79 protein-coding genes are annotated in these 87,732 nt (G+C 72.3%); 47 read left to right on the top strand and 32 right to left on the bottom strand.

The window, feature by feature from the left end:
• Positions 1-230 precede the first annotated feature (230 nt).
• Complete coding sequence (locus DEJ12_RS16320; RefSeq protein WP_111030775.1) at positions 231-1,073, bottom strand: helix-turn-helix transcriptional regulator; 843 nt, start codon at positions 1,071-1,073, stop codon at positions 231-233.
• Between the two features lie 101 nt (positions 1,074-1,174).
• Between DEJ12_RS16320 and DEJ12_RS16315 the strand changes: the two genes are divergently transcribed.
• Entirely contained in the window at positions 1,175-1,915 is a 741-nt protein-coding gene (locus DEJ12_RS16315) for an SDR family oxidoreductase (RefSeq protein ID WP_111030774.1), read from the top strand.
• A gap of 154 nt (positions 1,916-2,069) precedes the next feature.
• On the opposite strand, the gene rsmA is transcribed toward DEJ12_RS16315, so the two are convergent.
• The 4 genes from rsmA to rsmI all read right to left on the bottom strand — a co-directional run bounded on the left by rsmA (position 2,070) and on the right by rsmI (position 6,377).
• A complete protein-coding gene (rsmA, locus tag DEJ12_RS16310) occupies positions 2,070-2,921 on the bottom strand; it encodes a 16S rRNA (adenine(1518)-N(6)/adenine(1519)-N(6))-dimethyltransferase RsmA (protein WP_111030773.1) in 852 nt (283 codons plus the stop codon).
• Positions 2,922-2,923: 2 nt separating this feature from the next.
• The gene (locus tag DEJ12_RS16305) at positions 2,924-3,856 is read right to left on the bottom strand and encodes a TatD family hydrolase (RefSeq protein ID WP_111030772.1); all 933 of its coding nucleotides are present in this window, start codon (positions 3,854-3,856) and stop codon (positions 2,924-2,926) included.
• Positions 3,853-5,421, bottom strand: a complete 1,569-nt coding sequence (metG, locus tag DEJ12_RS16300) for a methionine--tRNA ligase (RefSeq protein WP_111030771.1) — start codon at positions 5,419-5,421, stop codon at positions 3,853-3,855. The genes DEJ12_RS16305 and metG overlap by 4 nt, the downstream gene beginning before the upstream one ends.
• 134 nt (positions 5,422-5,555) lie before the next feature.
• Entirely contained in the window at positions 5,556-6,377 is an 822-nt protein-coding gene (gene rsmI / locus DEJ12_RS16295) for a 16S rRNA (cytidine(1402)-2'-O)-methyltransferase (protein WP_111030770.1), read from the bottom strand.
• A 121-nt stretch (positions 6,378-6,498) separates the two neighbouring features.
• Here rsmI and DEJ12_RS16290 point away from each other — a divergent pair, with 121 nt between their 5' ends.
• Complete coding sequence (locus DEJ12_RS16290) at positions 6,499-8,130, top strand: dolichyl-phosphate-mannose--protein mannosyltransferase (protein ID WP_111030769.1); 1,632 nt, start codon at positions 6,499-6,501, stop codon at positions 8,128-8,130.
• 127 nt (positions 8,131-8,257) lie between these two features.
• Here DEJ12_RS16290 and DEJ12_RS16285 read toward each other — a convergent pair whose 3' ends face one another.
• Entirely contained in the window at positions 8,258-8,920 is a 663-nt protein-coding gene (locus tag DEJ12_RS16285) for a TetR/AcrR family transcriptional regulator (protein WP_111030768.1), read from the bottom strand.
• 171 nt (positions 8,921-9,091) lie between these two features.
• Here DEJ12_RS16285 and DEJ12_RS16280 point away from each other — a divergent pair, with 171 nt between their 5' ends.
• From DEJ12_RS16280 to DEJ12_RS16250, 7 genes are all read left to right on the top strand, one after another.
• Entirely contained in the window at positions 9,092-10,633 is a 1,542-nt protein-coding gene (locus DEJ12_RS16280; RefSeq protein ID WP_111030767.1) for an MFS transporter, read from the top strand.
• A 215-nt stretch (positions 10,634-10,848) separates the two neighbouring features.
• Positions 10,849-11,709, top strand: coding sequence for a sulfurtransferase (locus DEJ12_RS16275; RefSeq protein WP_171907880.1), 861 nt, complete (start codon positions 10,849-10,851; stop codon positions 11,707-11,709).
• Between the two features lie 91 nt (positions 11,710-11,800).
• On the top strand, positions 11,801-12,868 hold the full coding sequence (locus DEJ12_RS16270) for an NAD(P)-dependent oxidoreductase (RefSeq protein WP_111030765.1): 1,068 nt from the start codon (positions 11,801-11,803) through the stop codon (positions 12,866-12,868).
• Between the two features lie 4 nt (positions 12,869-12,872).
• A complete protein-coding gene (locus DEJ12_RS16265) occupies positions 12,873-13,403 on the top strand; it encodes an AAA family ATPase (protein ID WP_111030764.1) in 531 nt (176 codons plus the stop codon).
• 91 nt (positions 13,404-13,494) lie between these two features.
• Positions 13,495-15,327 carry a thioredoxin domain-containing protein gene (locus DEJ12_RS16260; RefSeq protein ID WP_111030763.1) on the top strand — a complete coding sequence of 611 codons (1,833 nt, stop codon included), beginning with the start codon at positions 13,495-13,497 and terminating at the stop codon, positions 15,325-15,327.
• Between the two features lie 39 nt (positions 15,328-15,366).
• Complete coding sequence (hrpA, locus tag DEJ12_RS16255) at positions 15,367-19,218, top strand: ATP-dependent RNA helicase HrpA (RefSeq protein WP_111030762.1); 3,852 nt, start codon at positions 15,367-15,369, stop codon at positions 19,216-19,218.
• Positions 19,219-19,237: 19 nt separating this feature from the next.
• Positions 19,238-19,606, top strand: coding sequence for a VOC family protein (locus DEJ12_RS16250; protein ID WP_071246991.1), 369 nt, complete (start codon positions 19,238-19,240; stop codon positions 19,604-19,606).
• Here DEJ12_RS16250 and DEJ12_RS16245 read toward each other — a convergent pair.
• Positions 19,587-20,144: a YbaK/EbsC family protein gene (locus DEJ12_RS16245; RefSeq protein ID WP_071246993.1), complete on the bottom strand. Its 558-nt coding sequence runs from the start codon at positions 20,142-20,144 to the stop codon at positions 19,587-19,589. The genes DEJ12_RS16250 and DEJ12_RS16245 overlap by 20 nt on opposite strands.
• A gap of 41 nt (positions 20,145-20,185) precedes the next feature.
• Here DEJ12_RS16245 and DEJ12_RS16240 point away from each other — a divergent pair, with 41 nt between their 5' ends.
• Genes DEJ12_RS16240 through DEJ12_RS16225 form a run of 4 tightly spaced genes read left to right on the top strand, consistent with a single transcriptional unit; the run spans position 20,186 to position 23,994 of the window.
• Positions 20,186-20,842, top strand: a complete 657-nt coding sequence (locus tag DEJ12_RS16240) for a CatA-like O-acetyltransferase (protein WP_111030761.1) — start codon at positions 20,186-20,188, stop codon at positions 20,840-20,842.
• Positions 20,843-20,881: 39 nt separating this feature from the next.
• Positions 20,882-21,904: a Gfo/Idh/MocA family protein gene (locus DEJ12_RS16235; RefSeq protein ID WP_111030760.1), complete on the top strand. Its 1,023-nt coding sequence runs from the start codon at positions 20,882-20,884 to the stop codon at positions 21,902-21,904.
• The gene (locus DEJ12_RS16230; RefSeq protein ID WP_111030759.1) at positions 21,901-22,929 is read left to right on the top strand and encodes a Gfo/Idh/MocA family protein; all 1,029 of its coding nucleotides are present in this window, start codon (positions 21,901-21,903) and stop codon (positions 22,927-22,929) included. The genes DEJ12_RS16235 and DEJ12_RS16230 overlap by 4 nt, the downstream gene beginning before the upstream one ends.
• A gap of 51 nt (positions 22,930-22,980) precedes the next feature.
• Positions 22,981-23,994: a LacI family DNA-binding transcriptional regulator gene (locus DEJ12_RS16225; protein WP_111030758.1), complete on the top strand. Its 1,014-nt coding sequence runs from the start codon at positions 22,981-22,983 to the stop codon at positions 23,992-23,994.
• A 65-nt stretch (positions 23,995-24,059) separates the two neighbouring features.
• On the opposite strand, the gene DEJ12_RS16215 is transcribed toward DEJ12_RS16225, so the two are convergent.
• Together DEJ12_RS16215 and DEJ12_RS16210 are read right to left on the bottom strand one after the other, a co-directional pair.
• Positions 24,060-24,791 (bottom strand): triacylglycerol lipase, encoded by a 732-nt coding sequence (locus tag DEJ12_RS16215; protein WP_258370633.1) that lies wholly within the window; start codon positions 24,789-24,791, stop codon positions 24,060-24,062.
• A 71-nt stretch (positions 24,792-24,862) separates the two neighbouring features.
• The gene (locus DEJ12_RS16210) at positions 24,863-25,636 is read right to left on the bottom strand and encodes an alpha/beta fold hydrolase (RefSeq protein WP_146245612.1); all 774 of its coding nucleotides are present in this window, start codon (positions 25,634-25,636) and stop codon (positions 24,863-24,865) included.
• An 82-nt stretch (positions 25,637-25,718) separates the two neighbouring features.
• Here DEJ12_RS16210 and DEJ12_RS16205 point away from each other — a divergent pair, with 82 nt between their 5' ends.
• The 5 genes from DEJ12_RS16205 (at position 25,719) to DEJ12_RS16185 (ending at position 31,042) form a co-directional block, all read left to right on the top strand.
• Positions 25,719-26,249 (top strand): hypothetical protein, encoded by a 531-nt coding sequence (locus DEJ12_RS16205; protein WP_111030756.1) that lies wholly within the window; start codon positions 25,719-25,721, stop codon positions 26,247-26,249.
• A 21-nt stretch (positions 26,250-26,270) separates the two neighbouring features.
• A complete protein-coding gene (locus tag DEJ12_RS16200) occupies positions 26,271-26,819 on the top strand; it encodes a dihydrofolate reductase family protein (RefSeq protein ID WP_111030755.1) in 549 nt (182 codons plus the stop codon).
• Between the two features lie 103 nt (positions 26,820-26,922).
• Positions 26,923-28,221 (top strand): NAD(P)/FAD-dependent oxidoreductase, encoded by a 1,299-nt coding sequence (locus DEJ12_RS16195; protein ID WP_071406544.1) that lies wholly within the window; start codon positions 26,923-26,925, stop codon positions 28,219-28,221.
• Positions 28,222-28,525: 304 nt separating this feature from the next.
• Complete coding sequence (locus DEJ12_RS16190; protein ID WP_111030754.1) at positions 28,526-29,764, top strand: acyltransferase; 1,239 nt, start codon at positions 28,526-28,528, stop codon at positions 29,762-29,764.
• An 84-nt stretch (positions 29,765-29,848) separates the two neighbouring features.
• Complete coding sequence (locus DEJ12_RS16185) at positions 29,849-31,042, top strand: NAD(P)/FAD-dependent oxidoreductase (RefSeq protein WP_258370634.1); 1,194 nt, start codon at positions 29,849-29,851, stop codon at positions 31,040-31,042.
• Between the two features lie 49 nt (positions 31,043-31,091).
• Here DEJ12_RS16185 and DEJ12_RS16180 read toward each other — a convergent pair whose 3' ends face one another.
• The 3 genes from DEJ12_RS16180 to DEJ12_RS16170 all read right to left on the bottom strand — a co-directional run bounded on the left by DEJ12_RS16180 (position 31,092) and on the right by DEJ12_RS16170 (position 34,567).
• Positions 31,092-31,961 carry a UbiA family prenyltransferase gene (locus DEJ12_RS16180; RefSeq protein ID WP_111030753.1) on the bottom strand — a complete coding sequence of 290 codons (870 nt, stop codon included), beginning with the start codon at positions 31,959-31,961 and terminating at the stop codon, positions 31,092-31,094.
• Positions 31,962-32,003: 42 nt separating this feature from the next.
• Positions 32,004-33,590: a long-chain fatty acid--CoA ligase gene (locus DEJ12_RS16175; RefSeq protein ID WP_111030784.1), complete on the bottom strand. Its 1,587-nt coding sequence runs from the start codon at positions 33,588-33,590 to the stop codon at positions 32,004-32,006.
• 71 nt (positions 33,591-33,661) lie between these two features.
• A complete protein-coding gene (locus DEJ12_RS16170) occupies positions 33,662-34,567 on the bottom strand; it encodes a DMT family transporter (protein ID WP_111030752.1) in 906 nt (301 codons plus the stop codon).
• A gap of 71 nt (positions 34,568-34,638) precedes the next feature.
• Between DEJ12_RS16170 and DEJ12_RS16165 the strand changes: the two genes are divergently transcribed.
• From DEJ12_RS16165 to DEJ12_RS16120, 10 genes are all read left to right on the top strand, one after another.
• Complete coding sequence (locus DEJ12_RS16165) at positions 34,639-35,487, top strand: LysR family transcriptional regulator (protein WP_111030751.1); 849 nt, start codon at positions 34,639-34,641, stop codon at positions 35,485-35,487.
• Between the two features lie 84 nt (positions 35,488-35,571).
• A complete protein-coding gene (locus tag DEJ12_RS16160; protein WP_111030750.1) occupies positions 35,572-36,786 on the top strand; it encodes a sensor histidine kinase in 1,215 nt (404 codons plus the stop codon).
• Positions 36,774-37,508, top strand: coding sequence for a response regulator transcription factor (locus DEJ12_RS16155; protein ID WP_111030749.1), 735 nt, complete (start codon positions 36,774-36,776; stop codon positions 37,506-37,508). Before DEJ12_RS16160 ends, DEJ12_RS16155 begins: the two co-directional genes overlap by 13 nt.
• A 108-nt stretch (positions 37,509-37,616) precedes the next feature.
• On the top strand, positions 37,617-38,429 hold the full coding sequence (locus tag DEJ12_RS16150; protein WP_111030748.1) for a fructosamine kinase family protein: 813 nt from the start codon (positions 37,617-37,619) through the stop codon (positions 38,427-38,429).
• A gap of 270 nt (positions 38,430-38,699) precedes the next feature.
• Complete coding sequence (locus tag DEJ12_RS16145) at positions 38,700-40,871, top strand: glycosyltransferase family 39 protein (protein WP_258375600.1); 2,172 nt, start codon at positions 38,700-38,702, stop codon at positions 40,869-40,871.
• Positions 40,872-40,906: 35 nt separating this feature from the next.
• Entirely contained in the window at positions 40,907-41,629 is a 723-nt protein-coding gene (locus DEJ12_RS16140) for a response regulator transcription factor (protein WP_111030747.1), read from the top strand.
• Between the two features lie 56 nt (positions 41,630-41,685).
• On the top strand, positions 41,686-43,284 hold the full coding sequence (locus DEJ12_RS16135) for a cell wall metabolism sensor histidine kinase WalK (RefSeq protein WP_146245614.1): 1,599 nt from the start codon (positions 41,686-41,688) through the stop codon (positions 43,282-43,284).
• A 100-nt stretch (positions 43,285-43,384) separates the two neighbouring features.
• Positions 43,385-43,654, top strand: coding sequence for a hypothetical protein (locus DEJ12_RS16130; protein ID WP_071406090.1), 270 nt, complete (start codon positions 43,385-43,387; stop codon positions 43,652-43,654).
• Between the two features lie 48 nt (positions 43,655-43,702).
• Positions 43,703-44,245 carry a hypothetical protein gene (locus DEJ12_RS16125; protein ID WP_146245613.1) on the top strand — a complete coding sequence of 181 codons (543 nt, stop codon included), beginning with the start codon at positions 43,703-43,705 and terminating at the stop codon, positions 44,243-44,245.
• A 259-nt stretch (positions 44,246-44,504) separates the two neighbouring features.
• Complete coding sequence (locus DEJ12_RS16120) at positions 44,505-45,011, top strand: hypothetical protein (RefSeq protein ID WP_245165815.1); 507 nt, start codon at positions 44,505-44,507, stop codon at positions 45,009-45,011.
• A 39-nt stretch (positions 45,012-45,050) separates the two neighbouring features.
• Here the strand turns inward: DEJ12_RS16120 and DEJ12_RS16115 are convergent, their stop codons facing one another.
• Complete coding sequence (locus tag DEJ12_RS16115; protein ID WP_111030744.1) at positions 45,051-45,869, bottom strand: helix-turn-helix transcriptional regulator; 819 nt, start codon at positions 45,867-45,869, stop codon at positions 45,051-45,053.
• A 113-nt stretch (positions 45,870-45,982) separates the two neighbouring features.
• Between DEJ12_RS16115 and DEJ12_RS16110 the strand changes: the two genes are divergently transcribed.
• From DEJ12_RS16110 to DEJ12_RS16100, 3 genes are all read left to right on the top strand, one after another.
• Complete coding sequence (locus tag DEJ12_RS16110; RefSeq protein WP_111030743.1) at positions 45,983-47,275, top strand: bifunctional glycosyltransferase family 2/GtrA family protein; 1,293 nt, start codon at positions 45,983-45,985, stop codon at positions 47,273-47,275.
• 339 nt (positions 47,276-47,614) lie between these two features.
• Positions 47,615-53,185 (top strand): glutamate synthase-related protein, encoded by a 5,571-nt coding sequence (locus DEJ12_RS16105; RefSeq protein WP_111030782.1) that lies wholly within the window; start codon positions 47,615-47,617, stop codon positions 53,183-53,185.
• On the top strand, positions 53,182-54,972 hold the full coding sequence (locus DEJ12_RS16100; RefSeq protein ID WP_111030742.1) for a sulfite reductase subunit alpha: 1,791 nt from the start codon (positions 53,182-53,184) through the stop codon (positions 54,970-54,972). Before DEJ12_RS16105 ends, DEJ12_RS16100 begins: the two co-directional genes overlap by 4 nt.
• A gap of 400 nt (positions 54,973-55,372) precedes the next feature.
• Here the strand turns inward: DEJ12_RS16100 and DEJ12_RS16095 are convergent, their stop codons facing one another.
• The 4 genes from DEJ12_RS16095 to DEJ12_RS16080 are packed head-to-tail and all read right to left on the bottom strand — an operon-like array spanning position 55,373 to position 58,329.
• Positions 55,373-55,768 carry an ATP-dependent DNA ligase gene (locus DEJ12_RS16095; protein ID WP_071247046.1) on the bottom strand — a complete coding sequence of 132 codons (396 nt, stop codon included), beginning with the start codon at positions 55,766-55,768 and terminating at the stop codon, positions 55,373-55,375.
• Between the two features lie 8 nt (positions 55,769-55,776).
• On the bottom strand, positions 55,777-56,952 hold the full coding sequence (locus DEJ12_RS16090) for a S9 family peptidase (protein ID WP_111030741.1): 1,176 nt from the start codon (positions 56,950-56,952) through the stop codon (positions 55,777-55,779).
• 4 nt (positions 56,953-56,956) lie between these two features.
• Complete coding sequence (locus DEJ12_RS16085; RefSeq protein ID WP_111030740.1) at positions 56,957-57,862, bottom strand: hypothetical protein; 906 nt, start codon at positions 57,860-57,862, stop codon at positions 56,957-56,959.
• Positions 57,862-58,329: a hypothetical protein gene (locus tag DEJ12_RS16080; RefSeq protein ID WP_071406096.1), complete on the bottom strand. Its 468-nt coding sequence runs from the start codon at positions 58,327-58,329 to the stop codon at positions 57,862-57,864. The genes DEJ12_RS16085 and DEJ12_RS16080 overlap by 1 nt, the downstream gene beginning before the upstream one ends.
• 79 nt (positions 58,330-58,408) lie before the next feature.
• On the opposite strand from DEJ12_RS16080, the gene DEJ12_RS16075 reads away from it, so the two are divergent.
• Positions 58,409-58,792 (top strand): helix-turn-helix transcriptional regulator, encoded by a 384-nt coding sequence (locus DEJ12_RS16075; RefSeq protein ID WP_111024440.1) that lies wholly within the window; start codon positions 58,409-58,411, stop codon positions 58,790-58,792.
• Positions 58,792-59,775, top strand: coding sequence for an SRPBCC family protein (locus tag DEJ12_RS16070; protein ID WP_111030739.1), 984 nt, complete (start codon positions 58,792-58,794; stop codon positions 59,773-59,775). The genes DEJ12_RS16075 and DEJ12_RS16070 overlap by 1 nt, the downstream gene beginning before the upstream one ends.
• Positions 59,776-59,947: 172 nt before the next feature.
• Here DEJ12_RS16070 and DEJ12_RS16065 read toward each other — a convergent pair whose 3' ends face one another.
• From DEJ12_RS16065 to mvk, 5 genes are read right to left on the bottom strand one after another with little or no spacing between them, the layout of a single operon-like run.
• The gene (locus DEJ12_RS16065) at positions 59,948-61,111 is read right to left on the bottom strand and encodes a hydroxymethylglutaryl-CoA synthase (RefSeq protein ID WP_111030738.1); all 1,164 of its coding nucleotides are present in this window, start codon (positions 61,109-61,111) and stop codon (positions 59,948-59,950) included.
• The gene (locus DEJ12_RS16060) at positions 61,108-62,172 is read right to left on the bottom strand and encodes a hydroxymethylglutaryl-CoA reductase (RefSeq protein WP_111030737.1); all 1,065 of its coding nucleotides are present in this window, start codon (positions 62,170-62,172) and stop codon (positions 61,108-61,110) included. The genes DEJ12_RS16065 and DEJ12_RS16060 overlap by 4 nt, the downstream gene beginning before the upstream one ends.
• Positions 62,165-63,247 (bottom strand): phosphomevalonate kinase, encoded by a 1,083-nt coding sequence (locus DEJ12_RS16055; RefSeq protein WP_111030736.1) that lies wholly within the window; start codon positions 63,245-63,247, stop codon positions 62,165-62,167. The genes DEJ12_RS16060 and DEJ12_RS16055 overlap by 8 nt, the downstream gene beginning before the upstream one ends.
• On the bottom strand, positions 63,244-64,257 hold the full coding sequence (gene mvaD, locus DEJ12_RS16050) for a diphosphomevalonate decarboxylase (protein ID WP_111030735.1): 1,014 nt from the start codon (positions 64,255-64,257) through the stop codon (positions 63,244-63,246). Before mvaD ends, DEJ12_RS16055 begins: the two co-directional genes overlap by 4 nt.
• Positions 64,251-65,234: a mevalonate kinase gene (mvk, locus tag DEJ12_RS16045; protein WP_111030734.1), complete on the bottom strand. Its 984-nt coding sequence runs from the start codon at positions 65,232-65,234 to the stop codon at positions 64,251-64,253. The genes mvaD and mvk overlap by 7 nt, the downstream gene beginning before the upstream one ends.
• 104 nt (positions 65,235-65,338) lie before the next feature.
• On the opposite strand from mvk, the gene DEJ12_RS16040 reads away from it, so the two are divergent.
• The 3 genes from DEJ12_RS16040 to DEJ12_RS16030 all read left to right on the top strand — a co-directional run bounded on the left by DEJ12_RS16040 (position 65,339) and on the right by DEJ12_RS16030 (position 67,356).
• Positions 65,339-65,830, top strand: a complete 492-nt coding sequence (locus DEJ12_RS16040; RefSeq protein ID WP_181433180.1) for a MarR family winged helix-turn-helix transcriptional regulator — start codon at positions 65,339-65,341, stop codon at positions 65,828-65,830.
• A gap of 101 nt (positions 65,831-65,931) precedes the next feature.
• Entirely contained in the window at positions 65,932-66,354 is a 423-nt protein-coding gene (locus tag DEJ12_RS16035; protein ID WP_071406102.1) for an organic hydroperoxide resistance protein, read from the top strand.
• Positions 66,355-66,381: 27 nt separating this feature from the next.
• The gene (locus DEJ12_RS16030) at positions 66,382-67,356 is read left to right on the top strand and encodes a zinc-binding dehydrogenase (protein WP_071406109.1); all 975 of its coding nucleotides are present in this window, start codon (positions 66,382-66,384) and stop codon (positions 67,354-67,356) included.
• A 69-nt stretch (positions 67,357-67,425) separates the two neighbouring features.
• Here DEJ12_RS16030 and DEJ12_RS16025 read toward each other — a convergent pair whose 3' ends face one another.
• The 3 genes from DEJ12_RS16025 to DEJ12_RS16015 form a co-directional block, all read right to left on the bottom strand.
• A complete protein-coding gene (locus DEJ12_RS16025) occupies positions 67,426-68,130 on the bottom strand; it encodes a DUF4396 domain-containing protein (protein ID WP_220034814.1) in 705 nt (234 codons plus the stop codon).
• Positions 68,131-68,239: 109 nt separating this feature from the next.
• The gene (locus tag DEJ12_RS16020; RefSeq protein ID WP_071405967.1) at positions 68,240-69,697 is read right to left on the bottom strand and encodes a sugar porter family MFS transporter; all 1,458 of its coding nucleotides are present in this window, start codon (positions 69,695-69,697) and stop codon (positions 68,240-68,242) included.
• A 155-nt stretch (positions 69,698-69,852) separates the two neighbouring features.
• Entirely contained in the window at positions 69,853-70,389 is a 537-nt protein-coding gene (locus tag DEJ12_RS16015; protein WP_071405966.1) for a hypothetical protein, read from the bottom strand.
• A gap of 132 nt (positions 70,390-70,521) precedes the next feature.
• Between DEJ12_RS16015 and DEJ12_RS16010 the strand changes: the two genes are divergently transcribed.
• Positions 70,522-71,427, top strand: coding sequence for a LysM domain-containing protein (locus tag DEJ12_RS16010; protein WP_258370638.1), 906 nt, complete (start codon positions 70,522-70,524; stop codon positions 71,425-71,427).
• 212 nt (positions 71,428-71,639) lie between these two features.
• On the opposite strand, the gene pgi is transcribed toward DEJ12_RS16010, so the two are convergent.
• The 4 genes from pgi to DEJ12_RS15990 form a co-directional block, all read right to left on the bottom strand.
• Entirely contained in the window at positions 71,640-73,361 is a 1,722-nt protein-coding gene (pgi, locus tag DEJ12_RS16005) for a glucose-6-phosphate isomerase (RefSeq protein ID WP_111030733.1), read from the bottom strand.
• 236 nt (positions 73,362-73,597) lie between these two features.
• Positions 73,598-75,841: a cation-translocating P-type ATPase gene (locus DEJ12_RS16000; RefSeq protein WP_111030732.1), complete on the bottom strand. Its 2,244-nt coding sequence runs from the start codon at positions 75,839-75,841 to the stop codon at positions 73,598-73,600.
• Entirely contained in the window at positions 75,838-76,056 is a 219-nt protein-coding gene (locus tag DEJ12_RS15995) for a heavy-metal-associated domain-containing protein (protein WP_181433179.1), read from the bottom strand. Before DEJ12_RS15995 ends, DEJ12_RS16000 begins: the two co-directional genes overlap by 4 nt.
• Before the next feature lie 32 nt (positions 76,057-76,088).
• Positions 76,089-76,379, bottom strand: coding sequence for a metal-sensitive transcriptional regulator (locus DEJ12_RS15990; protein WP_027466001.1), 291 nt, complete (start codon positions 76,377-76,379; stop codon positions 76,089-76,091).
• 82 nt (positions 76,380-76,461) lie between these two features.
• Between DEJ12_RS15990 and DEJ12_RS15985 the strand changes: the two genes are divergently transcribed.
• The 10 genes from DEJ12_RS15985 to DEJ12_RS18265 all read left to right on the top strand — a co-directional run bounded on the left by DEJ12_RS15985 (position 76,462) and on the right by DEJ12_RS18265 (position 82,349).
• A complete protein-coding gene (locus DEJ12_RS15985; RefSeq protein ID WP_111030731.1) occupies positions 76,462-77,682 on the top strand; it encodes a helix-turn-helix domain-containing protein in 1,221 nt (406 codons plus the stop codon).
• A gap of 169 nt (positions 77,683-77,851) precedes the next feature.
• Positions 77,852-78,310 (top strand): Asp23/Gls24 family envelope stress response protein, encoded by a 459-nt coding sequence (locus DEJ12_RS15980; protein WP_071405961.1) that lies wholly within the window; start codon positions 77,852-77,854, stop codon positions 78,308-78,310.
• Complete coding sequence (locus tag DEJ12_RS15975; protein WP_017885412.1) at positions 78,307-78,498, top strand: DUF2273 domain-containing protein; 192 nt, start codon at positions 78,307-78,309, stop codon at positions 78,496-78,498. Before DEJ12_RS15980 ends, DEJ12_RS15975 begins: the two co-directional genes overlap by 4 nt.
• Positions 78,495-78,809, top strand: a complete 315-nt coding sequence (locus DEJ12_RS15970; protein ID WP_111030730.1) for a hypothetical protein — start codon at positions 78,495-78,497, stop codon at positions 78,807-78,809. The genes DEJ12_RS15975 and DEJ12_RS15970 overlap by 4 nt, the downstream gene beginning before the upstream one ends.
• Positions 78,810-78,818: 9 nt before the next feature.
• Positions 78,819-79,394 (top strand): DUF6286 domain-containing protein, encoded by a 576-nt coding sequence (locus DEJ12_RS15965; protein WP_110864127.1) that lies wholly within the window; start codon positions 78,819-78,821, stop codon positions 79,392-79,394.
• Complete coding sequence (locus DEJ12_RS15960; protein ID WP_111030729.1) at positions 79,391-79,954, top strand: hypothetical protein; 564 nt, start codon at positions 79,391-79,393, stop codon at positions 79,952-79,954. The genes DEJ12_RS15965 and DEJ12_RS15960 overlap by 4 nt, the downstream gene beginning before the upstream one ends.
• An 82-nt stretch (positions 79,955-80,036) precedes the next feature.
• Positions 80,037-80,210 (top strand): CsbD family protein, encoded by a 174-nt coding sequence (locus DEJ12_RS15955; RefSeq protein WP_071246087.1) that lies wholly within the window; start codon positions 80,037-80,039, stop codon positions 80,208-80,210.
• Positions 80,211-80,288: 78 nt separating this feature from the next.
• Positions 80,289-81,185, top strand: a complete 897-nt coding sequence (locus DEJ12_RS15950; RefSeq protein ID WP_181433178.1) for an Asp23/Gls24 family envelope stress response protein — start codon at positions 80,289-80,291, stop codon at positions 81,183-81,185.
• Positions 81,182-81,598, top strand: a complete 417-nt coding sequence (locus tag DEJ12_RS15945; protein ID WP_111030727.1) for an MFS transporter permease — start codon at positions 81,182-81,184, stop codon at positions 81,596-81,598. Before DEJ12_RS15950 ends, DEJ12_RS15945 begins: the two co-directional genes overlap by 4 nt.
• A gap of 100 nt (positions 81,599-81,698) precedes the next feature.
• Complete coding sequence (locus tag DEJ12_RS18265; protein ID WP_258370637.1) at positions 81,699-82,349, top strand: gamma-glutamylcyclotransferase family protein; 651 nt, start codon at positions 81,699-81,701, stop codon at positions 82,347-82,349.
• Here the strand turns inward: DEJ12_RS18265 and DEJ12_RS15935 are convergent.
• The 3 genes from DEJ12_RS15935 to DEJ12_RS15925 all read right to left on the bottom strand — a co-directional run bounded on the left by DEJ12_RS15935 (position 82,325) and on the right by DEJ12_RS15925 (position 87,226).
• On the bottom strand, positions 82,325-83,314 hold the full coding sequence (locus DEJ12_RS15935) for an NAD(P)-dependent oxidoreductase (RefSeq protein WP_111030726.1): 990 nt from the start codon (positions 83,312-83,314) through the stop codon (positions 82,325-82,327). The genes DEJ12_RS18265 and DEJ12_RS15935 overlap by 25 nt on opposite strands.
• A 124-nt stretch (positions 83,315-83,438) precedes the next feature.
• Complete coding sequence (locus DEJ12_RS15930) at positions 83,439-86,156, bottom strand: alpha/beta fold hydrolase (protein ID WP_258370636.1); 2,718 nt, start codon at positions 86,154-86,156, stop codon at positions 83,439-83,441.
• On the bottom strand, positions 86,153-87,226 hold the full coding sequence (locus DEJ12_RS15925) for a 3-oxoacyl-ACP synthase III (protein WP_042537701.1): 1,074 nt from the start codon (positions 87,224-87,226) through the stop codon (positions 86,153-86,155). The genes DEJ12_RS15930 and DEJ12_RS15925 overlap by 4 nt, the downstream gene beginning before the upstream one ends.
• Positions 87,227-87,732: the final 506 nt, after the last annotated feature.

Genomic DNA, 87,732 nt, shown 5'->3' with positions numbered 1-87,732 from the left:
GGCTCTAGGGCGTCGTGGGCTAGCAGAGCTTCGCCGCGTGGTACGGCGCGCGGTGCGAGTTCGCTCGGCTCGCGCGAGGTTGGTCGACCCCGTACGGTGCGAGGTTGGTCGCTCGGTGGCGGACTGTAGGGCGGCACCAAGCGGTCAACGATGCACGGGCTGACCAACCTCGCACCGTACGGGGTCGACCAACCTCGCGCGAGCCGAGCGAACTCGCACCGTGCGCCGTGTCAGCCGGCGAAGGTCTGCTGTCCGACGACGCCGAGGAGCTCGAGCTTCTGCGCGTCCTCTGATCCTGGAGGCGCGGTGAATAGCAGCAGGGCCTGCGCCTGGTCGTCGGTGTGCAGCACCTGGCAGTCGACGGTGATGCGGCCGAGCTCCGGCTGCACGATCGTCTTGTTGTCCGACCAGCGCGTGGCCACCTCGTGCTTGGCCCAGAGGTCGCGGAACTCGGCACTGCGCGTCTGCAGCTCGGCGATGAGTTCCGTCGCCCGGCGGTCACCCGGACCCGCGAGCCCGACAGCCGCGCGGAGCGACGCGACCACCACCCGACCCAGCCGCTCGTGCTGCTCGGGTGCGTACTTCGTGAGCTCCTCACCCGTCACGAACCACCGCCACGCCTGGTACCGGCGGTTGCCCGGCAGGCCGACCGAGCTGGTGAGGAGCGCCGCCGCGAGCCGGTTCTCGACCAGGGTCTCGCCCAGGTGGCTGACGACGATCGCCGGGGTGTCCTCGAGCCGGTCCAGAACCCGCAGGATCGCCGGGTCGACGTGGTCGGCGCGGTGCATCCGGGTCGGGGCGTTCTGCCCGGACAGGTGGAACAGGTGGTCGCGCTCGTCGAGGCTGCACCGCAGGGCCCGGGCGATCGCGGCGATCATCTGCTCGGACGGCTGCGGTCCGCGCTGCTGCTCGAGTCGCGTGTAGTAGTCGACGGACATGCCGGCGAGGGCAGCGACCTCTTCACGGCGCAGCCCCGGGGTCCGGCGTCGTGGACCCTGCCCGAGACCGACGTCCTCGGGGCGCAGCAGCTCGCGGCGACGGCGGAGGAAGTCGGCGAGCGCGGCACGGTCCATGGGTCGATTGTCGTCCGCTTCCTGCACGGGTGCCAGGGATCGCCGATCCCCCGATGACCGCGCTCTGGTTGCGACCCTGTCCACGGAGCATCGTGGTGGTCATGGACATCACGAACTCCACCGTCTTCATCCCCGGCGCGACCTCGGGCATCGGTCTCGCGCTCGCCCAGCGCCTGCAGGCCGCCGGCAGCACCGTCGTCATCGGCGGCCGCCGCCGGGCGCTCCTCGACTCCCTCGCTACCGAGCACGGCTTCGGCACCGTGCAGATCGACGTCGCCGACGCGGCGTCCATCGAAGCCGCCGCCACCTCGGTGCTCGAGGCGTACCCGTCGCTCGAAGCTCTGATCACCATGTCCGGGATCATGCGCGACGAGGACCTCCGCGACCCCGAGCACATCCACGACGCCCTCGAGCTCGTCCAGACGAACCTGGTCGGCACGATCCGCCTCATCGACGCGTTCCTGCCGCACCTGCTCGCCCAGCCTTCGGCCACCCTGATGACCGTCACCTCCGGTCTCGCGTTCGTCCCGCTCACCGCATCACCGACGTACAGCGCGACGAAGGCCGGTGTGCACGCCTACACGCAGGCCCTCCGTCAGCAGCTCGTGGGGTCGTCGCTCGAGGTGCTCGAGCTCGCCCCGCCGGCCGTCATGACCGACCTGATGGGCGGCGCGGACTTCGGCGGCATGCCGCTCGACGCCTTCGCCGACGAGGTCATGGCGCTCATCGAGTCCGGCGCTGCCCCGGAGATCCTGGTGCAGAACGTGCACCCGCTGCGCTTCGCCGAGCGGAACGGCAACCACCAGCAGATCCTCGAGATGATGGCGTCCCGCGAGCACTGAGTCGGGCAGCCCGCCGGCGTTCGCACCGTGCGAGGTTCCGTGTTCGGTGCGAGGCACTTCGGCTCGCACGGAACACAGAACCTCGCACCATCGCGGTCAGCTGGCCCGCAGGCGACGCGCCAGCTGCGCACCCGGCGCCAGGCGTGAGAAGGAACTACTCCGCGGCCGCGAGGACCGTCCGCCCGAGCCGCACGAAGTCGTCCACACCGATCGCCTCACCGCGGGCGGTCGGGTCGATACCCGCCGCCGTCAGGACCTCGGACGCGTGCGCACTGCCGCCGAGCACCCCGGACAGGCTCTGCCGCAGCATCTTGCGCCGCTGCTGGAACGCCGCGTCCACCAGCGTGAACACCCGCGACCGCAGGAGTTCGTCACCCGGGGGCTCGTGCCGGTCGAACGCCACCAGGACACTGTCGACGTTCGGCACCGGCCAGAAGACCTGACGGCTGACCAACCCGGCGGTGCTCCACGACCCGTACCAGGCGGCCTTGACGCTCGGCGAACCGTAGACCTTGCTGCCCGGACCGGCGGCGAGCCGGTACCCGACCTCGGCCTGCACCATGACGAGCGACCGCTCGATCGACGGGAAGGTCGCGAGCAGGTGCAGCAGCACGGGCACGGAGATGTTGTAGGGCAGGTTCGCGACGAGGTGCGTCGGCTCGACGTCGAGGTCCGCGGCGGCGACGGTCATGGCGTCCTGCTGCACGACCGTCAGCCTGGCGTCCGGCTGCATCGACGACACCGTCGACGGGAGCTTGGCGGCCAGGCGCTTGTCGATCTCGACCGCGGTGACGGGGGCGCCGGTCTCGGTGAGCCCGAGCGTCAACGACCCGAGCCCCGGCCCGATCTCGAGCACCCGTGCCGACGGGGTCACACCGGCGACGGACACGATGCGCCGCACGGTGTTGGCGTCGTGCACGAAGTTCTGGCCGAGCTTCTTCGTCGGGGTGACGTCGAGTTCGGCCGCGAGCTCCCGGATCTCCGCCGGGCCGAGCAGGGCACCCACGACTACTCCTCCACCGTCACGGGCTCGGCGTCCCACGCGCCGTAGACGAGCTCGGTGTTCGAGGCGATCTGGGCCGCGAGCATCGAGGCGTCCGTGCCGAGCGTCTCCGCCATCGACCGCAGGGTGAGCGGGATGAGGTACGGCGCGTTCGGGCGGCCACGGAACGGGGTGGGCGTCAGGAACGGTGCGTCGGTCTCGATCATGATCAGGTGCCGCGGGGCGACGACCAGGGCTTCACGCAGCAGTGCGGCGTTCTTGAACGTCACGGTGCCGGCGAACGACATGTACCAGCCGCGCTCGGCGCAGAGCCGGGCGAGGTCCGGCCCGCCGGAGAAGCAGTGGAAGACGGTGCGCTCCGGAGCCCCCACGCGGTCGAGGACCTCGACCACGGCGTCGTGCGCATCGCGATCGTGGATCGTCAACGCGAGGTCGTGCTCCTTCGCGATGCGGATGTGCTCCTCGAACGAACGGACCTGGGCGTCGCGGCCGTCCTCGCCGGTGCGGAAGAAGTCGAGGCCGGTCTCACCGATCGCCCGGACCCGCGGCAGCGCGGCGAGCCGTTCGATGCCGGCGAGGTGCTCGTCGAGCAGCCCCTGCTCCTGCAGCACGGGCGCTTCGTTCGGGTGCAGCGCGACGGCCGCCAGGACCCTTGGCTCGCGGGCGGCGATCGACGCGGACCACTCCGAGGTGGCGAGGTCCGTGCCGACCTGCACGACACCGCGCACGCCGACGCTCGAGGCACGGTCGAGGTGCTCGCGGTACTCAAGCGGACCGTCGCCGCCGTCGCCGACACCGTCGGCGATCTCCATGTGGGTGTGGTTGTCGTACACCGGCACGACGAGCGCCTGCGGCAGCGGCGGGTACGTCAGGTCGCGCTTCGAGCCACCGGACGCCCCGTCACCGCGGGACCGGACGTGCGACTCGGCGTCGGTCACTCGGAGACCTGCTCGATCCGGGGGAACAGCCCGCTCTCGAGCGGCACCACGTGCGACGCACCCTGCCACTCGTACGCGCGGTCGACCCGCTGCTCGGCGACGGACCCGCCGGCGCCGATCGAGGCCCAGAGCTTCTCGGTCGCCTTCGGCATGACCGGGGACAGCAGGACGGTGACGGTGCCGAGGCCGCGGAGCGCGGTGGTCAGGACCGTGCCGAGGCGCTCGCGGTTGGCGTCGTCCTTCGCCAGGGCCCAGGGCGCCTGCTCGGTGATGTAGCCGTTCAAGGCGTCGACGAGCTCCCACACGCTCGCGATCGCCTCGTGCGGGGCGAAGGCGGCGATGGCGGCGTCGGCGCGCTCGGTTACCGACACGGCCAGGGCGTCGATCGCCTGGTCGGACTCGGTCAGTTCGCCGCGAGCGGGGACCTCGCCGTCGCAGTACTTCTGCAGCATCGCGACCAGGCGGGACGCCAGGTTGCCGTAGCCGTTCGCGAGCTCGGCCTGGTAGCGCGCCGAGATGTCTTCCCAGCTGAAGTTGCCGTCCTGCCCGAAGGTGATGGCGCGCAGGAAGTAGTAGCGGAAGGCGTCGGACCCGAACGTGTCGGTGATCTCCGACGGCGCGATGCCGGTCAGCTTCGACTTGGACATCTTCTCGCCGCCGACGAGCAGCCACCCGTGGCCGAAGACGCGCTCCGGCACCGGCAGTCCGGCGGCCATGAGCATCGCCGGCCAGATGACGGCGTGGAAGCGGGCGATGTCCTTACCGACGATGTGCACGCTCGGCCAGAGGCGCTTGAAGGCCTCGTCGTGGTCGGTGCCGTAGCCGAGCGCCGTGACGTAGTTGAGCAGGGCGTCGAACCACACGTACAGCACGTGGTCGCTGTCCCAGGGGATCTTGATGCCCCAGTCGAAGCTGGAACGCGAGATCGACAGGTCGCGGAGCCCCTGCTTGACGAACGAGATGATCTCGTTGCGGACGCTCTCGGGCTGGATGAACAGCGGGTTCGACTCGTACAGGTCGAGCAGGCGCTGCTCGAAGTCGGACATCCGGAAGAAGTAGTTGCGCTCGGCCAGCACCTCGACCGGGATCGAGTGGATCGCGCAGACCTGCTGACCCTCGTACGCACCCGTACCGGCGACCAGGTCGCTCGGCTGCTTGTACTCCTCGCAGCCCACGCAGTAGAAGCCCTCGAACTCGCCGGCGTAGATGAAGCCGTCGTCGTACAGCTTCTGCAGGAACGCCGTCACGCCGCGCTCGTGCCGTTCGTCGGTGGTGCGGATGAAGTCGTCGTTCGCGACGTCGACCGTGTCGAGCAGTGGCTTCCAGGCGTCGTTGACCAGCCGGTCGGCCCATTCCTTGGGCGAGACGTCGTTCGCCGAGGCGGTGCGCAGGATCTTCTGCCCGTGCTCGTCGGTGCCGGTGAGCAGCCAGGTGTCGTCACCGCGCTGCCGGTGCCAGCGTGCGAGGAAGTCCGCGGCGACCTCGGTGTAGGCGTGCCCGATGTGGGGCACGTCGTTCACGTAGAAGATCGGCGTGGTGATGCTGAACGAGGACCCGGCGGACATGCGGACCATCCTACGGGCGCACCGAACCCTGATGACGCGTGCGGCGGTGGACTGTGGAGAACCGGGTCCGGGAGGCCCGTGACGGGCCCGCCCCGCGCCTCCAGACCGGCGGACGCGGACGTGACGAGCCTCGCTCAGCGCGCCGCGAGCGCCCCTTCGTAGAGGTCCCGCTTCGACAGCCCGGTCGCGTCCGCGACCGCCGCGGCGGCCTCCTTCATGCGCATGCCGGCGGCCACCCGCTCGAGCACCAGGCGCACGCCGTCGTCGAGCGTGGCTTCTTCGGTGGCCTCCGCGGCGCCGGCGACGACGATGCAGATCTCGCCCCGGACGCCCTCGGACGCCCACGCGACGAGTTCGTCCAGCGGCCCGCGACGGACCTCTTCGTACAGCTTCGTGAGCTCACGGCAGACCGCGGCGCGTCGGTCGCCCCCGAACCCGACGGCCATGTCCGCCAGGGTCTCGGCCAGCCGGTGCGGCGACTCGAAGAACACCATCGTCCGCTGCTCCCCCGCCAGCGACTGGAACACCCGGCGACGCTCGCCGGCCTTGCGGGTCGGGAACCCCTCGAACGTGAAGCGGTCGGTGGGCAGCCCGGACACGGCGAGCGCCATGAGCACGGCCGACGGCCCGGGAAGGGCGGTGACGGTGACCCCGGCGGCCGCGGCGGCCTCGACGAGCGGGAAGCCGGGGTCGCTGATCGCGGGCATGCCCGCGTCGGTCAGGACCACGACGTCCTCGTCGCGGGCGAGCTCGACGACCTCGGACGCCTTCGCCCGCTCGTTGTGCTCGTGCAGGGCGATGAGCCGCGGACGGTTCTCGATGCCGAGGGCGCGCATCAGGTGGATGGCGGTCCTGGTGTCCTCCGCCGCGACGACCGTGGCGTTGGAGAGGGTCTCGACGAGACGGCGCGAGGCGTCCCCGAGGTTGCCGATGGGCGTTGCTGCGAGGACGATCACGCACCCATTGTCCCCGCACCGCGACGCCAGCGGGGCCCCGGGGCGGCCGCGGGGCGGCTGCGTCGGCGCGTGCACGCCCGTCGCAGCGGGGACATGTGGTCGATCCGTAGGATGCTCAGCGATGACCAGCGAGCTGACCGACGACCGCACGGCCGTGCCCGACGGGCCGGTCGGCTCGCGCCTGGACGACTGGTGGGGGCGGGTGCTCTCCACGTCGCAGCGGGTCGCCGTGTGGCGGTGGACGGGTCCGCTCGCGGTGACGCTCCTCGCCGCCGTGCTGCGGCTGGTGAACCTCGGCAACCCGCACTCGCTCGTGTTCGACGAGACGTACTACGTCAAGGACGGCTGGTCGATCGTGCACCTCGGGTACGAGGGCACCTGGCCCGCGAACCCGAGCGGGGACGGCGCCCCGACGACCGACGACCGGTTCGTCCGCGGTGAGACGGACGTCTTCACGAGCGCCGCGGAGTTCATCGCGCACCCGCCGCTCGGCAAGTACCTCATCGGCCTCGGGATGCTGCTGTTCGGGGCGGACAACTCGTTCGGCTGGCGCTTCACGGTGGCCGTGCTCGGCATCGCGACGGTGTTCCTCACCGCCGTGATCGCCCGGTCGCTGTTCCGTTCGACGATGATCGGCACGCTCGCCGGGTTCCTGCTCGCGATCGACGGGCAGGCGATCGTGATGTCCCGGGTGACGCTCCTCGACGGCATCCTGACCTTCTTCGTCATCCTCGGGTTCGGGGCGCTGCTGCTCGACCGCCGGCAGAGCCAACGGCGGCTCGACGAGTGGGTCGCCGCCCGCGCCGCCGCGGGCCGGACCACCCTGTGGGGGCCGGTGTTCTGGTGGCGTCCGTGGTTGTTCGCGATGGGCCTGGCCCTCGGGCTGGCGGCGGCGACGAAGTGGTCGGGGATGTACTTCCTGGCGTTCTTCGCGGTGTACTCCGTGCTGAGCGACCTGATGATGCGCCGCCGCGCCGGGGTCGAGTTCTGGTCGTCGAGCGCGCTGCTGCAGCAGGCACCGGTGTCGTTCCTGCTGACCGTGCCGATCGCCGCGGTGACCTACGTGGCGTCGTGGACCGGCTGGTTCGTGTCGAAGGACGGCTGGGACCGCAACTGGCTGTCCTCGGGCGGCGATCGCTGGACCGGGCTGCTCGCCTGGGTGCCGGACAGCCTGCAGAACTGGTGGCACTACCAGTCCGAGATCTACGCCTTCAACATCGGGCTGCACACCCCGCACTCGTACCAGGCGAACCCGCTGCTCTGGCTCGTGATGCAGCGCCCCACGTCGATGTTCTACGTCGGCACGGACGCCGGGCAGGACGGCTGCTGGGCGAACCGCTGCGGCGAGGCGATCACCGGCATCGCGAACCCGTTCATCTGGTACGCCTCGGTCATCGCGACGGTGGCGCTGCTCGTGCTCTGGATCCTGCGCCGGAAGTGGGAGTACGGCTTCGTCCTGCTCGGCGTCGCGGCGGGGTACCTGCCCTGGCTGATGTACGTCGACCGGACGGTGTTCCAGTTCTACACGATCGCGTTCGAGCCCTACATGGTGATGGCGCTGGCCGCCGCGATCGGGTTGGTGCTCGGCAGGCGGAGCGACGAACGGTCACGCCGGTCACGGGCGATCCTGTGGGTCGGCGTGTACCTGGGCGTCGTCGTGCTGGCCTCGGTCTACTGGTACCCGATGTGGACGGCGATGCAGGTGCCGTGGGACTTCGTCCGGTCGCACTACTGGATCCCCAGCTGGCTGTAGCCGGTCCGGCAGGGCTGGCAGGTCCGGCCGGTCTGGTCGCGTCCGTCGCGCTGGGCGCTCTGGTGGCGACCACGTCCGGACTGGAGGCCCGTGGCGGCGCCGCCGCGGGCCTCCAGCCGGTCCGTGGTCAGGACTGCGCGTGCAGCGCGCGCTCGATCGACTCGCGGTCCAGCGGGTCGCCGAGCATCGGCGCGGTGTCGTCCGAGCCCGGCAGGACGCCCTGGATCAGGAGTTCCGCGTAGCGGCGCCAGGCGTCCGGGTCGTGCTCACGGGTGGCGTCGGCGACCGCACCGACCATCGCGGTGAGCATCGGCAGGTCCCGGTAGTCGAAGCCGGGGCGGACGACGCCGGCGGTCTCGGCACGGCCGATGATCGCGGCGACCTGGCGTTCGAGCCGGTCGCGCTCCTGCACGATGGACGGACGGGCCTTGCCGGCACGGACGATGGCGTCGGCGAGGGCGCGGTCGCGTGCACGGAACGCGAAGACGCCCATCAGGTAGACCCGGAGCGCCTCGCGCGGGTCGGACACGTCCGCGGCGCGCGCTGCGGCGTCGTTCATGGCCTCGAACTTGGTGGCGAGCAGCGCCTCGATCAGGGAGTCCTTATCGGCGAACCGTCGGTAGACGGTGCCGACCCCGACGCCGGCCTCGTGCGCGATGTCGTTCAACGTGACGGAGAGCCCGCGCTCCGCGAAGCACTTGCGTGCCGTCTGCAGGATCAGCTCGCGGTTGCGCGCTGCGTCGGCGCGCAGCGGTCGCTCGAGGTCGGACGCGGACTCGGTGGTGCTCACGATCCGACCGTAGTTGCACTTTCTGGGAACAAGTGGATGCCCTCCTTCCGTTTCGGTCTACACTGACCACAAACGGATGCATCGCATCCGGTTTCGTCACCACCACATCTCGGGAGTGCCCGACGGCGCGCACCTCCACCCCACCCTCCAACCTTCTCGAAGGAGGCTGCCGTGACGGCAGAACACACCGTGCCGACCCCCACCGGGACAGCACCCACGACTCCGGGCACCACCCCCGCCAAGAGCAACCACCGCTGGATCGCCCTGGCGGTCATCGCCCTCGCACAGCTGATGGTCGTGCTCGACGCGACCATCGTGAACATCGCCCTGCCCTCGGCCCAGGCCGACCTGGACTTCGGCACCGACCAGCGACAGTGGATCGTCACCGCGTACTCGCTGGCCTTCGGTTCGCTGCTGCTGCTCGGCGGTCGTCTCGGCGACCTGTTCGGGCGCAAGAACACCTTCATCATCGGGCTCGTCGGCTTCGCCGTCGCCTCGGTGCTCGGTGGCCTCGCCGACTCGTTCGGCCTGCTCGTCGCGGCCCGCGCGCTGCAGGGTGTCTTCGGCGCACTGCTCGCCCCGTCCGCGCTCGGCATGCTGACCACCACGTTCCGCGACCCCAAGGAACGCGGTCGCGCGTTCGGCATCTTCGGGTCCATCGCCGGCTCGGGTGCGGCCATCGGCCTGCTGCTCGGCGGCGTGCTGACCGAGTACGCCTCGTGGCGCTGGTGCCTCTACGTCAACGTCGTCTTCGCCGTGCTCGGCGTGATCGGCGCCCTCGTCTTCATGGAGAAGCCGCCGAAGGTCGAGCGTCCGCGCATCGACGTCCTCGGGGTCATCACCATCACGCTCGGGCTCGTCGGGGTCGTCTACGGCTTCTCGAACGCCGAGACGAACGGGTGGGACTCCCCCGTCACGATCGCCATGCTCGCCGGCGGTGTCGTGCTGATCGCCGCGTTCGTGTTCATCGAGACCCGCGTCGCCCACCCGCTGCTGCCCCTGCGCGTCGTGCTCGACCGTGACCGCGGCGGCTCGTTCATCGCGATCGGCCTGGTCGCGATCGGCATGTTCGGCATCTTCCTGTTCCTGACCTACTACCTGGAGCAGACCCTCGGCTTCAGCTCGCTGCAGACGGGTCTCGCGTTCCTGCCGATGCCGCTGTCGATCATGATCTCGGCGACGCAGATCGGTGGCCGCCTGCTGCCGCGCGTCGGGCCGAAGGTGCTCATCTTCGCCGGTGGCCTGGTCGCCGCGACCGGGCTCCTGCTGCTGCTCCGCACCGACCTGGACAGCTCCTACGCGGGCACCGTCCTGCCGGCGCTGATCGTCATCGGTCTCGGCATGGGCACGATCTTCTCGTCCGCGATGAACACCGCGACGACCGGGGTCGCCCGGGCCGACGCCGGTGTGGCCTCGGCGACGGTCAACACCATGCAGCAGATCGGTGGCTCGATCGGTACGGCGCTGCTGTCGACGATCTTCGCGGACGTCGTGTCGAACAGCCTGTCCGGGCTGACCGCCGCCCCGACCAAGCTGCAGCAGGCCCAGGCCACGCTCGACGGGTACCACGTGGCGTTCGGCATCTCGGCCGGCGTGCTCGTGCTCGTCGCCCTGGCCGGCGGACTGCTCATCAACCGGCAGTCGGTGCGGATCGAGCGGCTCGCACGTGCCGGGTCCGCCACGACCGGGAGCATCCCCGCCGCAGCGCACTGACGCTGGCGGTTCGCTCCGCGTCTTCGGCCCGTTCCGGTTCTGCCGGGGCGGGCCGTCGTGCGTGTGGGTGGGGGGCGGCGACACCCGTTCCACGACGATCCACCTGTCGAACGACGCGTGCATCGTCGATCGATGCGCACGCACTCGGTGCCTGCGGTTGCGCCGTGTGTCCACGACTCTGGCCCACGTCAGGGGTGCGGATTATGGTGTGCGGCATGGCCCCCGTCCTGACCTCACCACTCGTGTCGACGCAGTGGCTCGCAGACCACCTCGGTGCTGACGAGCTCGTCGTGCTCGACGCCTCGGTGCACACGGTCGGGGCCGGGTTCGACACCAGCTGGCTCCCCGGGCGGGACGCCCACGAGCAGCGCGGCCACGTGCCCGGCGCCCGCTTCGCCGACCTGATCGACGACTTCTCCGCCGCCGACGCCGACGTCCCGTTCACCCGCCCCGGTGCCGAGCGCTTCGAGGTCGCCGCGGCACAGCTGGGCGTGACGAACACCTCGACCGTGGTGGTCTACGACGACAGCGTCGGTGAGTGGTCAGCGCGCCTGTGGTGGATCTTCCGTTCGTTCGGCTTCGACTCGGTCGCGGTGCTCGACGGTGGCTTCACGAAGTGGCGCGACGAGGGCCGCCCGGTCCGCGTGGGCGCACTCCACACTCGCGCGACGCCGTCCGACCCCGATGCCGGTGCGTTCCTGGCCGGCGAAGAACGTGCGCTCTGGGCCGACCACGATCGGGTCACCCGTGCGGTCTCCGGCGAAGAGCCGGCATCCCTGGTGTTCGCCGCGCCCTGGGCGGCCCTCGGTGACGACCACCCGCCGATCGTGCCGGGCAGCACCCCGATCACGGCGGACACCCTGGTGGACCCCGAGACGAACGCGTACCTGCGCGGTGCCGAACTCGAGCGGGCCTTCGCCGCGGTGATCGGTGCCGACGAGATCGTCACGTACTGCGGGGTGGGCAGCGCCGCGTGCGTCGACGCCCTCGCCCTGACGGTGCTCGGACACGACCGGGTGAAGGTCTACGACGGTTCGCTGGCCGACTGGTGGCGGCACGAGCAGCTCGCCTCCTGACGGAACCGATCGCGGAACGACGGCCGCGCCCGGCCGACGGCCGAGCACCGACAGCCGAGGACCGACGGCCCCGCCGCACTACCGTTGCACCATGAGCACCAGACGCGCGGTCATCCTCGGCGGCACCGGCGGCATCGGCTCGGCCGTCGCACGAGAGCTCCTCGACGCCTCGGGCCGGGGCGGCGACGACTGGCAGGTGGACGTCCTCGCCCGCCGAGGTGGCCCCGCAGCGGACGCCCTGACCGCAGCCGGCGCCGTGTTCACGCCCGGCGACCGCCGCGACCGATCCGTCCTGCGCGACCTGCTCCGCCCCGGAGCCGACCTGCTCGTCGACACCGTCGGCCTGACCCGCGACGACGCCCAGCAGCTCCTGCCGTTCCTCGACGACGTCGGCTCGACGGTCTTCGTCTCGTCCAGGTCGGTGTACGCCGACGAGCAGGGGCGGCACGCGAACTCGCTCGACAAGCCGGTGTTCGGCGGCGCGGTCACCGAGATCCAGCCCACCGTCACCGCCGGCGACGGGGACCCGACGAGTCGTGACGGCTACGGCGCCGCGAAGGTGGCCGCCGAGCAGGTCCTGCTCGACCACGGTGCTCCGGTCACGGTGCTCCGCCCGTCCAAGGTGTACGGCGTCGGCATCGGCCGCCCGCGGGAGTGGTTCGTCGTCCGCCGTGTGCTCGACGGCCGGGAGCGCATCCTGCTCGCCGACCACGGCCGCGGCGTCGACCACACGACGGCGGCGAGCGGCATCGGTTCGCTCGTCCGACTCGTCGCGGACGCGCCGGACCGCCGGATCCTCAACGTCGCGGATGCCTCGGCCCCGACCGCGCTCGAGATCGTGCGGACGATCGGCGGACACCTGGACCACCGGTTCGACGAGGTCCTGCTCGACGAGGACGCGCCCGCGTTCGTGGGTGGCACGCCGTGGTCGTCACGACCGCCGTTCGTCCTCGACACCACGGCGGCACGCGCCCTCGGGTGGGAACCACCGGAGTTCGCGACCGCCGTCGCCCCCGAACTCGATTGGCTGGTCGAGACCGCCCACGCGACGCCCGCCGACGGCGACGTCCCGTGGGCCGACGACCCGTTCTGGGAGCACATGTTCGACTACGGTCCCGAGGACGCCGCACTCGCACTCCTCTCCCTCAACCTGGGCTGACACGGTGCCCCGGTCCGAGGTCCTGTTCATCGGCGGGCGCTCCGGCGTGGGCAAGTCCACGGCAGCCGAGGCGCTGCACGACCTGCTCGTCGCGGCGGACGTCCGGCACGCGGTGATCGAGGGCGACCTGCTCGACCTCGCGCACCCGGCACCGCACGTCGAACACCCCGAGGCGCGCCTCGCCGAGCGGAACCTCGCCGCGATCTGGGCCGGCTACCGGGCGATCGCGCACCACCGGCTCGTCTACACGAACACCGTGTCCGTGCTCGAGCACGAGCGCCTCGCTGCGGCGATGGGCGACGATCCGCTGGTGCGCGTCGTCCTGCTCCGCGCATCCGACGGCGCGACCGCCGACCGGCTCGCACGACGAGCGGGTGGCGCGGTCCCGCAGGCGCAGCTCGCGCACAGCACGCGGACGGCCGGGAGGCTCGACTCGGCCACCGCGGACACGGTCACCCGGGTGGACACCGACGGCCAGAGCCCCGCCCAGGTGGCCGCACGGCTCGCGTCGATCACGGGGTGGCTCGAGCGCTGATCTCCCCGCACGGCCTGTGCAGAGTGGGCGTTCCGTCCACAGTTGTCCCCGGGCGGTGGTCCGCCCAGTCGGGGGCGGGCACGCTGGAGCCATGAACGACAACCGCCTCGGTACCTCGGTCAGCCCCTACCTGCGTCTGCACGCCGACAACCCTGTCGACTGGCGCGAGTGGGGTCCCGAGGCGTTCGCCGAAGCGCGCGAGCGCGGGGTCCCGGTGTTGGTGTCCGTCGGGTACGCCACGTGCCACTGGTGCCACGTCATGGCGCGCGAGAGCTTCGCCGACCCGGAGATCGGTGAGCTGCTCCGGCGGGACTTCGTGTCGGTGAAGGTCGACCGCGAAGAACGGCCGGACGTGGACGCGAGCCTGATGGCCTCGGCGAGTGCGTTCACGCAGCAGCTCGGCTGGCCACTGACGACGTTCCTGACGCCCGACGGCCACGTCTTCTTCGCGGGGACGTACTTCCCGCCCACTCCCGTCGGGCAGGTCCCGGCGTTCCGGCAGATCCTGGCCGCGGTGCTCGACGCCTGGACCGAGCGTCGGCACGAGGTCGACGCGAACGCCTCGGCCATCGCGACGGCGATCCGGCAGGGCGCCGTGGCGGACGCTGCCACCCGCTCGGGCGAGGGCGGTATCGGAGCCGACCCGGGCCTCCCGTCCGTCGATGCCATCCGGGCCGTCACCGACCAGCTGTCCCAGGCAGAGGACACCACCTACGGCGGTTTCGGCGGCGCGCCGAAGTTCCCGAGCACACCGTTGCTCGAGTTCCTCGCCGATGCGGCGGCCGACGGCGACGCCGAGGCCGACGGGCTGCTCGACCGGTCGTTGCACGCGATCCGCGCGTCCGAGCTGACGGATGCCGACGGCGGCGTCTTCCGGTACGCCACCAAGCGCGACTGGAGCGTGCCGCACTACGAACGGATGCTCTACGACAACGCGGGGCTGCTCGCGGTCGCGGGTGCCGAGCAGGCCCGCGGCATCGCCGACTTCCTCCGCGACACCCTGCGCCGTGCCGACGGAGCCTTCGTCGCCGCGCAGGACAGCGAGTCGACCATCGACGGCCGTCGGGTCGAGGGCAAGTGGTACCGCCGACCGGTCGCCGAGCGCGCCCAGCTCGACCCGCCACCACTGGACGACCAGGTGCTCACGGGCTGGAACGGCCTGGCGATCCGGGGGCTCGCGATCGCCGGCGCACGGCACGGCGACCCGGAACTCGTCGCGCTCGCGCGGGGCGCGGCCGACGCGGTCCTCGCCGCCCACGTGCAGGACGGCCACGTGACGGTGCGGTCCAGCACACCGCGCGGGGTGTCCTCCGCACCGGCCACCGTCGAGGACGTCGGACTGCTCGCCGAAGGGCTGCTCGAACTGGCCCTGGTGACGGGCGAGGTCTCCTACGCGACCGTCGCACGCTCGCTCGTCGACGACGGCCTGGCCGAGCGCTTCGACGTCGACCCGGTGCTGGCCGCAGCGGGGACCGCCACGGGCGAACAGCCGCAGACGGCGATGCGGTCCGGCACCGTGGCGCTGGCGTCGGCCGCCGCGACGCTCGGGGCACTGACGGGCGACGAGGCACTGCGGGTCGCCGCGGCACGACTCATCGCCGACCGCGCCCGCACCGGGACCGAGCGACCCCTCGGTCACGCGGATGCCCTCGGTGTCGCCCTCGCCCTGCAACGGCCGTCGCGCGAGATCGTCGTCGTCACGAGCGGCACCGACGACCCGATGCGGGCCGTGGCACACCGTGGTCGGCGCCCCGGTACGGTCGTCGCCACCACGACGCCGGAGCAGGCACGCGACTGGGCCGAGGCGGGGTTCTCGTTGTTCGAGGGACGCGACGTGCTCGACCCTGCCGCGTACGTCTGCCACGACCGGGTGTGCGAACTGCCGTCCCGGTCGGCGGACGCCCTGTCCCGGCAGATCGCCTGACGCGCCTCCCGCCCGGCGCGCCTGTATCCTGGAATGCTCATGTCTTCTCCGCTGCCCGTCATCACGTACCCGCCCGAACTGCCGGTCTCGCAGCGGCGGGACGACATCGCGGCTGCCATCCGTGACAACCAGGTGGTCATCGTCGCCGGGGCCACCGGCTCGGGCAAGACGACGCAGCTGCCGAAGATCTGCCTCGAGCTCGGTCGTGAGCACATCGGGCACACCCAGCCCCGCCGGATCGCGGCGCGGACCATCGCCGAGCGTGTGGCGGAAGAACTCGGCGGCGGGGAGCTCGGCGGACTCGTCGGCTACCAGGTCCGCTTCACCGACAAGGTGAGCTCCGAGACCCGCGTGAAGCTGATGACCGATGGCATCCTGCTGAACGAGATCCACTTCGACCGCGACCTGAAGCGGTACGACACGATCATCATCGACGAGGCGCACGAGCGGTCCCTCACGATCGACTTCCTGCTGGGCTACCTGAAGCGGCTGCTCCCCCGTCGCCCCGACCTGAAGCTCATCATCACGAGTGCGACGATCGACCCGGAGTCGTTCTCGAAGCACTTCGACGACGCCCCCATCATCGAGGTGTCCGGCCGCACCTACCCGGTCGAGATCCGGTACCGCCCCCTCGTCGCCGAAGACCAGGACGACGACGCCGACGACGAGTCGGACTCCCGCACCGGTGACAGCGGCAACGCAGCCGACGACCGCGACACCCTGCAGGGCATCACCGACGCCCTCGACGAGCTGGCGCAGGAGGACCCGGGCGACGTGCTCGTGTTCCTGTCCGGCGAGAACGAGATCCGCGACGCGCAGGACGCGATCGAGGGCAAGCGCTACCCGGGCACCGAGGTCCTGCCGCTGTACGGCCGCCTGTCTGCCGCCGACCAGCACCGGGTCTTCGAGCGCCGGCACACCCCGGGCATCCGCCGTCGTGTCGTCCTCGCCACGAACGTCGCCGAGACCTCACTGACCGTGCCCGGCATCAAGTACGTGATCGACACCGGCACGGCACGCATCTCGCGGTACTCCCCGCGGGCCAAGGTGCAGCGTCTGCCGATCGAGGCGATCTCGCAGGCCAGTGCCAGCCAGCGCTCCGGTCGAGCGGGCCGCACGAGTGCCGGCATCGCGATCCGGCTCTACTCGGAAGACGACTTCGGGCGACGCCCCGAGTACACCGACCCCGAGATCCTCCGCACGAACCTCGCCGCGGTGATCCTGCAGATGATCTCGCTCGGCTTCGGGGACATCGAGTCGTTCCCGTTCCTGCAACCGCCGGACAGCCGGGGCGTGAAGGACGGCCTCGACCTGCTCCGCGAGCTCCGCGCCGTCGACAAGGACGGCCGCATCACGAAGTCCGGGCGACAGCTGACCCGGCTGCCGATCGACCCCCGGCTCGGTCGGATGGTGCTCGAGGCCGGGCGGCAGGGTGTCGGGCGCGAGGTCATCGCCATCGTCAGCGCTCTGAGCATCCAGGACCCCCGCGAGCGCCCCCTCGAGAAGCGCGCGCACGCCGACCAGCTGCACGCCCGCTTCGCCGACTCGACGAGCGACTTCCTGACCCTGCTGAACCTCTGGAACCACATCGAGGAGCAGCAGGAGGAACTGTCGTCGAGCGCGTTCCGCCGACTGTGCAAGGCCGAGTTCCTGAACTACCTGCGCATCCGCGAGTGGCAGGACCTGTACCGGCAGCTCTCCCGTGCCGCGAAGCAGGTCGACGTCCGAGTCGGGCAGGCCCGCTCCGACGACGGCGACGCCGTGCACCGCGCGCTGCTCTCCGGACTCCTCAGCCAGATCGGGCTGCGCGACCGCGAGAAGCGCGACTACCTGGGCTCGCGGAACACCCGGTTCGTGGTGTTCCCGGGCAGCGTGCTCGCGAAGAAGCAGCCGGACGCCGTGATGGCCGCCGAGCTCGTCGAGACGAGCCGGCTGTTCGCCCGGACCGTCGGCCGGATCGACCCCGCCTGGGTGGAGCCGCTCGCCGGTGACCTGCTCAAGCGCACCTACGGCGAACCGCACTGGGAGAAGAAGCAGGGGGCGGTCGTCGCCTACGAGCGCGTGACCCTGTTCGGCGTCCCGATCGTGCAGCGCCGCCGCGTGCAGTACTCGCGGATCGACCCGGAACACTCCCGCGAGCTCTTCATCCGGCACGCCCTGGTCGAGGGTGAGTGGGAATCGCAGCAGGCCTTCGACCGCGCCAACCGGAAGCTCCGCAAGGAACTCGAGCAGCTCGAGGAACGCACCCGCCGCCGGGACATCCTGCTCGACGACGAGAACGTCTACGAGTTCTACGACGCCCGGATCCCTGCCGACGTCGCCACGACCCGCGACTTCGAGGGGTGGTGGCGGACCACTCGCCGTGAGCAGCCGGACCTGCTCACGATGCGCCGGTCGGACCTGCTGGACGAATCAGCGGCCGAGGCCGCCGAGGACGACGTCGAGTACCCGACCCAGTGGCGGAGCGGCGACCAGCGTCTCGCCATCCAGTACCGCTTCGAACCCGGCGCACAGGACGACGGCGTCAGCGTGCAGGTCCCCCTCGCGCTCCTGCCCCGGATGCGTGAAGAGGGCTTCGACTGGCAGGTGCGCGGCCTCCGCAAGGAGCTCGTGACCGCGCTCATCAAGTCGCTGCCGAAGCAGATCCGCAAGAACGTCGTGCCCGCAGCCGACTGGGCCGAGAAGATCGTCGCCGAGCTGCCCGACGACGCCCCGACCGAGCCGACGGAGTCGTTCCGCGCCACCCTCGCCAAGGCGATCCAGCGCATGACCTACGTCCCGGTCTCCGAGTCCGACTTCGACCTGTCCCGCGTCCCCGCGCACCTGCTGCCGACGTGGGCCGTGGTCGACGAGCGTGGTCGCCGGGTCGAGACCGGCAAGGACCTGTCGGCCCTGCAGACCAAGCTCAAGGACCGGACCCAGCAGAGCGTCGCCTCCGCCACGGCGAAGGGCGCAGGACGGACAGGAGGCGCGGCTCGCGTCGCGTCCGCCGGTGCCGGTCGTCCGCTGGAACAGTCCGGACTCACCGCCTGGCCCGACCAGGACCTCCCGCAGACCCTCGACACCAAGCAGGCCGGCGGCGTCATCCGCGCGTACCCGTCCCTGGTCGAGGAAGGCACGGGTCCGAAGGCGACCGTCGGCGTGCAGTTGCTCGCCACTCCGTCGGACCGCGTCGTCCGGATGCCTGCCGGGGTCCGTCGTCTGGTGATGCACGCGGTGCCGTCGCCCGTGTCGTACATCCAGTCGCACCTGACCGCGCAGGAGAAGCTCGCCCTCGCGGCCAGCCCCTACCCGTCGACCGCCGCGCTGTTCGACGACGTCCTGGCCGCCGTGGTCGACGCCGGCACCCGTCGGGCCCACCCGGACGGCCTCGTCTTCACGAAGGCCGAGTTCGAGTCGGTCCGCGATGCGGTGTCGGCCTCCGTCGTCGACACGATGTTCACCGCCGTGTCCGAGGTCGCGGCGGTCCTGGCCGCGCAGCGCTCCGCCGAACGGGCACTCAAGCAGGCGAACTCGATGTCGCTGCTCGCCGCCCTCAGCGACATGCGGCAGCAGATGGAGCGCCTGGTGTTCCCCGGGTTCGTCGCCGTCGCGGGGCTCGACCGGCTGCGACGCATCCGCGTGTACCTGCAGGGCATCGAGGCGCGCGTGCAGAAGCTGCTGCAGAACCCCGGGCGAGACGCGACCTGGATGCGCGAGGTCACGGTGGCGACCGACCGCTACACCGATGCCGGCGGCACCTTCCCGCCCGCGGTCGGGGCGCACCCGGAGCTCGTGCACGCGCGGTGGATGCTCGAGGAGTTCCGGCTCAGCCTGTTCGCGCAGGAACTCGGAACCGCCGAGACCGTCTCGTTGCAGCGGATCACGAAGGCCCTGACCGCCGCACGCTGATGGGTCTACCGTGTCGGCCATGATCGGCACACTCGACGTCGTCGTCCTGGACTGCCCGGACACCCGCGCCCTCGCCCGCTTCTACGCCGAGCTGCTCGGCGGGGAGATCGTCGGCTTCGACGAGGACTGGGCGGAGCTCGCCCTCCCGTTCACCGACCACCGTCCGATCCTGGCGTTCCAGCAGGTCGACGACTACCGGGCGCCGGACTGGCCGGGGCAGACGGTCCCGCAGCAGAGCCACCTCGACGTGAAGGTCGACGACCTCGACGACGGCGAGGCCGCGGTGCTCGCGATCGGTGCGACGGCGACGGGGTCGGGCACGGAGACGTTCCGCGTCTACCTCGACCCCGCGGGGCACCCGTTCTGCCTCATCCGGCCGTCGGACTGACCGGCTCGGTCGCCAGACCCTCGACCACGGTGACGTTCGGCAGCGCGGTGAGTGCTGCGCCGGGCAGGAACAGCTTGGCGGCGCGACGACCGGCACCGATGACCACCTCGGGGGCGTCGAGGACGCGCGCGTCGATGTAGAGCGGCCACGACGACGGCAGTCCGATCGGGGTGATGCCGCCGTACTCCATGCCGGTCAGCTCGACCGCTTCGTCCATCGGGGCGAAGCTCGCCTTGCGGACGTCGAGCAGCTGCTTCACGACCCGGTTCACGTCGAGCTTCGTCGATGCGAGGACGACGCAGGCGGCGTAGCGGACCTCGTCGCCGCGCTTCCCTGCGACGACGATGCAGTTCGCGCCGCCGGCCAGCGGGTAGCCGTACGCCTCCGAGAACGCGGCCGTGTCGGCCAGGTCGGCGTCGATCGGGGCCCCCTCGATCTTCATGACGACCTCGGTCGGCAACGCGACGAGGGCTTCGGCGACGGGGATCGCGAGGAATCCGGTGGCGACCAGGGCGGGAACACGTTCGAGCGTCGGCATGGCTCCACCGTAGGGAAGCGATCCCGCACGAGGGTGGAGCCATGACCGAACTCCGGGCGATCGACGTCGACCAGTGGCCCCGCCGGGAGCACTTCGAGCACTACCGGCACCGGGTGCCGTGTGCGTACGAGGTGACCGTCGAGCTCGACGTCACCGCCTTCGTCGAGCGCGTCCGAGCGACCGGCCGTCGGACCTACGCATCGCAGCTCTGGGCGATCGCGACCGTGGTGAACCGGCACGACGAGTTCCGGATGCAGCTGCTGGAGGACGGCTCCCCCGCCGTGTGGGACCGCGTCCACCCGATGTTCACCGTGTTCCATCCGGACACCGAGACGTTCTCCGCCCTGGTCGTGCCGTACGACGACGACTTCGGCACCTTCCACGACGCTGCGGTGTCGACGATGACGGAGTACCGCGACGACACCCGGATGTTCCCGCAGGACGACCGGCCCAGCAACGTGTTCGACGTCTCGACCCTGCCGGGAGCATCGTTCACCGGCTTCTCGCTGCAGGTGCACGACGGCTGGGACCACCTGCTGCCGATCATCACGCTCGGCGGGTACCGGACCGCTGGTGGTGACCGGACGCTGCTGCCGCTGGCGCTGCAGGTCAACCACGCGGCTGCCGACGGCTTCCACACGACCCGGCTGCTGCGCGAGCTCGAGGAGCTGTTCGCCGACCCTGGCTGGCTCGGCTGACCTTGCCCGTCGCTCCACCGCATCTCCTACGCTGACTCCATGACGTCGCAGTCGGACTCCCCCGCCCGCAAACGCATCGGGCTCGTCGGCGCGGGCGGCATCTCCGTCGCCCACCTGCCCGGGCTGCTCCGCCTGGGCGACGTGGTGGTGCACGCTCGCGAGGGCGCCCAGGATCTCGTCGCCGCGTTCACCGACACCGCCCGGGCCGAGGGCAGCACGATCACCGTCGCCGACAGCCTCGACGAGCTCCTCGCCGCGGTCGACGTCGTCGACGTGGTGGTCCCGACGCACGCCCACGCCGAGGTCGTCCGTGCGGCGATCGCGGCCGGCAAGGACGTCGTCTCCGAGAAGCCCCTGGCCCGGACCGACGCGGACGCGGCGGACCTGGCGGCCCGCGCTGCGGAAGCAGGCGTGCAGCTCTACCCGGCGCAGGTGGTGCGCTGGTTCCCTGCGTACGCGCGCCTGCACGAGGCCGCGACCACGGGCCTCCTGGGCGACCTGGCGGTGTTGCGGTTCTCGCGGTCCGGTGCCTTCCCCACCCACGTCCCCTGGTTCGGCGACCGCGCCCTGTCGGGCGGGATCGTGATGGACCAGATGCTCCACGACCTGGACATCGCACGCTGGGTGGCGGGCGAGGTGACCCGCGTGTCGGCGGTGAGCGTCCGCGCGGGTTCCGAGGCGGAGCCGGTCGAGGCGGCGCACGTCCTGCTCACGCACGAGTCGGGCGCGATCAGCCACGTCGCCGGGCTGTGGGGGCCGCAGCACCTGGCCTTCACGACGGAGTACTCAGTGACGGGGACGCTCGGCAGCCTGTCGCACTCGTCCCGGGCAGAGGAGGACACCCGGAGCGACCTGGCGGCACCGGCTTCCGTGGACGGTTTCCTGCCGACGATCGACCCGGCGGACGACCCGTACGCGCTGGAGCTCGCCGACTTCCTCGCCGCGTTCGACGGCGGTGCACCGCCCCGGGTGACCGTGGACGACGGGGTCGCCGCGGTGCGGATCGCGAACGCGGCGATCGCCTCGATCGAGTCCGGCCAGCCGGTGGAGGTGTCGCGGTGACGCTCCGGGTCGGGGTGCTCTCCTTCGCCCACACGCACGCCATCAGCTACCTCGGCGCCCTGGCGGCGATGCCCGACGTCGAGGTGCACGGCACGGATCCGGACGGCACCTCGACGGGGACGGAACTCGGCGACCTGCGCGGAGCCGAACTGGCACGCGCGCTCGGCGTCGGGTACGCGGACTCCGTCGACGAGCTGCTCGACTGGGGTCCGGACGCGGTGATCGTCACGAGCGAGAACGCGCGGCACCGCGAGTTCGTCGAGCTCGCGGCGGCAGCGGGGGCACACGTGCTCTGCGAGAAGCCGCTCGCGACCTCGTGGCAGGACGGCCTCGCCATCCGCGAGGCGGTGGACCGCGCCGGGGTGCTGCTGATGATGGCGTTCCCGGTGCGCTTCGCCTCGGCGTTCGACCGGCTGCGCGCGACGCGGGACTCGGGCGCACTCGGCACGGTGTTCTCGGTGCGGGGCGCGAACAACGGCATGCTCCCGCTCGCCCGGGACTGGTTCACCGACGTCCGGCTGAGCGGAGGCGGCGCCCTCGTCGACCACGTCGTGCACGTCGCCGACCTGATCGACGGGCTGACCGGAGCGGCGCCGGTGTCCGTCACCGCCGTCGCCAACCGGGTGCTGCACGCGGACCGCGCGAACGCCGAGACCGCGGGCCTGGTGACCATCACGTACGACGACGGCACGATCGCGGCGATCGACTGCTCGTGGAGCCGACCGGACACGTCGCCGGTGTGGGGCGGGCTGACGCTCGACGTCTCCGGGACCGGTGGCACGGTGTCGGTGGACTTCTTCGGGGCGGCTGCTCGGGGGCTCGAGGCGGTCGGGGGCCGGCTGATCGAACTCCGGTACGGACCCGACCACGACGTGCCGATGCTCCGGACGTTCCTGGCGGCGGTGCGGTCCGGGGAGCAGCCGCAGCCGGACGTCGGGGTCGGACTCCGGACGCTGTCGATCGTGCTGGCGGCGCAGGAGTCGGTGCGGACGGGCAGGACGGTCCCGGTGCAGGTCGCGGGCTGAGCGCTGCCCTGCTCCGCACCGCCGCCACCGCCCCGCGCTACGCTCGTCCCGATGCGCGCAACCGTGCGGGACGTGGCCGCCCTCGCCGGGGTGTCCCCGAAGACCGTCTCCAACGTCGTCAACGGCGGCGTGGTCGTGCGCCCGGAGACCCGCGAACGCGTCGAGCGGGCGGTCGCCGAGCTCGACTACGTGCCGAACCTGTCCGCCCGCGGGCTCCGGAACGGCCGCTCCGGAGCCATCGCGTTGACGCTGCCGGAGATGGGCAGCGCCTACTCCGCCGAACTCGCGCAGTCCTTCGTGGAACTCGCCCGCGAACGCGGCTGGGTCGTGCAGCTCGAGCAGACGGGCAACGACCCGGCCCGCGAACGCGAACTGGTCTCCCGTGCCCGGGCACACCTGGTGGACGGGCTGATCCTCAACCCGGTGTCGCTCAGCGCGAGCGTCCTGGCCTCGACCGAGGGGCTGCCGCCGACCGTCGTCATCGGCGAGGTCGAGCCCGAGCACGTCGACCAGGTGCACGTCGACAGCCGCGCGGCGGCCGAGCAGGTCACCGAACACCTCATCGCCCGCGGGCACCGGCGCATCGCGATCGTCGGGGCGTCACCGGAGGGTGCTGCGACGGCGACGAGCGAGCTCCGCGAACGCGGCTACACCGCCGCGCTCGCCGCGGCCGGCATCACGCCCGACCCGTCGCTCCGGGTCCCGCTGCCGTCGTGGACCACGAGTTCCGCGGCGACGACCTTCGCGGCCTGGCTCGACGAGCACCCCTTGCCCGACGCCGTCTTCGCCTTCACCGACTCGATCGCGTTCGGGGTGCTGCACGTCCTGGCCGCCCGCGGGGTCCGGGTTCCCGAGCAGGTCAGCGTCATCGGGTTCGACGACGTCGACGCGGCCGCGTACGCGATCCCGTCGCTCAGCACGGTGTCGTTCGACCGTCGGGCCTTCGCGACGGCGGCGCTCGACCTGCTGACCCGACGGATCGCGGACCGCGCGGCGGCGCCGGAGACCGTCGTCGTGCCGCACCGGATCGTCGAGCGCGCGAGCGTCGCCGGCCGCCAGCGCTGACGCGGCTGCCGCGCCGTTTCGCGCTGACCGACACCTCACGCGGCCGCGCGCCCACGAAGTGTCGCTCAGCGCGAAAGACCGCCAGCGCCGCCGCCGCCGGAGCCGCCGCCGGAGCCGGAGCCGCCGCCGGAGCCGCCCCCGCCCGGGTCCGCCGCCGCCAGCACCGCCGACCGCGTCCGCGCATCGCCGAGGATCCGGAAGTGCCCGCCCACCGGCAGCCGCACGTTCGTCGCCCCCTGGAGCTCACTGCCCTCGGGGATGAGCGTGTCGAACACCCCGTACACCGAGGTGATCCGCGCGTTCGCGTCGAGTTCCCGTGCCAGCCCCGCCAGCACCGGGTCGGCCGCCCGGAACGCCCGCAGGTGCGGCACCGGCGCGAGCCGCGCGTAGACCGAGCCCGCGAAGGGCGTCGACACCGCGACCATCCGGTCGATCCGCTCGTGCTGGTCGAGCTGCGTCATCGCGTACTTGCCGATGAGCCCGCCCTTGCTGTGCGCGAGCACGAGCACGTTCCGCAGGTCCTGTTCCTCGAGGGTCGCGATCACCTCGCGCGCCGAGTCCGGCACGGGCCGCAGGTTGTGCCGCAGGACCGGCAGCACGTACACCGGGTGCCCCCGGTCGTGCAGTGCGTCCATCAGCGGCCGCATGAAGTGCCAGGTCTCGTAGACGCCGGGGACCACGACGACGGGCTGCCCGGCGCCGGTCCGGTAGTCGTCCGCGGTGGTCGGGCCGAGGCTCCGGACCTGCCACCTGGCCGCGTACCCCCAGTCGAGTGCGGCCCACCACGCGCGTCGCACCAGCGGAACACGGCCTGGAGGCCCGGATCGCGCCGTCCGCGCCGCCTCCGTCCCCGACGTGGTCGGCCGGGTCATCGCAGCCCCTCCAAGCGCTCGGCGCTGCGGAACGTCTCGAGGAGGCGTGCGAAGGCGTCCGGCTGCCGTTCCTGCACGTGGTGCGGGCCGGCCAGTTCCACGAAGGTGCCGTTCGGCGCAGCGGCCGCGACCCGAGCCGACCAGTCGTGCCGCGCGATCGGGTCCTGGGTGCCGCGGACGACGAGGACGGGCTGCGTCACCTCGGTGATCGTCTGCTCGGTCGGGTAGCGGAGCATCGGCCCGAGCTCACGCGTGTACTGCCGCATGCTCCGCAGGTAGTCGGTGACCAGGACGCCGTTCATCCGGACCCCCTCGACGAACCCGTCGCGGCCCAGGTCGAGCGCCTGCAGCGGAAGGGATCGCCGCTCGGAGTCGATCACCGGACCGACGAGCACGATCGCCGCGACGGTCTCCGCGTGGCGCCGGGCGGACTCGACCACGACCTGGGCACCCATCGACTGCCCGACGAGCACCAGGTCGCCGTCGACCAGGTGGCGGACCGCCCGCACGACCACGTCGCCGAGCTCCTCGATGGGCAGCCGACGACCGGCCGCGGGCAGCCAGCCGAACCCCGGCAGGTCGACGCTGATCGTGCGGTGCTCAACGGCGACGGCGCGCTGCGACCGGGCGAATGACCGGTGGGACATCCCGATGCCGTGGACGAACACGACGGTGGGGTCGGTGTCGTCGCGGACCGGCTCTCGCGCCGCCATGGTGTGCAGGCGCACGGGCAACCCGTCGATCCGGACGGTCTCCACAGCAGCGCGCACGAGCCGAGGCTACGCGGCGGTTCGCAGCACCGGGTCAGCCTCGTCATCGGCCGCACATAGCCGGGCCGTGTGCACTCCTGGCATGAGCGACACCACTCCCACCAACGGCCACGAACCGGACGGCTCCGACCGGGCGAACCGGGCAACGGCTCCGACCGGCTGGGGCGCCGCCCCGACCCCGACGTCGACCTCCACGCTCGACGCGCCGGCGCCGCAACAGCAGCAGCAGCCGTACCGCGCGGACGCCGGCGCCGGCACCCCGGGCGGCTGGGACTCCACCGCCCAGAACGGCACCACCCCCTGGTACGGAGCCGCAGCCGGCGCCGCGAGCCCGACCGACCGCCGCAGCACCGGCCCGAAGCCCCCGTGGTTCTGGCCGCTCCTCGCCGCGATCGTCGGGCTCGCCGCGCTGCTCGTCGGCGGAGGCGTCGGGTTCGCCATCGGCCACGCGATCGGTGCGGACCGGACGCAGTCGACGACGCAGGTGCCCGGCACGAACCGGTTCCCGGGCAACGGCACCGGCCAGGCCCCCGGGTACGGCTCCGGCAGCAGCGACGGGAGCAGCAGCGACGGCACGAGCGACGGCAGCAGCACCGACGGCACCGGGAGCTGACCGGCGGGTACGATCCGTCCCATGCGGAAGACCACTGCCGGTCTGTTCACGTCGGTCGACGGCGTCGTGCAGGACCCCTACGAGTTCCAGTACGACAGCTTCGACGACGAGCTCGGCACGGCGATGGGTGCCTTCATGGCCCGCACCGACACCGTGCTGCTCGGCCGGAACAGCTACCTCGAGTGGTCCGAGTGGTGGCCCGCCCACCCGGAGGACCCCTTCGGGCAGTGGATCAACCCGATCGAGAAGCACGTGGCCTCCACCACGCTCGGCGACGACCTGACCTGGCAGAACAGCACGCGGATCCCGGGCGACGTCCCCGCGTTCGTGCGCGACCTGCAGCAGCGCGAGGGGGCGGACATCGCCGTGTGCGGCAGTGTCACGCTCGTCCGCAGCCTGCTGTTCGCCGGGGTCCTCGACGAACTGCAGCTCATGATCCACCCGGCGATCGCCGGCCGTGGCCGGCGACTGTTCGAACCGACCGATCCGCCCACGCGCCTGCGTCTGGTCGACAGCACCGTGACGAGCAAGGGGAACGTGCTGAACACCTACGGGCGGTTCGACGCCTGACGGACGCACCACGGGCCTCCCGGCCTGTGCCCGTCATGCGCTCCGGCAAACCGCGCGTACCCTCGTGGGTGACCATCCGCACCCGAGGAACACCGGAGCAAGCATGACCCAGGACACCCGCCCGCACGTCGTCATCGTCGGCGGTGGATTCGCCGGTGTGGCCGCCATGCGGGAGCTCGCCGACGCGCCGGTCCGGGTGACCCTGGTCGACCGTCACGTCTACAACATGTTCCAGCCCCTGATGTACCAGGTGGCGACGGGCGGCCTGAACGCCGGCGACGTGACGTACTTCCTGCGCTCGCTCCGGGCCCGCCAGTCGAACGCCGAGTTCCGTCACGGCCTGCTCACCGGCATCCGCACCGACGAGCGCATCGCCGAGATGTCCGACGGCGAGCACCTGCACTACGACTACCTGATCCTCGCCAACGGCGTGAACACGAGCTACTTCGGCACCCCCGGTGCGTACGAGTACGCGTACTCGATGTACTCCCGCTCGCAGGCACTCCGCATCCGCGACGAGCTGTTCACCCGGCTCGAGGAAGCGGCGGCCAACCAGGGCCCCGACGAGATCCGCATCGTGATCGTCGGTGGCGGTGCGACCGGTGTCGAGATGGCTGGCGCGCTCGCCGAGCTCCGCGACCAGGCGCTCGTCGGCGCGTACCCGGAGATCGAACGCGGCAACATCTCGATCACCCTCGTGCACCGCAGCGGCGAGCTCCTCAAGCCGTTCGCCCCGCGCCTGCGCCGGTACGCCGCCAAGGTGCTCCGCAAGCGCGGTGTCGTGCTGCGGCTGAACACCGGCGTCTCCGAGGTCAAGCGCGACGGCGTGATGACCGCGGACGGCGAGTTCATCCCCGCGTCGCAGGTGATCTGGGCGACCGGCGTCGCCGCACACAAGGAGGTCTCCGGCTGGGGCCTGCCGCAGACCCACGGTGGCCGCATCCAGGTGAACGACGACCTGAGCGTGAAGGGGGCCGAGCGGATCTTCTCCGCCGGTGACATCGCCGCGCAGGACGACGCCCTCGCCCAGCTCGCCCAGCCCGCGCTGCAGGGCGGACGGCACTCGGCGCGGCAGATCGTGCGCCTGCTCGAGGGCAAGGCCACCGAGCGCTTCAAGTACTTCGACAAGGGCACCATGGCGACGATCGGCACGAACGCCGCGGTCGCCCAGCTGCGCGGTGGGATCACGATGGTCGGCCCGGTGGCCTGGCTCGCCTGGGTGTTCGTGCACATCACGAGCCTGCTCGGTGCCGGCAACCGGATGTCGACCCTGACGCACTTCTTCGTCCGCTACGTGTGGTTCATGCGGAAGCGCTCGATCCCGATCGTCGGCGACGTCCGCCCGGTGCGCCCGAACGGCGACCGCGAGCCGGACCCCTGGCAGCTGCAGAAGGCCGAGTAGCCGCGCGCGGTCGCTCGCTCGCTTGGTGAGCAGGAACGGTCGGGTCCGCACGTCGGACCCGACCGTTCCTGCTCACGGTGTGCGTGCGGTGGACGCGGGCGCGACGGCCTGGAGGCGCGGTGCGGGCCGGCCACGGGCCTCCCGGCCGGCGCGTGGCGCGCGGGGCTGGCGCCGACGCGTGGTGCGGACCCCGGGACCGCGGGGCAGGCCGACGAGCCTGGTGCGCGCCGCTCGTTGAGACTCCTCTTACCCGCGAGGAGGACCCTGGTCGGCGACACGCAACCGAGCAGCGCGGGGAGGGACCATGGCGACGACCACGCTGACACACGCGCCGACGCAGGCGCAGCCACAGCACCGCACGGCCGCCCCGGAGCGCTCCGGGGCGGGGACGCAGCAGGCTCCGCCACCCCCGCTGACGCACCGCGCACCCGCGCTCGACGGACTCCGGACCCTCGCCATCCTGGTCGTCGTCCTGTACCACCTGCACGTGCCGCAGTTCGAGGGCGGCTTCATCGGCGTGACGGTCTTCTTCGTGCTGTCGGGCTTCCTCATCACGACGCTGCTGCTCGGCGAACGGCGTCGTACCGGGCGGGTGCGCCTCGGGACGTTCTGGGTGAAGCGGCTGCTCCGCCTCTACCCGGCACTGCTCGCGTTCGTCGTCGTCGGGCTGCTGCTCTGGAACTGGGTCGGTGACTACAAGGGCGCTTCGCTGCAGTCCGGCGAAGCGGCGTTCATCGCGCTGACCTACACGGGCAACCTGTTCCGCGCCTTCTGGGACACCTCGCAGGGCGTGTTCGCGCACACGTGGAGCCTGTCGATGGAGGAGCAGTTCTACCTGGTCTGGCCGCCGGTGCTGGTCCTGCTCGCCGCACTCCGGGTCCGCCGTCGCTGGCTCCTGGCGGGGCTCGGTGTCCTGGTCGTCGGGGCTTCAGCGGCGTCGTGGGCGAGCTACCGCAGCCCGAGCGGCGGTGCCACGCCCGACGTCTACTTCTCGCCCGTGCTCGGGGTCGTGCCGCTCGCGATCGGCTGCGGACTGGCCCTGGTGCTCGACGACGAACGGGTGCGCGTGCGGGCCGCCGGGGTCCTCGGGCACGTGGCGACCTGGCTCGGTCTCGTGCTGGTGGTCGGGGTGCTGCTCTGGATCGATGACGACTGGACGCAGCACGCGTCGACGTTCGGCATCGTGCTGCCGCTGACCGGGCTGATCGCGGCGGTGGCGATCGGCGGGCTGGTCTCGGTCCGCTCCCCCGTGTCCGCCGCCCTGGCCTGGACGCCGGTGTCGTGGTTCGGCCGCCGGGTCTCGTACTCGGCGTACCTCTGGCACCCGCTGGTGATCGCGCTGCTCGGCACCTTCGCGATCGGTCCGTGGGGCACGGTCTGCCTGGTCGGCGCGGTGGCGTTCGTGTCGATCGGTGCCGCGTACGCCGTCGAGGTGCCCGTCGAGCGGTTCCGTGCACGGGTCCGTGCGGGTCGCAGGGCCGCCGCGCCCGCGCCCCCGCCCGCGCCCGCGCACGCGCCCGCGCCCGCGGAGCGCATCGAGTGAGCAGAAGGTGTCGAGTACGGCCCGCTGACCCGACGTCTTCTGCTCACTGAACGCCGCGGCGATCGGTCACCGTAGGCTCGCCCCGTGCCCATCGAACGCGTCGACGTCCTCGTCGTCGGCGGCGGCCCCGTCGGGCTGTTCGTGGCGGCACTCCTGGCGGCGCGGGGCGTCGACGTCCGGGTGTGGGAACGCCGGGACGAGCCCCCGACCGGTTCGCGGGCCATCGGCATCCACCCGCCGTCCCTCGACGCGTTCGCCGCGATCGGCCTGGACACCGCCGTGCTCGCCGAGGCGTCACTGGTGCACGCCGGAGTGGCCCGCAGCCGTGGCCGGACCCTCGGCACCCTGCGCTTCGACCGCGCGTCGCCGACCCACCCGTACGTGGCCACCCTCGACCAGCACCGCACCGAGTCCCTGCTCCGTGACCAGCTCCGTGCCAGCGCACCGGGTGCCCTGCGGACCGGCACCACCCTGACGGCGCTGTCCCGGCACCCCGACCACGTCGACGCCACCGGGACCGGACCGGACGGCGACACCGTGACGGTCCGTGCGGCCTTCGTCGCCGGGGCCGACGGTGCCCGGAGCGCCGTCCGCGACCTGCTCGGCATCGGCACGACCGGGCGCGAGTACCCCGACCGCTACGTGATGGGCGACTTCGCCGACCCCGAGGCACCGTCGGCCCGGTCGGCCGCGCTGGTCGACGTCGGCCCGGACGGCGTCGTCGAGTCCTTCCCACTGCCGGGTGCGCGTCGCCGGTACGTCGCCCTGGTGCCGGACGACGACGCGTTCGCCTCGGCCGAGGGCAGCTGGACGGGCACGCCGGACCCCGCGGTCGTCGCACGCCTGGCCGCACTCGTCGCCGAGCGCACCGGTGTCGTCCCCGACCCCGCGACCTGCTCGATGACCAGCGGCTTCCGGGTGCGCCGCCGCACCGCCGACCGCGTGGGCGTCGGCCGAGCCGTGCTCGTCGGGGATGCCGCCCACGAGATCAGTCCGATCGGCGGGCAGGGCATGAACCTGGGGTGGCTCGACGCCGCCGAGCTCGCGCCGCTGCTCGCCGGAGCGGTCCGCACCGGTACGGCCGGGCCGTGGCCGGGCTACGCCGCCCGCCGCCAGGCAGCCGCCCGCCGCGCGGCTCGGCAGGCCGAGGCGAACATGGCACTGGGCCGTCCGCTCGGCCCCGTCACGGCGACCGGCCGGGAGGCGCTGCTCCGGACCGCCCTGTCACTGCCGACCGCGCACGGCCTGGCCCGGCTCTACGCGATGCGCTGGGCCTGACGGCTCGCGTCCGGCGCACCGGCGCACCGGCGCAGTCTGTTCCGCGTCGTCAGGCGACGAGTCGCGCGCCCGCGAAACCGAGCTCGACGACGAGCACGAGGGACGACGCGATGACCAGCCGGAACAGGGTGCGTGAAGCCCGTCCTGCGAGCACCAACCGGACGCCGAGGACGGCGAGCACGGCCACCACGACGGCACCGAGGACCGCGAGCACGACGCCAAGACCCCGAACGGGGTCGTCGCCGAGCACCTGTCCGCCGAGCACCAGCGCTGCAGCGACGACGAGCGAGGCGAACGCGACGATCCCCGCACCGCGGAGCCCGAGGCGGTGCGGGAAGCCCCGCACCCCGGTGGCGGCGTCGTCGACCAGGTCGGGCAGCACGTTGGTGCAGTGGATGGCGATCCCGAAGACGGCCCCGGTGGCGATCGCCCACCACGCCGGCCACTGTCCCTCGGGCCCGGCCGCGACGGACACGACGGGCAACAGCCCGAAGGCGACGACGAACGGTGCCACCGACCACACCGAACGCTTCAGCCCGGCGTCGTAGGCCCACCCCGCGGCGACGAGCACGAGGTGCGCGACCGCGGCGACCGGCCCCAGGAAGAGCGAGAGCACCACGGCGATCCCGGCGGTGGCGTAGGCGGCGGTACGGACGGTGCCGACGGCGATGAGGCCGCGGGCGACGGGCTTGTCGCTCCGCCCGACGGCCCGGTCGCGGTCCGCGTCGATCCAGTCGTTCGCGAGCCCGATGGACAGCTGCCCGGCGACGACCGTCAGCGCCACCAGCACCACGAGCCACACGGGGTGCCCCACGGCGGCGGCGATCACCGCGGCGAGGACGGTCACGGTGACCGTGGGTCCGGGGTGGGACGACGCGAACAGCAGACGCGCGGTCGACGGGGTGCGGCTGGCGGTCACCCGGTCAGCGTACGGATCGCCCCTGCGCGGTCGTGGGGCGGATCACGGAACCGCCGTCACCTCGACGCTGAACCGGTCGACGAGCTCGCGCTTGAGCACCTTGCCGCTCGGACCGAGCGGCAGCGCGTCGAGGACGTGCACCACCCGGGGGTACTTGTACGCGGCGATCTCGGCGGCGACGAAGTCGACCAGGACCTGCGGCTCGACGGACGCGCCGGCGTGCAGGACCACCGCGGCCTCGACCTCCTGCCCGTGCACGGCGTGCGGCACGCCGAACACCGCGGCCATCGCGACGTCGGGGTGGGTGGCGAGGACCTCCTCGACCTGCCGCGGGTACACGTTGTAGCCGTTGCGGATGATCATGTCCTTCGTGCGGTCGACGATCGTCAGGTACCCGTCGTCGTCCTTCGTGCCCAGGTCACCGGTGCGGAACCACCCGTCGACGATGGCCTCGGCGGTGTCCTCGGGTCGGTCGAGGTACCCGTTCATCAGGTTGTGCCCGCGGATGACGAGCTCGCCGATCTCGCCGTGCGGCAGCATGACGATCGCGTCGCGGACCTCGGGGTCAGCGATCTCGACGTCGATGCCCCACACCGCGGTGCCGATGGTGCCGGGCCGCGGCGGTTGCCCGACGTGGTTGAAGGTGGCGACCGGCGAGGTCTCGGTCAGCCCGTACCCCTCGTGGATCGGCGCGTCGAAGACCTGCTGGAACCGCTCGAGCACCGCCAGCGGGAGCGAGGCCCCGCCGGAGATCGCGTACCGGAGCGTCGGACGGGCCTCGGACCGGGTCGCGGCGTCGAGCAGCGCCATGTACATCGTCGGGACGCCCATGAAGATGCCGCAGCCGTGCTCGACCATCGCGGCGAGCGCCGTGTCACCGTCGAACTTCGGCAGCATGACGAGCGTCGCGCCGGTCCGGAACCCGGTGTTCATCGTGCAGGTCTGCCCGAACGTGTGGAACAGCGGCAGGGCGCCGAGCAGGACGTCCCCGCGGTGCATGTCGAACGTCGTCATCAGGTTCGTGTTGACCTGTTCGAGCAGCGAGAAGTGCGAGCCCTCGGCACCCTTGGGCTGGCCGGTGGTGCCGCTCGTGTACAGGATCGTGGCGGTGTCGAACGGGTGCCGCGGCACGTAGGTGTCGAGCGGTTCGCTCTGCGCGGCCAGGGCCTCGAGCCGGTCGGGGCCGGCCGCGGACCCGTCGTCGGTCGTCGCCGGCGCGAGCACGGTCACGACGTCGACCCCGGCGAGCTCGGCACCGGCGGCGCCCTCGCCGAGCAGCGGGGCAGCACAGACGAGCAGCGTCGCGCCGCTGTCGCGCAGGACGTACTCGATCTCGCGGCGCTTCAGCAGCGCGTGCACGGGCACGGCCACCGCGCCGAGGGCCAGCGTGGCGTAGTACACGCGGGGGAAGTCCGCGACGTTCGGCACGAGCATCGCCACCTTCGACCCCTCGGTCACGCCCCGCGCGCGGAGTGCCCCGGCGTAGGCCAGGGTCTGCGCCCACAGCTCGGCGTAGGTGGTGCGGACGTCGCCCACGATGACGGCGACGTCGTCCGGGTACCGTGCCGCCGACTCGGCGAGGATCGCTGCGACCGACGCGGTCGCGCGGGTGGTGTGGGTGTCGTGCATGCCGGTCTCCGTCTTCGTCGACGACCTCGTCGTCGTCACCGCCGATCCTACGGCTCGACGCGGCGGACCGGTCAGGCGGCGGACGCCGCAGGCTCCCGCCGGCGCACGAGCACCCCGGACGCCAGGGCGATCCCGAGCAGGACGACGAGTCCGCCGACGGGCTCGTTCCACCGCACCCGCTCCCCCAGCACGAGCACCCCGAGCGCCACCCCGACCACCGGCGTCAGGTACGTGACGGTGGAGGCGCGACCAGCGCCCCACGCCTGCACGAGCCGCGTGTTCCAGGCGTAGGCCAGCCCCGTGCCGACGCAACCGAGCGCGATCATCGCGGCCACGATCCTCCCGTCCAGCTGCACCGGACCGGTCGCGATGACGGGCGCGACCAGCAGGAGCATCCCGGAGGCCAGCGTCAGCTGGACCGTCGCCAGCGTGACCGGGTCGTACGCGCTCGCCACCGCGACCCGGCGCAGGTAGGCGAGCCCGATGCCGTAGGACGCGGTCATGCCGAGCAGCGCGACCTGCCCCGGCACGCTCGCCAGGACCTCCGGGTCGGTCAGCACGTCCCACGGGCCGACCAGCACGAGCACCCCGACGATGCCGAGCACGATCCCGAGCACTTGCCGTCCGCGCAGCCGTTCGGACGGCACGAGCACCGCGAGCGCGGCCAGCGTCATGATCGGCGTCGTCGCGTTGTAGATGCTCGCGAGCCCGGACGGCACCGTCTGCTCGGCCCACGCCATCAGCGACGACGGCACCGCGTTGAGGAAGACCGCGACGACCGCCAGGTGCGCCCAGGTCCGCGGCTCCCGGGGCCACGGCCGACGGGTCGCCAGGAGCACCACGACCAGCGTGACCCCACCGAGCACGGTCCGCACGGTGGCGACCTGCTGCGGGGCGAGACCGTCGAGTCCGATCTTCGCGAAGAGGAAGCTCGATCCCCAGGTCAGGGCGACGAGGGCGTAGAGGAGGGCGTTCACGTGGCCTAGTGTCGGACCACCGGGTGACATGCGGCAAACGCATGTCGCTCATGCCGCCATGAGGAGGACGCATGACCGTCTCGGTCCAGCAACTGCGCGCGTTCGTCGCCACGCTCGACGCCGGGTCCTTCACCGCAGCGGCCGCAGCGCTGGGCGTCGGGCAGTCCGCGGTGTCCCACGCCGTCGCCGGGCTCGAACGCGAGGTCGGCGGCCCCGTGGTGCGCCGCGGCGCGGTCGCCGCCGCCACACCGCTGGGCGACCGCCTGCTGGCCCACGCCCGCAGCGTGCTCGCCTCGGTCGAAGCCCTGGAGGCGGTGGTCCGGCCCGCCACGGCGCGCGGCACCGTGCGCCTCGCCGCCGTCCCCACCGTCTGCCAGGGCCTGCTGCCGCGGCTCCGCGAGCTGTGGGCGGTGACCCTGCCGGACGTCGACGTGCAGGTCTACGAGGGGGACGACGACGAGATGCCGGAGTGGCTCGAGGCCGGCACCGTCGACGCCGCCGTGCTCGTCGACCCGTCGCCGGTGCCCGACGGCGGCGTGGTCGTGGCGCGGGACGAGATGGCCGCCGTGATCCGCCGCGACCATCCCCTCGCCGAGCTGCCCGCGCTCACCCTCGACGACCTGCACGAGGACGGTCTGGTGGCGGGCGGCGGTGGCTGCGAGTACCAGATCCAGAAGCTCCACGAGCTCGACGGCCGCCCGTTCCGGTACGCCCACCGGGTGCGGGAGATGAGCACGATGTTCGGGATGATCCAGCGGGGCGAGGGCGTGTCGATCGTGCCGACCCTGGGCCGCGGGATGCTGCCGCCCGACCTCGTGATGATCCCGATGGCCCGGCGGCTCGAACGGACCCTGGTGCTGAGCGGGCCGTCGTCCCGTGCGTGGCACCCGTTGGCGCGGGCCCTGGTCGACGCGGTCTGAGACGGACGCCCCCTGGTCAGGCTGCTCCGGCAGCTCCGACCTTCGGCGGATCCGCTCGTCCCGACGGCTCCCTAGGCTCGGGGCATGACCTCGACCACGCTCCCCGCCGTGCCGCTCGGGCAGCGTGTGTGGTCCCAGACCTGGCGTGTCGCCGTCGCGGCCCTGACCGGGCTGCTCACCGCGGGGCTCGTGTGGCCGACGATGGACACCCGTGGGTGGAGCGACCTGCACGTCGGCGCACTGATCCTCGGCGACGTGGGTGCCGGTCTGGCCGCCCTCGTCCTCCTGCCGTTCCGGCACCGGGCACCGTTGCTGATCACGGTCGTCATCGCTGCCCTCAGCTCGGTGTCGACGTTGGCGGTCGGAGCGGCCGCAATCGCCACGGTGTCGCTCGCCACCCGGCGCCGGGCTGTCGAGCTCGCCGTCGCCGGTGCGGTGCTGCTCGGTGCCACGGTGCTCTACGACGTCGTCGTGGCGCCCCCGTCCGACGACATGCCGCTCTGGCAGATCTTGATCGCGGGCGTCGTCGGCATCGCCCTGCTCGTGGTCATCGGCATCGCGATCGGGCAGCGCCGGGCGCTCCTGCTGTCGCTGCGTGAGCGGGCCGCCCTGCTCGAACGCGACCAGCAGCTGCGCGAGGACCGTGCCCGCGAGCAGGAGCGCGCCCACATCGCCCGCGAGATGCACGACGTCCTGGGCCACCGGCTGTCCCTGGTCGCGCTGCACGCCGGTGCCCTCGAGTACCGCGGCCCGGGGCTCACCCCCGACGAGACCGCCGCGGCGGCCGGGGTCGTGCGGGCCGAGGCGCACTCCGCGCTGACCGACCTGCGCGACGTCCTCGGGGTGTTGCGCGACCCCGCGGCGACCGGCGGCGACGAGGTGACCGGCACCGCGCCTCCGCAGCCGACGCTCGTCGACCTGCCCGACCTGCTCGAGCAGGCGCGTTCCGGCGGTGCGACCGTCCGGGCGCGCGTCGACACCGACGGCGCAGCAGTGCCGACGGCAGTCGGCCGGCACGCCTACCGGATCGTGCAGGAATCGCTGACGAACGCCCGTCGGCACGCCCCCGGACAACCCGTCGACGTGGTGGTCGAGACCGTCCCCGGTCCCGGGGTCCGGGTGGTGGTGTCGAACACGCTGACCGACGGACCTGCGCACGCGGACGCGTCCGGGAAGACCGCCGGGCACGGCCTGCGCGGGCTCGCCGAACGCGCCCGGCTCGTCGGCGGGAGCTTCCGCGCCGGCAGCGACGACGGACGCGTGCACGTGGTCGAGGCGGTGCTGCCGTGGACTCCGTGACCGCTCCCGTCCGCGTCGTCCTGGTCGACGACGACCAGCTCGTGCGCGTCGGGCTCCGCATGCTGCTCAGCGGCGACGACGGCCTGGTGGTGGTGGGCGAAGCGGGCGACGGGCTCGAGGCCGAAGGCGTCATCGCCGCGACCGCGCCCGACGTCGTGCTCATGGACATCCGGATGCCCCGGTGCGACGGACTCGTCGCCACCGAACGCGAACTGCGCCGCCGACCCGACCTGGCCGTCCTGGTGCTGACGACCTTCGAGGGGGACGACCTCGTGCTCGGAGCGTTGCAGGCCGGCGCCCGCGGGTTCCTGCTCAAGGACACCCCGCCGTACGAACTCGTGCAGGCCGTGCGGACCGTCGCGGCCGGGCGCTCGATCCTGTCCCCGTCCGTGCTCGACCGGGTCATCGCGTTCGCGGCCGGATCCCGCTCGGGCCAGGCGGCCGGTGGCCCGGGCGGCGCACCGGCCGGGCCACCGGTCGATGCCGCTGCGGACGACACCGAGGCGCGCCGGATGCTCGCCCTGCTGACCGAGCGGGAGCGGGAGGTCGCACTCGCCGTGGCGAACGGGGCGTCCAACGCGCAGATCGCCGCCGACCTGTACGTGGGCCTGGCCACCGTGAAGACGCACGTCGGGCACGTGTACGAGAAGTTCGGCGTCGAGAACCGGGTGCAGCTGGCACTCGTGGTGCACGCGGCCCGGCGGGGAGAGCCGAGCGCGTGACCGTGTGACCGCGTGACCGGGCGCCGGGTGACCGGTGCGCCGGGTCGCCGGGTCGCCGGGTGATCGTCGGCTGAACGGTCGACGGTGCCCCCTCGGCAGGATGGACCGATGGCCGAGACGCACGTGAAGACGTTCACCACCGCGGACGAAGCGGCAGCCGAAGCCGCTGGACTCGCCTGGCTCGCCGAGGCCGAGGACACCGGCGGCACCCGCATCGCCCGCGTGCTCGGGCGCCCGAGCCCGACCGTGCTCGACCTCGAGCTCATCTCCGACGGCTCCCCCACCGCCGCCCAGGCCGAGCGGTTCGGCCGGTCCCTCGCACACACGCACGCCGCCGGTGCCGACCACTGGGGTGCACCGCCCGCCGGCTGGACCCGCGGTGCGGCGCTGCGGATGGGCCGCTCGCGGACGCCGTTCGTCACGGCCGAGCAGGCACCGGCGACCTGGGGCGAGTTCTTCGCCGAGTACCGCATCCGGGAATTCGTCCGCCGCATCGTCGACGCCGGCGGGTTCGACCATGCCGAGGCAGCCGTGTTCGAGCGGGTCGCCTCGCGCGTGCAGGACGGCGCGCTCGGGTCGCCCCAGCCCGCGCTCGTCGGGGACCGACCCGCTCGTCTGCACGGCGACCTGTGGGCCGGCAACGTCCTCTGGCCGACGGACTCGTCCGAACCGACCGGCGCCGTGCTCATCGACCCGATCGCCCACGGCGGGCACGCGGAGACCGACCTGGCACTGCTCGGGCTGTTCGGGCTCCCCCGGCTCGAGACGGTGCTCGCCGCCTACGACCGGGAGTCACGGCTGGCCGACGGGTGGCAGGAGCGCGTCGACCTCCACCAGCTCGCGCCGCTGCTGCTGCACGTGTTCCTGTTCGGCGGCTCGTACTCCGGGGCAGCACTCCGGGCAGCGCAGCGGTACGCCTGACCCCTCGCACCGTGCGGCTTCGCTCGACCCGTGCGAGGTTGCCCGCCCCGGTGCCGGCGCCGCACCGTGCGGCCTCGCTCAGCCCGTGCGGGGTTGCCCGCCCCGTGCAGCGCTACAACCGCGCACCGAGCAGGCGACGCCGCACGGACCGAACGAGAGCGCACCGTGCGCCGCGCCGCCGCCCGCCGGCCAACCGCGCACCGTGCGTCCTTAGCCCGCACATAGCCGGCGCAGTGCAGCAGTCGGGGAACGCCCCGGATGCTCATCGACATGACCACGTACCCGGTACCCGTGACCGACCGACGCGACCCCGCGCGCAGTGCCGCGCGGGATCGGCGCCGCCCGCCCCTCGCCCGGCTGTTCCTCGGCGAGCGCGAGGACGCCCGCTGGCTCCGGCCGGCGTTCTGGGCGCTCCTGGCCGTGACCGCCATGGTGTACCTGTGGGACCTCAGCGTCTCCGGGTACGCCAACAGCTTCTACGCCGCCGCCGTGCAGGCCGGCACGAAGTCGTGGGAGGCGTTCTTCTTCGGCTCCCTCGACTCGTCGAACTTCATCACGGTCGACAAACCACCCGCCTCGCTGTGGGTGATGGTGCTGTCGGCCCGGCTGTTCGGCTTCTCGAGCTTCAGCCTGCTGCTCCCCCAGGCGCTGATGGCCGTCGGTTCCGTCGCCCTGGTCTGGGGCACGGTCCGCCGCACCCTGGCCCGACTCGGCGCCACCACCGCGAACGTCGGCGCGCTGCTCGCGGGCTTCGTCGTGGCAGCGACCCCGGCGGCGGCGCTGATGTTCCGCTTCGACAACCCGGACGCCCTGCTCGTCCTGCTGATGACCGCCGGCGCGTACTGCACGGTGCGGGCGCTGCCGAAGGGCAGCTGGAAGTGGATCGCGCTCGCCGGGGTCGCCCTCGGGTTCGCGTTCCTGACGAAGATGCTGCAGGGCCTGCTCGTCCTGCCCGCCTTCGGCCTCGTCTACCTGTTCGCCGCCCGCACCGGCTGGGGCCGGCGGGTGATCGGTCTGCTCGTCGCCGCCGGTTCCCTCGTGGTGGCCGCCGGCTGGTGGGTCGTCGCCGTGTGGCTCTGGCCCGCCGAGTCCCGCCCGTACATCGGCGGCTCGACGAACAACACCGTCCTCGACCTGGTGTTCGGCTACAACGGCCTCGGCCGGATCTTCGGGGGCTCGGGCAACGGCGGCGGAGGCGGCGGCACGACCGGCGGCACCGCCGGAGGCTCGTTCGGCGGCTCGACGGGCCTGAACCGCCTGTTCTCGTCCGAGATGGGGCTCGAGATCTCGTGGCTCCTGCCCGCGGCGCTCATCGCCCTGGTCGTCGGGCTGGTCGTCGTCGGCCGTCGGCACCTGGCCGATCCCGCACGCGCCGGACTGGTCCTCTGGGGTGGCTGGCTCCTGGTCACCGGACTCGTGTTCTCGTACATGTCCGGCACGATCCACCCGTACTACACGGTCGCCCTCGCCCCGGCCATCGCCGGACTCGTCGGCACCGGCGGCGCCCTGCTCTGGCACGCACGAGCCCGCTTCGTCGGCCGCCTCGGCCTCGCTGCGATGATCGGTGTCACCGCGTTCTGGGGCTGGTGCCTGCTCAACGAGAACCCGACCTGGCTGCCGTGGCTGCGCTGGGTGATGCTCGCCGGCGGGCTGCTGTCCGCGGCACTGATCGTCATCGGCAGCGTGCCGTCGCTGCGCCGGCTCGTCACGGTCGGCGTCCTCGCCGGCGCCCTGTTCGGCCTGTCCGGCACCACCGCCTACGCCCTCGCCACGACGACCGTCGCGCACTCCGGTTCGATCCCGAGCGTCGGTCCGGCGGGCAGCAGCTCCGGTGGGATGGGCGGCGGCACCGGTGGCTTCCCGGGAGGCACGGGCGGACCGGGTGGGTCGACCTCCGGCTCCGACGACGGCGGCTCCGACAGCACGTCCGACTCCCAGCAGGGTCCCGGCGGGACCCCGCCGGAAGGCGCGTCCGGCGAGGCGCCGGAGATGCCGGACGGCACGTCCGGTACGGCACCGGGCAGTGGGCAGGACGGCACGGACGACGCGACCTCCGAGGGCGGGTCGGGGACGGGCCTCCAGGCCGGGGGTGGTGGCGAGGGCGCGTCGACCTCGTCCGCCCTGCAGGAGCTGCTCGAGGCATCCGACGCGAAGTGGGCGGCCGCGGTCAACGGATCACAGTCGGCCGCGCAGCTCGAACTCGACACCGACACAGCCGTGATGGCGATCGGCGGCTGGTCGAGCGACCCGGCACCGACGCTCGCGCAGTTCAAGGCGTACGTCGCCGACGGCGACATCGGGTACTACGTGTCGTCCGGCTCCGGCGGCGGCATGGGCGGCGACTCGTCGACCGCGTCGGCGATCCAGGAGTGGGTCGCAGCGAACTACGAGTCGACGACCGTCGGCGGCCAGACCGTCTACGACCTGAGCAGCACGGAGTGACCGGCGACGAGGGCGCGGTGGATAGGCTCCGGGACATGCCCGGCACCCCGCTGCAGCGCACCGACGGCTCCCCCGTCCGCGCCCTCGTCGTCGACGACGAGCACGCCCTGGCCGAGGCCGTCGCCCTGGCGTTCGCGGGCGACGGCTGGGCCGTGCGGTCGGTGCACCGCGGGCGCGACGTGCTGTTCGCGGCCCGGGAGTTCCAGCCCGACGTGATCGTGCTCGACGTGATGCTGCCGGACATCGACGGGTTCGAGGTGCTCGAACGGCTCCGCGACGCCCGCGACGGCGTCCGGGTGCTGTTCCTCACCGCACGCGACGCCCCCGAGGACCGGCTCGCCGGGCTGACCGGCGGTGGCGACGACTACCTGACCAAGCCCTTCGGCATCGAGGAGCTGCTCGTCCGTGCCCGGATCCTGGCGCGCACCTCGGCCCGGGTCGCCGCGGCCGGGGCGAGCGCCGAGGTCGTGGTCGGGGACCTCCGGCTCGACGAGGACGCCCGCTCGGTCAGCCGTGCCGGGGACCCCATCGAGCTCACGCCGACCGAGTACGAGCTGCTGCGGCACCTGGCCCGCAACGCCAACCGGGTCCTGTCCCGCGAGCAGCTGCTGGCGAGCGTCTGGGGCATGGACTTCGGCACGTCGTCGAACCTGGTGGACATGTACGTGTCGTACCTGCGGAAGAAGCTCGACGCCGGACGTGAGCCGATGCTGCAGACCGTCCGTGGGGCGGGGTACGTGCTCCGGCCGGCGACGTGAGCCGGCCCGGGCGCACCGGGCGTGTGCCGTCGTTGCGCTGGCGGATCGTGGCGGCCGTGGCCCTGCTGCTCGTGGCGACGAACGTCGTCGTGGGGGCGGTGACCGTCGTCGCGTTCCGGGGGTACCTGGTCGACCGGCTCGACGCGGAGCTGTCGACGGCGGCGATGCGGACCGTCGGCGGACGGGACGGGGCCGAACCGCCGCCGGGGGCGTCCGGGCCGCCGCCGGGGTCGTCGTCCTCGTCGTCCTCGTCCTCGTCGTCGTCGTCGTCCTCGTCCTCGTCCTCGTCGGACGATCTGCCGGATCCCGACAACGCCTTCATCGGTGCGCCGGGGCAGTCGGCGGGCACGGTCATCGCCATCGTCCGCGACGGCGACCTGGTGCTCGGTGGCTACACCGACGGGGACGGTGACCAGCGCCGTCTGACCGCGACGCAGCAGCGGACACTCGCCGCGGTGCAGACCGGCGGCGACCCCGTGACGGTCGAACTCGGCGCGCTCGGGGACTACCGGGCGCAGGCGGTCAGCGACGACGGCGACGTGTTCGTCACCGCGCTCCCCCTCGGTGACCTCGACGCCGCGATCGCCCGGTTGCTGCTCGTCATCGGGGTCGTCACGGTACTCGGGCTCGCCGTCGCCGCGTGGGCGCTCACGGTGCTCGTCCGTCGATCGCTCCGTCCGCTCGAACGCGTCGCCGCGGTGGCGTCCGGCGTGACCGCACTCGACCTGGAACGCGGAGACCCGGACATCCCCGTCCGCGTCTCCGACGCCGACCTGCGCGCGAACCGCGAGGTCGCGCAGGTCGGCAACGCGCTGAACCGGCTGCTGGGCCACGTCGCCCGGGCGCTCACCGTGCGTCGTGACGCCGAGGCCGGCATGCGGACGTTCGTCGCCGACGCCTCCCACGAGCTGCGGACCCCGATCGCCACCGTCCGGGCGTACGCAGAGCTGTCGGAGCGGACCTCGGACCTGGACGCCGTGCACCGCAACGTCGAACGGATCGGACGTGAGGCCGTCCGGATGGGCGACCTCGTCGACGAGCTGCTGCTGCTCGCACGGCTCGACGCCTCGGCCCTGGTGTCGGGGGCGCCGGCGTCGCAGATCGTCCGCGAGCCGGTCGACCTGACGTCGCTGGTGGTCGAGGCCACCATGGACGCCCGCGCGACGGCGCCGGACCACCGGTGGACGCTGCAGATCGTGGACGACCAGCCGGTGCTCGTGGCCGGTGACGAGGTGCAGCTCCGACGGGTGGTCACGAACCTGTTGACCAACGCCCGGACGCACACGCCGCCGGGGACTGCCGTCGTGGTGTCGTTGCAGTCGGTGCCCGGGTCGGGGTCGGCGTCTGCGTCTGCGTCTGCGTCTGCGTCGGACGGTGCCGTCGTCCGCTTCGTCGTGGCGAACGACGGGCCGCCGATCCCCGCCGAGTCCCTGCCGACCCTGTTCGACCGGTTCACCCGGGGTGAGGCCTCGCGCTCACGGGAGCACGGCACGAGCGGTCTCGGGCTGGCGATCGTGCGGGCCGTCGTCGTGGCGCACGGCGGCAGCGTGCGGGTCGCGTCCGAGCCCGGCCGGACCGCGTTCACCGTGGACCTGCCGCCCTCGGGCGGGGGCGGGTCGACGGGGGACGCTGCGGGCGCTGGGAAAGCTTCGTGAGCAGAAGACGTCGGGTGCCGCGACCGCACTCGACATCTCCTGCTCACCGAGTGCCCTCCCGGTCGCATACTGGTCGGAGAACGCCGGACGAGGAGGCCCCGTGACGAACGCGTACGACAAGCTCCCGGGCCGCCCCGACCCCGCCGACCTGGTGGTCGAGGTCCCGGCGTTCGAGGACGACCGCCCCCAGCCCGAGCCCGCACCGCCCGCCGCGGCGCCGGAGCTCGTGGCCGCGACCGAGTTCGCGCGCTCCTCGCACGCACCGCCCACGATCCGCCGGACCCAGATGCGGGCGGGCGCCTGGATCGCGGGCGTCCCGATCGCGGCGCTCGTGGTCGTCGCGATCGTGCAGATCCTGCTGCCCCGCTGACCGAGAGCGTCACTGATATGTAGAGTGGTACGCCGTGGGGACGCGGTGGTGACGACAGCGACGAACGGGTACCGAGAGGTCTTCGTCGATGAGTCGAAGGTCAAGGACTACCTCCTCGTCGCCGTCTGCCTCGAACGCTCATCGACACGGGCCGCACGGTCTGCACTCACCGGACTCGTCCTCCGTGGGCAGTCGCGCCTGCACATGCGGAAGGAGAGCGACGCCCGTCGCCGGCTGATCCTCAGCACGATCGCGTCCTTGCCGGTCGAGGTCACGGTCTTCCGTGCCGTCAAGGACGGGCGGTCCGACACGGCACGCCGCGCTGCGTGCCTCAGACGACTCGTCGCCGCCACCGCGGTGTCCCCGCGCGTCAGCGTGTGCTTCGAACGGGACGAGACACTCATCCGCAAGGACCGACAGTGGATCGTCGAGGCGACGCGGGACTCGGGTGGCGCCCGTCTGGTCCACCGCCACGAGACGGCTGCACACGAGCCGCTCCTGGCACTGCCGGATGCAGTCGGGTGGGCGTGGGCGAAGGGCGGCGACTGGAGACGTCGTTGTCCACCGGAGATCACCGTGATCGACGTCTGAAACGCGCAGAACCCGAGCGCCCAACCGTCCGGATGGGTCTCGGGTCCACTTCTCGAAGCTCAACGCAACGAGCACGATCACGCTACCACCGTGCCATGTCACACGCCAGGACCGGCAGACGATGGCACGGCGATCGGGCGTCGTCCGGATTGTCAGACGATCGACCAACGTCGAGCCCCGTCGCGTGCATCCGCGTCGGAGCGCACGCAGGCTGGGTCTTGTCCGAGCAAGACGACCCGAACGGGTCACCACTGCAGAGATGGGAAACACGATCATGAACTCGTTCAAGCGCAAGTCCGTGAAGCTCCTCGCCGGCACCGCCCTCGGCGGCGCCGTCATCGCCGGGGCGTTCGTCGCAGCCCCCGCGCAGGCCGCCGAGCCCGCGCCGCCCAGCACCTCGTCGTCCGTCGGCGGCAGCGTCAACGTCAACCTCGACCCGGTCGCGATCGTCAACGCGATCAAGGACGCGGTCAACGACCAGAGCGACCGCGGCGGTGCCGTGCAGGCGGCGCTCGACGTCGGCTACTGGAACGCCGGCAACCCCGACCGCCTCACCGTCGCGGTGGTCAACAAGAACCAGGACATCACCGTCGAGGGCGACGTCGCGGACGCCCAGTCGATCGACATCAAGGGTGGCAACTACGTCATCTACTGGTTCAAGGGCCCCGGCAAGGTCACCAACAACGGTGACGGCGGCTGGCTGAACTGGGGTGTGTTCGGCAACATCGAGCGCATCGACAACGTGATCCACGTCAACGGCGGCTGACTCCTCCGTTCGTCGGCGACGCCCCCTGGGACCTCGGTCTCAGGGGGCGTCGCCGTCCGACCGCGCCGCTTCGATCGCCGACGGCCGGTTGCGTGCAGCCAGCATGAAGTCCCGCCGAGACCGGATCCAGCCCCGGACGAAGGCGACCGACACCAGCGCCGTCCGGTTCGGCGCGTTCCAGGACTTCATCAACCGGCCGAGGTGCCAGGCGACGGCCTGCCGGCTGTAGGCGGTCTCCTTGGCGATGGCGTCGTTCGACAGACCACGGGCGGCGAGCGCCAGCATCCGTTCCTCGGTCTCGTCCAGGCCGGGCGCCGATGCCACCAGGTCGATGTCGTCGGTGCCGAGCGCTGTCGTCGCGTCCGCCGACGCCCCTCCGCGGTGCTGCGCCCAGGCCTCCGCCCAGCACGAGCCGAGTTCGTGTGCCACGAGTGATGCCCGGCTCATCGCGAGCATCGTCCGGCCGGCGTGGTCGATCGTCGTCGCGTGCTCGCGGGTGGCCGTGTGCATGACGAGGGCGAAGACACGGATCGCGGGCAGGGCGCCGCGGAGCACGACCGAGACGTCGACCTGCGGGTCGTCGGCGCTGGCGGCTGCGACCTCGCGGAGCCGCACGAGGCACTCCGGGTCGAGCGGCTCCCCACGCTCGACCGCGCGCAGTGCCGCGGGGAGCACGAGCGGGACGATCTGCTCGTACCGACGCCGGAGCCAGTCGTGCCCGTCGGGTCGGATGCCGTGCAACGGTGGCGCGAGCAGCAGCTCCGTGAACTCCGGGCACCGCTCGTCGAGCGCCAGCCCCAGCCGCTCCCCGGGGAGCAGCACGGCCGTCCGTCGTGCGTCGTCGCGCTCGGTCGTCATCGTGCGTCGAACGTATCCGGACAACAGGTGTCGTGTCCGCCCCGTTCACGTGGTGTTCGTTCTTACCCGGGCCACAGCGCCCTGCCTCGGCCCCCGTAGCCCCGCTGCCGAGCATGAGCGGCATGACGGAGACGAACCAGCCCATCGACATCGACATCGTCGTCCCCTGCTACGACGAGCAGGACACGCTCGCCGCCCACGTGCGACGGCTCCACACGTTCTGCCGGACGTCGTTGCACCACTCGTGGCGGATCACGATCGCGGACAACGCCTCGACCGACGACACCGCCCGGATCGCCGACGACCTCGCCGCGATGCTCCCCGGCGTGCACGCGGTGCACCTGCCCGAGAAGGGCCGGGGCCGCGCGCTCAAGGAGGTCTGGGCGGCATCGCCGGCGGCCGTGCTCGTCTACCTGGACGAGGACCTGTCCACCGACCTCGCCGCGCTCGAACCCCTCGTGGCGCCCCTGCTGTCGGGGCACTCGGACCTGGCGATCGGTACGCGGCTGGCAGGTTCGTCGCGCGTGGTGCGTGGCAGCAAGCGGGAGTTCATCTCGCGCTCGTACAACCTGCTGCTCCGCACGACGATGGGGGTGTCGTTCTCGGACGCGCAGTGCGGGTTCAAGGCGGTCACGAAGGCCGCCGCCGACCACCTGCTGCCGTTGTGCGAGGACGATGCCTGGTTCTTCGACACCGAGCTGCTCGTGCTGGCCGAGCACGCGGGACTCCGCATCCACGAGGTCCCCGTCGACTGGATCGACGACGTCAACTCCTCGGTGCACATCGCGTCGACCGCGACCGAGGACCTGAAGGGCATGTGGCGGGTGTCGAGGAACATCGCCACCGGGCGGGTGCCGATCAGCACGGTCTACGCGGCGATCGGTCGGCAGCCGTTCACCCCACCGAGCGTGGGGTTCCTGGGGCAGGTCCTGCGGTTCGGGGCGATCGGGGTGCTCTCGACCCTGGCGTTCGCTGCCCTGTACGCCCTGTTCCGGCCGGCGCTCGGCGCCCAGACCGCAGACTTCCTCGCGCTGTTGGTCACGGCGATCGGCAACACCGCACTGAACCGGCGGTTCACGTTCGGGGTGCGGGGCCGTGCGGGAGCGGGTCGTCACCACGTGCAGGGCCTGGTCGTGTTCGGCATCGCCTGGGCCATCACGTCGGGGTCGCTCGTGGTGCTGCACGCGTCGGCGCCGGGAGCCTCGCACGGTGCGGAGATCGCGGTGCTGACGGCAGCCAACCTGGTGGCGACGGGCGTGCGGTTCGTGTTGTTCAAGGCGTGGGTGTTCCGTGGTCGCCGACGCCCGGAGCTCATCCGCCCCGGCACCACCCCGGCGGCCGACGCCAGCACGGCGGTCACGGAGCCGATCGCAGTGAGCGACCGAACCGGCGAGCGAGCAGCCTGACACCGTGCCGGGTCACCCACCCGGTGCACGGTTGCACGGCGCCCGCGGCACGCCGCACCGTGCGGCGTCGGCCATCCCGTGCGAGGTTGCACGCTCCGTGCAGCGCTACGAACTCGCACCGAGCGTGCAACCTCGCACCAGCCGACCAGACCCGCACTGTGCGACACCATCGCGCCCCACACCACCCGTGTTGCACGGTCGGTATACCAAGCCGTAGCATCGCCCTACCGCACCACCACCCCACAGGGCCCGACTGCCACCATCGGTCTGCCCGCGGCGAGCGCTCCATCGATGCAGCCCGCGCCGTCCGCTGCCGGCAACGCCCCACTGGACCCGCACGTGAACCCCACCTCTTTCGGTCTCTACGACCCTGCCCGCGAATCGAGCGATTGCGGCGTCGGTTTCATCACCCGTCTCGACGGGACGCCGAGCCACGACGTCATCCGCAAGGGCGACGAAGCGCTGTGCTCCATCCCGCACCGCGGCGGCAAGTCCGCCGAGGGTGTCGGTGACGGCGCGGGCGTCAGCATCGACCTGTCGGTGGAGTTCTTCAGCGCCATCACCGGCGAGCAGCTGCGCGCCGGGCACTTCGGCGTCGCGAACTGCTTCGTGCCGAGCAGCGACGGAGCCGACGGCACCGACGAGCGCGCCCGCGCCGAGCAGACCGTCACGGACGCCATCACGAACGAGGGCTTCGAGCTGCTGCTGGTCCGTGACGTCCCGGTGGACCACTCCGTCGCGCGCCCCGAGGCCGAGCAGTACCAGCTGCCGATCGTGCAGTGGGTCTTCCGTGCTCCGTCCGACTGGGACCGCACCGAGGTCGACGCCGCCGCGAACCGCGCCCTGCTCGCCATCGAGGCGGTCTCCTACGCCCAGGCCGCCGCCGAGCGCGCCGAGCACGCCGCCCTGTACCCGCTGTCGCTCAGCGCCCGGACCCAGATCCTGAAGGGCCGGCTGAACTCCGGCGAGGTGATCGGGTACTTCACCGACCTGCGCGACCCCCGGCACTCGGTCCGGACGCTGTACTTCCACACCCGGTTCTCGACGAACACCGAGCCGCACCCGACGATGGCGCAGCCGTTCCGCCTGATGGCGCACAACGGCGAGCTGAACACCGACCGCAAGAACCGGCTGTCCGACGAGGCGCTCGCGCGGGCCCGCACCCGGAGCATCGTGCGTCCGCCCGGGCAGTCGGACTCGAGCCGACTCGACCAGACCCTGCAGAGCCGCGTGTTCGACGACGGGCTCGAGATCGTCGAGGCCGTGGTCTCGCTCATGCCGCCGGCGTGGGAGAACGACCGCACCCTGACCCCGGACGTCCGGGACATGCTCGAGTACTTCTCGCTGTACGAGGAGAAGAACGACGGTCCCGCCGCCGTGATCTTCAGTGACGGCGACGTCGTCGGCGCTCGCCTGGACCGCCTGGGTCTGCGCCCGCTGCGCACCGTCGAGACGGCCGAGTACCTGATGGTGTCGTCCGAGGCCGGCCAGGTCGAGTTCGACGCCGACGAGGTCGTGCACCGCGGCCGCATCGAGGCCGGCGGCATGCTCGTCGTCGACCACCGCACCGGCACCCGCATGCGTACGGGCGAGGTGCTGCACATGCTCGCGGCCCGCCGTGACTACGGCACCCTGCTCGACGCCGCACGCGTGAACCTGGACGACGTGCCCGCTCCGGACTACGAGCGCACGACGTCCACCCTGGGCTACGACGGCGACCTGTCGCTCGCGGGCCGGTACGTGGCGTACTCGCTGAACCAGGAGAGCTTCCGGTTCATGCTCGATCCGATGCTGCAGAACGGGTCGGAGCGCATCTCGGCGATGGGCTACGGCAACGCGATCAACGCCCTGAGCGACACCGAGGGCGGCATGGCGAAGTACTTCTCGCAGCGCTTCGCCCAGGTGACGAACCCGCCGCTCGACTCGATCCGCGAGGCCGACGGGATGTCGATGCGCGTGGCACTCGGCGCGAAGCCGGACGGCACGGGCACCACGGGGCGTCAGCTCGTCGTGCAGTCGCCGATCCTCGGGCACCTCGACATGGTGCGCCTGCGCGAGCAGGACATCGTGCCGCTCGAGCGCTTCGACATGCTCTACGTGCCGGTGCCCGCCGACGAGCAGGCCAACGCCGACGCGATGCGCGGCGCGCTGGACGCCCTGTGCGACGCGATCGAGGCGTTCGCGGCGCGCGGTGGCGGGATCGCGGTCGTGACCGACCGCGAGGTGTCGTCGACCCATGCGCCCCTCCCGGTGATCCTGGCGGTGGCCGCCGTCAACCAGCGGCTCATCGAGACCGGTCTGCGCCTGCGGGTGTCCGTCGTCGCGGAGAGCGGTCAGCTGCCATCGTCACACCACGTCGCGACCGCGCTGGGCTTCGGTGCCGCCGCTGTGTACAGCTTGAGCGCTCGGCTGCGTGCGGAGGAGAAGTACCCCGCCGCACCCGCACCCGCCGGTGAGCTGACCGCGACCGACCTGGCGCTCAAGCAGTTCCGCAAGGCCGCCGAGAAGGCCCTGGCCAAGACCATGGGCCGCGTCGGCCTGTGCACGGCCGAGAGCTACATCGGCGGCGAGTTCTTCGAGCCGAACTACCTCGACACCGGCGATGACGTGCTCGCGCGGATCTTCCCGCACATGCAGGCCCCGGTCGGCGGCGTCGGCTTCGCGCGCATCGCCCAGGCGGCGACGGACTGGCACGAGCGTGCCCGCTCGGTGGCGTCCGAGGGCCAGGTCCCGCTGCTCGGCCTGTTCAAGGAACGCTCCGACGGCGCCGGCCACTCGTTCGGCGTCGCGAGCGTCCGCGGGTTCGGCGGCATGACCGAGGAGCGCCCGGCCTTCGAACGCTCCGGCGACTCGGATGCGCTGCGCCTGCTCACGCTCGGCCAGCTCGACGACTCGTTCGGCATCACCGACGCGGCGTACCGGAACACCGGGTACGACCGGCTGAGCGACGCCGAGATCGACGCGCACCGCATCACGCCGGGCTACGTCACGTTCCTGCAGACGACCCACGACGAGCGGTCCCGCCGCCCCGCCGCGCTCCGCGACGTGCTCGCGCTGCCCGCGGACGTCACCGGGATCGACACCGCCGAGGACTTCGCGCGCGAGCTCGGCCGCTTCTCGACGAGCGGCAACGCCAGCGTCACCGTGCGCGGGCTCTCCGGCTCGCGTCCGTCGGACGACCAGGACCTGCCGGGAGGCACGGAGCGGTTCCGCCTGGAGCTCACGTCGACGGGGACCACGGGTGCACTGCGCCACGCGGCCCTGGCAGACGGCCTCGCGCTGCTCCACCCGGGGCAGATCGACGTCGACGCCGTCGACGACAGCGGGGTGACGCTCCGCGCCACCGGTGCGGCCGTCGCCCTGCTCGCACTGCTGCAGAGCGCCCCGGCGAGCGTCGAGCTCGCCGAGGTGCAGCCGGCCCACGAGATCACCCGGACCCTGGCGTCCGGCGCGATGAGCCACGGCGCGCTCGTCGCCACCGCCCACGAGGCCGTCGCACACGGCACGAACATGGTCGGCGGGATGTCGAACAGCGGTGAGGGCGGCGAGCACCACTCCCGCTACGGCACCATCCGCGGCTCCCGCATCAAGCAGTTCGCCTCGGGCCGGTTCGGCATCTGGGCCGGCTACCTCGCCGACCCCATGCTCGAGGAGCTCGAGATCAAGATCGGCCAGGGCGCGAAGCCCGGCGAGGGTGGCCAGCTGCCCGCACCCAAGGTCACGGTGGACATCGCCGCGGCCCGCGGTGGCACGCCCGGTGTCGAGCTGATCTCGCCGCCGCCGCACCACGACACGTACTCGATCGAGGACCTCGCGCAGCTCATCCACGACTGCAAGGCCGCCCGCGTCCGGGTGATCGTGAAGCTCGTCTCGTCCGAGGGCATCGGCACCATCGCGGTCGGCGTCGCGAAGGCCGGCGCCGACGTGATCAACGTCGCCGGCAACACCGGCGGCACGGGCGCTGCGGCCGTCACCAGCCTGAAGTACGCGGGCCGTTCCGCGGAGATCGGCGTCGCCGAGGTGCACCAGGCCCTGGTCGCGAACGGCCTGCGCCAGAAGGTCACGCTCCGCTGCTCGGGTGCGCACCAGACCGGCAGCGACGTCGTCACGAGCGCCCTGCTCGGCGGCGACAGCTTCGAGTTCGGCACGACCGCGCTCATGATGCTCGGCTGCGTGATGGCGAAGAACTGCAACGTGAAGTGCCCGGCGGGCCTGACCACGAACGCCGAGGCGTTCGAGGGCGACCCCCGCGCGCTCGCGCAGTACCTGCTCAACATCGCCCACGACGTGCGGCAGATCCTGGCCCGGCTCGGCCTGCGCTCCCTGCGCGAGGCCCGCGGCCGGACCGACCTGCTGCAGCTCCTGGACCACCCGGCGAGCGTGGGCCGGCTCGACGCCCGTGCCCTGCTCGCCCAGGTGCCCGAGAAGGTCGTGGCGGACCCGGAGTACCTGGAGAAGGACTTCCACACCGACGACGCCCTGCTCGAGCGCGTCCGTACCGCCCTCGTCGACCACGCGCAGGAGCACGTGCTCGTGCACGGCGTGCTGCTCGGCAACGCCGACAAGTCGGTCGGTGGCCAGCTCGGCATCGACCTCGAGCGTCTGCTCAACCACGAGCTCCGCGCCGAGGACGTGCAGGGCCTGCCCGCCGTGACGACGGACGACCGCGGACGCCGCCGGCTGGTGGACGGCGCGGTCACGATCCGCACGCAGGGCTCGGCCGGGCAGTCCTACGGCGTCTTCAACAACGACGGCGTCGTGCTCGAGCACACCGGCACCGCGAACGACGGCGTCGGCAAGAGCCAGAGCGGCGGACGGATCATCGTCCGCGCCCCCGGTGGCGGCAGCGCCGAACAGGGCGGCAACGTGCTGGTCGGCAACTTCGCGCTGTTCGGGGCCACCGGCGGCCGCACCTTCGTCGAGGGCGAAGCCGGCGACCGGTTCGCCGTCCGCAACTCCGGCGCGACCGCCGTCGTCGAGGGCCTCGGCGACTTCGGCTGCGAGTACATGACCGGCGGCGCCGTGTTCAACCTCGGCGCGTTCGGCAAGGGCCTCGGCAACGGCATGTCCGGCGGGTTCCTGTACCAGTACGACCCCTCCGGCCAGGTCGCCGAGCGTGCCAGCACGGACTCGCTCCTGGTGTTCCCGGTCACCGACACCGACCGCGGTGCGTTCCACGAGGCCGCCGCCCGCCTGCTGCTCGAGTGGCACCTCGAGGCGACCGGTTCGGCCCTGGCCGAGCGGCTGCTCGCCGAGTGGGACACCGCCCGCGCACACGTGTACGTCGGCATGCCCCGTGCCCTGCTGCTCACGCAGGACGCCGGCGAGATCCTCGCGGCGGCGACCCGGCCCGAGCTCCTCGACGAGCTCGCGACCTCGATCGCCACCGACAAGCTCCGCGCGTTCAAGCTCGACTACCGCGACCAGCGCACGGTGCTCGACGGGCGTGCCCCGGCGCTCGGCGACCAGGGCGAGGACATGTTCTCGCTGCTGTCGTCGTACACGGTGCTCGGGGTCGCCCAGGACGTCGCCCTCGAGCGCGTCCCGGGTGCGCTCGGCACCGCCGACCCGCGGGTCGCCGAGGCCGTCAAGAACCTCGTGCTCACCGAGGACTTCTCCGTCAAGCAGCGCGTCGTGAAGTACCTGCGCGGCACGCTCGACCGGTTCGCCGACGACCAGCTCGCCACGCTCATCGCGATCAAGCGGCTCGACGACTACAAGCGCGCGCTCACGCAGCGGAACAACCGCAGCATGGACGCGCCGGGCACCACGGGGTGGATCATGCACCAGAACGCCAAGAACGACGGCCGCGTCCGCGAGGCCCGCTTCGACGAGCTGCTCGCCACCGCGGCGCTCGAGGACATCGCCCGCCGGGCACCGCAGGCGCCGACCGAGGCGGTGACCGCGTGAGCCTGCTCCCCCCGACCGGGTCGCTGATCCCCGTTGACGCACCGTTCTCGGCCGCCCAGGAGTCCTGGCTCGCCGGGTTCATCGCGGGCATCGCCGCCGCCGGCAAGAAGGTCGCGGCCAGCGCGCCCACGACGACGATCGACGTGCTCTTCGGCACGCAGACCGGCAACGCCGAGTTCCTGGCCGACGAGCTCGTCGCCGGCGCGAAGGCCCGCGGACTCGGCGGTCGTGCCAGTGCGCTCGACGCCGTCACCCCCGAGCAGCTCGCCGAGATGTCGCACGTGCTCGTCGTCACCTCGACCTACGGCGAGGGCGAGATGCCCGACAACGCCGGGCTGTTCTGGGACGCGATCCAGGCGAGCACCGTGCCGCGGCTCGAGGGGCTGCAGTACGCCGTCCTGGGCCTCGGCGACACGAGCTACGACGAGTTCTGCCAGGCCGGCAAGCTCCTCGACACCCGGTTCGAGCAGCTCGGCGCGACCCGCATCCACGACCGCGTCGACTGCGACGTCGACTTCGAGGACCCGGCCGCACTGTGGACCGCGGCGGTCCTCGACCGCCTCGCCGCCGAGGCCGGCGCGACGGCTGCACCCGGCGCGACCACGGGCGGTGGTGCCGGCGACGGTCCCGCCGCGACCGGCGGAGCGGGCGCGAGCCGTGCCTCCCGGCCGGGGTCGCAGTGGAACAAGCGCAACCCGTACCCGTCGCGCCTGGTCGAGAACCGACTGCTCTCCTCGCCGCGCAGCGCGAAGGAGATCCGGCACTACGAGTTCGACCTCGGCGACTCGGGCATCGAGTACGCGGCCGGCGACGCCCTGGCGGTCGTGCCCGTGAACGACGAGGTCTTCGTGGCGGACCTGCTCGAGCAGGTCGGCGCGAACGGCGGCGAGGCGTTCGACGGCCGGCCGATCACCGAGGTCCTGCGGACCGACCGTGAGATCCGGACGCCCTCGAAGGACCTGATCGCCGACCTGGTGCAGCGCGCGCCGTCGAGCGAACTCGCGGCCGTCGTGGCGCACGGCGACAAGCACGAGCTGGACCGCTGGCTCTGGGGACGCGACGTCCTCGACCTGCTCCGCGACGCCGGCCCGGCCGCTCCGGGACTCGACGAGCTGCTGCCGAACCTGCGGCCGCTGCAGGCGCGGCAGTACTCGATCTCGTCGAGCCCGCTGGCGCACCCGGACCGCATCCACCTGACCATCGCGTCGGTGCGCTACGGCGACCCGCACCGGATGTACGCGGGAGTCGCGTCGACGTTCCTGGCCGACCGGGTCGACCCGGACGGCACCGTCGACGTCTACCTGCAGCCGAACGCGTCGTTCGGAGTGCCGGCGGACGAGTCGGCCCCGATGATCATGATCGGACCGGGCACCGGTGTCGCGCCGTTCCGCGGGTTCCTGCACGAGCGCGCGGTGTCCGGGGCGACCGGACGCAACTGGCTGTTCTTCGGTGACCAGCACCGGGACACCGACTTCGTGTACCAGGACGAGCTCACCGAGCTGCAGGAACAGGGCGTGCTCGACCGCCTCGACCTGGCGTTCTCGCGCGACCAGGCCGAGAAGGTCTACGTGCAGACGCGGATGCTCGAGCGGTCGGCGGAGCTCTTCGCCTGGCTCGAGGACGGCGGCCACGTGTACGTGTGCGGGGACGCCTCACGCATGGCGAAGGACGTCGAGGCCGCGCTGCTCCAGGTCATCCGGACAGGACGCGGGCGCGGCGAGGACGACGCGCAGGCGTACCTGGCCGACATGCGTCGCGCGAAGCGGTACGTGCGCGACGTCTACTGAGCCGCGTGCAGATCTGATGAGTCCGCCCCGGCCACGGAACCCGAATCCGATGGCCGGGGCGGTCCCGGAGGAGCGCCGGTCGATGGGGGCGGACCGGCGGGCCCTGCAGCGTGACGCACGCATCACCGACGCGTGGCGTCGGTGACCCGAGCAGGGAGTCCCCTGATCCGGGACTCACGTCCCTCGCTCGTCTCGGTCACCGGTGGTTGGTCGGCACCGGACTCGCTGTGCGTCACGGGCTGTTCGGGTTCCCCTCCTGCCGCGGACACTGCCAGCACCGGCGCCCTAGCAGGCTGGTGCGGGGGGACGACAGCGAACCGCGGTACGGAAACCGTACGAGGTGCGGAGTTCGAGCGGAACCCGTTGACCCGGATCAGCCCGCTGTGCTACCGCGCCGGGATCAGCGCGCGGTGCTCCCGCTCGGTGTCCCGGATGCGTCGTCCGCGTCGCCGGGTGCCACCGCTCGCGACCACGCCGAGTCGGCCGCCGTGCTGGTGTCCGCCGGCTCCGGCGTCAGCACGAGCCCCGATCCCGAGGTGGCCGAGGCGTAGAGGTCCTCGAGCCAGCTGCGGTTGATCGACGGCACCCGGCTGCCGGTGAACTTGAAGTGCAGGCTCACGTTGGGGTGCAGCCAGATCGTGCTGCGACCGTTGCCGTGGACGACGTCGTCCTTCCACGAGAACGCGAACCGGTGGTCACGCCGGAGCATGTTGACGATGACGATCTGCAGGTGCGTGAGCGCGCGGTCGTCGATCCGCAGGTCGAGCGGTCGGCCGTCGTAGATGAGCTGCCCCATGGCTCCTTCTACTCCTGCGCTCCGGTGTGCGCGAGACCGGACGCCCAGTTCGTGATGGTGCGGTCGAACCAGACGGCGTCGACGTTGCGCTCCCAGGCATGCTCGGCCGGCTCGCTGACCGCCAGTGTCACGGTGCCGGGGTGGGCATCGGCGAACTCCTGACTGGCCGAGAACGGCACCGTGGTGTCGCCGGTGGAGTGGATGAGCAGGGTCGGTGGCAGCGGCCGGGGTGCGCGCAACCACGACAGCGCGCGCACGTCGACCGGCGACCGCAGCCCCACCGTCCGGCAGAGGACCGGCGTCGCCATCGCCCCGAGGGCAGCAGTCACCACGAAGCCCGGCAGCCCCGCCCGGCGGGCCTGGGACCGGACGGTGACGTCCCAGTCCAGTGCGGGGGCGACGAGCACGATCCCAGCCAGGCGGTCGCGGTGCGCCGAGCGGGCGAGGAGCTCGTGCGTGATCGTCGCGCCCATCGACCACCCCACGATGACGAGCCGTTCGGCGCCGTTCGCGACGGCGTGGTCGAGGGCCACTTCGACGTCCGCCCACTCGCGGGCGCCGAGGTGCGAGGCCCGGCCCTCCCACGGTGCCTCGCCGTCGCCGCGGAACGACGGGACGATCGATGTCCAGCCCAGTTCGAGCGCCGCGGGGACGGTCCGGAGCGCGGTGACCCGGGTCGTCCGGATGCCGTGCACGTGGACGGCCCAGGTGCGGACAGCCGCGGGGTCGGGGCGCCCAGCGCTGCCGGGCCCCGGCCGCACCACCCACGCGTGCGCCGGCCCCACCGGCGTCGGCAGCGACACCTCGGACCAGTCGACCTCCATCGCCGCCGGGTCCGGGTGCACGTGCCCGCTCCACCGCACCCGCGACGACACCGCGCCGGTCGTCCGCACCACGGCCCGGCGCACGAACCCGGCGGCTTCGTCGACCTCGAGCACCGGCCCGACGGTGGTGTGCCCCGGGCCGTCGTGCCACAGGCCGTACTCCCCCGGCCGCACGGTGTCGTCGGTGATCGGCAGCCGGACGGAGTCCGCGTCGGACTCGAGCACGGGCGTCCACCGGTCGCCACCGGGCAGCACGATCCTGCCGACGACCTTCCGCAGGACGACCAGGACGACAAGCCCGACCAAGCACACCGCCGCCAGCACCACGAGCGCTCCGAGCACCCACCACACGATCGTCACGCCGTCATCCTCCGAGGCTCCGGGTCAGGGTCCGTTCCGCCGACCGCACCTGCGCGAGTTCAGCGTCGTCGAGGGTCCGTCCCTGCACCTCGGCGTCGCGGATCGCGATCACCAGGTCGTAGGTCCGGGCCTGCGGGTCCCCCGGCCGCTCGACCGCCCGCACGGCGTGCCGACGGGCGATGCGGCGCAGGCGCCGGTGGTGCCCGCGGTGTCGCAGGTCACGGCCCCACCGCCGGAACGTCAGCGAGGCCATCGCCACGACGATGAGCACGATGCCGAGGTAGAACGGCGGGTCGAAGGCCAGGCGCAGGCCGTCCCGCACCCCGGCCGGGAAGAGTCCGAAGTGGTCGGCGGTGAGCGAGGCGACCTCGTCGACGCTCGCCACGACGACCAGGGCGAGCCCGACGCGGAACACCACGAGCGCCACCGGGTTCTGCAGCACGCCACGGCGCAGGGTCGTCGCGGCGATCAGTCCCACGCTCACCATGTAGACCGTCCCGTAGAGCCACATCGGGGTCTGCTCGATCTCGCGCACGATGAAGTGGAAGTCGGTCCCGCCGCGCTCCTCGACCAGCAGGAACGGCACCGTGAACGCCACGACCACGACCAGCAGCGCCACCGGCCTGGCGAGCACCGGGCGCTCCGGCAGGTCGTCGGTGCTCGCGCGCAGCATCAGCCAGAACGCGACGGTCGCGCAGACGTTCTGCACCAGGTTGATGAGGTTCGAACCGCCCAGGGCACCGTCGAGCACCGGCTGCGGCACGACGCTGCCGAGGGTCAGGAGCCCCAGCGCCCCGACGCCGGTGGCGCCCCAGGCCGCCCGACCACGGGGGTTCCGCAGCACGTACGGCGTGCGGGCGAGGAAGATCAGCGCCGCGAACCAGAAGGCCGCGGCGTGCAGGACGGCCATCAGCCGTAGGCCCGCTCGTCCGCGCCCGTGGCCCCGGCGAGCAGGACCGTCGCGAGCTCGTAGGCGAACCGTTCGGCGAAGTGCTCGTCGTCGTCGGAGATGCTCACGAGCCCGGAGTCGGCGTCGAGCGCGCGACGGCAGACGTGGCCCCCGGCGGCGAACTCGGCGACGGACGACGCGGTCGGTGTGCCGACGTCGCCGTGCACCAGGTGCCCGAGCTCGTGCAGCACGCAGTGCATGCGGTAGAGCGGCGGTGCGTCGGCCGGCACGAGCACCAGGTTCTCGTGCTCGAACTGCGACACGAGCGCGGTGAGCGGACCCCAGCTCGGCCCGTCGACGTCGACGACGCGCGTGGGCTTGCCGACCATCCGACCGACGCCGGTCACCACGTCGGACAGCTGCGGCGCACGGGGCAGGGTGGCGACGAGGGCACGGACGGCACCGGACGCACCCAGCTGCTCCGCCATCGCCCCTCCGATCTCCGCGGCAAGACTACCGGCAGGTCACCCTTGTGGACGAGACCAGCCGGACGTAACCTACAACCAAATGGTTGTACGAATCGAACTGTCCGACGCCGAGGTCGACCGGGTGTTCCACGCACTGGCCGACGCGACCCGTCGTGACATCGTCCGGCGCACACTCGTCGGGTCGTCGTCCGTGAGCGAGCTCGCGGACGCCTACTCGATGTCGTTCGCCGCCGTCCAGAAGCACGTCGCCGTCCTCGAGGGAGCCGGACTCGTGAGCAAGGAGGCCCGCGGCCGCACCCGCATCGTGCGCGCCGAACCGGAGCAGCTCGACCGGGTCCGTGCCCTCCTCGACGCCTACGGCCGCCTCTGGCACAGCCGGATGGACCGCCTCGGCGACGTGCTCGACGGCGACGCGTCCGGACACCCAGCACCAGACGACACCCGACGACACCAGGAGCGATGATGCCCACCACGTCCGTCCACACCGATCCCGACACCCTCTCGATGACCCTCGTCGCCGAGTTCCCCGTCCCCGTCGAACGCCTCTGGGCCGCCTTCGCCGACCCGCGCCAGCTCGAGCGGTTCTGGGGACCGCCCGGGTTCCCCGCGACCTTCACGACGTTCGACCTGCGCCCCGGCGGCCGTGCCGACTACCGGATGACGTCCCCGCAGGGCGAGCGGTTCCACGCCGTCTGGCAGGTCACCGAGGTCGACGAGCCCCGTCGCATCGTCTTCCGCGACCTGTTCACCGACCCCCAGGGCACCGTCGACGAGTCACTGCCCGCAGGCGAGACCGTGTTGTCGTTCGGCCCGGCCGACGACGGCTCGCGGGTCACCGTGGTGTCCTCGTTCGCCTCCGCCACCGACCTCGACGCGATGCTCCAGATGGGCATGCTCGAGGGCTACCAGCAGGCGTTCGGCCAGCTCGACCGGGTGCTCGCCGACCTGCGCGAGTGGGCCCTCGGTGCGGGCACCGAGACCGAGGTCCTCGACGACACCCACGTCCGGATCACCCGGGCGTTCGCGGCGCCGCGGCACCTGCTCTGGCGCGCGCACACCGAGCCCGACCTGGTGCGCCGGTGGCTGCTCGGCCCCGACGGGTGGGAGATGACGGTGTACGAGAACGACCTGACCCCGGGCGGCGGGTTCCGGCAGGCCTGGGCGCCGACGGGTGACACCGAGGGCGAGCCCTTCGGGTTCGAGGGCGAGAACCTCGTCGTCGAACCCGAACGCCGGATGGTGTCGACCGAACGCATGACCGGGGCGCCCTTCCCGCCGAACACGAACGACCTGCAGTTCGACGAGGCCGACGGCGTCACGCTCATGACGCTGCTCGTCACCTACCCGGACCGGGAGCAGCGGGACGTGATCCTCGCGACCGGCATGACGGAGGGCATGGAGGCCAGCTACCAGCGGCTGGAACGCGAGGTCCTGTCCGCAGCGTGACCGGCAGACGGACGGGAGGCCCGTGGCGGCGCCGCCACGGGCCTCCCGTCCGTCCCGAGCAAGCGACAGATCCCGGCGCACGATCCGGGTCCGGTCCCCGAGAGCGACAGATCCCCGCGGATGTTCCGCGGGGATCTGTCGCTTTCGCGAGGGGCTGGTGGGCGCAGGCCGGCTACTCCGGCTGCGCCGACGCCTCGTAGTGCCGCGCGCCGCCGCGCACGCCCGCGAAGCGGAACGGCGCGGTCGTGACGCGCGGACGCTCGACGTCCTCGCTGGTGGCGGCACCCGCGGCGTGCAGCGCGCGGTACGCGTCGACCGTCAGCGGGACCCGCGCCTCGAGCAGCGACCGCACGCGACCCGCACGGCGGTGCTCGCGGTAGTCGGGCCGGACGGTGCCGGTGATGAGCTCACCGACGCTGCCGGAGCCGTAGCTGAACAGGCCGAGTCGCTCCCCCGCCAGGTCGTCGTCCAGGTCGAGCAGTGCTGCGAGCCCGATCCAGAGCGACGCCGTGTAGGTGTTGCCGGTCTGCCGGTTGTAGGTGAACCCGATCGCCAGGTCGGCCTCGTCGAACGGTGCGCCGACGTGCTGCGTGAGCTTGCGGTGCGCCTTGATCGCCATCTTGGTGAAGGGCTGGTGGTGCACGAACCGGGCGATGTCGTCGTACGCCGGGCCGCCCTGTTCCGTCAGGTCGTCCCAGGCACCGACGAACGCGTTGACGTACGCGCTCACCGAGAGCCGACCGTCGACCAGCGCGGTGGAGCGGTCGTTCGGGCGCCAGAAGTCGTCGACGTCCGCCGTGTAGACGCCCGCCGCCGGCTCGATCTCGATCAGGTCGGGGTCGGCGGACACCAGGATCGCGGCGGCACCGGCACCCTGGGTCGGCTCGGCCGGGGTGTCGACGTCGTACCGGGCGACGTCGGCGGCGATGACGAGCACCCGCTCGTGCGGGGCGCGCGCGACGATGCCGAGTGCGAGCTGCACCGCGGCCATCCCGCCGTAGCAGGCCTGCTTCAGCTCGACCACGCGGACGGCCTTCGGCAGCCCGAGCAGGCCATGCACGTACACGCCGGCGGCCTTCGACTGGTCGACGCCGGACTCGGTGGCGAACAGCACCGTGCGGATGCCCTCGACGCCGTGCCGGTCGATGAGCTCCTTCGCCGCCGCGGCGCCCATCGTGACGATGTCCTCGTCGGGCGCGGGCACGCTGAAGGCGTCCTGCCCGATGCCGACGTGGTACTTCGCCGGGTCGACGCCGAGGCGCTCGGCCAGGTCGTCGAGCTCGAGCACGTGGTGCCCGGTCGCGATGGCGATGTCGTGGATGCCGACGCCGGTCATGCTGCGCCCCCTGCGGGCTTCGCGCCGCGGCGTTCCATCGCGACGTGGGCGGCCATCAGCTCGCCCGGGTTGGTCTGCGCGGCGAGGAGCGAGAGCTCCCCGCACAGCACGGTGGCGGCGCAGAGCGCGGCGAGGCGGCGGGCGTTCGCGCCGGGCTCGCGGTCGTCCCGGCAGCCGAGGCGCACCAGGGCGTCCTCGACGACGGGCAGGTCCCCGCCCTTGCCGTTGCCGACCGTGCCGACGATCAGGTGCGGCAGCGAGGTCGCGAAGTACAGGTCGCCGTCGCGGTCCTCGGCGCTCGTGATGCCCTGCGAACCCTCGACGATGTTGGCGGCGTCCTGCCCGGTGGCCAGGTAGAAGCCGAGCAGCATGTTCGCGTAGTGCGCGTTCGCCGAGCGGATGGCCCCGGCGATCGTCGACCCGATCAGGTTCTTCGCGATGTTCAGCTCGACGATGCGCGCGGTGCTCGACCGCAGGCGCTTCTCGACGATCTCGCCCGGGATCACGATCTCGGCGATGGTGTTGCGGCCGCGGCCACGGATGCCGTTCACCGCGGTGGCCTTCTTGTCGGTGCAGAAGTTGCCCGAGACCGAGACGTACCGCAGGCCCGGCTGCCAGTCCAGGATCGCCGGCAGCAGCTTGTCCGCCGCCTGCGTGACCATGTTGTGGCCGGAGGCGTCGCCGGTGGTGAACGCGAAGCGCAGGAACAGCAGGTCCCCGACGATCTCCGGGTGCACCTCGATGAGCTTGGCGAACCGGCTCTGTCCGGACACGATCGCGGCGAGCTCGTCCTGGCGCGCGAGGATCTGGCCCGCGGCGACGTGGGCCGCGGCGGCGCTGTCGGCACGGACCACGACGGAGCGGGTCATGCGCTCGTCGACGACGGTCGCGACGATGCCGTCCTCGACCATCCGCGAGATGCGTGCGCCGCGGCCGACGGACGGCCAGAGCGGCGACTCGTAGGTGGCGAGGGGGACCTCGTGCTCCCCCTGCACGGCGTTGCCGCTGACGCGGATCGGGCCGACCCACTTGGTGGGGATCGGTGTGAGCAGGTCACTCATCGAGGGCTCCTTCTGGTGCTCGCACCGCGACGCTGAGGTGTCTGATGTCGTGCGCCTCCCAGGCGCGGTGGATGCCGGCGGGGTCGGTGTCCGCCGGGACGAGCGCGATGCCGCAGTCGCCACCGCCGGCACCGGACGGCTTCGCCGCCCCGCCCGCCGCCTCGACGACGTCGCACAGGGTCGCGAGACGCTCGGTCTCGATCTTCGACCCGACCGAGTCGCCGAGACGCTGCAGCAGCCCGCGGGCGCGTCGGAGGGCACCGAGCGTGCGCTCGGCGTCGCCGGTCTGGAGGCCCGTGGTCAGGTCGTCGACGGCGCTGCGGCTCTCGTCGAGGAACGCCTGGTACCCGCCGTTGCGGTGCCGACGCACCACGTCGACGAGCTTCGTGGTGGACGCGGGCGAGCCGGTCCAGCCGACGAGCAGCTGCAGGTTCTCGGGGGCGGGCAGCCGCTGGACGTCGAAGCCGTCCCACGCGTCGGCGTCGGTCAGGATCGCGGACACGGCGTGGTCGCCGAGCATCGCGGCGAGGCGCTCGCGGTCGGGGGCGCTGTAGCGCAGCCAGCCGCCGAACGTGCTCGCGGCGAGGTCGCCGCCGGAGGCCCGCGGGTTCACCCGGATGGTGGCGAGCAGGGCGACCTGGAAGCGCTGGCGCTGCGTCAGGCCGATGCCGTAGAAGCGGTCGAGGGCGCCGACGGTGGCGACGGTGACCGCGGCCGAGGACCCGAGTCCGAACTTCCGGCCGCTGGCGTCGTCGAGCTGGCTCTCGATGCGCAGGTCGTGGAACCGCGGGGCGATGCCGCGCTCGGCGCGGAGCTTCTCGACCAGGTCGATCGTGGCCATCACGTAGTCGTAGGGGTGGTGCTCACGGTCGAGCGCCAGGCCGTCCTCGGCACGGGTCCACGTGAGCGGCAGGTGCCCGTACTCCTCGGAGTGCACGCTGCCCGCGCCGTGGCCCTCGCGCACCTTCGCCGTGATGGCGCGGTCGAGGGCGATCAGGACGGACGGCTGGCCCGGCTCGACGACGGCGTACTCGCCGGCGACGAACAGCTTGCCGTGTGCACGGAACTCGATCACTGCGCGGACTCCTTCTGGTCGGGATTGCTCCCGGTCTCTTCGGAGCGGAGCACCCGCGCGGCAGGTCCGGTGCCGGACTCGATGACGTCCCCCAGCGACGCGAGCGCCCCGGCGACGGCCGCCCGGTCCTGCGGCTTCGTGAGCACGACGACGTTCGGGCCCGCGTCGGCCGTGGCGTAGGCCTCGGTGCCGCCGGCACGCAGCTCGGCGACGGCGTCGAACACGGCGACGCTGCGGGCGTTGAGGTAGCGGATCGGCGGGAACGCGCCCTCGATCGTCGCGTGCATCCGGAGCGCGTTGCTCTCGGTGATCTCGCCGATGCGGGTGAAGTCGCCGGCCGCGCAGGCCGTGAGCATGTCGCCGACGGTCTCGGTCGTCGAGGTCACCCAGGCCGGGTAGAAGGGCGACGTCGCGATGGTGCGGCGCATGGCCTCGCGCGACCCGATCGGCTTCGGGCCGGCGTCGATCGTGACCACGACCATGGCCATCGGCGGAGCGGGGATCGGCTCGGCGAAGGAGCCCTGGTCGTCGCCGGCGTGCCAGACGGCGACACCGCCGGGGATCGAGCGCGTGGCCGAGCCGGAACCGCGACGGGCCAGACGGGACAGGTCGCGCGGCGACAGGTCGAGGCCGTAGGCCGCGGCGGCGGCGGTCGCCAGGGCGGCGAAGCCGGACGCGCTCGAGGCCAGCCCGGCACCGGTCGGGACGGTGTTCTCGGACACCACCGACGCCCACTCGGACGACCCCGAGAGCTCGCGCACCAGGTCGAGGAACTGCTGCACGCGCACCAGGGCACCGTCGTCGACGACGTGACCATTCAGCGTGAACGCGTCACGCGCCTCCCGGCCGTCACCCGACCCGCCGTCCACCGTGACGGTGGTCGTCGTCGGGAACACGTCGAGCCCCATCGAGACGCTGCCCGTGGCGGGCAGCGCGAGCTGCGCGTCCGCCTTCCCCCAGTACTTGACGAGGGCGATGTTGGGGTGCGCGACGGCGGTGGCTGTCAGCAAGCGCGGGCTCCGATCGTGGTGGTCCAGGTGGCTGCGGCCCCTGCGCCGCGGAGTGCGGCCGCGATGCGGTCCGCGTGGTCGTCGTCCGCGGCGAGCGCGAGGACGCACCCGCCCCGCCCGCCGCCGGTGAGCTTCGCGCCGAGGGCGTCCGCAGCACGTGCGGCGTCGACGAGCCGGTCCAGGTCGTCACTCGACACGTCGAGTGTGCTGAGCAGGTCGTGCGCGGCGTCCATGGTGGCACCCAGAGCCTGGGCATCGCCGTCCTCGAGTGTCCCCCGTGCCCGTCGGGCGAGCGCGCCGATCCGGTCGATCACGGCGCCGACCCCGGCCGGGTCCTGGTCGTGGCGGGCGCGGACGGCCGACACGGCCTCGCGGGTGTGCCCGGGCACGCCGGTGTCCGCGACGACGAAGGTGAACCGGGCGCCGAGCGTGACGGGTTCGATCTGCCCGCCCTCGAACCAGACCGGCGCGGACGCGACGACGCCCCGGGCGTCGAGGCCGGACGGTCGGCCGTGGGCGACGCGTTCGCACTCCTGGATGAGCTCGTGGTGGGTCTCGACGTCGAGGGTCTCGCCCAGGGCGTCGGCGACGGCGGCGGTCACGGCGGCGGCGACCGCGGCGCTCGAGCCCATGCCGCGGGCGGTCGGGACCTCGCTGTCGACCCGGACGTGGAAGTGGCGGTCGGTGACCCCGAAGTGGCGCAGGGTCGCGGTGACGGCGGTGACGGTCGGCATCACGGCCGCGGGTGCGAGGTCGAGGGGGCCGGTGTGCACGGTGGACTGCAGGCTGTGACCGGGCTGCTCGGCGTCGGCGGCGACCGGGGTGACCGTCGCCACGACCCGTGCATCGAGCACCGGCAGGACGAGAGCGGGTGCGCCGTAGACCACGGCGTGCTCACCGATCAGGATCGTCTTGCCGTGGGACGACGCCGATCCGTTGCCGGGGGTCGTGGTGGTGTCGAGGTCGCTGCTGCTCATCTTGGGTCACGTCAGCCTAACCGTCCGGGTCGTCGGCGTGTTCGTCAGCTGGGCATCCGCTGCATCGAGTTGTGCACAACTTGGTTGCGTGACAGTGTGGACGCATGCCCGTGACCGACGAGATGGTGTGCTTCTCCCTCTACGCGGCGTCCCGCGCCACCACGCAGGCGTACCGCACGATGCTCGAACCCTGGGGTCTGACGTACCCGCAGTACCTGGTGCTCGTGACCCTGTGGGTCGAGGGCGACCAGACCGTCTCGAGCCTCGGGGAACACCTGCAGCTCGACTCCGGCACCCTCTCGCCACTGCTCCGCCGGATGGAGCAGAGCGACCTGGTCCGCCGCGAGCGCCGCAGCACCGACGAGCGCGTCGTCACGGTCACCGTCGGTGACCGAGGCCGCGAACTGCGGTCCGAGCTGAGCGGCATCCCCGCTCGGATCGCCGCAGGCATGGGCCTGGCCGACGAACGTGCCGCCGCCGAGCTCATCGCGACGCTGCATCGGCTGACCGAGACGATGCACGCGGCGGCCGATCCCGAGCACGACGCCGCGGGCGCTGACGCCGGCGCCGACACCGCTGGCGCCGTTTCGCGCTGAGCGACACCCCACGGCCACGTGTGCCCGTGAACTGTCGCTGAGCGCGAGAGCACGCCGCACACCCCCGAACTTCACGATCCGCCCCACAAGGAAGGAACCCCATGGAAACCCTCTACACCGCCGAGGCCCTGGCCACCGGCGAAGGCCGCAACGGCCACGTCGCCACGAGCGACGGCACGGTCGAGTTCGACCTCGCCATCCCGAAGGAGATGGGTGGCTCCGGCAACGGCGCCAACCCCGAGCAGCTCTTCGCCGCCGGTTACGCCGCCTGCTTCCACTCCGCACTGCAGGGCGTCGCCCGCAGCCAGAAGGTGAAGATCACCGACTCGTCCGTCGGCGGCCGCGTGTCGATCGGCCCGAACGGCAACGGTGGCTACCAGCTCGCCGTCATGCTCGAGGTCGTCATCCCCGGCCTGGAGCACGACCAGGCCCAGGCCCTCGCCGACGCAGCCCACCAGGTCTGCCCGTACTCGAACGCGACCCGCGGCAACATCGACGTCACCATCGTCGTCTCGGAGGACTGACCCATGAGCACCACCACCCCCACCACCATGCGCGCCGTCGTCCACGAGACGTTCGCCGAGCCCGCCGACGTCCTCGAGGTGCAGGAGCGCCCCGTCCCGACGCCCGGTGCCGGCGAGGTCCTCGTCCGCACGGTCCTCTCCCCCATCCACAACCACGACCTGTGGACCGTCCGCGGCACCTACGGCTTCAAGCCGGAGCTCCCCGCCGCCTCGGGCACCGAGGCACTCGGCGTCGTCGAGGCCCTCGGCGAGGGCGTCACGAACCTGCAGGTCGGCCAGCGCGTCGCCGGCGGCGCCTTCGGCGTCTGGGCCGAGTACTACACCGCCAACGCCGCCGGGCTCGTCCCGGTGCCGGACGCGATGACCGACGAGGCCGCCGCCCAGCTCGTCTCGATGCCGTTCAGCGCCATCAGCCTGCTGCACTCGCTCGACCTGCACGAGGGCGACTGGATCATCCAGAACGCCGCCAACGGTGCGGTCGGACGCATGGTCGCGCAGCTCGGCGCCGCCCGCGGCATCAACGTGATCGGACTCGTCCGTCGCGCCGCCGGTGTCGACGAGCTCCGCGAGCAGGGCATCGAGCGCATCGTCGCCACCGACGCCGACGACTGGCAGGACCAGGTCGCCGCGATCACCGGTGGCGCCCCGATCATCGCCGGCGTCGAGTCGGTCGGTGGCAAGGCCGCCGGCGACATCGCCTCCGTGCTGGGCGAGAACGCCACCCTCGTCGTCTTCGGCGCGATGGCGTCGCCGACGCTCGAGATCCCGTCGGGCAAGGTCATCTTCGGCCAGCTCACCGTGAAGGGCTTCTGGGGCTCCGTCGTCAGCAAGACGATGCCGGCCGAGACGAAGGGGCAGCTCTTCGGTGAGCTCATCACCCGCGTGCTCGACGGCTCACTGACGCTCCCCGTCGCCGAGACCTTCGCCTTCGAGCAGGTCCGCGACGCCGTGCGCGCCAGCGACACCGCCGGCCGAGTCGGCAAGGTGCTCCTGCGCCCGTAGCGCGACCACAGAACGGACGGGAGGCCCGGTGCCAGCTGGCACCGGGCCTCCCGTCCGTCCGCTGGTCCGTCACATGGCCTCCTTGATGCCCCGACGCACCAGCCACACGTTCACGGGGTAGGAGCAGACGAAGCCGGCCACCATCGCCAGCTGCATCGCCACCCAGAACTCCGGCGAGAAGACGCTCGCGCGCCCGCCGACGAGTGCCGGGAACACGACCAGCTGCCACACCGCCATCAGGCCGTACATGCCCACCTGCCACGCGATGATCGACAGCGTGTCGGCCTTGAGCGCGGCGACGAGCCCGGCCCGGACGCCCAGGCCCCGCATCGGCGCGATGGCGAAGTACTGGAACGCGATGCCGAGCACGAACGCGATGACGAAGTCGACGATCCACCCGGCGACCATCCGGTCCTGGTAGAGCGACCCCAGGCCGACCGCCACCCCGAGCGCCGGGAACGCCGCGAGCCCGAACTCGCCGATCAGGTCGCCGAGGGCGCAGCCGGCCCCGCAGTGACTCGTGTCGATCGCGGTGCCCGCCCACCGTCCGTGGCCGGGCGCCGAGGCCCGCCCTCGACGCAGGTAGAAGACGAGCCACACGACGCTGCCGAACAGCATCGTGAGCGGCCACACGAACGCCATGACGCGCATGTGCGGCGGCCGACGCACCACGTCGACCGCCACGAACACGGCGCAGCCCACGGCGACCACGAGCAGCGCCGAGCACACCACGTTCAGGGCGGTCGGGAAGTCCTGCAGCACCAGTTCCGTCACGCCTCCATGCAACCAACCGGGCGGCGACCGTGGATCCAGTGCGCAGAAGACGTCGGGTGCCCTGGGGCGACCCGACGTCTTCTGCTCACTGGATGCAGCGTGGTGCGGACTAGCGGCGCGACGCCTTCACGGGGACGGTGAAGATGTTGCCGGTGGTGACGCCCTCTTCGACCTCTTCGAGGGTGCGACCGCGGCTCTCCGGCACGAACTTCCAGATGAAGAGCAGCGCCAGCAGTCCGACGACCCCGAAGCCGAAGAAGGTCCCGGTGATGCCGGTCGCGGCGACGATCGTCGGGAAGTACAGCCCGAGGAACGCGTTCGCGATCCAGAGGCAGAACACCGAGATGCCCATGCCGAGCGCACGGATCTGCGTCGGGAAGATCTCGGACAGGACGACCCACACGGCGATGTTGAGGAAGGTCTGCATCGAGCCGACGAACGCGACGACCAGGAACAGGATGACCCACGGGCGGGCCGGGTTGCCCTCGGGCAGCGCCACCGACGCGATGCCGATGAGGAAGTGGCAGATCGTCGTCAGCGTGAACCCGAGGATCAGCGTCGTGCGGCGGTTGATCTTCTCCATGTTGTACAGCGCGATGACGCCACCGACCACGGCGATCACGCCGGGGGCGATGTTCGCGATGAGGGCAGCCGACGCCTGGAACCCGGACTCGATGAGCACGGTCTGGCCGTAGTACATGATCGAGTTGATGCCGGTGAGCTGCTGCGCGACGCCGAGCCCAGCGCCGATGAGCACGATGCGGATGAGCCACTTGTTCCCGCGCAGCGTGTGCCAGCCGCTGACGCGCTCGACCTTCGCTTCGAGGTCGTTGCTCCGCTTGATGTCGTCGAGCTCAGCGCGGGCCCGGTCGGTGGTCCGGACCTGCTCGAGGACCGAGAGCGCCTCGTCGTAGCGGTCCTTCGACGCGAGCCAGCGCGGCGACTCCGGCACCCGGAGCATGCCGACGAACAGCGCGATCGCGGGGAGCGCACAGACGGCCAGCATGACGCGCCAGACGCCGTTGCCCTCACCCCAGATGTTCCCGATGAAGGCGTTGACCACGAACGCGGCGAGCTGACCGATCACGATCATGAGCTCGTTGCGGCCGGACAGGGACCCGCGGATCTCGTACGGCGCGAGTTCGGCGAGGAACACCGGGACCACCGTGGATGCGCCACCCACCGCGAGGCCGAGGAGCACACGACCGATGACGATGACCTCGAACGTCGGCGCGAACACGCAGATCAGCGTGCCGACGAAGAACGTGACGGCGAGCAGGATGATCGTCTTGCGGCGGCCCCAGCCGTCGGCGATGCGGCCGCCGAGCATGGCGCCGATCGCGGCACCGAAGAGCAGCGAGCTGGTGACGACACCCTCGGTGAAGTTCGTGAGGCCGAGCTCCGCCTTCATCGGGTTCAGGGCACCGTTGATGACACCGGTGTCGTACCCGAAGAGCAACCCGCCGAACGTGGCGACGAGGGCCAGCACACCGAGTCGTCGGCGGTGCGGCCCGGTCCCCAACGGGGGCAGTGCGACAGTCGGGGCTGTCGGTTTGATGTCGACCATTCGGTGACTCCTTCGTCGGTGATCGCGCGTCAGTGCGTGGACCGATCGTAACCCGGATCCATGTCCTGTCAATTGGACATTCTGTCGTCAGGTCGTTTGGATCGGTCCACAGAAGGCCTGATGAGGACGGGAGCGGTCCAATCCGCGGATCGGGCTCAGCGCTCGTCGTCGACGGGGCCGTCGCCCAGGACGTCCCCCAACGAAGCCATGTCGGCACCGTGGTCGGTGTAGCGGCGCACGGTCCGTCGGGCGGCGGCACTCGCGGCGCCGGACAGGGCGGGGTTGCGTCGGGCGGCGTCGGCGACGCGTCCGGCGTGCCCCGCGGTGGAGAGCAGCACGTTGGCCAGGGCTCGGGCGTCGCCGCGCTCGGGGACCCCGGTCACGGTCCACGCCGTGCGGACCTGTGCGTCGGGAGTGACGCCACGGCGGGTGCCCATCCGGTGCCAGTCCGACAGCACGCCCTCGGTGCGCGAGGCGGCGCGGTCTGCCTCTCCCGCGCGACGGCGTGCGGCGTCACGGGCGTCGGACTCGGTGTCCGAGCCCTCGACCGTGTCGTACCGGTCGGTGAGCCCGTCGGCCCGGCGCCGGACGCTGTCGGCACGTTCACGCGCTGCGACGTCGTCACCACCCGCCGCTGCGATGCGGGCGGCGTGCGCGGCGGCAGCCGCGGCGAGGATCTCCGAACGCTCCATGCCCTCGACCGTAGCCGCTCCGACCGACACCATCTCGCCCCCTCGGCAGCTGGACTGCGTCCCGGGACACAGTCCGCCGGCGACGACGACCGTGTGTTCGCCATCGCGTTACCCTCGAGCTGAGGGGGCATCATGAAACGGACCGGCGGAATCGCCATCGTGCTGGCGGCCGGCGTGGTGCTGTCCGGCTGCTCGCTGCTGCGGGGACCGGACGGTGCCCTGCCCGCTCCCGCCTCCCCGCCCGCGTCGAGCCCGACCGCGAGCGAGACCCCGGCGGCGACCCCGACCGGCGAGTCCGCATCGGACCTGATCGAGGCGTCGGCGAACCCGCGCACACCGACCCCGGTGCCGACGGAGGCCGCCGCACCCGCACCGACGCTGACACCGATCCCCGCCGGGACCGTCCTGGCGCAGGGGGACGTGGCCTCGCCGAAGGGCAGCGTGCACTTCCACTTCCGGGTGGTCGCGGACGGCGACGACACCTTCACCGCGCAGTACTCCGGGATCACCTCGACGCTGCCGGTGCCGATCGGCGTCGCGTTGTTCGACCTGCCCCGTGCGGTGGGCGACGGGCTCACCTACCCCGGTGTCGGTGACCGGACCCTCGGCGGTCCGACCAGCACAGCGGCCGCGGTCGACGTCCCGTTGGACGGATCCGGGGTCGACCCGTCACACCTCGGCACCCTCGTGACCTACTCCGCCGCGGCGCCCGGACAGGACGTCCCCGTCGAGATCTCCGCCGGCAAGGTCCTCGCGGTGTCCACCGTGCGGTGGTCCGTCCCCGCCCGGCAGACGAACGTGCGCCCGAAGGACGCCGGACGACGGGCGAACGCGACCGGGACCGTCACCGCGGCCACGGCCGCCGGCGCGCCGAGGTCCTACGGCGTCGCACCGGACGACCTGATCGGGGACGTCGCGGCGCGGTTCGGCATCACCGTCCGCGACCTGGTCTGGCTCAACGAGGGCGTCCAGGTGTTCGGCGAGGACCAGCACCTGTACGAGGGCACGTCCCTCAACCTCGACCCGCTCGCCCGCTGAGCGGGCGGCCCGGCGCCGAGCCCCGCGGCGTCGCAGCGGGCCCTCGCGAAAGCGACACTTCTCCGCGGAAGATCGGCGCGCATCTGTCGCTTTCGCAGGCCTGACGGCGGCCCGTCGGGCGCAACTGTCGCTTTGGCAGTGCCCGACACGACGGACGGGAGGCCCGTGGCGGATCCGCCACGGGCCTCCCGTCCGTCAGGTGGGGGCGTGCGTTACTTCCGCAGCTCCAGGTACTTCGCGATGAGCGCCTTGGTCGACGGGTCCTGCGCGTCGAGCGCGGCCTGGTCGCCCTCGACGGCCGGCGTGACCTGCAGCGCCAGCTGCTTGCCGAGCTCCACACCCCACTGGTCGAACGAGTCGATGCCCCAGATCGTGCCCTCGGTGAACACGATGTGCTCGTACAGGGCGATGAGCTGGCCGAGGACGCTCGGGGTGAGCTCCGGCGCGATGATCGACGTGGTCGGCTTGTTGCCCGGGAACGTGCGCGCCGCGACGATGCCTTCGTCCGTGGTGCCCTCGGCGCGGACCTCGTCGGCGCTCTTGCCGAACGCGAGCGCCTTGGTCTGCGCGAAGAAGTTCGCCAGGAACAGCGTGTGCACGTCGGTGCCGGGCGCGACGCCCTTGCCGTCGCCGGTCTCGTCCTTGAGCGGACGGGCCGGGTTGGCGACCGTGATGAAGTCGGCCGGGATCAGGCGGGTGCCCTGGTGGATGAGTTGGTAGAACGCGTGCTGGCCGTTCGTGCCGGGCTCACCCCAGAAGACCTCGCCGGTCTCGGTGGTGACGGGCGAGCCGTCCCAGCGGACGCGCTTGCCGTTCGACTCCATCGTGAGCTGCTGCAGGTACGCGGCGAAGCGGTGCAGGTACTGCGTGTACGGCAGGACCGCGTGGCTCTGCGCACCGAGGAAGTTCGTGTACCAGACGTTGAGCAGGCCCATCAGGACGGGGACGTTCTGCTCGAGCGGCGTGGTGCGGACGTGCTCGTCGATGGCGTGGAAGCCGGCGAGGAACTGCTCCCAGTTCTCCTTGCCGATGGCGATGACGACGCTCGTGCCGATGGCCGAGTCGACCGAGTAGCGGCCGCCCACCCAGTCCCAGAAGCCGAAGGCGTTCTCGGGGTCGATGCCGAAGGCCTCGACCTTGTCGAGCGCGGTGGAGACGGCGACGAAGTGCTTGGCGACGGCGTTCTTCTTCTCGTCGTCGGCGGCGTCGGTCAGGCCGAGCTTCTCCCACAGCCACTGGCGGGCGAGGCGCGCGTTCGTCAGGGTCTCGAGCGTGCCGAAGGTCTTCGACGCGACGATGAAGAGCGTGGTCTCGGGGTCCAGGTCCGCGGTCTTCTCGTAGATGTCCGCCGGGTCGATGTTCGACACGAAGCGGGCCTCGAGGCCGGGCTGGACGTAGGGCTTGAGTGCCTCGTAGACCATGACGGGGCCGAGGTCGGAGCCACCGATGCCGATGTTGACGACGGTCTCGATGCGCTTGCCGGTGACACCGGTCCAGGCGCCGCTGCGGACCTGCTCGGCGAAGCCGTAGACCTTGTCGAGCGTGGCGTGCACGTCGGCGTCGACGTCCTGGCCGTCGACGGTCAGGGGCGCCGCCGGCACGAGGCCCTCGGTCGCCTTCGGGCGGCGGAGCGCGGTGTGCAGCACGGCGCGGTCCTCGGTCACGTTGATGTGCTCACCGGCGAGCATGGCCCGGAAGCGTTCGGCGACGCCGGTGTCCTTCGCGACCTGCAGCAGCGCGGCGAGGATCTCGTCGGTCACCAGGCCCTTGGACAGGTCGACGGTCAGGTCGGCCGCCTGGAAGGTGTACTGCTCGGCACGACCGGGGTCGCTGTCGAACCACCCTCGCAGGTCCGGGGTGAAGCCGGCAGCAATGCTGTCGAGCTTCTTCCAGCCTTCGGTCGATGTGGGGTCGACGGGAGCGGATTCGGTCACTTCGGTCCTCCTGGGGATCACGTTCAAGACGTACAGCCCGCGGGTCACGCAGCGCTGCGTCGCGGACCGTCTTCGAGCGTAGTGCGCTCCGGCGGGTGGTGCGCACAGTCGGCCGGGAGGCGCGGCTCGCGTTCGCTGCGCGCGTCACGCCTCCCGGCCGGTCGCGTTCCGTGCCGCGGTCGGCTTGCCGGGTTCAGTGCTGCGGTCGGCCGGCCCGGTTCACGACGGTGGCCGGATCACGGCTGCGCCGCGAAGCGACGCAACCGCAGGCTGTTCGTCACGACGAAGACCGACGAGAACGCCATCGCCGCACCCGCGAGCACCGGGTTCAGCAGCCCCGCCATCGCGAGCGGGATCGCCGCGACGTTGTACGCGAACGCCCAGAACAGGTTGCCCTTGATGACGCCGAGCGTCGCGCGCGACAGTCGGATGGCGTCGGCCACCACGGTGAGCCGACCGCTGACGACCGTGATGTCGCTCGCCGCGATGGCCGCATCGGTGCCGGCGCCCATGGCGATGCCGAGGTCGGCCGCGGCCAGTGCGGCGGCGTCGTTCACGCCGTCTCCGACCATCGCGACGCTCCGCCCCTCGGACTGCAGCCGTCGGACGGTCTCGAGCTTCGACGCCGGGGTCGCGCGGGCGTGCACCTCGTCGATGCCGACGCTCGCGGCGACCGCACGTGCGGCGCCGTCGTTGTCGCCGGTGAGCAGGACCGGGTGCAGGCCGAGCGCCCGGAAGCGGGCGATCGCGTCGGCGGCCTCGGGCTTCACGGTGTCGCCGACGACGACCACGCCCAGGGCCGTGCCGTTCCGGGCGACGACGACCGCCGTGCCCCCGTCGACCTCGGCACGGTCGACGGCGTCGGACAGCACCGTTGGCAGGGTGATCGACCACGAGTCGGCGAGCCAGCGGGTCGTGCCGACCAGCACGACGTCGCCGTCCACGACAGCCTGCACACCGGCGCCGGCGGTCGCGGTGAACTGCTCGGCCTCGGGCAGGTCGACGCCCCGGGCACGGGCCGCGGTGGTCACGGCGCGGGCGACGGGGTGTTCGGAGCCGTCCTCGACCGCTGCGGCGAGGCGCAGGACGACGTCCTCGGTCTCGTCGACGGCGATGACCGACCGCAGGGTCATCGACCCCGTGGTGACGGTGCCGGTCTTGTCGAGCACGACGGTGTCGACGCCGCGGGTGCGCTCGAGCACCTGCGGACCGCCGATCAGGATGCCGAGCTGGGAGCCGCGACCGGTGCCGACCAGCAGCGCGGTGGGCGTGGCGAGCCCGAGAGCGCACGGGCAGGCGATGATCAGGGTGGCGACGGCCGCGGTGAAGGCCGCGGTGAAGGCCGCGGTGACCGAGCCGCCGAACACGAGCCAGCCGACGAAGGCCAGCACGGCGAGCACGATGACGATCGGCACGAAGACCCCGGACACGCGGTCGGCCAGACGCTGCACCTCGGCCTTGCCGGTCTGGGCGTCCTCGACCAGGCGACCCATCCGGGCGAGCTCGGTGTCGGCGCCGACACGCGTGATCGCGACGACGAGCCGCCCGCCGACGTTGATCGTGGCACCGGTGACCCGGTCGCCCGGGCCGACCTCGACCGGCACGGACTCGCCGGTGAGCATGCTGAGGTCGACGGCCGAGGAGCCGTCCTGCACCAGGCCGTCGCTCGGGATCCGCTCACCGGGTCGCACCACGACGACGTCGCCGACGACGAGGGACGAGGTCGGCACGCGGTGTTCCGCGCCGTCGCGCAGGACGGTGGCGTCCTTCGCACCGAGTTCGAGCAGTGCCCGGAGTGCGGCACCGGACTGTGTCTTCGCGCGGGCCTCCATGTACCGGCCGGCGAGGATGAACACCGTCACGGCCGCCGCGACCTCGAGGTACAGGTCGGTGGCCTCGGGGTCCGTGGCGAACCACGAGAACGTCATGTGCATGCCGGTCGTGCCGGCATCGCCGAAGAACAGGGCGTACAGCGACCACCCGAAGGCGGCGAGGACACCGACGCTCACCAGGGTGTCCATGGTGGCGGCACCGTGCCGGGCGTTGACCCACGCGGCACGGTGGAACGGGAGCGCCCCCCAGACGGCGACAGGCGCCGCGAGCGTCAGGGCGAGCCACTGCCAGTTCGGGAACTGCAGCGCCGGCACCATCGAGAGGACCACGACGGGCACCGCGAGCACGGCGGACACGACCAGGCGTCGGCGCAGCGGGCCGGTCGGGTCCTCGTCCACCGCGGGGTCGGCGTCAGCAGCGGCGGGCGGGGCCGGCACCGTGGCGCCGTAGCCGGCCGACTCCACCGCGGCGATCAGCGCCTCGGGGTCGGCGGTGCCGTCCGCGGCGACCTGCACCTGCGCCTTCTCGGTGGCGTAGTTGACGGTGGCGGTGACCCCGGGCAGCTTGCCGAGCTTCCGCTCGATGCGGTTCGCGCACGAGGCGCAGGTCATCCCGGTGATGTCGAGTTCGACGGTGCGGTCGGTCACGAGCGCACGACCTCGTACCCCGCCTCGGTGACGGCGGCGCGGAGGGCGTCCGCGTCGACGGGTACCGCCGAGCTGACGGTGACCTCGGACGATCCGCCGGGGACGAGTCGGACGTCGACGCCCGACACCCCGTCGACCTCGGTGAGTTCCTCGGTGACGCTCATCACGCAGTGGTCGCAGGTCATGCCCTCGACGAGCAGCGTTTCGGTGGTCATGGTGTCTCCTTCTCGGTGGTGGGTCGTCAGGGTCAGGAGCGGACGAGCCGGGCGATCGCCTGGCTGGCCTCGCGCACCTTCTCGTCGGCGGCGTCCCCGCCCTCGGCGACGGCCTCGGCGACGCAGTGCGCCAGGTGGTCCTCGAGCAGCGACAACGCGACGCGTTCGAGCGCCCGGTTCGCCGCCGAGATCTGGGTCAGGACGTCGATGCAGTACGTCTCGTCCTCGACCATCCGCGCGATGCCGCGCACCTGCCCCTCGGCGCGACGGAGTCGCTTGAGCAGGTCGTCCTTGTCGCCGATGTACCCGACGTGTTCGTGCATGTCCGCCTCCACCGTTCTCAATATGGTACCCCCCTAGGGTATTTCGATCTCGTCCGGGCGCAACCGGTGGCATGATCAGCGCATGGACCCCTCGACGACGAACGGATTCCGCCGGCTGCGGTTCTCCGACGGCGAGGGTTCCGACTACTCCGAGATCTTCGCGGCCGAGTACGGCGGCTCGGACTTCGCCTCCGAGACCTTCGCCACCGACGACACCCGGTACGAGTACACGGTCGTGGGCGACGACGACCTGTCGCTGCGCACCATGCGGGCCGAGGGCGGTCGGCGGGGTGGGGTCATCGGCGTGCGGGACGACCACGTGGTGTTCTGGCTGACCAAGGGCCGGCTCGAGATGCACTTCGCCGACCGCACCCGCGTCGTCGAACCGGGCAGCCCGTACATCGCCTCGGCATCCGAGGCCTACCGGTTCGAGTCCGACGGCACCGTCTACAACGGCGTGCACGTGTCCGACCGGTTCCTGCGGAGCGTCGGCCGCGACCTCGGCTACCGCCTGCCCGACGGCCCACTGCTGTTCGACCAGCAGGACGAGGTCGTCGCCCGGCGCGAACCCCTGCGGCACCTGATCCGTGAACTCGGGCCGGCCCTGGTCGACGACCGCGTGCTCGGACCGATGCGGACCGCGCTGAACCGCCGGCTGGCCGTCGTCATCCTCGACACGTTCCCCATCCGGAACCGCGGTGATGACGTCCCCGTGGCGAACCGGCTCCGCGACGCGATCCGCTTCATCGAGCTGCACGCCGCCGAACGCCCTTCGGTCCCCACCATCGCCGCGGCCTGCGGACTGAGCCAGCGCGGGCTGCAGGACGTCTTCGCCCGGACGCTCGACACCACGCCGCACCGGTTCCTCCGCGACCACCGCCTCGACCGGGTGCGCGAGGAGCTGCTCCGCGCGGACCGGGGCGGCCCGGTCGCCCCGGCGGACTGTCCGCTCGTGTCATCCGGCATCGCCGCGATCGCCCGCCGCTGGGGCTTCACCAACCCGGGCCGGTTCGCCGAGACCTACCGCGACCGGTTCGGCGAGGACCCCGCCGTGACGAAACGCGCGTCGCTGGCCGCGCAGCCGCAGGTCGGCAAGGCGTCGTGGCGTGTCCGTCGTGCGGTGTCGTACATCGAGCAGCACCTCGACGACCCGCTCACGCTCGACGACATCGCGGCCGCCGCAGGGGTGCTCCCCAGACGGCTGCAGCAGCTCTTCCGCGAGGAGCGCGGCGAGTCCCCGATGGCCTGTGTGCGTGCTATGCGGGCCGCTGCCGAGCGCAACGGCGCGGCCGGAATCGGCTGAACGGCCGGACGGAACACCCCGGGGGTACACCCACATCCCCGGTTTTCCGGGGATCCCTGGACATCACCCGAATCCGAGAAGTCGTGTGTGACGAATCTCTTCCACAGCCCGTCTCATCCGTGAACAGCAACCGCTGGGAACGCCCGGCGGGTCAACGGAAGGAACGAACATGGCTGACACCACCACCCCCACCCCGGCCACCACGGCGACCCGTGCCACCTCGCACGCCGGCACCAGCGGCGTCACCGGCAAGACCGTCATCGACGACACCGTCGTGTCGAAGGTCGCCGGCATCGCCGCCCGCGAGGTCAACGGCGTGCACTCCCTCGGCAACGGCGCAGCCCGTGCCATCGGCGCCATCCGCGACGCCATCGGCCAGCGTGACTTCGGTCAGGGCGTCAAGGTCGAGGTCGGCGAGAAGCAGGTCGCCGCGGACATCGTGATCGTCGCCGAGTACCCGGTGTCGCTCCAGCAGGTCGCCGACGGCGTCCGTGCCGGTGTCGCCCGTGCCCTCGAGCAGATCGTCGGCATGGAGGTCGCCGAGGTCAACGTGACCGTCCAGGACGTCTACATCCCGGGTGACGACGACGACAACGAGGACGAGAAGAAGGAAGCCCGAGTCGCATGAGCAACACGCTGATCGGCGCCCTCATCGGCGCAGTCCTCGCCGTCGTGGCACTGCAGTTCGGGTTCTGGGGCTTCGTGCTCGTCATCGTGTTCGGTGCGATCGGGGCCCTCGTGGCCGCACTCGCCACCGGTCGCATCGACCGCGGTGCCCTGACCGACGTGCTGACCGGACGCCGGAGCTCCCGGTGAACGCCGGCCCGGACGTCCCGGGCCGCGTCGAGATCACCGCACGCGCGCTCACCTCGCTGGCGCGGGCCGTCGCAGCCGAAGGGCTCGGCGCCCCCGCCAAGCGGGTGCGCGTCGGACTCGGCGACGCGGCGGGAGCACTGTCACTCGACATCACCGGGCCGATCGCCGCGAGCGACGACATCGTCTCCGGGTCGATCCGGATCGCGGACCAGGTCAAGGGCCGCGTGAGCGACCTGACCGGGCGTCGCGTCGGCAGTGCCCACATCGAACTCACCGGGATCGTGCGTGAGCACGAGTCCCGGGCCCGCTAGGAGGCCATCATGAGCAACGGTTCCGTCGAACGACGCATCCGTCGTCGGAGCGTGCACCGCTCCCGCTCCACAGCAGTGGCGGTGGCACTCGTGGTGCTCGCTCTGGTGGCCGCCTGGATCGGCACCGAGGCGGTGCTCAGCGCCATCGGACGCCCGCCGCTGGTCGCCGACCCCCAGACCGTGGTCGACACGGCGCTCCGTCCGGACGCCGCGTTCGTCACCGTCGTCGAGGTCATCGCGGGTGTGCTCGTCGTCCTCGGCGTCGTGCTGGTCGTCCTGGCGCTCAAGCCCGGCCGGCAGCACCGATCGGTCGTCGAACACGAGCGTGGTGCGGTCGTCATCGACGCCCGCATCGTCGCCTCCACCGCGGCGAACGCTGCCGGCATGGCGGCCGGTGTCCCCGAGGGGAACGCCTCCGCCACCGCCCGTGGCCGTTCCACCGAGGTCCGCATCGTCCCCGTCACCGGTGTGCCGGTCGACGAGGCGAGCGTCCGCGCCGCCGTCGTGGAGCGTCTGAGCGGTCTCGACGAGCGCTTCGGCCGACGCGTCCGCGTCCGGGTCGAGGAGAAGGGAACCCTCGCATGACCAAGAGCAACCGGACCCTCAACCGGATCATCCTGTTCATCCTCGGCCTCGTCGCCGTGGTCGTCGGGATCGCGATGGGCGCGGGCGTGCTGCCCGCCGTCCAGGACGCCGTCAAGCCGTACGTCGACCTCCCCCGCAGCCTCGACGTCCCCGCGTCCGCGCTGTGGATCGTCGCCGGGGCCGCGGCCCTCGTGATCGTCCTGTCGCTCGTGTGGGTGTTCACCCGCGGTGGTGGCGGCACGTCCGTCGCCGTCCGGGAGCACTCGGGCGACGATGCCGTCACCGTCAACGTCGCACTCGTCCGGGACGTCCTCGAGCACGAACTCGCGGGTGTCCGCGACGTGGTCGGCTCCCGGGTCGACACCTACCTCGTCCGCCGGCAGCGCGCCGCCCGGATCCGTGTCGCGGTCCGCCGCGGCGGGGACGCCGTCAGCGTGCTCGACGCCGTCGACCGAGCCGTCGCGGTCCTCGACCGCACCCTCGGCCGTCCGGTCCCGGTGCTCGTGCACCTGACCGGCGGTACCCGCTCCGCGCTCGCGAAGTCGACCCGCGTCCACTGACACCCGTCAGCCGGACGCACCCCGGGCCTCCCGGCCCACCACCACACCACCGGGCGTACGCCCACCCACGAAAGGACCCGTCATGGGACTCGACGACAAGATCAAGAACGCCGCTCAGGACCTCGCCGGCAAGGCGAAGGAAGCCGTCGGCAACCTGACCAACGACGACTCGAAGGTCGCCGAAGGCAAGAAGGACCAGGCCGCTGCGAGCGCGAAGCAGACCGGCGAGGACGTCAAGGACGTCTTCAAGAAGTAGGTCGCACGACCGCATCGGGGCACCCGTCGAACGGGTGCCCCGATGCGTCCCCGCGCAGATCCCGAACGAGGAGGAACCATGCAGCACGACCCCCATGCGAACACGCAGGTCACCGAGGTGGCCCTGCCCGCAGCACTGACGGAGCCGCTGCCCGACGACGCGAGCACCGCGACGATCGTCGCGCGCACCGCGGCGGAGACCGCGCTCGGCGTGCCCGGCGTGCACCACCTCGGCGGGATCGCCGCCCGTGCCGCCGACCAGCTGCGGAAGCAGCTCGGCCGTTCGGCGGGCACCACCGGCGTGCAGGTCGACGAACAGGACGGCGTGCTCAGCGTGCAGGTCGCCGTCGTCGTCAGCTACCCGCACCCGGTGCTCGACGTCGCCGCCGAGGTCCGGCAGCAGGTCACCGCAGCGACGCGGCAGCTGTCCGACCTCCGCACCTCGGTCGACGTGCGCGTCCTCGACGTGCACGGTCCGTTCGACGACGAGCAGTCACCGCTCGGCCGGGCCGCCGAGCAGGCGACCGATGCGGTCAAGCAGGCGGCCGAGTCGACCGGCGACGCGGTCAAGCGGGCCGCCGAGACCACCGCCGACGCGACCAAGCGTGCCGCGACGGCCACGGCCGATGCGACGAAGCAGGCTGCGTCGGCCACGGCGAACGCGACGAAGCAGGCTGCCGACGCCACCGCCGACACGACCAAGCGTGCCGTCGACGCCGCCGAGACGGGCGAGCGTCTGCGTGACGCCGCCTCGGAGTCGCTCGCCCGGGCATCCGAGCAGGCCGCCGACGCGGCATCGTCTGCGAAGGACGCCGCCGAGCAGGCCCGCGACGTCGTCGTCGACGCGGCCGGCACGACCAGCGACCGGGCCGCCGACGCTGCCGATGCAGCGGCCGACGCTGCCGACGACGCAGCCGTCGCCGCCGATGCGGCAGCGGATGCCGCCACGGCTCCCCGTCACCGGGACCAGCCGTGACCACCGCCTGGTCCGGAGGGCGCCGGCCCCGTGCCCGGCGTCCCCGACCCCGCGGCGTCTGGATCGCCGGCGGCATCGGGGTCTTCCTCGTCCTCGCCGTCGCGGTCGGCGGCTTCCTGCCGCTGGTCGGGTTCCTCGGCGGGGTCACCGCCACCACCGCCGGCCTCGTGCCGTTCCCGTTCGTCCGCGTCACCCTGATCGCCCTGCTCGGTGCGGTCGTGGTGCTCGGCCTGCTCCTGCTCGCCCTGACCCGCCGGCAGACCGCCACCGCGACGACCGCCGTCGTGCTCGCCGTCCTGGTGAGCGTGGCGGTCACCCTGGTCCCCGTCGTCCTGGTCGCCGTCGGCTCCGCCGACCGCGCGGGCGACGTCTGGCCGATCGTCACCGAGCTCTGGACCCGCTTCACCGGCTGACGTCGTGCACACGGTCCCGGCCTGGAGGCCCGCCCCACCCGACCAGGTCGGCCCACCCGGGTGGTCCCGGAGTCCACTGCCCGTCCGCTAGCCTCGCGACGTGAAGCGTCTCTCCCCCGGCCAGCGCTGGGTCATCGGTCTCGGCGCGTTCGCGCTCGTCTGTCTCGTCGTCGGCGTCATCGGGCTGGTGGTCGGGATCACGAACCGGTACGGGTGCCTCTCCGATTCCGAGATCTGGCCGCAGTCCCGCTGCCTCGGCGACGACTCCGGGATCTCCTGGGGCAGCGCCCTCGGCATCATCGGGCTGCTGCACCTCGGCCTGACCGGCCTGGCCGGTGCACTCGTCTGGACCTCGACCCCGGCGGTCGCTCCGCGCCCCGTCAAGCGTCCGACGCCGCGCCCCGGCGAGACGCACCGGGTCTTCTCGTACGGCACGCTCCAGCAGCCGCTCGTGCAGGAGTCGCTGTTCGGGGACCACGTCCCCACCACCCCGGATTCCCTGCCCGGCTGGCGGCTCGACTGGGTGACGATCACCGACCCGGACGTCATCCGGACGAGCGGCTCCGACCGGCACCCGATCCTCCGCCGCGGCTCCGCGCACGACGTCGTCGAGGGTGTGGCCCTGACGCTCGGGTACGAATGGCAGCTCCGCGCGGTCGACGGCTACGAGGTCGCCGACTACCAGCGCATCCGGGTCACGCTGGCCTCGGGCTCGACGGCCTGGGTCTACGTGGCGGCCGACGAGGCCTGAGCCGCGGCGCGCAGCCGTTCGAGCCCGTCGTCGATCGACACCGACGGGGTCCACCGCAGGTCGCTCCGGGTCCGTCGCTGGTCGAACCAGTGCGCCGTCGAGAGCTGTTCGGCCAGGAACCGGGTCATCGGCGGTTCGTCCTCGCCCGGTCGGACGCGCCAGACGGCCTCGACCACGGAGCCCGCGGCCCGCGCGACCGCGGCCGGCACGTGCCACTGCGGCGGTCGGACGCCCGACGCCGTGCAGATGCCGGCGAGCAGGTCGGCGACCGGTCGGGGCTCACCGTTCGTGACGACGTAGGCGTTGCCGTGGACGCCGTCGTCCGTGACGTGCTCGAGCGCCGCGACCATGGCCGTCGCGGCGTTGTCGACGTAGAGCGTGTCGATGAGCGCGGCGCCGGAGTCGAGCAGCGGGAGCCGTCCGGCGCGGGCACGCTCGACGATCCGTCCGACGAGCTGGGTGTCGCCCGGACCCCACACCAGGTGCGGCCGGACCGCCACGACGGCGAAGTCCTGGGCGTCGGCGTCGAGTGCCAGCAGCTCCGCCGCGGCCTTGGTGCGGGCGTAGTGGCCTCGGGCACGGGACGGCTCGGCCGGACCGGCGTCGGCCCCGACGAGCGACGACCCGGTGTGCGCGACCGACGGCGACGACACGAAGACGAAGCGCCCGACGCCGGCTGCACGGGCGGCCGCCAGCAGTGAGCGGGTGCCCTCGATGTTGACCCGGGCGAAGTCGGCCGGGTCCCCGGCGAGTGACACCTTCGCCGCCAGGTGCACGACGGCCTCGACCCCGTCGACCGCGCGGGCGATCGCGGCGTCGTCGGTCATCGTCCCGGCGACGTCCTGCACCCCGGGCACTCCCGAAGGACGGCGCTGGAACGTCCGGACCTCGTGGCCGGCGTCCCGCACGGCGGCGGCGGTGGCCTGTCCGAGGAACCCGCTGGCCCCGGTGACCAGGACCTTCACGGGCGGACCATCCGTCCGCCGGACAGCACCGCGACGGGTCGGCGATTCGTGCTCACCGACACCTCACGCCCCCGACGGCCCGTGAGGTGTCGGTGAGCGCGTGAGAACGCGCCGAACGCGCCGATCACGGGCGGACCATCCGTCCGCCGGACAGCACCGAACCGGCCCAGCGGGACAGCCGGGTGCGGTCGACCTTGGAGTTGTGCCGGATGTCGGTCGGCAGCACGGGCACGACGAGCACCGCGGCGAGTGGCACCCCGGCGGCGGCACGGATCGCTGCGGCGAGCGACGGCGACGCCAGACCCGGCCGGCGCACGGCAGGGTCGGTCTCGACGACCGCCACCACCTGCTGTGTGCCGACCGGCCCGATGCCCGCGACGCCGGCGCGTTCGACACCGTCGACGCCCTCGATCCGCTGCTCCGGTCCCACCGGCGTGACGACCCCGTCCGGAGTCACCAGCACGTGCTGCAGTCGGCCCTCGACCCAGATCCGTCCCGCGGCGTCCAGGTGTCCGACGTCCCCGGTGCGGTGCCCGCGCGGGTCGTCGACGCCGAGGCGCGAGACCCGATCGGTGCGCCAGAGCCGGTCGTAGTGGTCGCGCACATGGGGTGCCGCGACGACGATCTCCCCGGTGATCCCGGGCTCGTCCGTCAGGGCTCCGGTCGAGCGCCCGGAACCGTCGAGCGGCGCGATGCGGACGCGGACGTTCGCTGCCGGCACCCCGACGCAGATCCCCTCGTCGTCGGACCGACCGGCGGCACGGACCCCGTCGAGGTCGACGTCGGTCATGAGCAGTCCCTCGGTCATGCCGTAGGGGGTGTGGGCGCTGGCATTCGGCATCAGCTCGGTCGCCGCGGTGAGCAGCGCAGCCGAGACGGGAGCCCCGGCCGACAGGAACAGCCGCACGCCCTTCAGCGCCTGCCGGTCGGCGTCGGTGAGCTCCGACGCGGTCGCGACGACGTTCGCCAGGGCCGCCGGCGACAGGAACACGACGGTGGCGTCGGCCGCGGCGACCGAGGCCGCGACCGCCTTCGCCGTCAGGGTGCGTGGCGCGGTCACGTCCATGTCGGGCGCGACCGACCGTGCTCCGAGGGCCGGACCGAGCAGCGCGAACGGCGCGAACCCGGCGACGAGGCCGGTGCCGACTCCGACGTCGTACTGGGTGGCCAGCGCGTCCCGGACGGCGCTGAGCTGCCCGTGGGTGTACACGACGCCCTTCGCCGGCCCGGTCGATCCCGAGGTGAAGAGCACGGCCGCGGGTGCGTCCGGCGACGGTGCCGCCGGCAGCGCGGCGCCGTGCGCGAGACGGCGGGCGCCACGGCGGGCGACGTCGACGAGCGTGTGCTCCACCCGCAGCGCCTTCCGTGCCGGTGCGGGCAGCGAGAGCGTCGCGATGCGTCGCCCCGGCCAGCCGAGGGCACGCGCGGCCCCGAGCCCGGGCAGCGCGCCGATGATCCAGTCGGGTCGGGCGCCGCGGACCGCGCGGGTCAGGCCGCCGAGTCCGAGACCGGCGTCCGCGACGACGACGACCGCGCCGATCCGCACGCAGGCGTACAGGACGGCGGTCAGGTCGGCGCCGGGGGTCACCAGGAGCGAGACACGGTCGCCGCTCCGGACGCCCAGGTCGTCGAGTCCTGCGGCGATCTCGTCGACCCGTCGGGCGAGCAGTCGCCACGTGATCGTGCGGGGGCCACCGGCGGCGGCCATCTCGACCAGCGCGGGTTCGTCGCTCTCGCGCAGTTCGTCGAGCCGTGCCCAGAGCGGCGGGGTCGCCGGTGCGGGCTGGCCCGGGTCCACGACGTCGGACTGGAGGCCCGTGGGGGCCTGCGCAGGACGGCCACCGTCCGGCAGGCGGTCACCGAGCCAGTCGAAGACCGCGCCCGCCACGTCGGCGTCATCGGGCAGCAGGTGCCCGGCGCCCTCGAACCGGTGGACGTCGGCGTGCGGCACACGTTCGGTCAGGTCGTCCAGGTAGCGCTCGAGGAACACCGGGTCGCGCGGACCCCAGAGCAGGAGCACCGGTACGTCGAGCGCGGCGACCCCGGCGGCGATGCGGTCGAGTTCGGGTGCGCTCCGGTGCCGGGCGTCGACGGGGATGTCCGCGACGAAGCCGCCGATGCCACCGCGACGGGCGGCACCGCGGTAGGGCGCCCGGTAGCCGTCGGCTGTGGCACGGTCGAGCTTCGGGTGCGCGATGGCCAGGGTGGTCTCGAGGAACGCCGGGGTCACGACCGTCGCGCGGCCGAGCATCCCCGGGCCGAGGGCGAGCCGCAGCGGTGCGGGGATCGGGGCGTCGTCGGGCTGGTGCACGGCGGTGTTGCACGTCATCGCGGCGGCCAGGACGTCCGGGTGGTCGACCGCCCAACCGAGCGACACCACACCACCCCAGTCGTGGCCGAGGGTGACGACCGGTCCGGTCAGCCCGAGTTCGTCGGTCAGGGCACCGAGGTCCGCGACGCGCTGCGCCAGTCCCCGCTCGACGCCGGTGCGCTCCGAGAAGCCCATGTCGAGCTGGTCGACGGCGACCACGCGCCAGGCCGGGCCGCCGGCCTGAGCGACCTCGAGCGAGGTGCGGAGCACCGACCGCCACAGGTACGACCAGGTCGGGTTGCCGTGCACGCAGAGGATCGTGCCGACCGGTTCCACGCCGAGCGCGGCCAGGGACCCGGCCGTGTCGAGGAGATGCCAGGTGCGCGCGGCGCGATCCGTTCCTCCCGTCCGCTCTCCGGACCACGCGGCAACCGTGACCAGACGCGACCACGCCGGGTCGAGGCCGGGCAGGGAGGGCGGCTGCGTCGCCGGAGCCGTGCTCGCGGCGACGCGGGGCAGCCGGGACCTCACCAGTGGAGTTCCATCATCGCCGTGTTGATGCCGGAACCGACGCCCCCCAGGAACACGCGGTCACCGCGACGGATACCACCGGATGCGACCTCGTCGGCCAGGGTGATCGGGATCGACGCGGGGCCGACGTTGCCGAAGCGCTGGTACGTGGTGGGGACCTTGTCGCGCGGGATGCCGATCGCCTCGACGAAGGCGTTGGTGTGCACGTCGGAGACCTGGTGCAGCACGTAGCGGTCCATGTCGGCCCAGTCGAAGTGGGCGCGGGCCTCGGTCCAGGCGGCGACGACGAGCTCCATGCCGCCCTTGAGCAGCATCTTCGCGTCCGTGAACATGCCGTCGACGCTGCCCACGCACAGGTCGTACCACTGGGTCGCCGCGCGGGTGACGCCGCCGACGATCCGGTGTCCTTCGGGGTGCAGGTCCGCCGGGCCGAGCACGGCTGCGGCAGCACCGGACCCGAGGGTCAGGCTGGCGAACTCGCTCATGAAGTCCTTGCGGTTCCGACCGCCCTGGTTCAGGCGGTCGATGGTGTTGAGCTGCACCTGGTCGGCGTCCTCGCCGTCGACGACGAGCGCGTACTTGATCTGCCCGGAGTCGATCATGCCCGCGGCGACGCTCATGGCGTTGACGAACCCCAGGCAGGCGTTCGCGATGTCGAAGTTGATGGCGGACGACGGCAGCCCGAGGCCGTGGTGCAGGCGGACGGCCACCGACGGCTCGAGGTGCGGACGGGTCACCGAGGTGTTGATGAGCAGCCCGATCTCGTCCGGACGGACACCGGCCTCGGCCATGGCACGGCGGCCGGCGTCGATCGCGGCGTCCTGGAAGGTCTGGCCCTCGCCCCAGTTGCGACGCTCGATGACCCCGGCGACGCGCTCGAGCAGACCCATCGGCAGACGGAGTCGACGGAGGACCCCGCGGAGCTTGGCCTCGATGTCGGCCGAGGTCGTCACACGCTCTGCCGTGGTGGTCGCCACGGAGAGCAGTGAGACGTTCCGGTGCTTCGCCGTGGCGTTGCCGGGCTGCTCCGGTTCACTGCTCGATGCCTGGTCGACCGGCCGTTCCGTCATGATCGTCACCGACACATACTTCCGCATCTGGCCTGTGTGCGCGATCCGGATGCGCTGGACGGCCCTGAATCCGTGCAATGCATTGCATGTGAAATACATATTGCATACGATGGCTACCGACCCCTTCGATCGGAGCCCCGAATGCCCCCGCTCAGCAAGTCCACCTCTGCCGCAGCCCTCCTGCTGGCGTTCGCGCCGTTGGCAGTGCCGGACATGGCCGCCGCGACGACCGTCACGACGGCACCCGCGCCGACCGAGGAGCGAGCCGACGCGTCCGTGGAGCCGGAGGCTCCGGGCGAGGGCGAGGAGGAGTCACCTGTCGACAGTGGCGCACCTGTCGAGCCCGAGGCGCCCGCGGACACCGCGGTCCCGGTCGACGCCGACCCCGCCACGGAGCCGGAGCCGGCCCCGGCGCCGTGGCGGGGTCGGGGTCGACCGGGCCCCCGGTGTCCGGCGGCGCCTCGGGATCGACTGGTGCGCGACTGTCGACAGGTGAGTCCTACGCG

This window comes from Curtobacterium sp. MCLR17_059, assembly GCF_003234665.1.
Classification (GTDB): domain Bacteria; phylum Actinomycetota; class Actinomycetes; order Actinomycetales; family Microbacteriaceae; genus Curtobacterium; species Curtobacterium flaccumfaciens.
This window is presented reverse-complemented; position numbering and strand designations above follow the sequence as displayed.

Bases quoted from the DNA above. Each gene is read 5' to 3' on its own strand.
- DEJ12_RS15955 (WP_071246087.1), top strand. From the start codon at position 80,037: ATGGGACTCGACGACAAGATCAAGAACGCCGCTCAGGACCTCGCCGGC.
- DEJ12_RS16200 (WP_111030755.1), top strand. From the start codon at position 26,271: ATGCGGAAGACCACTGCCGGTCTGTTCACGTCGGTCGACGGCGTCGTG.
- DEJ12_RS16035 (WP_071406102.1), top strand. From the start codon at position 65,932: ATGGAAACCCTCTACACCGCCGAGGCCCTGGCCACCGGCGAAGGCCGC.
- DEJ12_RS16205 (WP_111030756.1), top strand. From the start codon at position 25,719: ATGAGCGACACCACTCCCACCAACGGCCACGAACCGGACGGCTCCGAC.
- DEJ12_RS16175 (WP_111030784.1), bottom strand. From the start codon at position 33,590: ATGCACGACACCCACACCACCCGCGCGACCGCGTCGGTCGCAGCGATC.
- DEJ12_RS16065 (WP_111030738.1), bottom strand. From the start codon at position 61,111: ATGACCGGCGTCGGCATCCACGACATCGCCATCGCGACCGGGCACCAC.
- DEJ12_RS16085 (WP_111030740.1), bottom strand. From the start codon at position 57,862: ATGGCCGTCCTGCACGCCGCGGCCTTCTGGTTCGCGGCGCTGATCTTC.
- DEJ12_RS16020 (WP_071405967.1), bottom strand. From the start codon at position 69,697: ATGGTCGACATCAAACCGACAGCCCCGACTGTCGCACTGCCCCCGTTG.
- DEJ12_RS16015 (WP_071405966.1), bottom strand. From the start codon at position 70,389: ATGGAGCGTTCGGAGATCCTCGCCGCGGCTGCCGCCGCGCACGCCGCC.
- DEJ12_RS15965 (WP_110864127.1), top strand. From the start codon at position 78,819: ATGAGCAACGGTTCCGTCGAACGACGCATCCGTCGTCGGAGCGTGCAC.
- DEJ12_RS16275 (WP_171907880.1), top strand. From the start codon at position 10,849: ATGGCCCCCGTCCTGACCTCACCACTCGTGTCGACGCAGTGGCTCGCA.
- DEJ12_RS16250 (WP_071246991.1), top strand. From the start codon at position 19,238: ATGATCGGCACACTCGACGTCGTCGTCCTGGACTGCCCGGACACCCGC.
- DEJ12_RS16145 (WP_258375600.1), top strand. From the start codon at position 38,700: ATGACCACGTACCCGGTACCCGTGACCGACCGACGCGACCCCGCGCGC.
- DEJ12_RS16270 (WP_111030765.1), top strand. From the start codon at position 11,801: ATGAGCACCAGACGCGCGGTCATCCTCGGCGGCACCGGCGGCATCGGC.
- DEJ12_RS16075 (WP_111024440.1), top strand. From the start codon at position 58,409: ATGGTTGTACGAATCGAACTGTCCGACGCCGAGGTCGACCGGGTGTTC.
- DEJ12_RS16160 (WP_111030750.1), top strand. From the start codon at position 35,572: ATGACCTCGACCACGCTCCCCGCCGTGCCGCTCGGGCAGCGTGTGTGG.
- DEJ12_RS16030 (WP_071406109.1), top strand. From the start codon at position 66,382: ATGCGCGCCGTCGTCCACGAGACGTTCGCCGAGCCCGCCGACGTCCTC.
- DEJ12_RS16290 (WP_111030769.1), top strand. From the start codon at position 6,499: ATGACCAGCGAGCTGACCGACGACCGCACGGCCGTGCCCGACGGGCCG.
- DEJ12_RS15950 (WP_181433178.1), top strand. From the start codon at position 80,289: ATGCAGCACGACCCCCATGCGAACACGCAGGTCACCGAGGTGGCCCTG.
- DEJ12_RS16315 (WP_111030774.1), top strand. From the start codon at position 1,175: ATGGACATCACGAACTCCACCGTCTTCATCCCCGGCGCGACCTCGGGC.
- DEJ12_RS16165 (WP_111030751.1), top strand. From the start codon at position 34,639: ATGACCGTCTCGGTCCAGCAACTGCGCGCGTTCGTCGCCACGCTCGAC.
- DEJ12_RS16245 (WP_071246993.1), bottom strand. From the start codon at position 20,144: ATGCCGACGCTCGAACGTGTTCCCGCCCTGGTCGCCACCGGATTCCTC.
- DEJ12_RS16225 (WP_111030758.1), top strand. From the start codon at position 22,981: ATGCGCGCAACCGTGCGGGACGTGGCCGCCCTCGCCGGGGTGTCCCCG.
- DEJ12_RS15975 (WP_017885412.1), top strand. From the start codon at position 78,307: ATGAGCAACACGCTGATCGGCGCCCTCATCGGCGCAGTCCTCGCCGTC.
- DEJ12_RS16235 (WP_111030760.1), top strand. From the start codon at position 20,882: ATGACGTCGCAGTCGGACTCCCCCGCCCGCAAACGCATCGGGCTCGTC.
- DEJ12_RS16140 (WP_111030747.1), top strand. From the start codon at position 40,907: ATGCCCGGCACCCCGCTGCAGCGCACCGACGGCTCCCCCGTCCGCGCC.
- DEJ12_RS15980 (WP_071405961.1), top strand. From the start codon at position 77,852: ATGGCTGACACCACCACCCCCACCCCGGCCACCACGGCGACCCGTGCC.
- DEJ12_RS15960 (WP_111030729.1), top strand. From the start codon at position 79,391: ATGACCAAGAGCAACCGGACCCTCAACCGGATCATCCTGTTCATCCTC.
- DEJ12_RS16040 (WP_181433180.1), top strand. From the start codon at position 65,339: ATGCCCGTGACCGACGAGATGGTGTGCTTCTCCCTCTACGCGGCGTCC.
- DEJ12_RS15995 (WP_181433179.1), bottom strand. From the start codon at position 76,056: ATGACCACCGAAACGCTGCTCGTCGAGGGCATGACCTGCGACCACTGC.
- metG (WP_111030771.1), bottom strand. From the start codon at position 5,421: ATGTCCGCCGGGTCCTCGTTCAGCATCACCACGCCGATCTTCTACGTG.
- DEJ12_RS16070 (WP_111030739.1), top strand. From the start codon at position 58,792: ATGCCCACCACGTCCGTCCACACCGATCCCGACACCCTCTCGATGACC.
- DEJ12_RS15985 (WP_111030731.1), top strand. From the start codon at position 76,462: ATGGACCCCTCGACGACGAACGGATTCCGCCGGCTGCGGTTCTCCGAC.
- DEJ12_RS16060 (WP_111030737.1), bottom strand. From the start codon at position 62,172: ATGAGTGACCTGCTCACACCGATCCCCACCAAGTGGGTCGGCCCGATC.
- DEJ12_RS16080 (WP_071406096.1), bottom strand. From the start codon at position 58,329: ATGGCGGAGCAGCTGGGTGCGTCCGGTGCCGTCCGTGCCCTCGTCGCC.
- DEJ12_RS16110 (WP_111030743.1), top strand. From the start codon at position 45,983: ATGAGCGGCATGACGGAGACGAACCAGCCCATCGACATCGACATCGTC.
- DEJ12_RS15925 (WP_042537701.1), bottom strand. From the start codon at position 87,226: ATGACGGAACGGCCGGTCGACCAGGCATCGAGCAGTGAACCGGAGCAG.
- DEJ12_RS15990 (WP_027466001.1), bottom strand. From the start codon at position 76,379: ATGCACGAACACGTCGGGTACATCGGCGACAAGGACGACCTGCTCAAG.
- DEJ12_RS16115 (WP_111030744.1), bottom strand. From the start codon at position 45,869: ATGACGACCGAGCGCGACGACGCACGACGGACGGCCGTGCTGCTCCCC.
- hrpA (WP_111030762.1), top strand. From the start codon at position 15,367: ATGTCTTCTCCGCTGCCCGTCATCACGTACCCGCCCGAACTGCCGGTC.
- DEJ12_RS16195 (WP_071406544.1), top strand. From the start codon at position 26,923: ATGACCCAGGACACCCGCCCGCACGTCGTCATCGTCGGCGGTGGATTC.
- DEJ12_RS16320 (WP_111030775.1), bottom strand. From the start codon at position 1,073: ATGGACCGTGCCGCGCTCGCCGACTTCCTCCGCCGTCGCCGCGAGCTG.
- mvk (WP_111030734.1), bottom strand. From the start codon at position 65,234: ATGAGCAGCAGCGACCTCGACACCACCACGACCCCCGGCAACGGATCG.
- DEJ12_RS16260 (WP_111030763.1), top strand. From the start codon at position 13,495: ATGAACGACAACCGCCTCGGTACCTCGGTCAGCCCCTACCTGCGTCTG.
- DEJ12_RS16120 (WP_245165815.1), top strand. From the start codon at position 44,505: ATGGGAAACACGATCATGAACTCGTTCAAGCGCAAGTCCGTGAAGCTC.
- DEJ12_RS16150 (WP_111030748.1), top strand. From the start codon at position 37,617: ATGGCCGAGACGCACGTGAAGACGTTCACCACCGCGGACGAAGCGGCA.
- DEJ12_RS16240 (WP_111030761.1), top strand. From the start codon at position 20,186: ATGACCGAACTCCGGGCGATCGACGTCGACCAGTGGCCCCGCCGGGAG.
- DEJ12_RS16010 (WP_258370638.1), top strand. From the start codon at position 70,522: ATGAAACGGACCGGCGGAATCGCCATCGTGCTGGCGGCCGGCGTGGTG.
- DEJ12_RS16190 (WP_111030754.1), top strand. From the start codon at position 28,526: ATGGCGACGACCACGCTGACACACGCGCCGACGCAGGCGCAGCCACAG.
- DEJ12_RS16095 (WP_071247046.1), bottom strand. From the start codon at position 55,768: ATGGGGCAGCTCATCTACGACGGCCGACCGCTCGACCTGCGGATCGAC.